This is a genomic window from Balneolaceae bacterium, assembly GCA_034521495.1.
Taxonomy (GTDB): domain Bacteria; phylum Bacteroidota; class Rhodothermia; order Balneolales; family Balneolaceae; genus Rhodohalobacter.
In genome coordinates, this window is record JAXHMK010000010.1 from 461,370 (window position 1) to 576,712 (window position 115,343).

At 40.6% G+C, this 115,343-nt stretch carries 98 protein-coding genes, 1 tRNA gene and 1 pseudogene (2 of these 100 cut by a window edge); 40 read left to right on the forward strand and 60 right to left on the reverse strand.

What is annotated here, in order from left to right:
- From U5K72_10890 to U5K72_10900, 3 genes are all read left to right on the forward strand, one after another.
- Nucleotides 1–184, forward strand: partial view of an aldehyde dehydrogenase family protein gene (locus U5K72_10890; GenBank protein ID MDZ7719311.1) — the 3' portion only. Its footprint begins 158 nt before the window's first position; only the last 184 of its 342 coding nucleotides appear in the window; the start codon falls outside the window, past its left edge; it ends in the stop codon at nucleotides 182–184.
- Nucleotides 185–303: 119 nt separating this feature from the next.
- A complete protein-coding gene (locus U5K72_10895) occupies nucleotides 304–1,167 on the forward strand; it encodes an aldehyde dehydrogenase family protein (protein ID MDZ7719312.1) in 864 nt (287 codons plus the stop codon).
- Between the two features lie 17 nt (nucleotides 1,168–1,184).
- Entirely contained in the window at nucleotides 1,185–1,778 is a 594-nt protein-coding gene (locus U5K72_10900) for an SPOR domain-containing protein (protein MDZ7719313.1), read from the forward strand.
- Nucleotides 1,779–1,926: 148 nt separating this feature from the next.
- Here the strand turns inward: U5K72_10900 and ychF are convergent, their stop codons facing one another.
- The 3 genes from ychF to nusB all read right to left on the reverse strand — a co-directional run bounded on the left by ychF (nucleotide 1,927) and on the right by nusB (nucleotide 4,308).
- The gene (gene ychF / locus U5K72_10905) at nucleotides 1,927–3,021 is read right to left on the reverse strand and encodes a redox-regulated ATPase YchF (protein ID MDZ7719314.1); all 1,095 of its coding nucleotides are present in this window, start codon (nucleotides 3,019–3,021) and stop codon (nucleotides 1,927–1,929) included.
- Between the two features lie 163 nt (nucleotides 3,022–3,184).
- Nucleotides 3,185–3,847, reverse strand: coding sequence for a metallophosphoesterase family protein (locus U5K72_10910; GenBank protein ID MDZ7719315.1), 663 nt, complete (start codon nucleotides 3,845–3,847; stop codon nucleotides 3,185–3,187).
- Nucleotides 3,847–4,308, reverse strand: coding sequence for a transcription antitermination factor NusB (gene nusB / locus U5K72_10915; GenBank protein ID MDZ7719316.1), 462 nt, complete (start codon nucleotides 4,306–4,308; stop codon nucleotides 3,847–3,849). Before nusB ends, U5K72_10910 begins: the two co-directional genes overlap by 1 nt.
- Nucleotides 4,309–4,502: 194 nt before the next feature.
- On the opposite strand from nusB, the gene U5K72_10920 reads away from it, so the two are divergent.
- Together U5K72_10920 and U5K72_10925 are read left to right on the forward strand one after the other, a co-directional pair.
- Nucleotides 4,503–4,576 (forward strand) — tRNA-Val (locus tag U5K72_10920).
- A gap of 101 nt (nucleotides 4,577–4,677) precedes the next feature.
- Nucleotides 4,678–5,769, forward strand: coding sequence for a sugar-transfer associated ATP-grasp domain-containing protein (locus tag U5K72_10925; protein ID MDZ7719317.1), 1,092 nt, complete (start codon nucleotides 4,678–4,680; stop codon nucleotides 5,767–5,769).
- Between the two features lie 487 nt (nucleotides 5,770–6,256).
- Here U5K72_10925 and tnpA read toward each other — a convergent pair.
- From tnpA to U5K72_10970, 9 genes and pseudogenes are all read right to left on the reverse strand, one after another.
- Nucleotides 6,257–6,636: pseudogene (gene tnpA, locus U5K72_10930) on the reverse strand (IS200/IS605 family transposase).
- 524 nt (nucleotides 6,637–7,160) lie between these two features.
- Nucleotides 7,161–7,886 carry a methyltransferase domain-containing protein gene (locus tag U5K72_10935; protein ID MDZ7719318.1) on the reverse strand — a complete coding sequence of 242 codons (726 nt, stop codon included), beginning with the start codon at nucleotides 7,884–7,886 and terminating at the stop codon, nucleotides 7,161–7,163.
- Nucleotides 7,887–8,023: 137 nt separating this feature from the next.
- Entirely contained in the window at nucleotides 8,024–9,631 is a 1,608-nt protein-coding gene (locus U5K72_10940; GenBank protein MDZ7719319.1) for a transposase, read from the reverse strand.
- A 394-nt stretch (nucleotides 9,632–10,025) separates the two neighbouring features.
- Complete coding sequence (locus tag U5K72_10945) at nucleotides 10,026–10,826, reverse strand: class I SAM-dependent methyltransferase (GenBank protein ID MDZ7719320.1); 801 nt, start codon at nucleotides 10,824–10,826, stop codon at nucleotides 10,026–10,028.
- A 300-nt stretch (nucleotides 10,827–11,126) separates the two neighbouring features.
- Complete coding sequence (locus tag U5K72_10950) at nucleotides 11,127–15,143, reverse strand: amino acid adenylation domain-containing protein (protein ID MDZ7719321.1); 4,017 nt, start codon at nucleotides 15,141–15,143, stop codon at nucleotides 11,127–11,129.
- A 3-nt stretch (nucleotides 15,144–15,146) separates the two neighbouring features.
- Complete coding sequence (locus U5K72_10955; GenBank protein MDZ7719322.1) at nucleotides 15,147–15,383, reverse strand: acyl carrier protein; 237 nt, start codon at nucleotides 15,381–15,383, stop codon at nucleotides 15,147–15,149.
- Nucleotides 15,367–16,938, reverse strand: coding sequence for an amino acid adenylation domain-containing protein (locus tag U5K72_10960; GenBank protein MDZ7719323.1), 1,572 nt, complete (start codon nucleotides 16,936–16,938; stop codon nucleotides 15,367–15,369). Before U5K72_10960 ends, U5K72_10955 begins: the two co-directional genes overlap by 17 nt.
- Entirely contained in the window at nucleotides 16,939–18,090 is a 1,152-nt protein-coding gene (locus U5K72_10965) for an acyl-CoA dehydrogenase family protein (GenBank protein ID MDZ7719324.1), read from the reverse strand.
- Nucleotides 18,087–19,145, reverse strand: coding sequence for a hypothetical protein (locus tag U5K72_10970; protein MDZ7719325.1), 1,059 nt, complete (start codon nucleotides 19,143–19,145; stop codon nucleotides 18,087–18,089). Before U5K72_10970 ends, U5K72_10965 begins: the two co-directional genes overlap by 4 nt.
- Before the next feature lie 586 nt (nucleotides 19,146–19,731).
- On the opposite strand from U5K72_10970, the gene U5K72_10975 reads away from it, so the two are divergent.
- The 5 genes from U5K72_10975 (at nucleotide 19,732) to U5K72_10995 (ending at nucleotide 31,255) form a co-directional block, all read left to right on the forward strand.
- A complete protein-coding gene (locus U5K72_10975; GenBank protein ID MDZ7719326.1) occupies nucleotides 19,732–22,068 on the forward strand; it encodes a TonB-dependent receptor in 2,337 nt (778 codons plus the stop codon).
- Between the two features lie 367 nt (nucleotides 22,069–22,435).
- Nucleotides 22,436–23,626: a HupE/UreJ family protein gene (locus U5K72_10980; GenBank protein ID MDZ7719327.1), complete on the forward strand. Its 1,191-nt coding sequence runs from the start codon at nucleotides 22,436–22,438 to the stop codon at nucleotides 23,624–23,626.
- Between the two features lie 15 nt (nucleotides 23,627–23,641).
- Nucleotides 23,642–28,159 (forward strand): amino acid adenylation domain-containing protein, encoded by a 4,518-nt coding sequence (locus U5K72_10985; GenBank protein MDZ7719328.1) that lies wholly within the window; start codon nucleotides 23,642–23,644, stop codon nucleotides 28,157–28,159.
- Nucleotides 28,160–28,167: 8 nt separating this feature from the next.
- Nucleotides 28,168–30,576 carry a condensation domain-containing protein gene (locus tag U5K72_10990; protein MDZ7719329.1) on the forward strand — a complete coding sequence of 803 codons (2,409 nt, stop codon included), beginning with the start codon at nucleotides 28,168–28,170 and terminating at the stop codon, nucleotides 30,574–30,576.
- A complete protein-coding gene (locus tag U5K72_10995; protein MDZ7719330.1) occupies nucleotides 30,563–31,255 on the forward strand; it encodes a 4'-phosphopantetheinyl transferase superfamily protein in 693 nt (230 codons plus the stop codon). Before U5K72_10990 ends, U5K72_10995 begins: the two co-directional genes overlap by 14 nt.
- Nucleotides 31,256–31,565: 310 nt before the next feature.
- On the opposite strand, the gene U5K72_11000 is transcribed toward U5K72_10995, so the two are convergent.
- The 8 genes from U5K72_11000 to U5K72_11035 all read right to left on the reverse strand — a co-directional run bounded on the left by U5K72_11000 (nucleotide 31,566) and on the right by U5K72_11035 (nucleotide 39,008).
- Nucleotides 31,566–32,693, reverse strand: coding sequence for an ABC transporter permease (locus tag U5K72_11000; GenBank protein ID MDZ7719331.1), 1,128 nt, complete (start codon nucleotides 32,691–32,693; stop codon nucleotides 31,566–31,568).
- Nucleotides 32,690–33,799: an ABC transporter permease gene (locus tag U5K72_11005; GenBank protein ID MDZ7719332.1), complete on the reverse strand. Its 1,110-nt coding sequence runs from the start codon at nucleotides 33,797–33,799 to the stop codon at nucleotides 32,690–32,692. The genes U5K72_11000 and U5K72_11005 overlap by 4 nt, the downstream gene beginning before the upstream one ends.
- 12 nt (nucleotides 33,800–33,811) lie before the next feature.
- Nucleotides 33,812–34,234, reverse strand: coding sequence for an endonuclease domain-containing protein (locus U5K72_11010; protein ID MDZ7719333.1), 423 nt, complete (start codon nucleotides 34,232–34,234; stop codon nucleotides 33,812–33,814).
- Between the two features lie 89 nt (nucleotides 34,235–34,323).
- Nucleotides 34,324–35,067, reverse strand: coding sequence for an ABC transporter ATP-binding protein (locus U5K72_11015; protein ID MDZ7719334.1), 744 nt, complete (start codon nucleotides 35,065–35,067; stop codon nucleotides 34,324–34,326).
- Complete coding sequence (locus U5K72_11020; protein ID MDZ7719335.1) at nucleotides 35,060–35,986, reverse strand: ABC transporter ATP-binding protein; 927 nt, start codon at nucleotides 35,984–35,986, stop codon at nucleotides 35,060–35,062. The genes U5K72_11015 and U5K72_11020 overlap by 8 nt, the downstream gene beginning before the upstream one ends.
- 237 nt (nucleotides 35,987–36,223) lie before the next feature.
- Nucleotides 36,224–37,132, reverse strand: coding sequence for an HlyD family efflux transporter periplasmic adaptor subunit (locus tag U5K72_11025; GenBank protein ID MDZ7719336.1), 909 nt, complete (start codon nucleotides 37,130–37,132; stop codon nucleotides 36,224–36,226).
- The gene (locus tag U5K72_11030; GenBank protein ID MDZ7719337.1) at nucleotides 37,123–38,406 is read right to left on the reverse strand and encodes a TolC family protein; all 1,284 of its coding nucleotides are present in this window, start codon (nucleotides 38,404–38,406) and stop codon (nucleotides 37,123–37,125) included. Before U5K72_11030 ends, U5K72_11025 begins: the two co-directional genes overlap by 10 nt.
- Nucleotides 38,403–39,008, reverse strand: a complete 606-nt coding sequence (locus U5K72_11035; protein MDZ7719338.1) for a TetR/AcrR family transcriptional regulator — start codon at nucleotides 39,006–39,008, stop codon at nucleotides 38,403–38,405. Before U5K72_11035 ends, U5K72_11030 begins: the two co-directional genes overlap by 4 nt.
- Before the next feature lie 285 nt (nucleotides 39,009–39,293).
- Between U5K72_11035 and U5K72_11040 the strand changes: the two genes are divergently transcribed.
- The 3 genes from U5K72_11040 (at nucleotide 39,294) to U5K72_11050 (ending at nucleotide 42,296) form a co-directional block, all read left to right on the forward strand.
- Nucleotides 39,294–40,901, forward strand: a complete 1,608-nt coding sequence (locus U5K72_11040; GenBank protein MDZ7719339.1) for a transposase — start codon at nucleotides 39,294–39,296, stop codon at nucleotides 40,899–40,901.
- A 135-nt stretch (nucleotides 40,902–41,036) separates the two neighbouring features.
- Complete coding sequence (locus U5K72_11045; GenBank protein MDZ7719340.1) at nucleotides 41,037–41,291, forward strand: hypothetical protein; 255 nt, start codon at nucleotides 41,037–41,039, stop codon at nucleotides 41,289–41,291.
- 222 nt (nucleotides 41,292–41,513) lie between these two features.
- Complete coding sequence (locus U5K72_11050) at nucleotides 41,514–42,296, forward strand: hypothetical protein (protein MDZ7719341.1); 783 nt, start codon at nucleotides 41,514–41,516, stop codon at nucleotides 42,294–42,296.
- 79 nt (nucleotides 42,297–42,375) lie between these two features.
- Here U5K72_11050 and U5K72_11055 read toward each other — a convergent pair whose 3' ends face one another.
- On the reverse strand, nucleotides 42,376–43,119 hold the full coding sequence (locus tag U5K72_11055; GenBank protein ID MDZ7719342.1) for an ROK family protein: 744 nt from the start codon (nucleotides 43,117–43,119) through the stop codon (nucleotides 42,376–42,378).
- A 180-nt stretch (nucleotides 43,120–43,299) separates the two neighbouring features.
- Here U5K72_11055 and U5K72_11060 point away from each other — a divergent pair, with 180 nt between their 5' ends.
- Together U5K72_11060 and U5K72_11065 are read left to right on the forward strand one after the other, a co-directional pair.
- On the forward strand, nucleotides 43,300–43,998 hold the full coding sequence (locus U5K72_11060; protein ID MDZ7719343.1) for a hypothetical protein: 699 nt from the start codon (nucleotides 43,300–43,302) through the stop codon (nucleotides 43,996–43,998).
- Between the two features lie 80 nt (nucleotides 43,999–44,078).
- The gene (locus U5K72_11065) at nucleotides 44,079–44,381 is read left to right on the forward strand and encodes a TIGR03643 family protein (protein ID MDZ7719344.1); all 303 of its coding nucleotides are present in this window, start codon (nucleotides 44,079–44,081) and stop codon (nucleotides 44,379–44,381) included.
- A gap of 52 nt (nucleotides 44,382–44,433) precedes the next feature.
- Here the strand turns inward: U5K72_11065 and U5K72_11070 are convergent, their stop codons facing one another.
- Nucleotides 44,434–45,570: a hypothetical protein gene (locus U5K72_11070; protein MDZ7719345.1), complete on the reverse strand. Its 1,137-nt coding sequence runs from the start codon at nucleotides 45,568–45,570 to the stop codon at nucleotides 44,434–44,436.
- A gap of 452 nt (nucleotides 45,571–46,022) precedes the next feature.
- On the opposite strand from U5K72_11070, the gene U5K72_11075 reads away from it, so the two are divergent.
- The 3 genes from U5K72_11075 to U5K72_11085 all read left to right on the forward strand — a co-directional run bounded on the left by U5K72_11075 (nucleotide 46,023) and on the right by U5K72_11085 (nucleotide 48,265).
- Entirely contained in the window at nucleotides 46,023–46,385 is a 363-nt protein-coding gene (locus U5K72_11075; protein ID MDZ7719346.1) for a hypothetical protein, read from the forward strand.
- A gap of 139 nt (nucleotides 46,386–46,524) precedes the next feature.
- Nucleotides 46,525–47,343 carry a helix-turn-helix domain-containing protein gene (locus U5K72_11080; protein MDZ7719347.1) on the forward strand — a complete coding sequence of 273 codons (819 nt, stop codon included), beginning with the start codon at nucleotides 46,525–46,527 and terminating at the stop codon, nucleotides 47,341–47,343.
- A gap of 127 nt (nucleotides 47,344–47,470) precedes the next feature.
- Nucleotides 47,471–48,265 carry a hypothetical protein gene (locus U5K72_11085; GenBank protein ID MDZ7719348.1) on the forward strand — a complete coding sequence of 265 codons (795 nt, stop codon included), beginning with the start codon at nucleotides 47,471–47,473 and terminating at the stop codon, nucleotides 48,263–48,265.
- A gap of 58 nt (nucleotides 48,266–48,323) precedes the next feature.
- Here the strand turns inward: U5K72_11085 and U5K72_11090 are convergent, their stop codons facing one another.
- Both U5K72_11090 and U5K72_11095 read right to left on the reverse strand, forming a co-directional pair.
- Entirely contained in the window at nucleotides 48,324–49,550 is a 1,227-nt protein-coding gene (locus tag U5K72_11090) for a T9SS type A sorting domain-containing protein (GenBank protein MDZ7719349.1), read from the reverse strand.
- A gap of 94 nt (nucleotides 49,551–49,644) precedes the next feature.
- Nucleotides 49,645–49,824, reverse strand: a complete 180-nt coding sequence (locus tag U5K72_11095) for a hypothetical protein (GenBank protein MDZ7719350.1) — start codon at nucleotides 49,822–49,824, stop codon at nucleotides 49,645–49,647.
- Nucleotides 49,825–49,864: 40 nt separating this feature from the next.
- Between U5K72_11095 and U5K72_11100 the strand changes: the two genes are divergently transcribed.
- The 7 genes from U5K72_11100 (at nucleotide 49,865) to U5K72_11130 (ending at nucleotide 59,323) form a co-directional block, all read left to right on the forward strand.
- Entirely contained in the window at nucleotides 49,865–50,506 is a 642-nt protein-coding gene (locus U5K72_11100) for a thymidine kinase (protein MDZ7719351.1), read from the forward strand.
- A complete protein-coding gene (locus tag U5K72_11105; GenBank protein ID MDZ7719352.1) occupies nucleotides 50,506–51,834 on the forward strand; it encodes a nucleoside transporter C-terminal domain-containing protein in 1,329 nt (442 codons plus the stop codon). Before U5K72_11100 ends, U5K72_11105 begins: the two co-directional genes overlap by 1 nt.
- A 133-nt stretch (nucleotides 51,835–51,967) precedes the next feature.
- A complete protein-coding gene (locus U5K72_11110; GenBank protein ID MDZ7719353.1) occupies nucleotides 51,968–53,866 on the forward strand; it encodes a peptidylprolyl isomerase in 1,899 nt (632 codons plus the stop codon).
- 57 nt (nucleotides 53,867–53,923) lie between these two features.
- The gene (locus U5K72_11115; protein MDZ7719354.1) at nucleotides 53,924–54,769 is read left to right on the forward strand and encodes a peptidyl-prolyl cis-trans isomerase; all 846 of its coding nucleotides are present in this window, start codon (nucleotides 53,924–53,926) and stop codon (nucleotides 54,767–54,769) included.
- 12 nt (nucleotides 54,770–54,781) lie between these two features.
- Entirely contained in the window at nucleotides 54,782–56,185 is a 1,404-nt protein-coding gene (locus tag U5K72_11120) for a peptidylprolyl isomerase (GenBank protein ID MDZ7719355.1), read from the forward strand.
- Between the two features lie 9 nt (nucleotides 56,186–56,194).
- Nucleotides 56,195–57,190 (forward strand): MoxR family ATPase, encoded by a 996-nt coding sequence (locus U5K72_11125; protein MDZ7719356.1) that lies wholly within the window; start codon nucleotides 56,195–56,197, stop codon nucleotides 57,188–57,190.
- A 12-nt stretch (nucleotides 57,191–57,202) separates the two neighbouring features.
- Nucleotides 57,203–59,323, forward strand: coding sequence for a hypothetical protein (locus U5K72_11130; GenBank protein ID MDZ7719357.1), 2,121 nt, complete (start codon nucleotides 57,203–57,205; stop codon nucleotides 59,321–59,323).
- A 424-nt stretch (nucleotides 59,324–59,747) separates the two neighbouring features.
- Here the strand turns inward: U5K72_11130 and U5K72_11135 are convergent, their stop codons facing one another.
- Genes U5K72_11135 through U5K72_11145 form a run of 3 tightly spaced genes read right to left on the reverse strand, consistent with a single transcriptional unit; the run spans nucleotide 59,748 to nucleotide 62,051 of the window.
- Entirely contained in the window at nucleotides 59,748–60,983 is a 1,236-nt protein-coding gene (locus tag U5K72_11135) for a hypothetical protein (protein MDZ7719358.1), read from the reverse strand.
- Nucleotides 60,980–61,441, reverse strand: a complete 462-nt coding sequence (locus U5K72_11140; GenBank protein MDZ7719359.1) for a hypothetical protein — start codon at nucleotides 61,439–61,441, stop codon at nucleotides 60,980–60,982. Before U5K72_11140 ends, U5K72_11135 begins: the two co-directional genes overlap by 4 nt.
- Nucleotides 61,442–61,499: 58 nt before the next feature.
- Nucleotides 61,500–62,051 (reverse strand): adenine phosphoribosyltransferase, encoded by a 552-nt coding sequence (locus U5K72_11145; GenBank protein ID MDZ7719360.1) that lies wholly within the window; start codon nucleotides 62,049–62,051, stop codon nucleotides 61,500–61,502.
- 57 nt (nucleotides 62,052–62,108) lie between these two features.
- On the opposite strand from U5K72_11145, the gene tadA reads away from it, so the two are divergent.
- Nucleotides 62,109–62,570: a tRNA adenosine(34) deaminase TadA gene (gene tadA / locus U5K72_11150; protein ID MDZ7719361.1), complete on the forward strand. Its 462-nt coding sequence runs from the start codon at nucleotides 62,109–62,111 to the stop codon at nucleotides 62,568–62,570.
- A gap of 156 nt (nucleotides 62,571–62,726) precedes the next feature.
- Here tadA and U5K72_11155 read toward each other — a convergent pair whose 3' ends face one another.
- Nucleotides 62,727–64,313 carry an alpha/beta fold hydrolase gene (locus tag U5K72_11155; protein MDZ7719362.1) on the reverse strand — a complete coding sequence of 529 codons (1,587 nt, stop codon included), beginning with the start codon at nucleotides 64,311–64,313 and terminating at the stop codon, nucleotides 62,727–62,729.
- Between the two features lie 25 nt (nucleotides 64,314–64,338).
- Complete coding sequence (locus tag U5K72_11160) at nucleotides 64,339–65,112, reverse strand: lysophospholipid acyltransferase family protein (protein ID MDZ7719363.1); 774 nt, start codon at nucleotides 65,110–65,112, stop codon at nucleotides 64,339–64,341.
- Between the two features lie 187 nt (nucleotides 65,113–65,299).
- Here U5K72_11160 and U5K72_11165 point away from each other — a divergent pair, with 187 nt between their 5' ends.
- From U5K72_11165 to U5K72_11185, 5 genes are all read left to right on the forward strand, one after another.
- Nucleotides 65,300–66,109 carry an alpha/beta hydrolase gene (locus tag U5K72_11165; GenBank protein ID MDZ7719364.1) on the forward strand — a complete coding sequence of 270 codons (810 nt, stop codon included), beginning with the start codon at nucleotides 65,300–65,302 and terminating at the stop codon, nucleotides 66,107–66,109.
- A 276-nt stretch (nucleotides 66,110–66,385) separates the two neighbouring features.
- Nucleotides 66,386–66,826 (forward strand): ribose 5-phosphate isomerase B, encoded by a 441-nt coding sequence (gene rpiB, locus U5K72_11170; protein ID MDZ7719365.1) that lies wholly within the window; start codon nucleotides 66,386–66,388, stop codon nucleotides 66,824–66,826.
- Nucleotides 66,827–66,833: 7 nt separating this feature from the next.
- The gene (gene glyA / locus U5K72_11175; GenBank protein MDZ7719366.1) at nucleotides 66,834–68,132 is read left to right on the forward strand and encodes a serine hydroxymethyltransferase; all 1,299 of its coding nucleotides are present in this window, start codon (nucleotides 66,834–66,836) and stop codon (nucleotides 68,130–68,132) included.
- A gap of 134 nt (nucleotides 68,133–68,266) precedes the next feature.
- Complete coding sequence (tatC, locus tag U5K72_11180; protein MDZ7719367.1) at nucleotides 68,267–69,127, forward strand: twin-arginine translocase subunit TatC; 861 nt, start codon at nucleotides 68,267–68,269, stop codon at nucleotides 69,125–69,127.
- A 119-nt stretch (nucleotides 69,128–69,246) separates the two neighbouring features.
- On the forward strand, nucleotides 69,247–69,795 hold the full coding sequence (locus U5K72_11185) for an FKBP-type peptidyl-prolyl cis-trans isomerase (GenBank protein MDZ7719368.1): 549 nt from the start codon (nucleotides 69,247–69,249) through the stop codon (nucleotides 69,793–69,795).
- Here U5K72_11185 and alr read toward each other — a convergent pair.
- Both alr and U5K72_11195 read right to left on the reverse strand, forming a co-directional pair.
- Complete coding sequence (gene alr, locus U5K72_11190; GenBank protein MDZ7719369.1) at nucleotides 69,785–70,858, reverse strand: alanine racemase; 1,074 nt, start codon at nucleotides 70,856–70,858, stop codon at nucleotides 69,785–69,787. The genes U5K72_11185 and alr overlap by 11 nt on opposite strands.
- Nucleotides 70,855–72,462, reverse strand: coding sequence for an NAD(P)/FAD-dependent oxidoreductase (locus U5K72_11195; GenBank protein MDZ7719370.1), 1,608 nt, complete (start codon nucleotides 72,460–72,462; stop codon nucleotides 70,855–70,857). Before U5K72_11195 ends, alr begins: the two co-directional genes overlap by 4 nt.
- Nucleotides 72,463–72,575: 113 nt before the next feature.
- Between U5K72_11195 and sppA the strand changes: the two genes are divergently transcribed.
- From sppA to U5K72_11210, 3 genes are read left to right on the forward strand one after another with little or no spacing between them, the layout of a single operon-like run.
- A complete protein-coding gene (gene sppA, locus U5K72_11200) occupies nucleotides 72,576–74,360 on the forward strand; it encodes a signal peptide peptidase SppA (GenBank protein MDZ7719371.1) in 1,785 nt (594 codons plus the stop codon).
- Nucleotides 74,361–74,365: 5 nt separating this feature from the next.
- Entirely contained in the window at nucleotides 74,366–75,211 is an 846-nt protein-coding gene (locus U5K72_11205) for an MBL fold metallo-hydrolase (GenBank protein MDZ7719372.1), read from the forward strand.
- 55 nt (nucleotides 75,212–75,266) lie between these two features.
- Nucleotides 75,267–75,524 (forward strand): hypothetical protein, encoded by a 258-nt coding sequence (locus tag U5K72_11210; protein MDZ7719373.1) that lies wholly within the window; start codon nucleotides 75,267–75,269, stop codon nucleotides 75,522–75,524.
- On the opposite strand, the gene rho is transcribed toward U5K72_11210, so the two are convergent.
- The 7 genes from rho to U5K72_11245 form a co-directional block, all read right to left on the reverse strand.
- Nucleotides 75,507–77,036, reverse strand: a complete 1,530-nt coding sequence (gene rho / locus U5K72_11215; GenBank protein MDZ7719374.1) for a transcription termination factor Rho — start codon at nucleotides 77,034–77,036, stop codon at nucleotides 75,507–75,509. The genes U5K72_11210 and rho overlap by 18 nt on opposite strands.
- A 96-nt stretch (nucleotides 77,037–77,132) precedes the next feature.
- Nucleotides 77,133–78,422: a folylpolyglutamate synthase/dihydrofolate synthase family protein gene (locus tag U5K72_11220; GenBank protein ID MDZ7719375.1), complete on the reverse strand. Its 1,290-nt coding sequence runs from the start codon at nucleotides 78,420–78,422 to the stop codon at nucleotides 77,133–77,135.
- Nucleotides 78,415–79,287: an aminotransferase class IV gene (locus tag U5K72_11225; GenBank protein ID MDZ7719376.1), complete on the reverse strand. Its 873-nt coding sequence runs from the start codon at nucleotides 79,285–79,287 to the stop codon at nucleotides 78,415–78,417. Before U5K72_11225 ends, U5K72_11220 begins: the two co-directional genes overlap by 8 nt.
- Nucleotides 79,280–79,810 (reverse strand): hypothetical protein, encoded by a 531-nt coding sequence (locus U5K72_11230; protein MDZ7719377.1) that lies wholly within the window; start codon nucleotides 79,808–79,810, stop codon nucleotides 79,280–79,282. The genes U5K72_11225 and U5K72_11230 overlap by 8 nt, the downstream gene beginning before the upstream one ends.
- 231 nt (nucleotides 79,811–80,041) lie before the next feature.
- The gene (locus U5K72_11235) at nucleotides 80,042–80,626 is read right to left on the reverse strand and encodes a gluconate 2-dehydrogenase subunit 3 family protein (GenBank protein ID MDZ7719378.1); all 585 of its coding nucleotides are present in this window, start codon (nucleotides 80,624–80,626) and stop codon (nucleotides 80,042–80,044) included.
- A 4-nt stretch (nucleotides 80,627–80,630) separates the two neighbouring features.
- Nucleotides 80,631–82,328: a GMC family oxidoreductase gene (locus U5K72_11240; protein ID MDZ7719379.1), complete on the reverse strand. Its 1,698-nt coding sequence runs from the start codon at nucleotides 82,326–82,328 to the stop codon at nucleotides 80,631–80,633.
- Between the two features lie 115 nt (nucleotides 82,329–82,443).
- Entirely contained in the window at nucleotides 82,444–83,391 is a 948-nt protein-coding gene (locus tag U5K72_11245) for a sugar phosphate isomerase/epimerase family protein (GenBank protein MDZ7719380.1), read from the reverse strand.
- Between the two features lie 146 nt (nucleotides 83,392–83,537).
- On the opposite strand from U5K72_11245, the gene U5K72_11250 reads away from it, so the two are divergent.
- Nucleotides 83,538–84,407: a PfkB family carbohydrate kinase gene (locus tag U5K72_11250; GenBank protein ID MDZ7719381.1), complete on the forward strand. Its 870-nt coding sequence runs from the start codon at nucleotides 83,538–83,540 to the stop codon at nucleotides 84,405–84,407.
- A 5-nt stretch (nucleotides 84,408–84,412) separates the two neighbouring features.
- Nucleotides 84,413–86,179, forward strand: a complete 1,767-nt coding sequence (locus U5K72_11255) for a DUF2207 domain-containing protein (GenBank protein ID MDZ7719382.1) — start codon at nucleotides 84,413–84,415, stop codon at nucleotides 86,177–86,179.
- A gap of 135 nt (nucleotides 86,180–86,314) precedes the next feature.
- On the opposite strand, the gene U5K72_11260 is transcribed toward U5K72_11255, so the two are convergent.
- The 4 genes from U5K72_11260 to U5K72_11275 all read right to left on the reverse strand — a co-directional run bounded on the left by U5K72_11260 (nucleotide 86,315) and on the right by U5K72_11275 (nucleotide 90,679).
- Nucleotides 86,315–87,004 (reverse strand): hypothetical protein, encoded by a 690-nt coding sequence (locus tag U5K72_11260; GenBank protein MDZ7719383.1) that lies wholly within the window; start codon nucleotides 87,002–87,004, stop codon nucleotides 86,315–86,317.
- A 98-nt stretch (nucleotides 87,005–87,102) separates the two neighbouring features.
- Nucleotides 87,103–88,026 carry an N-acetylmuramic acid 6-phosphate etherase gene (gene murQ / locus U5K72_11265; GenBank protein MDZ7719384.1) on the reverse strand — a complete coding sequence of 308 codons (924 nt, stop codon included), beginning with the start codon at nucleotides 88,024–88,026 and terminating at the stop codon, nucleotides 87,103–87,105.
- Complete coding sequence (gene accC, locus U5K72_11270) at nucleotides 88,023–89,522, reverse strand: acetyl-CoA carboxylase biotin carboxylase subunit (protein MDZ7719385.1); 1,500 nt, start codon at nucleotides 89,520–89,522, stop codon at nucleotides 88,023–88,025. The genes murQ and accC overlap by 4 nt, the downstream gene beginning before the upstream one ends.
- A 182-nt stretch (nucleotides 89,523–89,704) precedes the next feature.
- A complete protein-coding gene (locus tag U5K72_11275; protein MDZ7719386.1) occupies nucleotides 89,705–90,679 on the reverse strand; it encodes a phytoene/squalene synthase family protein in 975 nt (324 codons plus the stop codon).
- A 174-nt stretch (nucleotides 90,680–90,853) separates the two neighbouring features.
- Between U5K72_11275 and U5K72_11280 the strand changes: the two genes are divergently transcribed.
- Both U5K72_11280 and U5K72_11285 read left to right on the forward strand, forming a co-directional pair.
- On the forward strand, nucleotides 90,854–91,879 hold the full coding sequence (locus U5K72_11280) for a LacI family DNA-binding transcriptional regulator (protein MDZ7719387.1): 1,026 nt from the start codon (nucleotides 90,854–90,856) through the stop codon (nucleotides 91,877–91,879).
- Between the two features lie 6 nt (nucleotides 91,880–91,885).
- Nucleotides 91,886–92,839 (forward strand): phosphoribosylaminoimidazolesuccinocarboxamide synthase, encoded by a 954-nt coding sequence (locus U5K72_11285; protein MDZ7719388.1) that lies wholly within the window; start codon nucleotides 91,886–91,888, stop codon nucleotides 92,837–92,839.
- Between the two features lie 118 nt (nucleotides 92,840–92,957).
- Here U5K72_11285 and U5K72_11290 read toward each other — a convergent pair whose 3' ends face one another.
- The 18 genes from U5K72_11290 to U5K72_11375 all read right to left on the reverse strand — a co-directional run bounded on the left by U5K72_11290 (nucleotide 92,958) and on the right by U5K72_11375 (nucleotide 112,810).
- Nucleotides 92,958–93,827 (reverse strand): DUF1080 domain-containing protein, encoded by an 870-nt coding sequence (locus U5K72_11290; GenBank protein MDZ7719389.1) that lies wholly within the window; start codon nucleotides 93,825–93,827, stop codon nucleotides 92,958–92,960.
- Nucleotides 93,828–94,420: 593 nt separating this feature from the next.
- Nucleotides 94,421–95,701, reverse strand: a complete 1,281-nt coding sequence (gene bioA / locus U5K72_11295; GenBank protein ID MDZ7719390.1) for an adenosylmethionine--8-amino-7-oxononanoate transaminase — start codon at nucleotides 95,699–95,701, stop codon at nucleotides 94,421–94,423.
- Nucleotides 95,702–95,707: 6 nt separating this feature from the next.
- Nucleotides 95,708–96,349 carry a dethiobiotin synthase gene (bioD, locus tag U5K72_11300; GenBank protein MDZ7719391.1) on the reverse strand — a complete coding sequence of 214 codons (642 nt, stop codon included), beginning with the start codon at nucleotides 96,347–96,349 and terminating at the stop codon, nucleotides 95,708–95,710.
- Nucleotides 96,346–97,134, reverse strand: a complete 789-nt coding sequence (locus tag U5K72_11305) for a methyltransferase domain-containing protein (protein MDZ7719392.1) — start codon at nucleotides 97,132–97,134, stop codon at nucleotides 96,346–96,348. The genes bioD and U5K72_11305 overlap by 4 nt, the downstream gene beginning before the upstream one ends.
- A 28-nt stretch (nucleotides 97,135–97,162) precedes the next feature.
- Entirely contained in the window at nucleotides 97,163–97,846 is a 684-nt protein-coding gene (locus U5K72_11310) for an alpha/beta hydrolase (GenBank protein ID MDZ7719393.1), read from the reverse strand.
- Nucleotides 97,843–99,009, reverse strand: coding sequence for an 8-amino-7-oxononanoate synthase (locus U5K72_11315; protein MDZ7719394.1), 1,167 nt, complete (start codon nucleotides 99,007–99,009; stop codon nucleotides 97,843–97,845). The genes U5K72_11310 and U5K72_11315 overlap by 4 nt, the downstream gene beginning before the upstream one ends.
- Entirely contained in the window at nucleotides 98,999–100,108 is a 1,110-nt protein-coding gene (locus U5K72_11320; protein ID MDZ7719395.1) for a DUF4837 family protein, read from the reverse strand. Before U5K72_11320 ends, U5K72_11315 begins: the two co-directional genes overlap by 11 nt.
- Nucleotides 100,105–100,941 (reverse strand): tryptophan synthase subunit alpha, encoded by an 837-nt coding sequence (gene trpA, locus U5K72_11325; GenBank protein ID MDZ7719396.1) that lies wholly within the window; start codon nucleotides 100,939–100,941, stop codon nucleotides 100,105–100,107. The genes U5K72_11320 and trpA overlap by 4 nt, the downstream gene beginning before the upstream one ends.
- 22 nt (nucleotides 100,942–100,963) lie before the next feature.
- Nucleotides 100,964–102,154 (reverse strand): tryptophan synthase subunit beta, encoded by a 1,191-nt coding sequence (gene trpB, locus U5K72_11330; protein MDZ7719397.1) that lies wholly within the window; start codon nucleotides 102,152–102,154, stop codon nucleotides 100,964–100,966.
- 21 nt (nucleotides 102,155–102,175) lie between these two features.
- Nucleotides 102,176–102,622 (reverse strand): four helix bundle protein, encoded by a 447-nt coding sequence (locus U5K72_11335; GenBank protein ID MDZ7719398.1) that lies wholly within the window; start codon nucleotides 102,620–102,622, stop codon nucleotides 102,176–102,178.
- 100 nt (nucleotides 102,623–102,722) lie between these two features.
- Nucleotides 102,723–103,373 carry a phosphoribosylanthranilate isomerase gene (locus U5K72_11340; protein ID MDZ7719399.1) on the reverse strand — a complete coding sequence of 217 codons (651 nt, stop codon included), beginning with the start codon at nucleotides 103,371–103,373 and terminating at the stop codon, nucleotides 102,723–102,725.
- Nucleotides 103,374–103,448: 75 nt separating this feature from the next.
- Nucleotides 103,449–104,288, reverse strand: a complete 840-nt coding sequence (gene trpC / locus U5K72_11345) for an indole-3-glycerol phosphate synthase TrpC (GenBank protein MDZ7719400.1) — start codon at nucleotides 104,286–104,288, stop codon at nucleotides 103,449–103,451.
- A gap of 149 nt (nucleotides 104,289–104,437) precedes the next feature.
- Nucleotides 104,438–105,475 (reverse strand): anthranilate phosphoribosyltransferase, encoded by a 1,038-nt coding sequence (gene trpD / locus U5K72_11350; protein MDZ7719401.1) that lies wholly within the window; start codon nucleotides 105,473–105,475, stop codon nucleotides 104,438–104,440.
- A gap of 15 nt (nucleotides 105,476–105,490) precedes the next feature.
- Nucleotides 105,491–106,075, reverse strand: a complete 585-nt coding sequence (locus U5K72_11355; protein MDZ7719402.1) for an aminodeoxychorismate/anthranilate synthase component II — start codon at nucleotides 106,073–106,075, stop codon at nucleotides 105,491–105,493.
- A 111-nt stretch (nucleotides 106,076–106,186) separates the two neighbouring features.
- The gene (trpS, locus tag U5K72_11360) at nucleotides 106,187–107,173 is read right to left on the reverse strand and encodes a tryptophan--tRNA ligase (GenBank protein ID MDZ7719403.1); all 987 of its coding nucleotides are present in this window, start codon (nucleotides 107,171–107,173) and stop codon (nucleotides 106,187–106,189) included.
- Between the two features lie 236 nt (nucleotides 107,174–107,409).
- Nucleotides 107,410–108,876 carry an anthranilate synthase component I gene (gene trpE, locus U5K72_11365; GenBank protein MDZ7719404.1) on the reverse strand — a complete coding sequence of 489 codons (1,467 nt, stop codon included), beginning with the start codon at nucleotides 108,874–108,876 and terminating at the stop codon, nucleotides 107,410–107,412.
- 205 nt (nucleotides 108,877–109,081) lie between these two features.
- On the reverse strand, nucleotides 109,082–109,789 hold the full coding sequence (locus U5K72_11370) for a hypothetical protein (protein ID MDZ7719405.1): 708 nt from the start codon (nucleotides 109,787–109,789) through the stop codon (nucleotides 109,082–109,084).
- Nucleotides 109,790–110,482: 693 nt separating this feature from the next.
- Nucleotides 110,483–112,810 (reverse strand): PKD domain-containing protein, encoded by a 2,328-nt coding sequence (locus U5K72_11375; GenBank protein MDZ7719406.1) that lies wholly within the window; start codon nucleotides 112,808–112,810, stop codon nucleotides 110,483–110,485.
- Between the two features lie 204 nt (nucleotides 112,811–113,014).
- Between U5K72_11375 and U5K72_11380 the strand changes: the two genes are divergently transcribed.
- Together U5K72_11380 and U5K72_11385 are read left to right on the forward strand one after the other, a co-directional pair.
- The gene (locus U5K72_11380) at nucleotides 113,015–114,475 is read left to right on the forward strand and encodes an NAD(P)/FAD-dependent oxidoreductase (protein ID MDZ7719407.1); all 1,461 of its coding nucleotides are present in this window, start codon (nucleotides 113,015–113,017) and stop codon (nucleotides 114,473–114,475) included.
- A gap of 11 nt (nucleotides 114,476–114,486) precedes the next feature.
- Nucleotides 114,487–115,343, forward strand: the 5' portion of a protein-coding gene (locus U5K72_11385; protein MDZ7719408.1) for an iron ABC transporter permease. The gene runs 850 nt beyond the window's last position; the window shows 857 of its 1,707 coding nt (coding positions 1–857); its start codon is at nucleotides 114,487–114,489; the stop codon falls past the right edge of the window.

A 115,343-nucleotide genomic window follows, 5' to 3' on the forward strand; every position in this document is an offset into this window, starting at 1 on the left:
CGGAATCTGGACGGATAAAGGCTCAAAAATCTTTCAAGTTGGCCAGAAAGTTCGCTCCGGTGTGATGTGGTCCAACACCTACAACAAGTTTGATCCAACATCACCATTCGGCGGCTACAAAGAAAGCGGAATCGGACGAGAAGGCGGTCTGCATGGATTGTATCCATACGTAAAATTGAATTGAATGAGGAAAAAGTCATTCTGAACTTGATTCAGAATCACCGAACGATATTTAAGTTTGGAGATTTTGGCTCAAGTCCGAAATGACCAAAGAATTAATAACTGTTAACTGATCACTGAAAAATGTCTGACAGACTCGAAGTTTTAAAAACATATAAAACATACATCGGCGGGAAATTTCCGCGAAGTGAATCCGACCGAACCTATCGTGTTGAGAATTCAAAAGGAAAACAGATCGCAAATGCTTGTCGGTGTACTCGCAAAGATGTGCGGGATGCCGTTGTTGCAGCTCGATCAGCTTTTGGCGGCTGGAGTGGACGATCTGCCTACAACCGCGGACAGATTCTCTACCGGATTGCCGAAATGCTGGAAGGAAGAAAAGATCAGTTTGTGAAGGAGCTTGAACTTCTCGGAACAAAGAGAAAAAATGCACAGAAACAGGTTGAACAATCTATCGACCGGCTAATCTACTACGCCGGGTGGACGGATAAAATCAGCCAGGTTTTCGGAACGGTAAATCCTGTTGCCAGCTCTCATTTCAATTTCAGCATGCCGGAGCCAACGGGCGTGGTCGGTATTATCGGGCCGGATGAAGCTCCCCTCCTGTCTATCGTTTCCCTGATTGCTCCGGTCGTTGCAGGAGGAAATACATGTATCATTTTAGCATCCACTGAGAATCCGCTATCTGCCGTAAGTTTTGGCGAAGTACTGCATGCTTCTGATGTACCCGGAGGAGTTGTAAATATTCTCACCGGCTTTCGGGATGAGATGGTTGAGCATCTTACCACTCATATGGATGTGAATGCTGTATTCAATGCAATTGACAATCCCGAAACAAAGAAACAATTTGATGAAAATGCTTCTATCAGTGTTAAACGGGTAAAACATTATGCCCAACAAGACTGGAGTGAAGAGACCCACGAAAATCCATACCTGATTCTTGATTTTATGGAGACCAAAACCACCTGGCATCCCGTTGGAGCTTAAAAGTTAGAACTGTTTTAATGAATCGACTCCTTACTATATTCATAACTCTTTTTATAATTACCGGTTGCAGCACAACCGAGAAAACCACTACTGACTCAACAGAGCCGTCATCCGAAGAATCTCCAAGCGAACCAATTTTTAACGTCGATCCCGAAGTTGTTGAAGCATACCTTGTCGAAGAGATGGATGAATTTGATCGGTTACTATTTGAAAACCGAAGTCAGCTGTCAGATCAATTTGCTTCCGTTGATCAGGAGATACCAGATGTTTTTATGAAAGATATAGTACAGGAAGAGCGAGTTGTGGATCAATATGCCGGATTTCGTGTTCAGTTACTTTCTACAAGAAGCGTTGCAGAAGCAGATTCAACAAAAGACAATTTTCGTGCCTGGGCTGATGAACATATCAAAGGATACTCGCCCGAAGCATATGTTACTTTTCGTCAGCCGTACTATAAAGTAAGGGTTGGGGATTTCCGGGATCAGCAAAAAGCCAATAATTTTTCAAGACAGGTAAAGGATAAATACCCGAGTGCATGGGTCGTTCACGATCGTATTGAACCGGATTTAATTCCCGCTGATACGACGAATATTCAAAGAGTAGATTTATAAAATCTATAGACTGGCGGTCTTCATAGGCAGACATTGTATTTTTCTTACCAATTCAAAACGTTTTATCTAATACAACATAATTCGACAACATCTAATGTTGCATCAGCAATTAAAAATACAATGTCTCTGTGTTTAAACGTGGCTCTTTCTAAACATTAAATCGAAATAGCATCACATCGCCATCTTTCACAACATAATCTTTTCCTTCCTGGCGCATTTTTCCGGCTTCCCTGGCTGCTTTTTCTGAACCCAGTGATACATAGTCTTCATAGGCAATTGTTTCTGCACGAATAAATCCTTTTTCAAAATCTGTGTGAATCACTCCTGCAGCCTGGGGTGCTTTTGTTCCTTTTTTGATAGTCCAGGCACGTGCTTCTTTAGGACCGGCAGTGAAATAGGTAATCAAACCAAGATTTTCATACGCGGAACGGATCAGCCTGTCTAAACCGGAACGCTCAACTCCCAATTCTTCCAGGAACATCTCTTTTTCTTCAGGCTCCAGTTCAGCGATTTCTGCTTCAATTTTCGCACAGAACATTACAACGGTATCATCAAACTCACTGGCAATCTCTTTTACTGTTTCCACCCATTCATTGCCATCATTCACATCTTCTTCTGAAACATTGCACGCATACAAAATGGGTTTTTCTGTCAGTAAATGAAGATCTTTGTAAGTTTCTCTCTCATCCTGATCGGCATCAAACGTCCTGGCCATATTTCCATCACTTAAATGGTCGGCAAGATTTTTCACTGTATCATATTGAGCAATGATCTTCTTATCCCCACTTTTAGATTCTTTTTCAAGCTTCTCAACTCGCTTTTCAACAGATTCAAGATCCTTCAGTATCAGCTCATCCTCAATGATTCTGATATCTCGTTCAGGGTCTACAGATCCTTCTACGTGGATAATATCGTCATCATCAAAACACCGAACAACGTGGACAATCAGATCAACTTCACGAATATGTGAAAGAAAAGCGTTCCCTTTCCCCTTTCCTTCTGATGCACCTTTCACCAATCCGGCAATATCAACAAATTCAATGGTTGCCGGTATTGTTTGTTTCGGTTCAACAATTTCGGAAAGCTTATCTAACCGTTCATCCGGCACCGGAACAATTCCAATGTTTGGATCGATGGTACAAAAAGGGAAATTTGCAGATTCTGCTCCTGCATTACTTAACGCATTAAAAAGTGTTGACTTCCCGACATTTGGAAGGCCAACAATGCCACACTTTAAACTCATATTTTTTTCTAAAACTTAATCATTTCTTATTGAAGGCATTCTGAGCCCCGATGTTTCGGGACAGGCTTGACTCAGAATCTCCATATTATATTTATGTTTGGGTATTCTGAATTCCCCGTTGGGATACCCAGGACAAAATTCAGAATGGCTTTATTAATTTTCTTTAATCCAACGACTTCTGTTGAATAAACTCCTTCTCCGGCAGTACAACAGCGGTCAATTTACCATATCCTAATTCACTGTACACGCAGCCGGTATCAATCCCAATCATACCTTTTTTTTGGATTGGATAGGGACGCGGCGTATGCCCAAAAATCACGGTTTTTTCCCATGGAACTTCAAAAACATTCAGGTGATCTCGTCCCCATAAAAAGTATTGATTAGACTTCGGATCATTCTTGCTTTCCTCCAAATTTTGATGAGGCGGTGCACCGGCGTGGACGAAGAAGAAATCATCCGATTCGAAGTATTGACGTGTATTCTCATAGAATTCCAGATGCTTATCCGAAATATCTGAGATTCTTTTGGGATTTTTATATGATTTTAGTGTCGTCTCTCCCCCGTTATACATCCACAGTTCAGAATCTCCCGAATGTAGTGCATCCAGGAGCATCTGTTCATGGTTACCCCTTAAAAAAATACACTCACGATCGAACTGTACATCAAGCAGAAAGTCGATCACCCCTTTTGAATCAGGCCCCCTGTCAATATAATCACCAACAAAAACATGTAAGGCGTCTTTATGGGGTTTTAAATTATTCCATAAGGTTTTTAGTGATCGAACACAGCCGTGAATATCTCCAATAGCTACAATTTTTTCACTCATTAATGATTCGATTCTTCGATTAGACCTCTGCCTTCCTTATTAATTTTATTCTCTTCCTTTAAATGCGTAAGTGCAGCATCTAATATGCCATTTACAAAGTTACCGCTGTTGCGAGTAGAGAATTTCTTAGCAAGCTCAATAGCCTCGTTTATAGATACTTTTGTAGGGATCTCTTTAAACCGTAACAGTTCTGAGAGTGCCATTCTTAAAATTAGTTTGTCAATAACTGCCAACCGATCAACCTCCCAGTTTTTTATGTGGTTATCAATGATTAAATCGTATTCTGAGGCATAATCAACGGTTACCATCATTAACTTCTCAGCGAATCTAATTGAATCGTGGTCGTCCCTGAGTGACCTTTTTATAATTTGTTTGACGGCATCCTGCGGAGTGTTTTTTCCCACTTCCACTGCGTATAACGACTTTAGTGCTGCTTCTCTGGCTGCTCTTCTGTTTTGCATATATTTTCAAATCTTTCAAAGAATAGCTAAGATACAAAGCTTACTCATTAGCTGAAAGAAACATCCGGTATTTCTATTGCATTTCAGTCGTAGTGATTGGTATATTCGTTTACTCGTTTATGGAGTAATTGTATAATCGTTGAATAGTAATTTGTTGATTCATATTTTTTATCCAATTAACGAAGAACAAATAAGGGTTCATAGCTCAGTTGGTTAGAGCGCATCGTTGACATCGATGAGGTCGGCAGTTCGAATCTGCCTGAACCCACAAATATCTGACCCACATCATTCATATAATTTCGGGGAGTAGGAGCATTGTATTGGCTAAAGAAGAAAATCGAGTTAGCTTTGTTTACTATATGCAAGTACATGCTAAACAATCCATCAAACATTACTGTAAAGATTTTTGAACCTTTACAGTCTTATATTTTAAAAAATAAACTTCATCGAAGTTACAAATCGCTTCCTTTAAAATCTGATATAAATCAAGCCTATTCTAAAGAGGTTAAGTTATACTGGAGAAATAAACTGGATATTTATATAAATCCTGTTTGGCATCATATCTTTTCTACTCTCAGTCAAAATTTTGACCCCAGATATATTACTCACGGTATCTGGTGGAAATATTTTCAAAAATCATTAAATCCATCTGTTTATCAGGAACCACTCATTAGCGATAAAAATTTCCTCGATTCTTATATTGGTAAGCAGTATCTGCCACAAACAGTTTTTAAAGTTGTGAACGGAAGGTTTTTTAATAAAAAAAATCAATTGATTGATAAAAATACTGCCAAGGCAATGTTATTTGATGATCAAACCAAAAAATTTGCAAAGCCGAGTACATTATTTCAAGGTAAGGGGGCGTGTAAACTAACTCTTAGAGATGATAACGTAATCATTCAGGATAAGCCGTACTCATTCGATGAGTTTATCTCAAGAATGGGAATTAATTTCATTGTCCAGTACACAATAGAACAGCATCCAAAAATTGCAGAGGTACATCCGAACTCAGTAAATACATTGAGAATATTTACAGTTAGACTTTATGATGAAGTGCATTTTATAAACGGTGCTATCAAATTCGGAGCTGATAATAATGATGCCGACAATACTGGAAATGGTGTGCTTTGTAGTATTGATCGACATAGTTTTGAGCTATGTGATATTGCTTTTAACAGAAGACTTGAAACATTCACCAGGCATATGAATACAGGCATTGAATTCAAAAATTTCGGAAAAGTACCTCATTACCAGGAAGCGATTGCTCTCTGCAAGGAAGCCCATAAAAACCTGTTTTATCATGATTTTGCCGCCTGGGATATAGCTATTACTAAAAACGGAACTCCGCTGATTGTTGAGCTAAATACCAAACCAAGTGTTTTTATGTGGCAGATTCAATTTAGAGAACCGTTTTTTAATGATCTTACTGATGAAGTAATTGCCTATATTTCAAGGAAGTAGATAAGACTTGCTTGTGAAATATCTTCAACCCGACATATATATTGCTATTTTACTATCAGTTAAACTTATTCTATTGGAATATTTAAAATCAGCAAAATTTCATAGCGTAGTTTCTTAGAACACATCGATGAGGTCGGCAGTTCGAATCTTCCTGAACCCACCTTCCTTCTGTTAATCCGTTGCACCGCAATGACTTATTTTTTTTGTACAAACAAATCTTCGTTTAACGCTAACACAAATCAAAAACGGAGACACAATGTATACTTACACTCAAACATTATCACATTATGATAATTAAGACTTATTGAATGTTATTCGTTCAAATTAAGAGAAAATAAAGGAAAGCGATACTGACCGATATTATGAAAATTGAATTGACTAAACCATCCTGCACTAAAAGTACAGAGGTTTGGGATGAGGACTAAAAGTCCTACTCCAATATAAAATCTGAGTCATCATTGCCGTCTTTCCTTCTATGATGCTCCAGTTACTCCTGTAACATCTCATCAGTTATGTTTCCTGTACTCCAGCTCCATAGCCAGTTGCCCAAAAATGCTTTCCTCAATATCGATGCTTTAAGTCAGGAAATTCTTTCTGAAGCAAACGAGATGCCCGACCCTTCATGCGCTTGATCAACTCGGCAATCGATGTCCTCGGTGGATATTCAATATGAATGTGTACATGATCTTTACTCCCTACTCCTTTCAATATCTGAATCTCTTCCACATTACATACCTATATGATTAACTCACGACACCAATGTTGAATGTCTCCTTTCAGTACATGGTATCGATATTTGGTTACCCAAACGATGTGACACGTCAAACGACTTACCGTATGGCTGCCTTTGCGCAATGGTTTCTCCATAACACAAAATACCATTCTTTACATTTTTCGAAACACTAAAGTTCTGCACTGAAAGTGCAGGGTTTTAAACCCTGGATTGGGACCAATAAAATAGATCGATTATCAATAGTTAATAAAAACCGACAGCCTGAAAAAGCGTTTGGTAATTTTATTGAGTCGTCAAATATTGCTATTTCTCATGTAGGAAAATTGGCTGAAAATGATAAATATGAGGCCTTCAAATGTTAGCCAGTTCGTTTGCATGGTATACTATTTGCAACTCAACACCATCTAAACACATTTGTGGGAGTAAAAAAATGATTCCCATTGGTCAGTTCATTCAATAGTCACTCCTGATTAATATTCTCTTTATAGTATTAATCAGAATCGCTATCTATCTGACTTGAGTCTTGTAGCATTCATAAACGCATGGAAGAAACAAAAACAAATTACTTTTTTTAAAATACCCGGTTGAATTGAATCAGACTTTGGAATAGGGATAGTTTCACGTTATTTTTCTATTATTCCATACAGTTTCGAGGGGTTTAACAATCCTGTTTTGATTTCTTTGGATGAAGGAAGTTGCTCCTGGAGGAAAACAGGCCAATTTTCTGGACTCCAGAAAATAATATGTCCCAATAAGCGGTGCCGTCAGCCCTGATTTTTATGGCTGGCAAAGTATCTTTTCTGCCATCCGGTATGGTGTTAATCAGTGTACCTCCTGGATTAAGCATGCCAAATAGCTTTTTTACAGCTCTACAGGGATGAACCAGGTGTTCGATTACCTCGGTACAAAATATAATATCATAGGTTGCTTCCATTTCGAAAAGACCGGTGGGCTGAAAGGTTGCTTCCTTACAGAATTTTCGGGAAAGTGGAAGCATTTGCTCGAAGGTATCATAACCCGTTAGAGATTCTGGGGTGTATTCATTTTTTATACATCTCAATATATAACCCATACCCGAGCCTATGTCAGCCACCGATTGGTCATCCATTTCAATTTCGTACTCCCTGCATAATGCCATTAGTTCAAAAAAAAAGTAAACTCTGTCATCTGAAAGATAATTTTTTAAGGCTTTAAATCGGAAAGTAGGGTCACGAGCCATTTCTTCACTGAATTCCAGCAATATTTTGCCTATCTGTTTTGACTCCACCGCGGGAATATTGATCAGGCTATACCTTGGTCGATATCGGGAAGGATCGACACTTATTATTTCATATTCGAAATGATAAAAAAGCCTGGATAATTGTTTTTTTATGTAAATATTCAAATACGACATAACGTTTTTACCGGTTAGATTTTAATTAAAAAAGTGTGGATTTAGCATTAATTAGTTTACGGCTTTGGTTTAAGAAATATTTTTGAAAAGCTAAATTTTTGATCATTACATAGTTTAGCCTACTTCGATCAGGCTATTTGAACAGTTTTCGGGGTATTGTACCCAGTTTGTTCGTCTGATTCATCCAATTGGCTTATGTATCGCTGAATACGCCTCATATTCACCCATATGGCCCGACACCATGCCCATAATTTATGTTTGATTAATCCCCGATAGCACGTTTTATCGGAACGCAAAGTGTGGGTCAGGTGCCAGATACTCGCCTCCACATTATTACGTTTGTTGCGTTCGCTCGCCGGGCGCTCGGCTATTGCCTGCCGCCGGGCTGAGGCCCGAATGGCCGACGACCCGAAATACCGGTACTGTTGCCCCTCGTCCAGCCGGATTCTCCATCGCTGTTCGGCGGTGTTTTTCTGCCGGCGAGCCGGCTCCGCCTGATAAGTTGCTCCGGTTTTCGTGTCATACACGGTTACCCCCTGCTCGGTTTCGGTAAGTTCAAAGCGGGAGGGGGCGCCCTGAATTCCACTCAATACCATCTCCACATGCTGCTGGCCGGCCTGCTGGTCTTTGTCCAGGCTTCGGTTGTAGGCCCCATCGGCATAGCAGGTGTCCACGTGGCGGCCGGTACGCTGCTCGGTGGCCTCAATGGCCGGGCCCAGCAGGTCCGCATCGCTGCAATCGGCCGGGGCAAGGTGCACATCGGTAATCAACTGTAACTCCTGTTCCTCGTCAATTGTCTCGGTCAGGTTCACGGTGTAGCCTTTGACCGCCTGGCCGCCTTTACGCCGGTAGCTACACTCCGGATCATCAGGCGACTGGATGCTGTCGGCGGTGATCTGCTGGGTATCCCGTGCGCTCACCTGCCCTGAATCATCATCATCCTCATCGACCGTATATTGTTCGGTAAAAACCTGCTTCAAAAGATCGTATTTAGAACTGTCCTCGCAGCTGTACGTATCCAGAAGACTGACCACCAGGCCTCCAAGGTCTTCCAGCCGTTGTTGAATCTCCTGGTGGGTGGAGCGGTAAACGGTGCTCTGAGCGTCCTCGGCGGCCAGCTCTTGCATCGCCTGGTACACTGATTGGGAGGCAATTTCCTGAGCCTGTTCGGAAAGACTTCGCCAAAACACCTTCAGCGTCCGGAAGACCAGCTCAAAGCGGGAAAAACTGGCGATATTGCTGCCGATCAGTTTGCTGTCCATACGAATCTGCTGCCCGCCAACATCAAACTCAAGAATCTGATCACTGGTCATGGCCCCAAACACCCGGCCAAGCAGGTCCGTGCCGTACTCGCGGTCATACTCATAGATACGCTTTCGAAACAGATAATAGGTAGATTCGGTGGGAGATGGGTCATTGAGATTGACAAGTCCCAGGGCTTGGCGGAACAGCAGGTGGAACCGGCAGGCTTCAAAGAGCTGCTCGTCGCTGAATCCAAATCCGTCTTTAAGGATCATCATCCCCACCAGCTGCCGGGCCGGGGCGTTGGGTGCGCCCATCTGCTGGTCAAACAGAACATGGAAGATCGATTCATCGATTTGACTGAATACGTGTTCGTAAAAGGAGTTATGCCATCGATGGGGATCGCGAAGCTGACGCTGGCGGCGCTCATCGAGATGCTGGCCAGCCGAGGATAACAGGTCAATCTGGGGGTGTTTTGGAGACTTTTTAAACATATTATCTAACTGTTATTTATGAAGTTAGAATATACAAAATAGGGCTTGGAATATCTAAAAATACACCGCTTTAATTCTTGAATACTCACCTAATTTAAACGACTTTTCGGACAATAATTTTATAAATATGATTCAAGATTGCTTGTATTGGCTTTCATCGTATTCCTTGAAACAACAGCTGGCCGCGCAGCGAATTTGATCATGTTGTTTAACAGGGATAATGATCATGGGCACTTTAAAATGAGTATTTCGGAGATTATAGTGCTACTTGGACTAATATAGAATCACTTAATCATCGTGATATAAAAAGATTTTATGTTAAGTTATAGAAGAAAGAAGCATATAAGGCATTCGCTGCAAGCGAACACCGTCGAGGGTTTTAGATTTCCTGACATCATTTTATTGCTTTAATTACCACAATTGAATCTGCCCACCAAGTATCTTTAACATTTTCCGGCAAATTTAAAGGCAATACGCTCACATTAAATGAAGAAAAATGCTTCAATAATAAATGTTGATGCTCTCTGCCTACTGACTGTATTTCGTTTGAAAAATATGTAAATGCCCCACCAGGTTTTAAATGTTCTGATGCATAACTAAAAAAATGTTCAGCAAATGTTATACTGGCATGAACGTATTCCATGTACTCATCTTCATTTAATGGATAGGTATGGAAAAAAATGCCGTCAAAACTTCCCAAATCGTCAATGGTATTTTGCCATAACCCTTCAACTAATCGTATGTCTTTATCCGGATACGTAGCTTTCCACGGGTTAAAATATTCTTCAATAACATTAGCGTTACATTCAATGATAGTGTGTGACTCAATGGGATATTTTTGAATGATTTCAGCTGAAACCCCGCGACCAAACCCGATTTCAAGAATGTCACCTCCCCGATTTGTTATGGCTTTTGCCATAGCCTCCATCAAGGGGATTTGCCAATCTTCCATAATCTCTTGATCAGATAGCTGAGCTTGTTCACGTTCTGCAAAACCAACAAAGTCATTAGCAGATGTTTCGCCGGGAACAAAATTTTTAGTTTGCTCATTAAGCGCATTGAGATCTGCACAAAATTCCTTAAGAGCTCTGTTAATCACAGCATTACGTTGCGCAAGTTTTGGTGGGTTAATAAACTGATCATCCTTAATGACTAATGAAATTTCATAAGCTTCTGTTCTTTTTATTCTTTTCATGGTTTTTTTACTTAGTCAATTTAGCTCATCAATCTTCTTTTTCTTTTGAACTTAATGATTCTACAGATACGAGAAGAGAAATAACGGACAATTAATTCCTGTGTACTATTTAATTGAATGTTACCTGTAAAAAGTTTGGGAGTTGAATAAATGGAATGTCATTAACCTCAGTCTGATCTTACACATTTATAGGTGAAACAAATAGAATTTGGTCTCCGTCATCTTCTAATCATCACAAGACTTAAAAACCGGTAAAGAGCATACCTTTTAAAAACATAACCACTACGAATACTCTTGTCTTTAATTGAGCTTGGATTGTATGATATTGGCTATGGAGTCGCTGTAACCGGCTATGGTTGGATGCTCAAAAAGCTCCCGAAGCGGAATTTCCAAACCTAGCTTTTCCTCCATTCGCGATGTGATACGAATAGCGGCCAGAGAATTGCCGCCGAGCGCCAGGAAACTATCAAATACGCCAATTTCATTCACTTGAAGGACTTCTTGCCAAGTAAGGGAAATCATTGCTTCTAAATCATTCCTGGGAGCCTGGTAAGTGCTTGTATTGGTAAATTGCGAGTTAGGGTCGGGAAATTTTGCTTTATCTACTTTTCCATTAGCTGTTACGGGAATCTCTTCAACATGAATAAACCGGTTTGGAATCATATATCCTGGCAAAAAATTGGAGAGTTCATTTTGCAGTTTCTCGTCATCAAAACGTTTTCCTGTATAGTAAACAACGATCCCCTTCGTCAAATGAGACGGGTCAAAATCATAGCCAATTTCGTCCATCATTTTAAAAACTTCTGCCTCGTCAATCTCTTCATTAATTTCATCGATCGATTCCTTCCTTGTTTTATGACCAATTCTAACATCCCAGCTGTATGGGAATGCATAGTTGCTGTATCCTTCCTTCTTCTTATGGACATAAATTCCCAATTGATTGATTAGACAATTTGTGCTCCTGCCGGTATCGGTGGGTCGCTTCCAGCCCAATGTTTCATCCAAATACTTATACATTTCAGCCAAACTGCTGTCGCAAAAACGATAAAAGTCTACAAATTCAACCTTCTCAAACACTTCATCATTCTCAAAAATAGAGACATCCAGGTGCTCTGATACAGCATCGTCGATGCGATGATACTCTTTGCGAGCTTCTAAAATAATTTCATCAATATTTTTTATACTCGTATTACTTTTAAAGAGTTCTTCACTGAGCCTGGTTTCAAAAAACTGTCCCCTGGATAAACCCGTTACAATGATGGGGATATTTTTTTCCAAAGCTACATGCGTGCTCAATGTATAAATGGCCTTGAAGCATCCGTTGCAAACATTGCTGTGTCGCTGTAAACTATCCACAAAAATCTCGTTCATAGCATCTGTGGAATCGATCAGCAGATCCACGCCAAGATCATTGCAAATTTTACGAGCGTTATCGAGAGCTTCTTCAGAGATAAAACCATTATCGAAATTGTAGGCTAATACACGAAAACCAAGTTCTTTCAGCTTCGCGAGTGCATACGTACTGTCCTTTCCTCCGCTCAGAAGCATGATGCAATCATACTCGCTGTAACTTCTTTTTCGTCTGTTGATCAACTCTCTCAGATCATCCATGGTTCGAAAGTAATGGGATACCTGAGACTGGTAATTATCAAAATTTTGGCACAGGGAACAGACACCTTCCGAATTGTAACTTATCGAGGGATAATTGGAGGGCAGGCCACATGAGGTACAATAAAACAGGTTTTCAGCTTTGTTTCGAATATCGTTATCCCAAACCATAGCTACTGTTTGAGTCGATTCTGTGACCTTAGCAACTGCAGTTTCTATCTCCCCGAGTTCTATTCTATACCCATTGAGTTTAACCTGGTCATCTTTTCTGCCCAAAAACTCAAAATAACCCTCTTCACTGATGCGTGCGTAATCACCGGTTTTATATAATCGTTGGTTTGGAAACAGTTCATGTTCAATGAATTTTTCTTCTGTAAGGGAGTCATTTCCCAAATATCCTTTTGCGACGCCATGGCCCATCAGGTAGATTTCGCCGGTGGTATTTGGCAATACAGGTTTCAATTCTTCATTAAATAAAACTGCGTGCATATTCCTGATCGGTTTACCGATAGGCACTTCAGAACTGGTATCTGTTTCCGGATCAAATTTGTGAAATATGCATCCCACGGTAGCTTCTGTAGGCCCATATTCGTTATAAATGCTGAGTTGATTGCCATATGATTCTTGAAAGCGACCGGCCAGGGCTGTGGAGAACGATTCTCCGCCAACGATAAGAGCTTGTAGGTTGGAATGGTAGGGAAGATTATTTTTCACTAACTCCAGGTGAGTTGGAGTAGCTTTAATAAGGTTAAAATTTTGATGATTAAAAACCGATTTTAGATCAACGATCTCTTCTTTTTCATTTTCAGGATAAACGGTACTAACTCCACCTGAGATCAGGGGCAAAAACAATGAAGTGAGTGTTAAATCAAAACCGATAGAGGTAAACAATGGTGAGTGAACAGGCGCTTTGTTCAAATAGAAATCGTTAGCCCAAAATATATAATTTGCAAACGAATGATGACGAACCTCCACGCCTTTAGGATTGCCTGTACTGCCTGATGTATAGATCACATACATGGGATCGCTTGGATCTATTTTTTGAATCGTGCATTCTGATAATTCCTGTTCTTCGATCTCCTGTATTATGGCTAAATCTATTGTCAGTGCTGCATTTGTATCCTCTTTGATATACTCAGCTCTTGATACAGGGGTCGAAATTGGGATCGGAACCGCACAGTTATTATTGAACAATACACCAAACAGGGCTTCAACATACTCTATACTTCTGGGAAGATGGAGGTTAACTTTTTCCTGTGTTTGAACTCCTTTGGACTGTAAATATGCCGCGATACTCGATGCTTTTTGAAACAAGTCCTGATAGGAAAGTTCTGTTTCGCTCTGCACAAGTGCAATCCCATTTGGGTTGGTATCCACGTGGTGAAGAAAATGCTCCAACACATTTCCTTCAGTTTCTGTGAAGGAGTAGGAAAGTAGTTTTTCGATCTCAGGAGTTAACCGGATTTCATTCAGAACTTGTTCAGGATTTAACGAGAGCTTATCTAAAGTAGCCTTTAGGTAAGTAATGAAATCCTTTCGGTTTTTAGGAGTGAAGTACTGATCATTAAAATCGATACAGAGATGAAAATTTCCCGTTCCGTCAAAATCATGAACCTGTACACGCAGTTGATCGGTTTGATCAATAAATCCATTACTCAACCATTTTGATTGAAATTCTATGCCGTTAAAAGAGCCGAAAGACTGATTGGCATAGTTGAGGACTATATTGAAACCACTCCGTATTTTTGCATTGGTTGCACCTGGTTTTGCAAATTTCAGCAGTTCAAAGACCTGATTTTGTACTTTTTTATAGAGAGTTTGAAAACTCTCATTTTCTTCGATCTTGATGTTTACCGGAAAGAAATCCAGAAATAAACCTGTTGTGTTCTTGTACTCCGGCTTAACTCTGCTGTGCAAAGGTGTACCGATTCTTAGATCCCGTGTGGAAGAAATTTTATAAACCACGGAAAAAATTGCGGTCATAAAAAGCTGATACAGTGATAGCTCTTTCGTTAAGCTTTTGAAGTCTTGATGATCTGCCAGTGCAGAGAGTTTTTTTGTCAGGTTTTCACCTAAATCGATATGTTCGCGGGTGCTGGTGCTTTCTTTGCCAGCTTGTAAGGGAAATAACTCAATTCGTTTGGACGGTTCTGATTTTTCCTCCCAGTATGATATGGATGTTTTATTATCTGCATGTTGCTCAAATGAGATATAGTCTTCGTATTGATGAGAGCTTACTTCTGACTTTTCATGAAAGTAAAAAGACTTTAAGTCCTTAAAGTAAAGCGTAAAGGACCAGGCATCGGTGATGATATGATGCAAGTTAAAAAACCAAAAACTTTTATTTTTCCCCTGCAATAAAACTGAATCAAAACATTTTTTTTCCAGGTTAAATTTATTCTGGACACGATTATCCAGCCAGGTTTTAATTTCAGTGTCAGAAAAATCCTCGATATCAATCACTTCCAGTTTTTCAGGCTGGTAATCATTTACATATTGAACAGGCTTATCCCGTTGCTCAATAAATACAGTTCGCAGGGATTGATGCGTTTGCAAAAGTTTATTGAATGCGTCATTGAATCGATCGGCATCGAGTCTCTGATGGAATGTAAACGTAAAAGCTACATTATAGATTGGAAGATCAGGCTGTAATTTTTGTCCTAGCCAGATCAATAGCTGCTGAGAAGTGAGTGTATATCTTCTGTCCATCAATTAATCTTGTTTTTTCTCTAAATATTGTTCAATTGCGTTTAAGTTCATAAAATTTTCAATGACAATTTCGCCAGGAGGGATCTTCACACCTGCCTCATTTTCAATGAAAGCTACCAACTTCATAATTCCCATAGAATCGATAATGCCTGAACCAAGCAGATCATCATCATCCGAAATGGAGAGATTTGGATCATTTGCAATATCAGTTAGGATGAATGCTTTAATTTTTTGAATCATAAATGGTTTCAATGTTATGTATAAGAGCCTTGTAGTTTACTTTTCCTGCCGACGTCCTGGGAATCTCATCAGTTTCCAAAATTAACTTTGGTATCGAATATTTCGGTAATGATTTATGAATATTTTGTTGTAATTCATCTAATGATGCATCCTTCTCTAAGACAACAGTAGCAAATATTTCATTAATTTCATCGAGTTTACAACTATAACATGCTACATGTTTTATCTCAGCATACCTGGCGATGGTTTCCTCAACCTCATTTAATTCTACCCGGTGACCTCTTGTTTTAATTTGCCTGTCTTTTCGCCCGATAAAATGCAACAGACCATCTTGATCCTCCTTAACAAGGTCTCCGGTTTTATAGAACTTTTTTTTCAAACCTGAGGCGCTTTCAAGTTCAAGAATTGACTTTTGGGTACGTTCCTGGTTATTCCAGTATCCACGCATCATGGTTGATGAATGGATGAGCAATTCACCGATCTCTCCCTGTTTTACGGCTGCATTATTTTTATCCAGTATTAGATGTTCAGTGTCGTCCCATACCTTACCCAGTGGTACAGAATCGTAGTTTTCAACTTTTTGGTTTTGATTATAGAAGGTGCATTGATTGACTTCTGCAGGCCCATACACGTTTGAAAAAAAAGCATTCGGACAGTGATCCAGGAATTGATTGAGTTGATAAACCGAAAAGGGTTCACCCCCAAATAAAATCCAGCGCAAAGATGACAGGTCTCGGCTTTGCAGATCTCCCCGTTCCAACAGCTGTTGCAGGACCAATGGAACAGAATACCAAACCGTGACTTTCTCTTGCTCTATCAACTGGCTCAAACTAGCGGGAAATATAGAATACTGTTTTCCCAGAATGATACACGTTGCACCTGCCAGAGGGGCTGTGAAATAACCAAGCGTACTCATGTCAAAATGGAGCGGAGAATGGTTGGCTACAGTATCACTGTCTGAAATATCATACAATGCCTTACTTAGCTTTGCATAACTCAGGCCGCTATAATGAGTATGCATAATTCCTTTTGGAAATCCGGTCGTACCGGAGGTATACATGATATAAGCCAGGTCACTACTGAGGATTTTTAAATCAGGGAGTTGCGACGGATAGGTGTTCAAGATGTCCCAGGAAAAAGAAGAATGAGTTGGGTGAGTTGTATCTAAACCAAGGAGAGTAAGTTTTTCGGAAATGGATTGTATGGCAGATGTACAAATCTCTGCAAATGTCTGTTCGCTGATGATAATTTTAATGTTGCAGTCGTCCAGGATGTATTGAATTCGTTTAACGGGTGCGTCTGTATCAATAGGTACAAATACACCACCAGCCTTTAAGATCCCATGAACAGCAAGTGCACTTTTCACATTTCGGTTCAGCAAAACACCCACACGGTCTCCCTTTTTTAAACCTTTGTCTATTAAGAAATTTGCTATCTGATTTGTCTTTTGATCGACCTCGGAATACCTAACCGACTCATTTCCAGATTTGAAAGCCGTTTTGCCAGGGACTTTGCGGGCCGATTGCGGGAATATTTGACTAATCGTATAAATCACTTAAAACATTAACATTTTTGCAATAATGTTTTTTTGAATATCAGAAGTACCTGCTAAAATTAAAGATCCGACGACATCTCTGAGGTTTCTTTCAATACCAAACTCGCTTACATAGCCTTTGGCTCCAAAAATACGGATAAAATCCAGGCTATTGGACACAGCAGATTCACTCAACTGTAGTTTTAAAAGTGCAGAATCCATGGGGACACTTTCTCCATTATCCTTAAGCCAGGCTAGTTTAAAGAGTAATAATTTTGATGTTTCAAGGCGCAGCTTCATATCTGCAATTCGATGACTCACTGCTTGAAACTCACCAATGGGTTTACCAAATTGTTTACGTTTTTTAGCATAGTCAACAGCCTCTTCAATTTGTCGCTCCATCGCTCCAATGACAGAAGCCAAGATAAAACATCGGTCGTATTCGAGAGAGTAATTGGAAATGCTCATACCTGCGCCTTCTTCTCCAATTCTATTTTCCACAGGTACTTTACAATCATTGAAAGTGATAGACCCGAAGGGAGCAGTGCGCATTCCCATTTTTCCCTGGTTTGATGTGGGATTATATCCTTCCGTGTCACTCTCGATAATGAAGGCCGAAACACCCCATTTCCCAACCTTTGGATTGGTAAGGGCAAATACAATGGCGATATCAGCATTTGGGGATAGGGTGACCCAAACTTTCTTGCCATTTAACACATAATAATCTCCCTCACGAATGGCAGTGGTTTGCATGTTAAACACATCAGAACCGGAGTCTTCTTCGGACAAAGCGTGACACCCAATCCAGGTACCATCGCTCATTTTTGGTAAATATTTTTCTTTTTGTGTTTCGGTTCCAAATTCTGTGATTGTCATCATCACAGACCACATATGAGCATTCAGGGTTAAACCCAGGCCATTGTCTTTACAACCATAGCCAATACCGCTCATGGCTAACGTTGCTCTTTGAAGGTTAACGTCTTCAAAGCTACCTCCATATTTAGCAGGTGCAGCTAAACCTTGAATCCCAAAATCAGCACATTTCTGCCATAAATCTTCAGCAAAAATACTTTGTCGATCACGTTGTTGCACATTGTCATTCAGATGATTTTGTGCAAATTCCTTTACTTTTTTTTGATATTCTAAATAGTCTGAGGGGAAATCAAAATTCATCCCTGTACCTCAACTTTTAGAAATTCATAGGGATTTTTGGCATCATCGGGTACATACTCAATCTGCATAAACTCTCCGACGTTGTGTTTCTTTGCTAAATCCATAAACAGGTTAAAGACCACCATATCTTCCAATGCCCAACCTGTGGAGTCAAAAACTGATACCTGGTTTCTGTAAGTTTCGTGTTGTAGTGGATATTGTACTACCTGGTATAACTCGGGTCCAATGTAGCCTTTAAGGAGTTGTTGACATTCTCCTTCTTGTAGTGCCTGTTCTAAAAAGTCGGGACAAACAAACGCATCTTTTAGGAGTTCTACAGGCAACTCCACTTTGCCTGGAAAATCGGAACCTACAGCGTTGATATGTACATGGCGTTTTGTTGAAATATCCTGGAATAAGGGACCCTCCCCAATTCCAATAGAGGTTTGACTGCAAATCACGTCACTTTCTTGAACAACCTCTTGAACCGATGAATCGATGATTGGACACTTTATATCCAAAAAATCGACCCGAGTTTTAAAACTCTGTTGGGAATTCGGATCGACATCATAAATCAAGACCTTTTCAATTTGCATGATTCTGGAAATCGCGTGCAATTGTGTAACAGATTGTGCTCCGCAACCAATAAGGCCTAAAACACCACTCGAAGAATGGGCTAAATACTTCGTAGCTACTGCAGATGCGGCCCCCGTCCGTAGAGCGGTCGGTAAAACTCCATCCATTAAACCTTGCAGATGACCTTTGGACGTGTTGTAGGAGGAGATGGTAGAAGCAATGGTTGGGATTTGATATTTCCTTGGATTGTTTGGATGGTATCCTACCAGTTTAATAACAATGTCGGAACCCGATTGATAGATTGGCATCCACTCAACCAAACCCGGCTCTGGTAGTTTATAGTTAAAGCCTGATCGAACCGGAATTTTTAACTGTACGTGATCATAATTTCGTACTTCTTCTTCCAACCTGGAAATGAGCAGGTCCATAATTGTATTAATTCCTACAGTATATATCAGCTCCTGAAGATCTTTTTCCTTCAGTAATAAAGTTCGATGCATCGTAAATAGTGTCTAAAAATTAAAAACAAAAAATTAGTCCATACACGTAAAGGCTTTGATATTATACTCAAATAATATCAAAAATCCGCGGAATTAGATCGCTCTGGGTTTTAATATCAGAATCACAAAAAAACAAAATTAATAATTTTTTAATAAAAAGAGCATTCATCTGATTGATACTATGAATGTAAAGCTGTTATTTAATCCGAGAATAAAATAATCTGTAAACACTAATTATTTTAAACAGTAAAATCTTTCTGAAAAGAAGCAAATGAATAACCTATGAAGAGAAGAGTTCCGCGTAAGAATGACAAATCCAGATTATTACGCTATATTTTTTGCGGTAAACCAACATCATATATTCATTCATTAAGGTTTTTTCAGAATTATGACCTAATTTAGGAACTGTATTCCTGCAATTTAACGTTCCATTATTTTTATAGGAAAAAATAAAGACTCATTACATCCTTACTTATGCAGTTGTTAAGAATAGAGTAAATGAGTTAATTTCTTGACCTCAAAAACCACAGATAACATAACCCTGAATAAGCTGTAGTTTGGCTTCAAAGCAAAACTTCTCACACCTATGAATAGGCTTAAATTGACATTTGGGAACATCAAAATATTAAAGAATATTAAAACTCTGATATTCACAGGAGTTTTTCTATTGGGCATATCTGAACTGGTTCGCAGTCAAAATTCGGGTACCATTACGGGAACGGTTTTATCAGATTTAAATGATTCACCATTGATAGGCGTCAATATTTTACTTGATAGAACTCGATTTGGTACGACAACCCTCGGTGACGGTGCCTTTACAATAGCAAATGTTCCTGCCGGGAGTTACCAGATACAATTTAGCATCATAGGATACCGGGAAGAGATACGAACGGTGGATGTGAGTGCAGGTGAGGTGACGAGGGTAGAGATTGCTCTTACGGGTCAATCCACTGAATTGCAGGAGATCATCGTTGATGGGCGTGCTGTAAATCTGGTGGGTGTTTCGGAATCGGCTTCTCAGGGAAAAGTTGGCATGGCTGAATTAGCCTCTCGCCCTCTGTTGAGGACAGGCGAAGTGATGGAAACAGTTCCTGGTTTAATTGCCACACAACACAGTGGGTCAGGGAAAGCAAACCAGTTTTTTCTGAGGGGTTTCAACCTGGATCATGGTACCGATTTTGCTGCGTCTCTAGAGGGTGTGCCTTTGAATCTGCGAACCCATGGCCATGGCCAGGGGTACTTGGATCTTAACCTGCTCATTCCAGAATTAATCAATACTGTAGAATTCAGAAAAGGCCCCTATTACTCAGAAGTTGGCGATTTTGCTACATCCGGTAGTGCCGACATCGATTTAGTTAGTTCCCTGAATGGTCCCATGCTGAAAACAGAAGCAGGTGTGGATGAGTTTTATCGCGGACTCTATGCCAACTCTTCAAGCATTGGAAATTCTGAAATCTTATATGCGTTAAATACACAATATTTTAATGGACCATTTGACGTTCCCGAGAATGCCATTCAATACAGCGGTGTCGTTAAACTCTCCGGGGGAACTTCCTCGAATGGATATGCTGTGACAGCGCTTGGGTACAAAAGTGACTGGAAAGCGAGTGATCAGATCCCATTTGAAGCGGTTGATACCGGGTATATTTCAAGATTTGGAGTGATAGATTCTACCGATGGAGGCGAGACAGATCGGTATACACTGATTGGTAATTGGTGGAATTCATCTGAATCTTATGCGAACACAGAAGCAACGGTTTATGCCAGCTATTATCGCCTTAATCTATTTTCAAACTTTACCTATTTCTTAGAGAATCCAGAACGAGGAGATCAGTTTGAGCAGGCCGATCGCAGGTTTTACAGTGGAGCTCGTATTTCACACGAGTGGTTTACAAACTGGTTTGGAAGACGCACAATTAATACTGTGGGAGCAGATTTTCGCCACGATCAAATTTTTGAAATCGGTCTGTATAACACGGTAGGTCGAGATCGATGGAATACTGTACGCGATGACATTATTGGAGAGAGTAGTCTTGGCGTACATTTTAAAAACGAGACGCAATGGACGGACAAATTTCAAACGAACCTAGGGTTGAGAGCCGATCTTTTTTACTTCAATGTGAATAGCAATATAAATGTGAACTCTGGGAATGAATTTGATACAATATTTAGTCCCAAATTCAACATAATATTGGGCCCCTGGAACGATACAGAATTCTATATCAATACCGGTATGGGATATCATAGCAATGATGCACGCGGGACCACAATACAGGTTGATCCTGTTACGAGAGAGCCTGTTGATACAGTAGATCCCCTGGTACGGACACATGGTGCTGAAGTGGGTGTCCGGACGGCAGCGATTAGCGGGCTTCAAACCAGTCTTACTTTCTTCTATCTTGGTTTAGATTCTGAACTCGTATTTGTGGGGGATGCCGGTGGAACGGAAGCCAGTGATGCAAGTGAACATATTGGATTTGAATGGGCCAACTATTATCGACCTGCAGAATGGCTCAAATTCAACCTTGATATTGCATTAACAGAGTCTCGATACCGGGAACTGGACTCCGATAGCAACCAAATTCCGAACTCTATCGGGCGAATTATAACAGGGGGATTAACTGTAAATCCTGTAGGCGGATGGTTGAATACATTTCGTTTGCGACATTTTGGCCCGAGGCCGTTGGTTGAAACGGGAGATATCAAATCGGATGCAACAACACTGCTGAATATTAAGACCGGTTATGATTTTGGAAGTGTACAAGTAGATCTGAATCTGCTGAATGTATTTGATACGACAAATACGGATATCAGTTACTACTATACATCTCGCTTTCGAAGCGGGGGGCCAGAAGTAGGCGACATACATTTTCATCCGGTGATTCCAAGATCTGTGCGACTCTCACTTACCTGGAGGATTTAATCTAAAGAATCCATGGAAAAGTGCATAAAGTGAAAGTGATGAAATTAATTAGATGAGATAACAATGGGCTCTGTAAATATGGAAATAACAATTCATATTCGCATGAGCCCTTTTTCTATAGGATATGCTGTTTGCATGGTATCGTCGATGACTTGATGCACGATGATGAGAATAAGAAAAAAATAAGCTGTGACGACTTTATTAAATCAATTGAAAGTATTGATGATATCACATACTATGAAGGCTGCAAAAATATTCACAGATCATTGTATACCTGAAGGGTATTGCAATGTCAATTGAATGGATGATTGTTTAACATCATCATTAAAATAATTAATCGGTACACAAACGATCACAACATCGAAATATGAAAAAGATATTACTCACCCTAAGTCTGTTTTTAATAGTTAATCTGGCAGAGGCGCATAACCCGGATCAAAGTTATCTGTACCTTTCAACATACCAGGACGGTATTGAAGGTGATGTGCAAGCCAAAGCCCAGGAGTGGAATGCAGCATTGGGGACAAACCTTCCTAAAAACTTTACAAAAGAGGACCTCGCAGCTATACTTCCTCAAATCCATGAGTATATCCTTGAAAATATTTCTATCCGTTCTGAACTGGGTGATCACTCCATCACGTTCGTGGATTATGATGTATTGAACGAAGGCGGATCACTGGGAACTTTTTCCCGAATCCTCTTCAGATTAAATAATGTGACAACAACTCCAGAAAATTTAGAGATCACTTACGATCTCTTTTTCGAGATCGACGATGAACATCGCGCACTCCTTTTACAAGCGTACAACTGGAAAGCAGGGATTATAGACAATGAGAGTATTCATTCAGCGATCTTTACTCCCCAAAATACAACTGTAAATTTAGATGTATCTGAAGGGAATACCTGGAACGGCTTTATAGCCATGATTCAGTTAGGCATTTGGCACATCTGGATCGGTATCGATCATATCTTTTTCATAATGGCCCTGGCATTGCCGGCTGTGGTTTATCGATTGCCAAATCGTACCTCGATCACAGAATTATTCTCTCAGTGGGAAGGTGTGGATAAATTTAAACCTGCTTTTTGGTACATCGTAAAGGTGATCACATTTTTTACGATTGCGCATTCTATTACACTGAGCCTCGCAGCACTTGGGGTTTTTGACCTGAATGCACGAATTGTAGAGTCCATTATTGCACTCTCCATTGCCTTGGCAGCACTTCATAATATCCTACCGGTCTTTAATCATAAAGAGTGGTTAATTGCACTTGGATTTGGGCTTTTTCATGGTTTTGGTTTTGCCGGAGTTTTAGCTGAAAAAGGGTTAAGTGGTGAGTATATGGCTCTGTCTCTATTTGGCTTTAATTTGGGTGTCGAAATTGGCCAATTACTGATCATACTCGTTATATTTCCAGTATTATTCTTTATGAGAAAAACAAACTTCTACTCCTATTTTGTGATTCTATCATCATCAGCGTTGATCATATTGTCACTGATTTGGACTTATGAAAGATTTTTTGATGTGAATATTCCCGTACGGGCGATTGTCGGTTTATAATAAGACCTTGATTTTATGGATAAGTCGAAACTCTTAGCAGAATGGCTGGAACAAAAAGCGTCCGACTCTGATGAGCTGCAAAAAAAACCGGCTAGTCGTCCTAACCGATTATCAAATGGACAAAAGAGGTTATTTTTTTTACAACAATTAAATCCATCAAGTCCATTTTACAATTATTCAGAATTGTACACACTTCGTGGGAATTGGGATATTGAAAAATTTAAAAATTGTATTTATGAGGTCTGTCAAAACCATGAAATTTTTTCTTTTAACTTTAAACTGAACAGTGAACATGAACCTGAAGTAGTCATTAATAAGGATGGAGATCAGGTTCAAATCGAGCATGTTGATCTATCAGAAATATCAAATCAAAAGAGCTTAAATGAGTATTTCCTCGCAAAAGGGAGATACTCTTTCGATCTTGCCCAGGATAGTTTATTTCGAGTAACCATTGTTTCAATATCTGAAACTGAACATAAGATATTGCTGACCTTACATCACATCATCACTGATGAGTGGTCAATGAGAATTTTTAGAAAGCAATTGTTAGAGAAATATAAAAACCAGAATGGTTCAGAAGGTGGGAAAGATACTTTGGGAGATGAGTATAATTATTTAGACTATAGTTATCACCAGAGTAAGATAGACATTCCTGAACAGGAAATTAATTATTGGAAAGAAAAGCTTTCTAATGCATCTGATGAAACGGTACTGCCTGTGGATAAAAAACCTGCAGAGATTACTCATAATGGGCAGATAAACACTATTGTTCTTCCTCTTGAACTCACAAAAAAAATTAAAGAATCATCGAGAGAGCAAGAAACTACGTTATTCACCTTTTTCTTAGCAGTCTATAATATTCTATTACATCGATATAGTGGAGCAGATACAATAAATATTGGCACACCTATCAGCAATCGCAACCGAAAAGAATGGGAATCGCTGTTTGGTTTTTTTATTGAGACTGTACTATTGCAGACTCATATTCAATCAGATGCAACCTTTAAAGAATATCTACAAGAAGTTAAACGTGATGTTTTAGAGGCTTTTGATTACAAGAAGGTCCCTTACGAAACGATCGTCAGTCAGTTATCCACACAGAGGAAGGTGCACAAAAATCCTCTGTTTCGCACCATGTTTCTCTTCCATCACAAAGAAGAAGAAAAGCAACCTTTGCCTGGTTTACAATTTGATTATGAGACATTTGATATTGGTGTGGCAAAGTTTGATTTGACAATGTTTGTAGAAGATGACAATAAGAATTTGAGTATAACTTTTGAATATGCAACCGATTATTTTGAAGAGGAGACGATTGAACGAATGCAAGGTCATTTTCAAACATTATTGGAAGATGTTGTCAAAGATTTAGATCAAGAGATCGATGAGCTGGATATACTGACGGAGGAGGAACAATCTCAATTTGAAAACTGGAATGAAACTGACGTTGAGATCGATCCCATTCCTATCGATCGTGCGTTCGAAAATATTGCAATTGAACATTCAAACGCAGTGGCAGTGACCGACTCGAACGGCAAAATGAGTTATCAAGAGCTGAATGATCGATCTACTGCACTAGCCAATAAAATAAACGAGTATTCGCAAAACGGAGGAAGGGTAGGGCTTTTCCTTGGCAGAAATGCTGATATGATAATCGCCATGCTGGGTTCACTGAAAAGCGGCTGCAGCTATGTACCGCTCGATCCATCTTATCCCGGAGATCGTATTCAATACATTATAAAGGATGCAAATATTGAACTCGTCATCACATCATCTGATTTGATTGAAGATCTAGATTCAGATATAGACATTAAAAAAATTGAGATTGACATAATAGAGAGGGTGTACACTTCTGAATCCGGTTTTATTAAATCCCATACCATAGACGATGAAGCTTACGTAATTTATACTTCCGGAAGCACAGGGAAGCCAAAAGGAGTGAGCATCTCGCACAAAAATTTATTCTATTCCACATTTTCACGCCCCATTTTTTATGAGAATGTAAATCCATCCTGTTTTCTGCTGTTCTCTTCCTTCTCCTTTGACAGTTCCGTTGCAGGAATCTACTGGACACTGTTAACAGGAGGTAATTTACTGATTTCCCGGGAAAGAGCAGAGCAGGATATCAAGCAGGTTGCCAAAGTGATTCACAATGAAAAAGTAAGTCACACGTTGCTTTTGCCAAGCTTGTATGAAGTGCTGCTTCTCGAAACGGAAGTAAATCTTTTGAAGAGCCTGGAGGTTGTAATGGTTGCCGGGGAGGCATGTTCAACCCGTACGGTTGAACAGCATTTTAGCAGCCTGCCAACGACGAATCTCTATAATGAATATGGCCCTACCGAAGCAACGGTTTGGTGCATTGCCCATAAATTATCCTTGGATGACTCGGTCACTCGAGTACCCATTGGTCATCCCATCCCCGGATCTACGGCGTATATTTTAGACAAAAACAACCGCCGGCTACCCGTTGGGGTGACCGGAAATCTGTACATTGGCGGAGAAGGAGTGTCTAGTGGATACATTGGGAATGCAGCTGAAGATAATGATCAGTGGGTCAATAACCCGTTTGGGAATGGAAAACTCTATAAAACCGGTGATCAGGCTTCCTTCAGAAAAGATGGAAATATTGACTTTTGGGGGAGAGCCGACAACCAGGTTAAAATCAGGGGGCACCGGGTAGAGTTAAAAGAGATAGAAGAGGCCCTATCCTCAATCGATGAGATCACGAGGGCAATTGTAATTTTTGACGATAGCCGACAAAAATTAGTCGCATTTGTCACGCAACATCAAACACCCGGCATTTCAGAAAAAGAGTTACAACAAAGGCTGAAACAGTTACTGCCGGTTTACATGATTCCTTCTGCCATACGGTTGATTGAAGAATTTCCCCGACTGCCCAATGGAAAAATTGATCAGAAGAAACTGATGGAAACAGCTTCTCAAACAGATCGGGAGGAAGATAAATTGCAAAACGAAGAACTATCGACGATAGAAAAGGACCTGATCGAGATTTGGGAAGAGGTATTAGGCCAATCAAATATAGGAGTAAACGACAATTACTTTGCCCTGGGCGGAGATTCAATTAGCAGCATTCGAGTCGTTTCAAAGGCAAAGGCAAAAGGGATCAACCTTTCTCCAACTCAAATTTTTGAGACTCAAACTATAAAAGAGATCTCTACTTATTTAAAGAATAAAAGGAATACGAAAGACCTTCCAGAAGCTACATCAACTTCATCAAAAAGTCCGATTCAGCATTGGTTTTTTGATTTTATGACGACTCATCCCAATCATTGGCATCAAATTTTAGAGTTTGAAACAAATATAAACAAAACAGAAGATGAGTGGAAGCAACTGTTTCATTCAATAATGCAGCGACATCAGGCTTTACGATCCTATTTCAATGATGATGAACAAATATTTACTGAAAAGAGATCTGTGAATAGTTCCCATCAATTTTTACACTTTTTTCAACAGGGGGACAAACATGAACTCACCCAAAACTTGATCCGGCAAACAGATATAACAGCAGATAATCTTTTTCAAGTGCTTGTACTATCTGGAAAGCAGACTACTACTGTTCGCTTGATTGCCCATCACCTTATAATGGATCTTTTTTCTTTCAATCAAATATTACAAGAAATCAGTGCGGAACTTTCTAATAAAGCGGTTCTGCAACCAACGTATCAGTATAGCCAGTTCGCCAACTATCTTGAACAATTGAATGAAGATGGATTTTTTGATGATGAATTGTCTTTTTGGGAAGATCAATATTGTCAACTGGAATTTTGGGAATCATTTTATGAATCGGATATCAGAGAGCATAAATTAGAACAAGAAACCATTGAGCTAACCGAAGAGAATACCAAAGAATTAATCCGGTTTAGTCAAGATTCATCTTATAAAATGGAAGAGATTGTTTTGGCTTCTCTTTTATTGGCAATAAATAAAAAATTAGAGATCTCAGAGATCATGATGGGTTTGGAACACAACGGTCGGGAACTGCCCAATCAAATATCATTATCAGATTCTGTGGGTTGGTTCACCTCTTCCTATCCCAGAAAGTTCACAATTCAAAAAGGAGATAAGAATGCCTCTCAATTGATCGAAACTCTAAGAGAAACACCAAACTTTGGAATTGGGTTTGGTGTACTGAAGTACCTGAAACAAGTGGAAAGCCTGAAAATGTTCAGTCAATTTCCGATTAGTTACAATTACATTGGCAAATTAGTAACGCAAAATTTTAACCACATCGATTCCTACCGATACATTGCTGAAGAAGCGAGAAATGTAAAGTGCAAAGTGTTTAGTCCGTTTGATTTTTCAGCAGGTATCGCAGAAGGTCAATTACAGATTAAGTTTCTGCACCCTCAAGAACTCTATTCTTCAAAAAATGCAAAAGATCTATTGAATGATGTAAAACAACAACTGTTTGCTGTTACAGAGCAATTAAAAGAGCGCAATAACGTGTCTAATGACAATGTTGATGATTTAAGTGATACCGACCTCAACGAATTATCAAAACTGTTTGATTTGTAATTCACATTATGACTAAAGCCAAAGTACAGAACGTATTTCCATTAACTTACAATCAAAAAATTCTACTTTTTCATCACTTATCAGCGACTGATGACAGTGGAATTATTCAAGTAAGATGTACAATTGAAGGAAAGATCAACCAATCGGTATTTGGAAAGGCTTGGGATGCAGTCGTCAAACAACATGATGTATTGCGCACCTCCATTCAATGGAGAAACCTAAGCAAGGAGTTACAGGTTGTACAACAAGATGCAAACCTGGAAGTTAATTGGATAGAATTAGAGGGCGATCATCATCCAGATGAATCCGCAAAGAATTATAGGTTAAACGATTTAAGAAAACCATTACCTCTCCATGAAGCCCCAGTCTCGCAAGTTACTGTTCTGAAGCAGAATGACCATCATTATCAGCTCTTGTGGACTTGTCACCACATTTTATTAGATGGCTGGTCAAGCAGACTGATCTTAGAAGATGTTTTTCGATACTATGATCAATTGATGGACGGGGACGAACTGGACTTTGCTCCATCGAATCCCACAATAATAGATTATTATAAAGCAGTTGAGAAAAATTCAAAGCATAATGAAGCCAAACAGTTTTGGAAAGATCTGATTGATGGTCAACTATTTCCAAACAGGATTTCTAGTTTTAACATAGATCATCCATCAGAACAGAATTTTAAATCTCATGAGGTGTTTATACCTGGCAATGAACTTCAGGACATTGCAAGAAAAAACCACTTAACGCTCACTTCACTTTTGCAAACCGCTTGGTTGCTCACTCTTCTATGGTTTCATCAGAAAAACCGGGTTGCCACTGGCACTGTGGTTTCAGGCAGAGCATATGATTTTCCGGGCATCGAAAATATCGCTGGGCTATTGTCTAATGTATTGCCCGTTATACATCATTTTCAACCGGATCAAAGCTTTGTAGAAGCAGCAAAGCAGGTTCAAAAACATCATGCAAAGGCAAGAAATTTTGAGAGCACCAATATTGACCAAATCAAAGAGTGGTATAACTGGGAGGGCAATCCAAATCTTTTTGATACACTCTTAGTTGTTGAAAATTTTGTTCAGGATGATATTGAAAGTCAGCATTTAGATGTTAAGAATTATGAAAGTGGTTTAACGACAACCTATCCAATTACAATTGCAGTAGTTCCGGGAGAAACGATCAAACTGTATTGCGTTTGGAATGAAAATAAAGTAGATGGTGATTTAGCCAAACAGTTGCTCTTCACCTTTCATAAACTTTTAAGAGATAATAATGAACAAAGTATCGATCAAATATCGACTACATTAGGTAAACCGCCAACTGTAAATATTAAAGAGGATACTCAGCAAGAAACAACCCGTAATTTTGAAAGCGCAACGACAACTACTGAACTAGAACTTACGAAAATATGGGAAAGAGTATTGGGCATCCATCCAATTGGAATAAAGGACAATTTTTTTGCACTCGGGGGTAATTCAATACAAGCTTTACAATTATTTCGTGAAATTGAACAAAATATTCATAAAACGTTATTGCCGTCTGTTCTCATTAATCATCCAACGATTCATCAATTAAGTAAATTAGTGAGTGATGATGCAGAAGAGGAGTTTAGCAGTATCGTTCCTTTAAAAGTAAGTGGTGAAAAACCTCCTTTATTCTGTATTCATGCAGGGGGAGCACATGTTTTTTTGTATAAAAAATTAGCGGAATCATTTGGTAAAGATTATCCAGTTTACGGTATTCAGCCCAAAGGACTTGATGGTGGTGAAATGCACCAAAGCATAGAAGAAATGGCACACGACTATTTTAAAGAAATACTGAACATTACCAAGAAACAAAAATTTTATGTACTAGGATATTGCTTTAGTAATGTTGTTTGTCTAGAAATTGCAAGAATAGCGAAAGAACAAAACTTAGATGTTGAAATAGTCATCGTTGACTCAGCTGCTTTGCCTTGGTTTCAAAGGCAAAAGCTTATTAACGAAAATAAAAGAGATCTAATATTAAGATTTGGGAAAAAAATATTAAAGAACGATTGGCAAGCAATTACAAAAACTTTTCAAAGAAATTTAGAGCGAATAAGTGTAAAATTTGGTGGCAGCACAAACAACCATTCAGAGGAAGTCATTATGGAATCTGAAAGTGACACAGAAAATCACTTAGAAAGAATTAGTTTGAATCTGGGCAGAATCAAGTATAAATACCATTGGAATCCTCTTCAAACAAATATTCATTTGATTCGTTCAAGTGAATTTACAAATCGTCAAGATAAAAATTATCATATTGATGTTTGGGAAACTTTAAGTAAACATGAATTAAAAACCTATCAAGTTAGTAGTGACCACAAAAACATTTTTGAGGGTAATTCTGTTACAGAAATGGCTCAAATCATCGAAAAAATTATTGGTGATGAAATTAAATAGAAACACTGTTCATATTTGGGTAGTGGAAACAAACTACAATTCATTACCGAATTTTCTTTCTGCTGCAGAGAGAAAGAGATGGAATGGTTTCTACTTTTCACAAGACAAGCAAACATTTTACCAGTCGCATAATGCTTTAAGACTCATTTTATCCCGCTACCTTTCTGAAAAACCAAGTGAGATAGAGTATGAATTAACTTCATTTGGCAAACCCTTTTTAAAAAACAAGAAGTTACAATTTAATCTAAGTCATACGAATACAATGGCTGTTATTGCTGTAACTGAAGACTCGGAAATTGGTGTAGATATTGAAAACTTAAATCGAAAAGTGGAGTATGATGATCTAGCAAAACGATTTTTTTGTGAGACAGAATATCAGAAATTAGTACAAGTCTACCCTGAAAAAAAAAGAAATGTCTTCTTCAATTGCTGGACACGCAAAGAAGCGTTTATCAAAGCCGTTGGCGAAGGTTTGAGTTATCCACTGAACGATTTTGAAGTGACCTTACTATCCAATGAGCCTGTTCAAATTAATCATATTCAACAAAATTTTGAAACTCCAAAACAATGGACACTTGATAGTAAAAACTTAGATGAATACACCATTGCAACTGCTGTAAAACGTGAAAATTCTAATTTTGAATCTCGAGAGTTCAACCAGCTAATTCAATCATTATGAATTGGTTTAACATAAAAAAAATGAGCAACATGTGGATAATTCGGTTATTTCGGTAAAACCAGCTTTTTAATTGTTGGTGTTCAAAAAGCTTGTACAACAGCACTATTCGCTATGCTGAAAGACTTGAATATGTTCTTCCAGCATTTCGAAAAGAACTGCATTTTTTTGATTGATGATGAAGAATAGGCAGATTTACATGATCTTCCCGGTTTTTTACAGTTTCATGAAATGAATAAGCAGTATAACTCGTGCCAAAATGTCGTTCTGAAATTAAGCTCACCGAAGTTTTTTTAAAGATCAAATTGAGAAATCAACCAGCCGTCTTCTTATACCGGTTAATCGCCACTCCATAAAACAGTACGCCCATTCCAATCAGCAGGAACACCATATGCTGGATCTCCTGCCAGCCGGATCCCTTCAGCAGAACCATTCTCATCATTTTTATAAACCAGGCTACGGGATTTGCAAGCGTTAAGTTCTGTGCCCATATTGGCATACTTTCAATTGGAGTGAAGAGTCCGCCCATCAGGATGAACACAACCATGATGAACCAGGCAATGAACATTGCTTGTTGTTGAGTGCTCGTTACAGTTGAGATGAATAGCCCAAGTGCCTGTATAACAATCAGATAAATACCTGATACAATCAGAATAAGAACCAGGCTTCCAAGAAATGGAATCTGGAAACCATATCTTGCAAGGGCAAGGCCAATGATTAAATCAAACATTCCGATAATCCAGAATGGTATAATTTTGCCGGTTATAAAGTGACTTTTCTTAATGGGTGTAACATTCAGCTGCTCAATAGTTCCGATCTCCTTCTCACGGACAATGTTCATTCCCGATAAAAACAGGCCAATCATTGATACCAACACAACCAAAATTCCAGGTACCATGAAGGTGATGTAATCAAGATCGGGATTATACCAGTTGATTGGAATCAGTCCGATCTGCATGGGTTGAGGCCCCGTTCGTGATGAAATGAGTTGCACCTCCCGGGCATGATTTTGGTTAAAGTCACGAATTATAGACGACCCGTACGACTGTATCATGCCGGCTTTCGATCCATCTACCGCATCAATTAGCATTTGAATAGACACAGACTCTCCCTGCAGGTATTTTCGGCTGAAATCTTCCGGAATAGTCAAGATCATATTGACGTTTCCGGCTTTCAGTTTTTCTAAAGCTGCATCAGTATTAAAACTTTTGTTTTCCAGACTGAAATATCCTGTTGCCTGGAATTGGGAACTTAGTTCGCGTGAGAGAGATGATTGGTCAAAATCCACAAGAGCAAAAGTGGCTTCCTTCAGTTCGTATGTAGCTGCAAATGATAGAATTAAAAGCTGAACAATTGGCATAACAAACAGAATAGGAAGCATCGCCTTGTTACGGAAAATCTGAAGAAACTCCTTCTGAAGTATAAATTGAATAGTTTTCATTGCAGTCTCACGTTAAATCGCTTCATGCTGAGTCCCATAAACAACAGAGTAATGGCCATCAATATCACTGTTTGGAACCAAAGGATTGAGATGCCCCCTCCTTTCAGCATGATGCTTCTGACGATAATTAAAAACCATTTTGCTGGAATAATGTGACTAATCAATTGCAGCGGATAGGGCATACTTGAGATCGGGAAAATGAATCCTGACAGAAGAACCGTTGGCAGCAGCAGGCCAGCCAGGGAAACCATCATTGCCGTTTGTTGATTATTGGCAACGGCGGAGATAAAAACACCCAGCGAAAGTGCTGTAAGAATAAAGAGCAGAGATTCCGCAAAAAACAGGATATATGATCCCTCAAACGGGACACCGAATACAAAGATCGCAAGCAAAAGGATTGTAATTACGTTGACAAGTGATAAAACCAGGTATGGCAATACTTTACCGATGATGATATGATGAGTTTTTAACGGCGATACCAGCAGAATCTCCATATTTCCCATCTCTTTTTCTCTGGTGATAGAGATGGACGTCATAAGAGCAGAAATAAGCATGAGAATCACCGCAATTAAACCCGGTACAAAAAGATTTACACTTTTCAGTTCGGGGTTGTACATCATTCTGATTTCAGGGGTAAGCCCGGCTTGTTTTATTGACCTGTCACGATTCAGTTCGCTGTTAAAATCCTGAACAATTCTCGATGTATATGCCTGCAAAAGTCCCGCAAGGTTTGGGTCGGTGGCATCTGTGATCATCTGAATTTGTGCATTCAATGTTCGTACTATTTTCTGCTCAAAATCCTTCTCAAGAATAAGTACGGCTTTTACATTTCCCTCCTGGAAGAGCGGTTCAACTTCACTGTAGGTTTGTAAATAGTTTGTAATCTCGAAAGATGGATTCGATTCAATTTTTTGGATCAACTCTCTCGTCATAGTGTCTTTCGACAGATCCAGAACAGCAACTTTTGCACTTTGAATCTCATTGCGAATCGCATAGCCAAAAAGGATCATCATGATCACAGGCATCCCAAAAAGTACCAATATCGTACGCTTATCGCGATAGATCTGCTTGAATTCTTTGGTAACAAATCCTTTAAATGCTTCCATTGTTTACTTGATTTAATTTCTTTGATTGGGAAAATCCCCCTTTGAAGGGGGCGCAGGGGGATGGCTCTCTATCCACTGTTCAATCACTCTGCTCACATTCTTCAAGTCTTTAAAAACTTCTTCATCTAAAAATCTTAATATGGTAAATCCATAATCTTCCAATTCTTTTTGCCTTGACTTATCCTTATACCATTGATTCTCAGACTCATGGCTCTCCCCATCTACTTCTATAATTAGCTTCAACTCTTTGCACATAAAATCTGCAATATAATTCAATACAGGCCTTTGTCTTAAGAATTGATAGCCCTTCATTTTCTTAGCACGCAATAGCTTTGTCCAAAGTCGTATTTCAGCTGGTGTAGAATTCTTTCTAAGCTTTCGAGCAATTTCTTTTAGCTCTTTATTGTATCCCAAATGTTTGAATTTTTTAGTCATAAATTCTTTGGTTGCTTTCGGCCATCCCCCTGAATCAACTTTGTTGATTCTCTCCCCCTTCAAAGGGGGAATTCATTGTTGCCATCATTTTATTTATCACTATTTTCGGCACCTCTTGCCAGTTCAATAAAAACCTCCTCTATAGAATCAGCAGAAAATGATCTCTTCAACTCAGCGGGAGAATCCAGCGCTTCTATATTTCCATCTACCATGATCGATACACGATCACAATATTCAGCTTCATCCATGTAGTGAGTTGTTATAAATACGGTTACACCCTCCCCGGAGGCTTTATAGATCATCTCCCAAAATTGTCGGCGGGTGATGGGATCGACTCCACTTGTCGGTTCATCCAGGAACACAATTTCCGGTTCATGCAATAGCGCAATCGAAAACGCCAGTTTCTGTTTCCAGCCCAATGGAAGTGAACCAACCCGGCTATTCATGGATCCCTCAAGACCCACTTTTTCCAGGATTTCGACATACTTATCGCGAAGTGTTTCGCGATTTAAACCATAGACTCCGCCGTAAAACCGGATATTCTCTTTTACAGTCAAATCGTCGTACAGGGAAAAACGCTGACTCATATACCCGATCTTTTTTTTAATCGCTTCGGATTCAGTATAAATATCTAACCCGGCAACATCTCCTTCTCCGGATGTGGGAGAAAGTATCCCTGTCAGCATTTTAATGGCTGTGGTTTTTCCAGCTCCGTTAGCTCCCAGAAAACCAAATATCTCCCCTTGTTTTACCTCAAATGAAACCTGATTAACCGCTGTAAAATCACCAAATTTTTTGGTCAGATTTCGGGTTTGAATGGCAGCTTCATACATGGCTCTGCTCCTTTTCCATCAATTCCATGAATGTATCTTCAATGTCTGATTCTATTTTCCGAATCTCTGCATCTTCAATACCACGGCTATTCAGGTGGTTCAAAATTTCGCTTGTATCTGGATCTTCTCGTTGATCAGAATAATGAACAGAATCACCGAACGGATGAACTGATTTTACAAACTCGTAATCGCGTAGTGCCTGGATCAATCGGAACCTCTGTTTTGATTTGATGCCATAAAGATCTGACGAAAATGATTTTGCTACATCACCTGGTGTGTTAATTTTCAAAATCTTTCCATTTTGAATAAGGGCTACCCGGTCGCACTGATCAGCTTCATCCATATAGGGAGTAGACGCCATAATGGTAATACCCTGCTGTTTTAGGAGGTGAAGCATCTCCCAAAACTCTTTTCGTGAGACCGCATCAACACCGGTTGTAGGTTCATCCAGAATCAGCAGTTCCGGTTTGTGTATAAGTGCACAACTCAATGCCAGTTTCTGTTTCATTCCACCGGAAAGTGCACCGGCCAATCGGTTTTTAAAGGGCTGCAGTTGTTTGTAGATCGGTTTGACAAGATCGTAATTTTGTTCAAGTGTAGTTCCAAATACTGATGCAAAAAATCGAATGTTCTCTTCAACGCTTAAATCCTGGTAGAGTGAGAACTTCCCGGGCATATAACCAAGAATCGGCCTGATTTTCCTGTAATCATCAACTACATTCATTCCCAGTACATGAGCTTCTCCGGCGTCCGGCACAAGTAAAGTAGTAAGAATTCGGAAGAGAGATGTTTTTCCGGCTCCATCCGGTCCTATCAAACCAAACAATTCTCCCCTTTCTACCTCAAAAGAGATCTCCCGCAGGGCTTGAACATCCTCATAAGATTTACAGATATTTGATATTTCTACTGCGTTCTTCATGAATCTCTAATTTGAAGCCATGTAGTGTCAGTATTTTGTTTTTGGCCCTGCAATCACGTTTTGAGGAGTTCCCCCTTCGAAGGGGGGAAGCCTTGTTTCAACTTTTCACTCACTTTGGTAAGTCTTTTCCAGTTCATCAACTGTTTTACTGACAAATTCTTCAATTGCCTGATCGACTTCTTGAATGATCCTTTTGAAAGTATTCCAATTCATTATTGTCTCCTAAGTGTTTAATTTCTATTCATTTTCAATTTTATCTGATGCAAATCTGACCTCACCGGGCATGCCTATCTTCAATTTTCCGTCCGGATTATCCACCCGGACTTTTACGGCATACACCTGTGTAACTCTCTCCTCTTTGGTCTGAATCATTCGGGGAGTAAATTCTGCTTCAGATGCAATCCAGCTTACACGTCCCTCTCTTCGTTGATTCTCTGTTACATTCTTATCAAACAACACTTCTGCTCTCTCCCCAAGTTGAATCTGCGGCAGCTGTGCCCCAGAGATGTATACACGCAGAATCATCTCATCCAGGTTGGCAATTCTGTACAAAGGTTTACCTTGCCCAATCAATTCATGCTCCTCTGCAAACTTGTTCAACACCGTTCCGTTCACTGGGTTTGTTATCATAGCCCGATTGATCTGATCGTCGATCTGTGCAATCTTCTTTTCAATCCGGTTGACCTCCGCCGCGACTGAACTCTTCTCCACATCAATGGATTCAATCTGTTTTTGGAGGGTATTCACTTTACCTTCGGCCGAATCGATCTGTTGTTGAGTTGCCGCATTCTCTTTTTGGAGAGATCGAAAGCGGTTCAGCTCTTTCTGAGCCGTTTGAAGCTGGGTTTGCAGCACTGCTTTTTGTGCGTCCAGTTTGTTCAGATTCGTTTGTATTGAGAAGATGGAAGCTAACAGTTCTTCTTTCTGCAGATGAAGCTGAGTCGTATCAATACGTCCAACTTGTGCTCCTTCTTCTAATCGCTGGCCTTCTTCAATATCGAAATTAAGCAGACGTCCGTTTACCTCTGCCGAGATGATGACATCATCTGCTTCAAACTGTCCAAATGCATCTGAGCCGTTCTCTTCCGAACAGGAAATTAAAACCATCAAACCTAAAAGTGTGAGTGACCATTTTTTCAGTTCCATCTCCATCCCTGTTCTGTTTCGTAATTAATAATTGCTTGTATTTTCTGAATTTTTCGCAGCTCAAGCTGCAACTGAGCCCGGATATATTCATTCAATTCCGTGATATATTCTGTAACGGTTGCGCTCCCCTCTTCAACCAGGTATTTCTTCTCTTCAGCTACCTGATTTCGCAGTTCCACGATCTCTTTATCCCTTTCAATCTGCTCCTCAAATCCATTAATATCCTGCTTAAGACGGCTTAGTGCAGTATTCTGTTGTCGTTTAAAGAGCGTTCGATCCTCTTCAAGATTCTTTCTTTGGAGTTGAAGCAGATCCGTTTTTACAGAGGCATTTTGAGCCGTTTTCAAACTCCATCGGGCCTGTACTCCTACAATCCAGTTGAATTGAAGATTATCCTCAAACAGGTTGAATCCCGGACGCCCATAAAATGGCCGGGCAAACAGTGACACTTGTGGGAGTTTACTTGCATTCGTGAGTTGCTCCTGAGTCTCAAACAGATCTTTTCTGGCATCAAGAATTTCCAGTTCCGGACGTGTTGATATTAAATCCTGCTCCCGCCAATTTTTCTTTTCAGGCAAAATCAATGTGGGAATAAGTGGTGTTTCACCTCCTAAAATTTCATTGAGTGCTTCATATCCCGCGACTATGTCGCGCCCAATTTTTGTGAGTTGTTGTTCTCTATTTAGAATCTCGGCCCTGAGCGTAGCTTCATTTCCCGGAAGCAGTACACCATTTTCAACTTGGCTTTGAACTATTTCAAGCTGTTCTTTCATATCTGAAACAGCTAATCCTACAATTTCCCTCTGCTTTTCGAGAATTAAGATTCCAAAATAGATCTGATCTACTTGTTCCTTTAGTCTCAACAAGTCCGACTCAAGCGAGGCTTCTGTAATTTCCCCGTTATCATCCTCAAGCTGTTTGGAAGCCCGGGTTCGCCCACCATCAAAAATGGGTTGGGTTATATTCAGTGAAATGTTGTAATGATCTTTACTGAAAGTGGGTATATCAAAACCGGGAGACTCAAATGGAAATTCTACGACCTCTGATTGATAGCTTGCACTGGCGTTTAGTTCTACATCCGGATACCAGCCAGTTTTTGCAATTTGTTTATTCAGATCTGCAATCTGTCGGCTCGTCCTTATTTTATTCACTACAGGATTCTCCCTGTATAAGATTTTGTAGCAATCCTCCAGGGTCAGTGTATCACGTGGTGATTGGGCATTCAAGTGTGAGCCGAACAACAGCGGCAGGATTAAAATTAATGACCATTTCATGGCTGCACCCCGCTAAATATAATTTTTGGAACAAGTTCCTTTCTCTCCTCCAGAAAGTTATCAAATTCATCATCATCAAGCGAGAAGAGAGTTTGTACCATCGTGCGGGCGATGACCGGCATCAAACAGAGTGATACAATATTGATCAAAAAATGGATCGGCTTCATGGGCAACACTCTTCCCTTCTCAATCTCTTGATTTAACTGTTCAGCAAACTGATGTGGTATTTCAATGTCCAGCGAAGAGATAAACTCTTTAAAACGTTTTGGATGCTGATTCATCTCGTGAATAACAAATGACGGCAAGTAGGGATTTTTTCTGAAGGTGTTGTAATAGAACTCTACCACTCTTTTCACTTTAACGTCCAATTCATCATCCGAAGAAAGGATGGCAATGAGTTGAGGAAAGATCTTCTTTACGCTTGACCGGAATACCTCTAAAAACAACTTCTCTTTACTTCGATAATAGTAATGAAGCATCGACTTGTTAATCTCCGCTTCATCGGCAATCTCCTGCATCCGGGCTCCAGCAAATCCTTTCTGCTGGAAGACTCTTTGCGCAGCTAAAAAGATCTGTTCCTCTGTCTGTTTTTCTATTGGCATAACACTTTTTTGTGATTACTACAGAAGTAATGTAGAACGTCTATCTATATATTTCAACCATTTGGTTTAACTTTATAGTTATAACATATTTTATATATCTTATTATATTGGTTTATATCTATTTACGGATTAGTTGAAATGTTTTATTTAAAATACCGAAGGGCCATAATATTGGCCAATTTGTCGTTTAATTTTGGTGAGTATTCAAGAATTAAAGCGGTGTATTTTTAGATATTTCGAGGTCTATTTTGTATATTCTAACTTCATAAATAACAGTTAGATACTATGTTTAGAAAATCTCCAAAACACCCTCAGATTGACCTGTTATCCTCGGCTGGCCAGCATCTCGATGAGCGCCGCCAGCGTCAGCTTCGCGATCCCCATCGATGGCATAACTCCTTTTACGAACACGTATTCAGCCAAATCGATGAATCGATCTTCCATGTTTTGTTTGACGATCAGATGGGCGCACCCAACGCCCCGGTCCGGCAGCTGGTGGGGATGATGATCCTTAAAGACGGATTTGGATTCAGCGATGAGCAGCTCTTTGAAGCCTGCCGGTTCCACCTGCTGTTCCGCCAGGCCCTGGGACTTGTCAATCTCAACGACCCACCTCCCACCGAATCTACCTATTACCTGTTTCGAAAGCGTATCTATGAGTATGATCGCGAGCACGGCACGGACCTGCTTGGCCGGGTGTTTGGGGCCATGACCAGTGATCAGCTGCTTGAGTTTGATGTTGGCGGGCAGAAAATCCGTATGGACAGCAAACTGATCGGCAGCAACATCGCCAGTTTTTCCCGCTTTGAGCTGGTCTGCCGGACGCTGAAGGTGTTTTGGCGAAGTCTTTCCGAACAGGCTCAGGAAATTGCCCCCCAATCGGCCTACCAGGCGATGCAGGAGCTGGCCGCCGAGGACGCTCAGAGCACCGTTTACCGCTCCACCCACCAGGAGATTCAACAGCGGCTGGAAGACCTTGGAGGCCTGGTGGCCAGTCTTCTGGATACGTACAGCTGCGAGGACAGTTCTACATACGATCTTTTGAAGCAGGTTTTTACCGAACAATATACGATCGATGAGGATGATGATGATTCAGGGCAGGTGAGCGCACGGGATACCCAGCAGATCACCGCCGACAGCATCCAGTCGCCTGATGATCCGGAGTGCAGCTACCGGCGTAAAGGCGGCCAGGCGGTCAAAGGCTACACCGTGAACCTGACCGAGACGATTGACGAGGAACAGGAGTTACAGTTGATTACCGATGTGCACCTTGCCCCGGCCGATTGCAGCGATACAGACATGTTGGCCCCGGCCATTGAGGCCACCGAACAGCGTACCGGCCGCCAGGTGGACACCTGCTACGCCGATGGAGCCTATAATCGAAGCATAGACAAAGACCAGGAGGCTGACCAGCAGCACGTTGAGATGGTATTGAGTGGTATTCAGGGCGCCCCCTCCCGCTTTGAGCTTACCGAAACCGAGCAGGGAGTAACCGTGTATGATACGAAAACCGGTAACACCCATCCCGCCGAGCCGGCTCGCCGCCAGAAAAACTCCACCGAACAGCGATGGAGGATTCGGCTGGACGAGAGCCAGCCCTGCAGGTATTTCGGACAATCGGCCATTCGGGCCTCGGCCCGACGGCAGGCAATAGCCGAGCGCCCGGCGAGCGAACGCAACAAACGTAATAATGTGGAGGCGAGTATCTGGCACCTGACCCACACCTTGCGTTCCGATAAAACGTGCTATCGGGGATTAATCAAACATAAATTATGGGCATGGTGTCGGGCCATATGGGTGAATATGAGGCGTATTCAGCGATACATAAGCCAATTGGATGAATCAGGCGAACAAACCCAGCACTATACCCCGAAAACTGCTCAAATAGCCTGATCGAAGCAGGCTCAACAAAATGACAAATTCGATTTTACAGGAGAGTAGACCATCGAATCGTACAGGATAATCACTGAAATTGATAATGAAGTTATCAATGATCAAACCGCTGAGGACGCCGGGTTCTTTCGATTTATGAATGAAGGATCTGGTTTAGTTACAATTCTTGTACCGGGAGTTTCACTGGTAGACAATCCAATCACCTGGAATTATAAACAAAAAAATGAGGAGTTGATTATTGACTATCAAACCGGACAGGATCTGTTTAATTACCAGGTTTCCTTTCATGAGGGGGATCATGTAACCCTTCGATATGAAAAAATTACACAATCCAAAGAATCTTCTTCCCTGTTCAGAAATACAATTGAGCTAACAAAGACAAAGAGTTAATTCATTTAGAAATTGGTTTCATCATTTTAAACACCGTTTAAAAAATGATCTCACTCATATACAACTGAGAGACACCTAAAACCTTTCTCTTAAAAAAGTCCAAACATTTCTGCTAAAAGTACAAGACTTTTCCCTGTCCCAATCCCATCTTCACTTAAGTAAAATTGGACGAAGCCGAAAATCCATCTCTAAAGAGTAGGCTAATAAAAAACTATAGATATTATGATCAGACTAAAGATTGGTAAATGGGCAATTCAATTTGTGATGTGTGCATTTCTGTTTGTGGGAATGGGTACAAATTTACAGGCACAGGACGATTCTGAAAATAAACCGATGCTGTTGAGCATAACTGAATTCCATGTGAAATTAGGTGAAAATTTAGCCTTCCAGGAAGGAGTAAAAGCATGGAAATCTTGCTACCTGGAAAATGATGGGGAATGGACCTGGAATATGTGGAATCGAATGAACGGGGAGGGTACGGTTTACTACCTGACATCATACTCTGCAAGTTGGGCTGAATTCACCGCTGAAGATCCGGCAGGCCAAGCATGTTACCGGCAAGCGGCAGAACTGATCTACCCGGCAGTTGAAAGCTATGAAGATCACTTCTCCTGGACCAAACCGGAATGGAGCATGACTCCCGGTGAATCACAAAATACGGTTGTGGAAGTTGCCTTCTTTCGGGTAAACAACTGGGGATTATTCAATTCACTGGCCTCCGAAGTGATGGAAATTATTGAAGAAGCAGAAGGCAGCAAACGGTCTTTATGGTATGAATCACACGGCGGTGGGCCGGATGGTTTTCACTATATGAATGTGTTTCCATATGAAAACATGGAAGCATTGGATGATCCTTATGAAAGTGCGTGGTCTATTGTTGCCGAAACAGAAGGCGAAGATAAACGTGGCGAACTCCTGGAAGATTACAGAAACTCTGTAGAAAATTCCTGGATGTATATTATGAGACTCAATGAAGAGATGAGCCATTCTGGCGGGGACGAATAATTAATAGCAGAAAACAAATCAAGAGATATCACAGCCCCGCTTTGTTTTGGTTAGCGGGGCTTTTTTATTAAAAATATACCTATATCTCCTGTTTTACCGAGGCAGCAAGTGCAGCACCAATAATACCCGCATGATTACGACTTTGGGCCGGGACAACTTCGGTATCCAAATCAAGATAATTTTTATAATTCTTAAATTTTTTACTGACACCGCCACCGATAATGATCAAATCCGGCCAAAACAGGAATTCAATTAACTGCAAGTATTCATTGACTCTTCCACCCCACTCCTTCCAACTTAAATCTTCTTTTTTCCTGACTGAATTTGCTGCATACTCTTCTGCCGCCATACCATGCATCGGTATATGCCCTAATTCCGTATTTGGTACCAACTGTTGATTGTGATAAACAGCTGTGCCAATACCGGTCCCAAAAGCAGCTAAAAATATAGTCCCGTAACGATTCTCCCCCGCTCCAAACCCCACCTCTGCATACCCGGCAGCATCTACATCATTCACAAGGTGGGTGGGGCAGCCTGTACCCTTCTCAATTTTTTCGGAGGCGTTTACACCAATCCACGAATCATCGATATTTGAAGCTGTTTTAACAATTTCATGTTTCACAGCAGCTGGAAATCCACAACCTACCGCTCCCTGCCATTTAAAGTGATTAATTATCGCTTCAATAGTTTCAAGTACAGCTGAAGGTGTTGCCGGCTTTGGAGTTGGAATTCGATAGCGTTCGGTAATCATTTCACCTCGTTTTATATCTACAATTCCTCCTTTAATTCCTGATCCACCGACATCTATTCCTAAAATTTCCATATCTGAATAATTAATAATTGATACATGTTTTTTTTATGTGTTATTCAACAGATGCCAATTTAATAAACTAAAACAGTTCATCAAGCAAATAAACACGAATTAAATGCTCAGCCTTCACCAACTTTTGCTTTTCTCCAGCTAATCACTGATAATATTAAAACTAAAAAGAATGAGGGATTTATGAACAGGGTAAGGCTGGATTACACAAATTCAAGCATTGTGTTTGTTGGCTTATTGCTCATCTCTATTGTGGCATTCTGGCCAACCTATTTTGCTGTTTTCTTTGATAGTGAATTCTACATCCATCTTCATGTATTCTTTGCGGTTCTTTGGTTTGGCATGTTGATTGTTCAACCCTATCTCATTAAATCCCGGCGGCTTGATTTGCATCGGTTTGCAGGTAAGATCTCATACCTGATAGCACCCTTTGTAGTAATTAGTATAGGCCTGCTCGCTCATAACAATCTTATTCATGCTTCTGAATCTTTCTATCCTATTCAAACATACATCCTCTATTTACAGCTCTCATTGGCATTTTTGTTTGCTATCACCTATGGATGTGCAGTCTATTATCGAAAAACAAAAGCAATCCATTCGAGATGTATGATTGCAACATCCTTTACATTTATTGACCCAATATTTGCTCGGCTTTTCAATATAGCAGATCTAAATACTCCTTTTAGCAATCAGGTGATTACATTTATGCTTGTCAACCTCATCCTGGTTGTTCTTTCCATCCTGGATCGCAATAATAGAAAAGCAAAATGGGTGTATCCGAGTCTCTTGATTCTTTACCTGATTATAGAAATACCCATCTTCTTTAACCTGACCGGAATGAATTGGTGGCAATCGTTTGCTGAATGGTTTGGTTCATTGTGAAATTATCTCAAAAAAGAGGTAACCTACCGAACGGTTTGATCATAAATAGTGCTTATTCGGATGAACAAAAATGAATTCTTATGAGCACGGATTACAAAGAAAAGTACAGCATCGAGCCTCACGAAGCTGATCGAATCATAGGCATGGCATGGGAAGATCGAACTCCCTTTGAAGCGATTGAAGTCCAGTTTGGCTTAAGCGAAGATGAGGTAATCGATTTTATGCGTCGTAATCTCAAAGAGAATAGTTTCAGGCGATGGAGACGCAGAGTTTCAGGACGAGAGACCAAACACAGAAAGCTTCGAAAAAATGAGGTTAACCGCTTTGTCTCCCCGGCTCAAAACCCGATTACGAATAACCGAATTTCCAAGAAGAGGTATTAGACACAAAAAAAGCGCTGCTATAAGACAGCGCTCGTAGAGTAACTCGGTATTTTTACATTTTCGGTAATCCATCCCCATCCGGCATGGGGGCAAAATTGGAGTGAACCAGCTTCCAACCGCCATCTTCCAACAGCCAAACCTCAGATGCCCGGGTGTGATAATCCACATCATCTCCTGAATCATTCATTGTATAATTTCCGGTGCTTGTGTAGGTGGTAATAGCCATATCCATGGCTTGATTAAAGTAAACGTTGATTCCATCCACTTCCCATTCATTCCACGTAAAACTTGTGTTATCCATAGGTTCATTAATAGCCATACATGGATTCATATTAGAATTACATCCAATCATGGTCATTCCCTCGGGCTGGAATTTTTTCGCACCCTCGGTATCATTCATCATTGTGTAATGAATGCGTTCTTTTGTATAAGTTTTGATTGAATCTGTCAAAGCTTCTTGATTGGACGTCCGCCAGTAAATTCCCGCATTTCTTTGATACGCAGAGGGACCGGCCGCATAATTCATTGCTTGTAATTGACTGTCGAGAGCTTTTTCAAAATCACCGGCTTCTGCATAATGTTCAGCCCTGGAATCGTATGCGTTAGGTCCGTCATGCATGGCAATTGCTTTTTCGATGGTTTCAATTGCCATATCCAAATCTCTTTCCACTTCATCATCCCATGTATATGCATACGAAATCATGTTGTACGCAGGAGATGCATAATTAGGAAATGATTCTGCAAACTCCTCAAAAGCTGGTAACTGTTCATCACTGGCCATTGCTCCCCATAATTGAAATAACGGAACATCCGGATGGTCATTTGCTGCGCTCATTCTAACTTCCTGCCAATCATCTTGCTCATTGACCATAATTGTGTACCACGCCATTTCACTTTCTGAAAGGTTTGATGTATCTAAATTTTCAAGCTGCTCGGCCCGATTTCCAAAGTTACCACCCATGGCTGCATTAATTTTTAATAGTTTGGCTGCACCACAATTTGGATCAACCATAAGAGCGGCATTCGCCATGCCCACTGCAAATGGTGTTTCAAGATTTACCATGTGTGCAATGGCCTGGTCGGTGATATTGGATGCTGTTGAATTACACGATTTACCCGGTAACCATTGTGCATAAACCGTGCTTGAACATAGAAAGCATATAGCAATGGTTGTCATCAATTTATTCATAACTTGTTCCCCTTTTTATGCCGTAAGAAATGCAAGGCATAGTTTATATTTGCAGAAATCAAGGTTTGATACCACAAAAACTTGATCTCTCTGTTATCATAAACATCAATTAACGCTAAATCTGTATAATATCCTAATCCACTGTATTTATTAAGGTTATTCTAATCTATAATTTTTAAAAACTACATTTACTCTTAATTCCTCTGTTTAATTCAGAATCGCTTCTCTCTATCAATTGCTGGTACCACAAATACTGATAAAGTAGATATCAGGATATATGTCGATTTTTTACAATCATTCTGCCCTGTCAGCTCATAGCTTCTCTATAAACAAACACAAATAGAAATTAGAACTAAACAATAAAGATTGTGGACAACCATCAAACTTCAAGAAAATTAAAATTTTGGGGGATGGTGCTATTCCTCTTCGGGTTAATAACCGGCTTTGCTATCATGGCTTTTACAAACCCGAGACAAGGGTTAGCCGCTCATCTGGAAGGAGTAATGAATGGGATGTTTTTAGTAATTGCAGGTTTTGTATGGTCTGAATTAATGCTTTCACAGCGATTCAGGAACGTTTTGTACTGGACACTCCTTTATGGAACGTTTGCAAACTGGGGTTTCACTATTGTAGGAGCTATCTTCGGTACCTCAGAAACCACTCCAATAGCGGGTGCAGGATACTCCGGAACAGAACTGCAAGAAACTATTGTGTCTGCAGGTTTACTAACTGTGGGCCTGACTATGGTTTTCTCGTTGATTGTTATTGTCTATGGACTTCGGGGTAAAATGAAAGTAAAGAATGAGAGCAATTAACGAGAATATTATTGCAGTATCTTGAACCGAAATCCCGTCTTAAAGAAATCTCGCTTTTTAGATTCGATTTTATTTGCTTGTAGTAAGCTTATTATCAGCTTCAGCTGATCTCTATGCTTTAAAACAAACTACAATCAACATGTCTATATCAATTCTTGAGTACCATCCGGGTGAACCGCTTCAGCCATTTGTAGAACTATTTTGGGAAGGCCGATTTAATATCAGTCAACATGGTATTTTGAAACAGAGAGTGGTGCCAAATGGGTTTGTTGAATTAATTATTCACTTCTCAGATCTTCACTGCGATCTTAAACGAAAAAGAGCCTGGTCTCAATCACCCGATTATACAATTATTGGCTTGCATTCCAAGCCGTATGAAGTACAATTCAGTGATCTGGTACATGCGTTTGGCATCCGGTTCAAACCGGAGGGAATCTACAACCTCTTTGGCATCCCGGCATCTTTGTTTCGGGAGGGATATGATGATATGAAACTTATCCTGGGGCCAACATTTCATTACTTTTGTGAAGAGTTAAGGGATGCTTGTAACGGCAGGAAACGTTTAGATTTAGCCAAGCAATATCTGATCACACAGCTTCAAAAGAATAACCCAGAACTGACCTATGTGAATCGGGCGGCAGAGTTGATTCGAAACACCAATGAGTTTGATAAAATTGAAGAATTACCCAATATAGTTTATGTCAGCTTACGTCAATTAGAGCGGGAGTTCAAAGAAAAAATTGGAACAACTCCCAAAAGATATATGCGGATTAACCGGCTCAACGAAGTCTATAAAATGCTGGAGAATCAAAAAAAGCTGAATTATTCAAAAGTGGCCTATGAATGCGGATATTCTGATCAATCTCATTTTATCCGGGACTTTAAAAGTATCATGGGAGTTAAGCCTACAATTTTTGTTAAAAACAGGCACCAATTTCTCGTTTCTGGCACAACGTAAATAATAAAATATCATTCAAATTTATTCTAAAAAAAGCGCTTTTTTATAATTCTGAGTAAGATATTTTACAATTTGTTTGAATAATTTTGTTAATTAAGGTAAACCCAAATAAAAAGGGAATACTGGTATGAAAAAGATAACTCTCTTCTCAATTCAACTGTTTCTGCTCGTAATTATATCGCAACCCGGAATCGCTCAATCAACTGAGGGATATTACATGCATATTGATTATGTAAATATTGACAAGAATGAAATCCCAACGTTCGAAAACCATATTTCTAATTTTCTCAAACCTGTACAAGAGTCACGTATAAATGAGGATATTATAGACGAATGGTATTTCTATAAAGTAGCCTATCCCGGTACTCAAGAACCAAAATATAATTACGTGGTTGTATCTATCAGTGAGGAACTGACAGATTTTGATGATTCAAATGAAAGGATATTTGATCGGATATCTGAGATGTCTGATGCTCAAATGACCGAGAATTTCAAAAAAATGTTAATCCCTTATCGCTCGGAATTATGGCGGGTTAATAACAGTGTATTAACGGATGAATCCGCGAAGATGAGCAAATACTTTATAATGGACTATATGGATGTCCACCTTGGAATGGAATATGCTTATCAAATGATGGAAGACGAGGTTGCCCTGCCTATTCACGAATACCGAATGGAAATTGATCAGATGAACGGTTGGGAACTTTTCAGCCTCATTGTTCCGGGGGGTACTGAATATGGATACAATTTTGCAACCGGAAACTATTACTCAAATCTCAGGCATTTTGAATTTGGCTTCACGGAAGAGATCATTCGCCAAAGCCACGCCGATACTGACGTTAACGAGATAAATGAAACCTTTTCTGAAACAAGGGATTTGGTACGCTCGGAAGTTTGGGAGCTCATTGAATATGTAAATTAAACGAACGTCTCTCATAGAGAACACAATTTCCCTCCTCATCTTTAATCCGTGAGGAGGGTTATTTAATATAACTCATCTTTTGTGTACGGCTCTCACCTGTTCCCAATTCCAATCTGTAGATATAAATTCCGCTGCTTAACCCGGATGCGTCAAATGTAAGTGTATGTTCTCCGGCGTTATATGGCTCTTGATCGGTTACAACAGAAATGGTACGCCCCATCATATCATATACACTCAGGCTTACAGTAGTTGGGGAATTTAGTTCAAAAGGAATGGTAGTTGCGGGATTAAACGGATTGGGATAGTTGGGGCCAACCGCAAATTCATCCGGAAGTTCAACAAATGTATCTTCGAAATTTTCTGTAAAATCAAAGCGTGTCCACACCGGGGCATGATCGGACGTTGTTGATTCAAAATTTTGGATATAACTGATATCTGCAACCTGTTGAGCTCCCTGAATATGGATCTTTTTTAATGTGTTCGTTGCAATAATATGATCGATAAAACTTCGGAACTGTTCTGACAGATAGGAGGCTTGGCCATCTTCTTCGAGCGGTAAGGTAATTGGCAGATAGAAATCATCCTCTACAAAAGGAGAATAGGGTGATGGTTCATTTTGATATGTGGATTCGGTTAAACCATCATTAAAATCACCCAAAACCAGTACACTTGCATTACTTCGGGATCGATCAAGATAGTTTTTTAATGATGCGGCAGAATTACTGCGCTGATTGTATGCATTTTGATCAGCGAAGGCTTTCGAGTGAAGATTGTAGGTGAACGTACGCAAAGTTTTTTCACCAATACTCAAATCGAATTCAAAGAATAAAGGAAAACGTCCACCTGCCCAATCATCTTCATCTTGTTGGGCCTCAAGCAAACCGGAGTCCAACGAATCTATAACTGATGTTCTAAACAGATAGGCTGTTTTCTGTTGTTGAACATAACTTGCGAAGAAACCGCTAAACCCTTCAAGGCTGTCTCTCAGAGCAAAGAAAAGCGGCTTATTTACAATCTCCTGGAAAGCATAGAGATCTGCATCGATTGTCCGTATGACCTCAATCACATTTTGCAGTTGAAGTTGATCATTATCAGGCCCTCTTTCAGAATCTCCAAACCACTCAATATTCCATGTCACAACATCAAACGTGCTGTCTTTAGAGATCTCCTGGAATGAAAATTCGGGTCTATCCTGGGCATGGATGGAATACACTGTAGAGAAAATCAACAGAATCAGAAGGGCTGCTTTCGGAATCTGTTGCCTGCAAAAAAGTCGTTGAATCATAGTCTTTAAATTGTGCATAATTTTTAAATAACCGGCTGTCGATTTCAACTCGACTGCCGAATTTGGGGCAATGATGCGGTATTTGACAGACACTTTAAAAGAGCTTTCCAGAAAACCAAACCGCCGATGCCTTGTCTGCAAGAAGGAATCGCCAGCCCAAAAATTCAATGGGCAGGGTACTCCCGGTAAAGTATAAAACAAGCTGAATATAAAGCGCAAAAACAGTTTGTAAATTCTCTTCTTTCTGTTTTGATTCGAGCAGGATATATTCCACCTGTTCAACCAATCCCGAAATTTGTAGGCTAAAAAATTATATGATTAATGAACCGTCTTTTCTGCCCAACCACGCGGGGTGGATAGAAGTTGTTTGCGGCGGGATGTTTAGCGGAAAAACTGAAGAACTTATTCGCAGGGCGAGGCGTGCTCATATTGCAGGGCAAAAAGTAGTAATTGTAAAACCTGCGCTTGATAACAGATACAGTGATTCTGAGGTTGTATCTCACAATGAGAACACTCTGCCGGGATTAACAGTAGATACCGCCGATCAAATTATCTTGTTAACATCATCCGCAAAAGTAGTGTGTATTGACGAAGCACAGTTTTTTGATGATCGCTTAATTGAGGTGGTAAATACGTTAGCAGACGACGGCAAGCGGGTCATCATCGCCGGGTTAGATATGGATTTTGAAGGCCGCCCTTTTAAACCGATGCCTCAATTACTGGCCATTGCGGAGTATGTTACAAAATTACATGCCATCTGTGCAGAAAGCGGAATGATGGCAAATTTCTCTCAGCGTGTTGTTGAGAACGAAGACCGGCTTCTCGTCGGCGAAAAAGATTCCTACGAACCTCGTGCCAGGCACTGCTTCCGCCCTCCTGTTGACAAAAAGCGTGGTAAAGCACTCCCGCCTTTAAATCAAACTTCACCTGATACAACAAAAGAAGAAAAATCTTAATGGATATACTCAGAGGCGTTATTGGGATGGTTGCGATTATTGGTATCGCAGTAGCTTTCAGCAATAATCGAAAAGCGATCAACTGGAAACTTGTTGGAACGGGACTTGGTATTCAATTTGTATTGGCTGTCTTTATTTTGAAAGGCTCAAATATGGCTGAATACTGGGCTCCCCTTGGTTGGCCAAAAGCCTTTTTCAGCTGGGTATCAAGCTTTTTTGTGATTGTTCTGGATTTTACAACTGAAGGCGCTGAATTTATTTTTGGTGATCTGGCTAAAAGTCCCGGTATGGAAGGCAGCCTTGGAAATTTCTTTGCCTTCCAGGTTCTCCCCACTATTGTCTTCTTTGCATCGCTGACCGCCATTCTATATCACTATGGAATTCTGCAAAAAGTTGTGAGCTGGATGTCATCCGGAATGCAGAAACTGATGGGAACATCCGGGGCTGAATCACTTTCGGTAGTAGCCAATATTTTTGTTGGTCAGACAGAATCTCCCCTTGTAATTGAGCCTTACATCAAAAAAATGACAAAATCTGAACTACTGACTGTTATGACAGGCGGAATGGCAACCATTGCCGGCGGTGTAATGGCTGCTTACGTACAGATGCTTGGCAATTCATATAGTACAGCTCAGGGAGTCCCATTGGATGTGGGACGGCTGATGTTTGCCGAGCAGCTCTTGGGAGCCAGTTTAATGGCCGCTCCGGCTGCCCTCGTTATTGCGAAAGTAATTTTCCCCGAAACATCAGAACCGGCTACCAAAGGTGATGTAAAAATGAGTGTAGAAAAAACCGATGCAAACGGAATTGATGCTGCGGCAACCGGTGCCGGTACCGGTCTGAAATTAGCTGCAAATGTTGGTGCTATGTTACTGGCATTCATTGCATTACTTGCAATGGGAAACTATTTTTTGGCTGAGATTGGAAATCTTGTGGGGTTGAATCAAGCACTGGGTTTTGAATTGACGATCGAAACAATACTGGGCTGGGCAATTGCACCGATTGCTTTTATTGTTGGTGTACCCTGGGCTGATGCGATCAACATGGGCTCACTTATTGGCACAAAAGTTGTCTTGAATGAATTTGTTGCCTATTTACAGCTTGCCGATATGGTTGAGCAAAATGTGCTGTCTCCTAAAACCATTACCATGGCCACATTTGCTCTTTGTGGATTTGCTAATTTTTCATCTATCGCCATTCAGATTGGAGGCATTGGCGGCCTGGCTCCTACCCGAAAGTCTGAGCTGGCAAGCTTTGGTCTTCTCGCTGTATTGGCTGGTACACTTGCCAATCTTATGACGGCCACAATTGCCGGCATGCTCTACTAATCAACTCCTAAATATTCATTTTGAAGACGTACAATAAGGAATCATGAGAACTAAGACTCACAATTCACGCAAATTAGGAACTTGTGCGATCCAACGTTCAATTTACAAACTTAAACCCGTTAGAAAATTTATAATGAGAACAAGGGCTTTTTTGATATGTGGGTTTGTATTGATTTTGAATCTGTCTTGCCAAACCACTCAAGAGATCACAAATAAGGAAGTTTCTGATGATGTAATTGCAACGATTGGAGATGAACAAGTAACAATCGATGAATTGCTAACTAACTTTAATCGAAACCGCAATGCAGAAGAGATTGATTCTACTGATATTCAGGAGTTCTATCCCTCCTACATTAATTACCGTTTAAAACTATATGAAGGGTACCAGCAAGGGTATCATAAAGATTCTACTATTCTTGCTGAGTTCAATGAATACGCCACAGATATAGCCAACCGGTATTGGATTGAAAATAAAATTAAAAATGATAGGATTGATACGTTTAAAAACCGGTTTCAGTATGAATTGAAAGCTTTTCATATCCTAAAGGAACTTCCCGAAAATGCCCTGCCCAAAGACACTGCCGAGGTATACAACACACTGATTTCTGTTCGGGATTCCTTGCTGAATGGAGCAAGTTTTGAGGAAATGAACGAGCGGCACTCCTCAAAACGAGAAGGGCGATCAATCGGTGGCCAGCTTTCCTGGATTACAGCCGGAAGTACAATTGAGCCGTTTGAGAATGCAGTGTACAGTCTTGAACCGGGTGAAATCTCCCCTCCCATACGTTCCCAATTTGGGTATCACCTGATTTTATTACAGGAAATACGCCCAAGAACTCCTCACAGATTGGTAAAACACATTTTTGTTCGCAAGAAAGATGATGGCTCCGGTCAGTCAAAAATTGATGAAGCATTCCAGGCATTAGAAGCAGATAGCTCCTGGAGCGATGTTTTACAGAATTACACGGAAGACCCTTCCACCAAAAACAGAGATGGTTCGCTGGGCTGGGTTGGATATGGTGCAAGATTTCCCCAGGAGTTGATTGAATTTGCCATTAAAACTCACCCGGATAGTTCTTATTCTATTCCCTATGAAGCGGGTTACGGCTATCACATTATGAAAGTGGACTCGGTTCGAACCTTTAAAAATGAAGCCCAAGAGGAAGAGTTCATTACAAATCGACTGGAAGAATTGGGACGGCTCAACCCGGATCAAAAAGATCTCTATAATCGCATCGCTGCAGAAAGTGACATTAGTATCTACCGGGAGAACTTTTCGAAACTACTTCTTGGCGAAATTGAAGAATCAGACAGCACTGAGGTCCAGCCTGGATTGAACCTGATTCAATTCAACAATGAAATGTATCGTTCATCTGATTTTCAGTATTGGCTGAACAATATTTCGTCGGCTGATGATGTGATGCAATCGGGCAATATTATTGAATCGTACCGCGATTATATCATCCAACAGAATCTTGTTGATTTTACCCGAAACCAATTCCCGGAATTTGCAACCCAGGTTGATCACTTTCTTGAAGGCCTGATTGTGTTTAAAGTAAATGAAGAAAATATCTGGAACCCGGATAGGGTTGATCGCTCTACATTGAAGGCTTTTTACGAGTCAAACCAAAATGATTACAGAAAAGGGATAACCTATCACTACACCGAAATTTCAGCACCATCGGATAGTATTATGCAAATGGTTCAGAAGGAATTCACTGACGGTTCAACCAAGAATGAAATTTCTAAGCAATTTGAAGAAGTAGTGATGGACGAAGATTCAACCAGTTACCCGCAAGATCCCGCATATTCCGTTGTTGAAAAACTTGAATTGGGAGAATTTTCCAAGCCTGATTCCGTTAATGAAAAAGTATCTATTTATCGTTTGGATGATGTTAAGGATGAGCGGATTCTTTCTTTTGAAGAGGCGTATAATCAGGTATTTACAGATTATCAGCCCATTCGTGAAGAAAACTATATCAATCAATTAAAAAGTAAGTATAACCTGCAATTGTATCCCGAAAATCTATAATAACTGATGAAAATCAACTTTGTTTTTTGTATTTCATTGTGCCTGATATGGAGCACAGTGAGTTGTACAAGCCAGCAGCAGTCGTCTGGCAGTGTAACTATTGCATCAGTTGACGGAGCGGAACTTTCGCTTGAAGATGCACTGAGTGAAATACCATCATTTGTTTTCGAAGAAGATTCTACCCGGGCCATACAACGTTATGCAGAACAATGGGTAAGAAAACAGATTACTCTGCAGCATGCTGAACGCGAGGGTGTTCATAAAACAGAACAGTTCAGGCAAAAAATGGACAGATATTATAACCAGGCACTCGATGCTCATCTGAAGGAATTAATTCTTGAAGAAAATAGCGAAGAGCTTGAAGTATCACGTGAGGAAGCACAAAATTACTACCAGGCGAACAAAGATCGCTTCGTGCTGGATGAATCGTATTTGCAATTTCGCCATCTTACAACTGCTACACGAACAGAAGCAGATAACGCAAACCGTGAATTAGCAAATGGAGTACCCTGGGAAGAAATTGTTCAGAAGTACAGCGTTCAGCCCGGTCAGCAACTAAGAGAATCGAACATGTACTGGCCTATTTCGATGGCAGCAGCCGATATACCTGCATTAAATGAGTATCTGAGCGTAATGGGAATCACCGAGCGGTCTCCTATTCACTTTTATGAAGGGCAATATCATTTTGTACAGTTGGTGGATATTAAATCTGCCGGAGAGTACCCGGAACTGGATTGGCTCATCCCACAAATACAAGAATGGCTGAAGCTTGAAAAATCCAGAAGAATAACAAATGCTTACATTCGAAATCTTTATCTTCAGGCAGAAGCGAATAATGAAATTGATTTGGCTAACGTTAGTGAAATCAAAACCATTCTATCTGAAAAATTTAGAAATCAATAATAACTGATTTTAATGAACACGTTTTTGAAAGGACTCACAACATTTCTTTTACTACTCATCTTCTCAACGCCGGCACTCTCGCAAAATGCTCAAGTGTCTGACAAAATCGTTGCAATTGTTAACGATCGGATTATCCTGAAATCGGATGTGGACAGTGAAGTACAAAATTACCTTCGGCAGGCAGGAGTTGAAAACCAGGAAGTAAATTTTTCCAAAGGCCTTTGGTACAGTGCCTTGCAAAGCATGGTTGATAATTATGTGCTGCTTCAAAAAGCTCAGATCGACTCGATTGTTGTGAGTGATGAACAGGTGAACCGAATGATGGATCAGCGGATTCAGCAACTTACACGACAAGCCGGAAGCGAAGAAGCTCTTGAAAATGCTTTTGGACAAAGCCTTGTTGAAATTCGGGCAGAATTCAGAGAACAATTTCGGGATCAACTGACTGCACAACGTGTTCAGCAAACAAAAATTCAGGATATTAATATTACACGACCTGAAGTTCAGGAGTTTTTTAACCAGATACCTCAAAACCAGGTTCCCATGATTCCGGAACAAGTGGCTATTTCCCAAATTGTAGCTATTCCTCCCCCGCTTGACGATGCCCGTGAAGCAGCTTTACAAGAAGCATTAGCACTGCGGGATTCCGTTACAACCGGCGGAAAGAATTTTGAAGAGATGGCCCGGAAATACAGCGATGGACCAACCGGTGCAAGAGGTGGACTTTTACCACTAATGCCGCTCGACGACCTTGTAGCAAATTACTCAGCAGCTGCATCAGCGCTCCAACCCGGAGAGATATCAGAAGTTGTTGAAACGCAATTCGGTTTCCATGTTATTCGACTAAACCGCCGTGTTGGAGATGAAATTGAGACCAATCATATTTTGATAGAAATTGGTGATGAAAGTGTGGATGAAGAGGCTGCTATTAACAAACTTGAAGCATTACGTGATAGTGTTTTAAATCATGATGAATCATTTGCAGATCTTGCCCGAAGGCATTCAGAAGATGAACAGACAGCTCCGCTTGGAGGAAAAATTTACAATCAACAAAATGGAGCCCGGCTTATTCCGCTCGATCAATTAGATCCGGCATTATACAGAATTGTATTACTTCTGGATGAAGAAGGTGAGATCTCAGAACCAAAAACATACAATCCAAACAATCCGAATGTGAGCCGGGCATTTCGAATTGTACGGCTCGACCAACATGTACCGGAACACAGAGCTAACCTGGATGATGATTATGACAGGATCAGGCAGATTGCTTTGCAACAGAAACAAGCACGCATCATGCGTCAGTGGATCGATGAATTAAGGGAAGAGGTTTATGTTGAATTCAAAATCCCAATTCCAGACGACCTGAATACACCACAGATGGCTCCGGGAGACGTCACTCCAGAAGCAGAAATTTAGAGTTTATATATGCAGCATTCAATTCCAGAAGCACCAGAAGAAGCCGCTCAATTTTTCAGTGATTCATTTTCAAACATCAAAAAAGAGATTGCCAAAACCGTAGTTGGACAGAAAGATGTGGTCGACCAACTTCTTATTTCTCTTTTCTCCCGCGGACACTGTGTACTGATAGGTGTACCCGGATTGGCGAAGACACTTCTGATCCAAACTCTTGCTGAAACATTAAACCTCTCTTTTAACCGAATTCAATTTACCCCCGATTTGATGCCCGGTGATATTACCGGAACGGAAGTCATTGAGGATGATAAAGAAACCGGCCGAAAAGCATTTAAATTTATAAAAGGCCCTATTTTTGCAAACATTGTTCTGGCTGATGAGATCAACCGGACTCCCCCAAAAACACAAGCCGCATTACTTGAGGGCATGCAGGAATATAATGTTACCGCCTCAGGCCAAACCTTTAATCTCGACCGGCCATTTTTTGTATTAGCTACTCAGAACCCGATTGAGCAGGAAGGAACCTACCCCCTGCCCGAAGCCCAGCTCGACCGGTTTATGTTCAACATCTGGCTGGATTATCCATTGTTTGATGAAGAGAAACAGATTGTTAATCAAACCACTGCTCCGAGAGATGTGAATATTGAATCCGTTCTCGAAAAAGACCAGATTATTGATATTCAGAATCTTGTTCGGGAAGTACCTCTCCCCGATCATGTTCTGGATAAAACTGTAAAGCTGGTTACGCAATCTCGCCCTAATACGGAGCACAGTCCCGAATTTGTAAATAAATATCTGAGCTGGGGTGCCGGACCGAGAGCGTCTCAATATCTTGCTTTAGGAGCAAAAACAAGAGCGCTGTCTAAAGGGCGATACAACGTGGAGATGGAAGATATCGAAGCTCTCGCCGTTCCCGTTTTGCGCCACAGAATTGTTACCAATTACGCCGCCGAAGCAGAAGGATTATCAACGGTTGACATTATACATAAACTGTTGAAAAACATTTAAAATCGGAACTCTATGAACGTTGCGTTTATCCAGGGTTTTAGTCCGGTTCTGCCGATTTTTCTTATCATACTCCTCGCAATTACCTCCCTTTTCTTCTCGTGGTGGAGTTATAAGCATATTCAAACAATCGCAGATTTCAAGAAGTATTCACTTATTTCTCTTCGTGCCTCTTCACTTTTTATTCTGCTTTTTCTTTTGCTGAATCCATTTTTTGTCAGAGAGAATACGGATTCCGAACAACCCACAATTGCTGTTTTCCTCGATGACACCCAAAGTATGACAGTTGAACGGGGCGATTATTCCGGGTTAGCCTCGTATAATGAAATTCTTACTCAATTTCGCAGTGCTGAATCTGACAATTTTGACTACGAATATTTCTTGTTTGATGATGAGGTTACCACCGGGGAAGATCTGAACGGAAATGGATTTCGAACAAACCTTAACTCCCTGGTTGATTACATCCGGGAGCGTGAAACCGATTATCGCGCATCCATTATTTTTTCTGATGGCATCATCACTAACGGACGGAATCCGGTTTTTGCTGCACAAAATTTATCGATTCCTCTTATAACCATTCCCATCGGTGACACTACAGATGTACAGGATATTGCCATTACAAATGTGGATTATATTCAAACCGTCTATACTCAAACCAGGCAAACTTTCACTGCCGAAATACAACAAGAAGGGTTTGAAGGGGACGAAACAACCATTCAACTATTTAGAGATGGCGAATTGGTTGAAACCCGGAATCTCACATTCACCGCTCAAACAAGCAGCCAAACGGTAGAATTTGAACAGGAATTTACAGAAACCGGTTTCTTCGACTTTGAAATCCGGGTCCCCGTTAAAGATGAAGAGTTTACAGACCAGAACAACAACTACCCGTTTACAGTCGAAGTACTGGAAGACAAAACAAATATTCTCTCACTTGCTTTTGATGTACATCCTGATGTCGGTTCAATACGGCGGATAATCGGCACAGATCAACAAAATGAGCTATTCAGTTCAACCTATTTGGGAAATAATCGTTTTGTGGGACAAAATCCCCAAGAGATAGATGAACAGATGGACCTGATTGTGCTGCATGGACTTCCCTCGATAGGATCTCCTCTTTTTGAATGGATACAGAATCAACAAACACCCCTGCTGTATATCGCTACTCCAAATACTTTCCAGATTCTTCGAAGCTCTGATATTACAGAATTGACCGCTTTTTATATGACAAATATTGGCTTTCAGAAGATTGATATTCAGCTTGAGCCGTTTCAAACATCCGTTTCCCATCCAATCCTGGAGATACCACAGACTGGCCTTCAAAGATTTCCAACGCTGAGTACGTATCGTGGCAGCTATCAAACCTCTTCTCTTTCTCAAACTCTTTTGACTGGTACATTCAGAGGAATGGAGACTGAAATTCCAATTTTAATTTCAGAGGATGCAGCCACTCACAGAAGAGCATCTCTTTCGGCTTTTGGATGGTACAGGTTTGAGCAGAGTCTGAACCCGGATACCCGTCAGTTTTTTGAACTACTGATAACAAATCTCGTTTCCTGGACATCTACTTCTCCTGACCGGGAAAATTTAACTATTCAGCCTGCCAAGACTGTTTTTTCTGAAAATGAATCTATTGAACTCCAGGCAACTCTGTTTAATGAACGCGGCGAACCAGAACCAGATGCAGTGATTGAAGTGGAAGTTATTTTTGGGCAGGCTCAGGAAGAAAGAACTGTTTTTAGAATGACCCATCGCCAAAACGAATCCTACTATGCTGATATTGGTAACTACCCGCAGGGAATTTACCGTGTAGAAGCAACAGCTACAAAAAACAACAGAACTATTGGAACGGCTGAAACAAGAGTTCGCGTCAGTCAATCATCTGCTGAATTTTTGAACACAAAACGAAATGATGCTCTGTTGAACCGTCTCGCTGAATTTACCCAGGGTTTATTCCTGGCTGATTACGACATGAATCGTTTGAATGATTTTTTACAGGAAAGCGGCAGTATTCAATCCCGGGAAAATGTTACCGAAGAGATTGAATACCTGTATCATTCATCGTTATGGTTCTTTATAGTATTGCTTCTTCTCTCAGCTGAGTGGTTGTTGCGCAGATCGGTATCTCTCCCATAAAAAAAGCCATCCCGTAAAACCGGGACGGCTTGAATAGAACTAAAGTAACGTCAGTTCGACATAAGAAGTTGGCAAAAGAGTTTCCCCTCCTTCGGTACATGTTTAGCGGTTTGAGTCAAACAACCTGACAGAGCACCGTGCTTTTCGGTTCCTGTCAGAGTTGTGGGATAAGGCATTCCCCTCGAAAACCGACCCACGCGACTCTGGCAGGAGCTATCGCACTCTGCCAGGGCGCTAAACAGATACCTCCTTCGTAAGGACGGGCTGGAGGTGGTTCTCGTTCATTACAAATGATTTTAAGTTACAAAAATGGAACCTGATTTCGTTTAAACCTCCCCTAAATCCCCTCCTTAGAAAAAGAGGAGACATCTTCGTGGCTATTTTGAATGCCTTATCTCGAACTCACGATAAAGTTTATGTTTTATCAGGCTTTTGACCCTGAGCCAGATTTTCTTGTCAGCAGCAGTACAACCAACCCGATAATGACGGCAACACTCACAATTAACAGAATGAATGTGAGGTTTGAAGTGGGGGTAGCCTCATCCCGCCAGTTATCCAGTTTTATATCAATAGCGGTAATTTGAGCCTGGCTCAGAATATCGCCTTCAATAAACATTTCACCCCATTCGGCTTTAACAGTATCATTCCAAAATGAGTTGAAATTGCGATAGATCTGGTAATCTTCCTCACTATTTGCTCCTACACTTGTTTCAAATGCACTGTCCAGATAGCTGTGGATTGCTTCATTAAACTCATCAGAGGAACTGAATTCCGTAAGCTGTATTCCATTTTCTCTGAATGCATTTTGAAGCGAAGCCCAAAGATTTGTATTGATTGAATTTTGCCAGTTAGATAACAGTTGTTCAATATTTTCTCGCGCCTGGTCAGAATTTTCAGGAGAAAAAATAGATGTAAGGCGCTCTCCTATTTCGTTCCATACTTCAACAAAGTAACCGTGTTGCGCTCTCATTGAAACAAAATCCGGGGTTTGTAAGCCCTCTGCTTCTTCCATCATTGTGATGTACTCATTAATCACATTCTGGATTACATCAACAGGATTTTCTTCCAGTCTGCCGGCAGCTTCCGAAATTTCCTGTCTCTGAGCCCGGTCCATCGACTGATACTTCGACAGCAAATCACCCAAAAAGTTAGATACAAAAAGATTTCTCTCCTCGATATTTTCCCTGTATTGCCGAATTAATGCAGCTTGTCTCGCTTCATTCTGGGTTGATTCCTCAATCTTCTGTTGCAGATCTGCTGTTTCCTGGTTCATCGCCTCGAGGCGGGATCTGAAATTGTCAATCTCATTCTCAAGATTTGAGATCTGTTCATTCAATTCTTCAATAGTTGAAACTTTTTCTACTGCTTCAGCATGATTATTTCGAAGTGTTGAAATGGCATCTTGAAAAGTCTGGGGATAGAGAGAAGCATTTATAATATCAGAATATTCCTGATAATCAGATTCCAGGTTATTGATCGCCTCCTCAATCTCAGAGAGTGCCTCCGTTGTTCCGGCCTGATCAATTCTCTGAAGCAATTCGCTGTACTCAGTTTCAAAATCCTGCTGAATTTGGTAATCAGACTGTTGTGCAATGGCTGAAATTCCCGTGAATAGGGTCAGTAATACAAATAGAGATACCTGTTTTATTAATGTATTCATTCTGTTTCCTCCTCTAAAATTCCTTCTTCATTTAACCTGTAGCTTTCTCCGTCCGACAGATCAATCAGTTCTATGTAGTCGGTACGTTGATTAAAGGCGGGTTCTTGTAAGGGATTCTCTGTAAACTCAATTGTATGTTCAAGTTCCAATACACCCTGGCCCGGAGCAAATACGTAGACATTTTGAAAGTCATTTGCTGTCACAAAATAGTAACCGGCGGTATTTCGGATTAAACGGATCTCGTTTACAGATTCCCTCCCTTCAGTCTCAAGAATAGGGGAAACTGAAAACTTAATGGCATAGCGCTGATCATGTACAACATTCTCGCCGTTAGGTGTAAGAACGCTCTCCAGCGGCTGTGAATAATCAACGTTTTGAATGACCAACGAAGAACCGCAAGAAACTGTGCCGATCATAAGTGTACACAGTAAAATTGCATGTAGTGTTGATTTAATCATGGTATTTGTTGGATTAAGGTTTCAAATGCTTAGATGTTTAAAATATATTTTTGTTCCATCATACAGATAGGAGTGAAAAACAGGGTGCGTCATTCTCAAGTTTTGTATGTCCTTCAAGTGCGTCAATTTCCATAACGAACGAGTATCCTATAATCTCTCCACCCAATTTTTTTATCAAATCAGTAGCGGCTTTAGCACTTCCGCCGGTGGCTATTAAATCATCGTGAATTAATACTTTAGCACCGGGTTTAATGGCATCACTGTGAATCTCCAGGGAATCGGTGCCGTACTCCAATTCATAATTAATCTCTTCTGTATCTGCGGGAAGTTTCCCCGGTTTCCTGATGGGAATAAAACCGGCATGCAGATCTTGTGCTAAATTCGTACCAAACAAAAAACCGCGGGATTCAAGTCCGGCTACATGATCAATTTTTAGCCCCCTAAATGGCTTAGCAAGAAGCATTGATGTAAGTTCAAGAAGATAGGTATCATTCAGAAGTGGCGTAATATCTTTAAAGATGATTCCCGGTTTTGGAAAATCCTTAACTGAGCGAATATTATCCAACAATAATGATTTTATAGACTGTTCAACATCCGTAAATTCTGCCATCGAATATATTTGGTTATCAAGCTTGATTAATAATTAACTTAACACTTTTCTGGTCGAATGTTTAACGGAAAAAATATCCATCAAAATTATATGATGCAGGCTTTTAAACAAGCCGAAATTGCATTTGAGAAAAAAGAAGTACCCGTTGGAGCCGTTGTGGTACATGAAAACAGGATTATTGGGAGAGGTTATAACCAGGTAGAAATGCTGCAAGATTCGTCAGCCCATGCAGAAATGATTGCGGTATCGGCTGCCTGTTCCACTCTTCAAAACAAGTATCTTGAAGATTGCACATTGTATGTAACCCTTGAACCCTGCCCGATGTGTGCGGGTGCACTCGTGTGGAGTAAAATAAAACGGATTGTTTTTGGTACTATTGATGAAACTGCCGGCTCTTGTGGTTCTGTGTTTAACATCTCATCAAATAAAAAACTAAACCACAGCATTGAGGTGATCCAGGGAGTCATGGAAGCTGATTGTAAATATCTGTTGCAAGAGTTTTTTAAGTCAAAGAGATAGACCGTGTTTCTATTTTGACATGATGTCACTGAAATAACCAATACTCACAGACTTCCGAAGTCTTTCGGAAGAATTTGAAAGCTCCGGCTATTGAATCGAATGGTTAACTTTAGCAAAGATTACAAGAGATTTCGGAAGTCTCTTGTCAATTCAAAATCACTTCTCCCCAAAATACCTCTCTCTAAACCGGCTAAACTTAACCATTACTTTCCGCCTTCCTGTTGGGGTTGATACAAGTGTAACTCCTTTCACAACGATGTAAACCATTCCTAAAATTATTGGTATAAGCCAAAGAGCGTAATCCTGATAAGATGTGAGGTAGGAGATCATCGGCTGGCCAACAAGGGCTGATACCCACACCAGTAACGGTGCCCAAATAATCATCGCCAGGATAAAATAGAAGAGAAAAAAACTGAATTTAACGCTTATCATCCCTGAAACCAGGTAAACCGGCAATCGAGTACCGGGCAGGAAACGAGTAGCAAAAATAATCTCAACACCTCTCATACGATACATCTGTTCGGCTTTTACAATATCCTCTTGTTTGATGAACCATCGGAATGGAATCCATTTTAAAATAGGATTGCCAATATATCTTCCAAGAGCGTAGAGTATTACATCAGGAATCAAAACGCCAAGACATGCTGCCAGAACAGCGAACCAAAAATCTATAATACCACTGGCTACCAGTAGTCCCCCGGCAATGCATGCCAGATCTTCGCTGAAAATGGCAATCATAATAATCAAAAACATAATAATGACCAGCGTCCATCCCCCGATCGTTTCAAAGTTTTCAGTATCAAATGGGGCCCTGGAATCCTCTACCCTGCTTTTTTCAGCATTCTGACGGGTTTTTGCAAAATTTTGATCGACTCTTGAAATAAATTCTGTAATACTCGAATCCAGTAACGACGGATTTTCCTTTGTTGTGAGGTGATCTCCATCAATTACAAACAGTGAGCTATGCGGCACCAGCCTGTAGATCTCCTCCGCAATGGCCAATGAGACATACCGATCATCTACGGGCTGAATGATATGGACAGGCATTTCAATATTACTCAGCTGTTCACGAACGGGTCGCTGATCAAGAGCTGTAAGGGTTTTTGCAAAATCAAAATTAACAGGTTGCTCATAATACCAGCCCATATGCGGAATCAAATATTTGAAGACCGTAACTGCCGGGTAAAGCATGGAATAAAGAGAACGGTTTGTCAGATGGTTTCCAAGAAATTGCAGCTCCTGCGGTCCATAAGAAGAGATCAATGTCAAGCTTTGGAATCGATTAGTTGTTTCTTCAGATGCAAGATTGATCCCAATCAGACCTCCATAACCATGCCCAACCAAGTGGACATTTTGTACATTCAGGGAATCTAATAAAACATTAACGTAATCTGAGCGGCTTTCAACTGAATAGGGAATAGATCGATCAGAAGTTGTTGATGTAGGAAACTCAGGAATAATCACATTGACTGAATCCTGTAGCTCCCGGGCCAGTGGTATGAGGAATTCCGCCCCCCCAAACAGATCCGGAAGAAGTACCAATGTCTGCTCCTTACTCTTTCTGTCCAGTGAATAATATGAATGACTAATCTGCTTACCTGATACTTCTATATTCTTCTCTTTCTGGTACAGGTTGGGTTTATCTGACGTGGGAAAGAAATATTGTACACACCATGAGAGAAGCAGCGCCCCCACATAAAGAATTGCAATAATTTTCAGTGACTTGGTAAGATTGTGCGCCAATGGATGATAATATTATTTTAGATAATTAATCTAACATATTGATGTTCATCGGAATAAACATTTTTTCAGCTTCTTTTTGAAGATCTCCTGCCAATTCTTTTCTGTCGTCATTTTTTAGACTTTTCCTTCCAAAAGTTACGGTAGCCGTAATGGATCTGTTAGAAGCCAACCCGATGAAGTGTTTCATCAAACTCACATCCTGCCACCATGAAACCGTATCGCGTGCAGGTGGATCATTTTTACCTGTTTCATAGCGGATAACAGCATAATGAACATCAAAAGCTGCTTCCACAGGATGCTGAAGCAGAGAAGGCCTGAATGGCTTAATCTCATCACCGGGTGACGTTCGGCCCTCCGGAAAAAGAACTACTCCCTGATGTTCATTAATTTTATCTGCTATCATCGAATTCACTCTGTGAACATCTCTTTTCCGTGATCTGTCAATAAAGATAATTCCGAGTGTTCTGGCCATAAATCCTAAAACCGGCCAATATTTAATTTCTGATTTGGCCACAAACGTTGTTTTCAATGCATAGTAGTATACAGGAATATCAATATAACTTAAATGGTTGCTCACCAGGAAAAAAGGTGGTTCGGGCGGAGTTCCTTCAATTTCTATCTTCGCACCAAGACATTTCATTGAGTGTAATCCCCAAAATTTTAAACACCGATTTCGCCATGGCTCATATTTTTTACCGAATAGCTTGGCAACAATCAAACCAACTGCAAAAAAGATGTAGTTTCCAACAGTGAATACGATGAATATGAAAATCTTAATAACTGCTATACTTTTCCTCATGGCACATTTTTTTTAGTCCAATTGTCAAGATATAAAAGAAATTGAATTACTTCTTTACCATTTGATTTCGTGTTGTGTGGAGGTTGATCAGTGCTTTTTGTACATATTCAATCTCTCCGAATCATTTTCGTATATTTTTTCGTTATCAATTATGATATAGTCAATCTTGAGGCAATTCTTAAACCGAATGCTTTACACAAAAACATATTTAAACTCTCCCGATAAAGATTGGGTAGTATTTATTCATGGAGCCGGTGGTTCATCTGCCATCTGGTTCCGACAGGTAAAAGCCTATCGTGAGGAGTTTAATGTTCTCCTGGTAGATCTTCGCGGCCATGGAAAATCTAAAGAGATGAGCTCAATACAGGCTCACTATAAAGAGAAGTACACCTTCAAAACAGTCAGTAAGGATGTTATTAAAACCCTGAACACCAATAATATTGAAAAAGCCCATTTTGTAGGTGTTTCTCTCGGAACCATTATTATTCGAACCATTGCAGAAATGGAACCCGACCGGGTGATATCATCCGTAATGTGCGGAGCCATAACGCGGCTGAATATCCGCTCCAGGATCCTTGTCTGGCTGGGACACACGTTTAAAAAAATTGTGCCATTTATGTGGTTATACCAGCTATTTGCGTGGATTATTATGCCCAAAAAGAACCACGAAGAGTCCAGGAGTCTATTTGTACAGGAAGCAAAAAACCTGGCAAGAAAAGAGTTTCTCAAGTGGTTTCGGCTTACCTATGATATAAATCCACTACTGCGATATTTTAAGGAGCGAGAGATGGACACTCCGACTTTGTATGTGATGGGCGAAGAAGATCATATGTTTTTGCCCCCTGTTAAAAAGATGATTCAAGATTTTGACCACTCCTACCTTGTGGTTGTGAAGGGAAGCGGCCATGTTGTGAATGTTGAACGCCCGGAAGAGTTTAATGAAGTCTCTATGGAGTTCCTGATGAACCACAAAAGATATCTTCAGCAAACGGCTTGATAATCCTATCACAAAAATTTTGATGTCTACCAATAAGGTTTTATTACTATCGAATACCCGTCTTCGATTTTACAAATTCGGCAGATGAACTGGATTCAGCAGCCGATGCACTCTTCGCCTGCCGATTGGGTTTTTCGGCTGGTGAATATTTTGACTGCCTTAAACAAATTCCAATTATACAATCCTGAATTTTGTTCTAAATAAAGCATAAAGTGGCTTTCCCGTCACTGTTTTTTTCAGGATATTTAATGACTCCTTAAATAAAACCAAAGTATTATGATTGTGCCGATTGCCAGTGATCATGCCGGGTTTAAAGCCAAAGAGATCACAAAGAAACTGCTCAAAGAGATGGGACATATGCCTGTCGATTTTGGAACACATTCTGAGGATTCTGTGGATTATCCTGATTTTGCCATCCAGGTGGCGGAAAAAATTAACTCCGGCGAACACGAAATCGGTATTCTAATCTGCGGCAGCGGACAGGGAATGTGCATGACAGCTAACAAATACCCAAAAGTTCGGGGAGCTTTGGTTTATTCCCCCGAAGTTGCTAAAATCACGCGGACTCATAATGATGCCAATATCCTCTGCTTACCGGGCAGGCAATTAAACGCCGATCAGATTAAAGAAATTCTTGAAAGCTGGTTTTCTTCTGATTTTGACGGCGGCCGACATGAACGCAGGATTAATAAAATTCAATCACTAACCGATCAATAATTATTATATGAGCGTATTGAAAAGTCAGGACCCTGAACTGTACAAATACATAGAACAGGAAACAGAAAGAGAGAACAATAATTTTGAGCTGATCGCCTCAGAAAATTTTGTATCCAGGGCAACTATTGCTGCAATGGGAACCGTTCTGACGAACAAGTATGCAGAGGGATATCCGGGCAAAAGATATTATGGCGGTTGCGAACATGTTGATAAAATTGAAGACCTTGCCCGGGACAGAGCTAAAAAACTATTTGATGCCGATTGGGTAAATGTTCAACCCCATTCGGGTGCATCAGCCAATGCCGCAGTCTATTTAGCATTTATGAACCCCGGAGACACCTTGCTCGGACTGGATCTATCACACGGCGGACACCTGACTCACGGATCTCCCGTAAATTTTTCGGGGATCACGTATCACCCCGAATTTTATGGAGTTGAGGAAGACACCGGTCGTATTGATCTCGATAAAGTCCGCGACAAAGCCAAAAAAGTTCAGCCAAAAATGATCTCCATCGGTGCCAGTGCCTACCCCCGGGACTTTGATTACCAGGCATTTCGTGACATTGCCGATGAAGTAGGCGCTTTCTTATGGATGGATATGGCACACACTGCGGGACTGATTGCTACAGGACTTCTGAACGATCCTCTCCCCCACACCGATGTCATTACCACAACAACGCATAAAACTTTGCGTGGTCCGCGTGGCGGAATGATTCTTCTCGGGAACGACGGAGAAAACAAACTGGGCGTTAAAGCCAGAAAATCCGGTCGTGTAAAGAACACGAGTGAGGTATTAGACTCAGCAGTTTTCCCCGGTTCACAAGGCGGCCCTTTAATGCATGTGATTGCCGCGAAAGCTGTTGCCTTTGGAGAAGCGCTCAAGCCGGAGTTCTCAACCTATCAAAAACAGGTTCAAAAAAATGCCAAACATATGGCAGATGAGTTCAAAAATCGCGGGTACAATTTAGTAAGCGACGGAACAGATAATCACCTGATTTTGGTTGATTTGAGAAATAAAGATTTGACGGGTAAAATTGCTGAAGAATCGTTAGACCAAGCCGGAATTACCGTAAATAAAAATATGGTTCCTTTTGATACAGAAAGCCCCTTCGTTACATCCGGAATTCGTTTGGGAACCCCCGCACTCACAACAAGAGGTTTCAAAGAAGATCAATTTACAGAAGTGGTTCGTTTGATTGATACTGTACTTCAAAATCCAAATGATGAATCGACGTTAAACTCGGTTAAAGGTCAAGTACAGGAAATCTGTGCAGAATTTCCACTTTATGATTTCGTTGAGGCCTAAGTTACATTTCAGAAAATTTGTTAGCGGTTTATTGCTACTTATTTGATAACTTTCAACGCTTAAAGACACTCTTTTAAGTCTACGATGATAAAAGTAATATGTCAGTTTATTGGTTTAGAGCAGGGTTAGGATAAATGAGCGATTCTACAGATAGTTCCAAAAGAAGTATAATGGGTTCCATCCTTCCAAAAGCCAAACCCCCACAAAAAGATCCGACAGCAGCTATGTCTTTTTTAGACCACCTTGAAGAGTTACGTTGGAGAATTCTAAAGGGTTTAGCCGGGGTATTTGGCGGCGTTATTATAGCTTTCATTTTTTCGGATTTCTTTATCAACGAATTTATTCTTGGGCCGGCTAAAGAAACCTTCTTCATGTACCAAATAATGCCGATTGATGCGGTTCCCCTTGAATTGATTTCAAGACGGCTGCCCGGCCAGTTTTTTACATATTGGGGTACGTTAATCATTATAGGTGGTATTATTGGTGCGCCCTTTTTTATCTATCAAATGTGGGCGTTTATTGAGCCTGCACTTGAATCCGGTGAAAAAATTAAAACCTTCCTGAATTCATTATTCATCACATTCTTTTTCTTTCTTGGCGTATCATTTGGATACCTGATATTGGTTCCCTTTGCCGTTCAGTTTTTTACACAATTTGTGATTGCAGATTTTATTAACAACGAATTTGATATTAATGAATACTTTACATCCGTAGCAGTTTGGACTCTGGCCTGTGGTGTTATTTTCCAGGTTCCGGTTATTAGTTGGTTCCTCTCAAAAATTGGACTTGTTACACCTGAAGGGATGAAAAAATTCCGCCGTCATGCTATTGTTGGTGCCCTGGCTCTTTCTGCTTTTTTAACACCACCAGACCCGGTATCCCAGGTAATGATTGCAATCCCTCTTATTTTATTATACCAACTTTCTATACTGCTTAGCAGAATTGCTACCAAAAAACGCAAGAAAGAGATGGAAGCTGCGTTTTCTAATCAGTAAATAAAAGTTTATACCATTTTAAAACACAATATTTCTGTTTAAACAGTCGTCAAATACCGCTATTTTATTGGCTTAATCAGGAATTGAATTCAAATGCTAACAAGTTTCTCATTTTTTTAATGATACAATCCAGACTATCAATTTTAGCACTCTTATCACTTCTGTTTGCACTGTTTATTTCCTGCGATACAGAAGATCCATTTTCAATTCCCCCGCCGGATTTTTCAACAGTACCTGAACCCTATGATACTGCAAACGTTGAATCCGTTGAACTGCGGGAAGGAGTAAAAGTCTATATCCTTGACGAAGGATATGGTGAGTTCAGTGTATCACCAAGAGATCAGGTGTCCGTTTTTATCAGTTTACGTACCGATGAGGGCAAGGTAATTTACAGTTCATTTTCAAGTGATCGAACGAACCCTGTTACGGTTACGATGAGCGTTGCCGGAGAAACCCAGCTGATTCAAAATTATAGACTTGAAATGGCCTATACACCTGGATTTAAAATAGGACTGCTTGGAATGAAAGAGGGAGAACGTCGAACAATTGTGGTGCCTCCGGAACAAGGATATCAAGGTCTTCGGGAAGGCCATCCTAATTATCAGTACAGGAATAATACTCTTATTTATGATGTAAGAGTTTCCGCTATCGGTCCGACTAAACGTTAATAAATTCTCTTTGTACTCTTTCCTGAATATTGGTCATAATTTCATGGACATTCGTATTTCCTTTATCAGCCCAGTCATGAGCTGTCCATGAATTTTTTCCCATCAGAATAGCTTCCTGGTCTGTTGTAATCTGATCCTGGCCCAAATAAACCATAATATAATCCATCGTTACGTTTCCTACTTGTGGGTACATATTATCGCCTATTCGTACCCGTAGTTTATTGCTGAGAGAACGAGGTACTCCGTCCCCATAACCAACAGGCAGTGTAGCAAGAAACCCATCTTCAGGGCATCTCCATGTCGAGGAGTAACTGACCACCTCTCCTTTTTTTATGGAACGAACCTGTGCGATAGTTGATCGCCATGTCAGCGCAGGAATCAACCAGTCGTGACGCGTAACCCCTGGATTATAGCCAAGCATCCCAAGCCCGGTTCGAATCATATCAAAGTGATCGAGTTCCCGGTAATTTGCAACAGCACCGGTATTACTCATATGTACCAACGGAACCTCTTTGAAATGCTCTAATATTTTTTTGAACCGATCATGTTGAGTTTTTACAAATTCAGAGCCGGGGTCATCGGATGTAGCATAGTGAGAATAAATCCCTGTACAAGTTAACCGCTGATTTGCCACGGCTAACTGTCGTACTTCTTCGGCTTGATTGGGTTTAAAGCCAAGGCGCCCCATTCCTGTATCAAAATTAATGTGATAGAAAGTTCCATCCATCAAAATGGAAAAGTGAGTTTGATGACTGATGGTTGCCGTTAAGTTATGTGTCTGATAAGCCGCCGCATTATTATAGGTAGGAACCCCAAGAATTAGAATCGGTTTTTTGATTCCTCCCATTCGAAGTTCAATTCCCTCATCAACATTAGCAACTGCCAGGTAATCCACCCTATTCTCGATATATGATGAAACCTTCACTGCATTATGACTGTAGGCATCACACTTTACAACTGCCAGTATTTTTTTGCCACCGGATCGTTCTTTAATAGATGATAGATTTTTTGTGATGGTTGAGAGGTCAATCTCAGCGGTAGAATTGGGAAAGTGAATTTTCAAAATGATACTCCAAAAAATTTCTTATTACGTTTATTCAAAATAACTTGAGCGGCGTTATATCCGGCTGCACCAAAAACTCCTCCTCCCGGATGGCAAGATGCACTCGATAAGAACAGATTTTCAATCGGAGTTTCGTATCGGCTCAGTTCAGGTGTAGGCCTGAACATAAACATTTGATCAAAATTCATCTCAACGTGCATCACATTTCCCCGAAGCAGTCCGTGTTTTCGCTCAATATCCAAAGGGCTTTGAATATACCAATCAATCAGCTTTCCTTTCATATTTGGGGCATATTTTTCTACCACCGAATAAATTTTTTCCGCTTCTCTTTCTCTGATCTCATCCCACTGCAGTCCATCAGCCAGTTCATACGGGTGCCACTGCGCCCAGGCAAACAGGGTATGATTTCCATCTTTGGCTACTTCAGGATCAATTTTGGAAAATGTCATTGCCAACACAGCGGGATCTTCAGGTGGTAACTTTTTCATATAGTCGCCAATTGCCCGGTTCATATACTCGGTGGATGGAGCCAAAAGCTGCATACCATTGTGAATGAGCGGATCATCAGGAGCGGCAGTATAATTTGGTAATTCTTCAACTGCACATCGAATTACCATGCCAAATCCATTGCCTACTTGTATATTTTCCACTTTTTTGAAGAGGGATGAATCCAGGTTTTCACGCCCAACCATTTTCAACATGGTAGTTTGTACGTGCGCGTTCGAGACAATCAGATCCGATTTAAAGTAGGTATCATCTTCTGTAATCACCCCGACTGCTTCTCCATCTTTGACATCTATCTTTTTTACAGGTTGATCCGTAAACACTTCACCTCCATGATCTTCAATCAGTTTTTTCATGGCCTGCGTTAACATTCCGCTTCCCCCCTTTGGGTGCTTAGCTCCGCTCTCGTGCAACATCGCCTGCCAGCCGGCAAAATCACCTGTAGCTGACTGATCCGGCAGCGGACCCGACTGAGCGGCAAACCAGGTTAATGCCGCTTTCATGTGCGGGCTTTCAAATGAGTCTTCAACCACTTTCCCATAACTTCCGAGGATTTTTTGGAGACCATCCATCTGCTCTCCCTTTTTGAACATGGAGCCATCTTTTAGCTGTCCTTTCAACATTTCGGTAACAATTTTTTTACCGGTTGGCGGATTCATAAAAGCCTTCAACACATGCCGGTTGATGCGCCCCCAAAAATCAACAAACTCTTTATAGTTCTTAACATCTTGGGGGGCTACTTTAGAAATTGAATCCAGGGTTTTGTCCAGATCTTTAAAAAAATGGATTACTCCCTTTCCATCCGGTACAGGGTAACTCATAAAGGGATCCAACTCGATATATTCCAATCCATATTTTGTTAATCCCAGCTCCTCTATAATTCCAGTCTGATGGATCATGATATGAACCGATGAACCGACATCCATTCGAAACCCATGAGGGTTTTCAGGTGATTTGAACATTGTTTCCGTGCAAACAGCACCTCCTATTGTATCCCGCCTCTCTAAAACTCCCACCTTGTAACCGTTTTTTGCCAAATAACAACCCGTGATAAGACCATTGTGTCCGGAGCCAATAATAATTGCATCAAATGATTTCATGGTGCGTATGGTTTAAAAGTTCGTGGAATGAATCTTACTTTTTAGTAAGTTCAGCAAACAAATCTAAACGGCTGGTCATTCGGTCACAAAATAACACTATTTAAGAATTAGCTATGCAATTTTTTAAAACTTTCCTGGCATCTGTACTGGGAACCCTCATTGCTTTACTGGTCATTTTTTTGATATTTCTTGCCATTTTGGCCAGCAGTTCATCCCAACCTGAACCTTATATCAGAACTAATACTGTTCTGAAAGTCGATCTCTCCGGCAGTATTCCCATGCAGATTCCATATGATCCTTTCCAGGAGTTATTGAATCCACAGATGATTAATATGGTATCTGTTACGGGATTAAAAGAAAACCTGAAAAAAGCCTCAGCCGATGATAACATTTCAGGTGTCTGGATTGAAACCAATAATGTAACTGCATCATGGGCAAATCTGGAAACCGTGTACCAAGACCTGCAGGAGTTTAAAGAGAGTGGAAAGTTCATCTATTTTAGTACGGATGATATCGGCATGAATGAAAAAGCCTATTTTCTGGCAACAGCAGCAGACAGCATATTCTCACCACCCGAAACACTTTTTCAATTCGGTGGGTTTACGGCACAACTTACATTTTACAGAGAACTACTTGATAAAATTGGCATTGAACCTGAGATGCTGCGTGCCGGCCGATATAAATCAGCGGTTGAACCCTATCTGAACAGATCAAGTTCACCGGAATATCGAGAACAGATCAATGATATTCTTGAATCCTATTCGGGTACATTTGTTGATGCTGTCAGTAATAGAATTGGAAAAACGCCCGCCGAAATTAACGCCATGTTAAATACACCGCCAATCAACCGGTTACAATTTGCGGTGGAAAATGGTTTGATAGATTCCCTGGCATATAGCGATCAGGTAGTAAATATTATCAAACAGCGGATTGGTATTGAATCCGAAGAAGATCTTAAAACTGTAGATTATGGCAGGTATAGCAGGGTTTCAAAAAGCAGTGCAGGTGTCGAAACTACAGAAACATCAAATAAGATAGCTGTTATCTATACTTCTGGAATGATACTTCCTGAGATTGCAGAATCACCTTTTAATACAAATTCAGGAATCACTGCAGGCAAGTTTAAAGAACAGTTGGACGACGCTATCGAGGATGATGATATCAAATCTATTGTTCTTCATATCAATAGTCCGGGAGGAGCTGCCACTACTTCGGATATTTTGTGGCATTATGTGAAACAGGCTTCCGGGAAAAAGCCGGTCATTGCTTCCATGGGCTCGGTTGCAGCTTCAGGTGGATATTATATGGCAATGGGTGCTGACACTGTACTTGCGAATCCAAATACCATTACAGGTTCTATTGGAGTAGCAAATATGCTCTTTAATTACCAGGAGTTAATGGAAGAGAATATTGGTATCAACTATGAGACTTTAAAAACTCACGAATATGCCGATCTTTTTGATCTCACTTCTCCGCTTTCAGATGACGAACAGGCCATATTTGAAGCAAATATTGAAAGCAGTTATAACACATTTTTAAGAGTAGTTGCAGAAAACCGGGGCATGTCGATTGAGCAAGTTGATTCAATAGCACAGGGTCGTGTATATTCTGGTGATGCAGCACTTGAAGTTGGATTGGTTGATGCAATTGGCGACATTGACGACGCTTTGAGAATTGCTGCTGAAATGGCGGAAATTGATGATTATAAGATCGAAACATATCCTAAGAAGAAGGATATTTTTGAAGCCTTTTTTGGGGGAGCTAATACCCAGTTGAAAAACTGGATGTTTGGATGGATACCACGTGAGACGCAATCAAATATGAATGATATAAACAATCTTCTCAATCAAAAAGGAATTCAACACTGGACGATACTGCCCTATAAAATTGACTCCTGAGGAATATGAATATCGGAGATTTTACGATTGAACAGCTTAGCGAAGGTTTCTTTGAACTGTTCGAAGACGGATCATTCCAAAAAATGAAATCCTCTCGGCTGGACAATTTGAAAGACGATCCAAACATCGGAAAGTTTACATCCGCTATTGGTATTGATCCCCTTCTGATTCAAAAGAATGGAGTAAATATTTTGGTTGATCCCGGATTGGGATGGGGATTGGATTCCGGCAGTAAGTATAAGGACGCTTCGAACGTCGTAACTAATCTGGATATTTTTGAACTGACTCCGCAGGATATCGATATAGTAATCCTCACCCATCTGCATTTCGATCACGCTGCCGGAATCTCCTTTGTGTCAGAGGAATTAAAAACAGAGCCAACTTTTCCAAACGCAGAATATTTTGTTCATCAGGATGAATGGGACTATGCTCTAACACAGGTAAATAGTGATAATAAATTACCCGGAGCCGGTTATAAGTTAGATGAAATTTACAGGCTGGTAGCCCGGAAACAATGTACCTTTTTAAAAGAGGAAATTTATGAACCGGTTGAGGGAGTCTTTGCCATAAAAACAGGCGGCCACACCCCGGGACATATGATTGTTAAGCTAAAGAGTGAAAAGGAGACGGCTTATTTTATGGGCGATCTGATACCGACTGAGTATCATCTCAATCACTATTCTATGAGAGATATTGATGTAGATCCGCTTCAATCAAAGAAAGCAAAAACGCTACTCTTAAAACAGGCACTGAAGGAAAAGGCTCTCATGTTCTTTTATCATTCCCTTTTCAAAAAGTCAGGTCAGCTGTCAAGAGATCCTCAGAAGAAATATATTTTGGTCAATCCTTAGTACGCCGGACAGCTTGTCCGGCTCTTCGAATTGTAATTTTGATGAAAACAGGAATTTGGGATACCGTAATGTATTCAGGCAGCCTGTTCCACATACTTCAACAGAACTGAGTGCAACAGTATCGGGCAAGCTGCCCGATGTACATGGTACGCCGGACAGCTTGTCCGGCTCTTCAAACTGTAATTTTGATGAAAACAGGAGTTTGGGATACCGAATTGTATTCAGGCAACCTGTTCCACATACTTCAACAGAACTAAATGCAACAGTATCGGGCAAGCTGCCCGATGTACATCTTCTATTGCTTATTCATTGAGATAAGAAACTCTTCGTTTGACTTAGTGCCTTTCATCTTGTCGAGCAGAAACTCCATCGCCTCAAATGCATTGTGATTGTTGAGGTAACGACGAAGCAGAATTACTTTCTCATGCTCTTCCTCGGCAACAATAAGCTCTTCGCGGCGGGTTCCACTCTTGAAAACATCAATAGCAGGAAAAATTCGCCGCTCAGCAAGACGCCTGTCGAGTACAAGTTCCATGTTACCGGTTCCTTTAAACTCTTCGAATATCACATCATCCATTCGGGAGCCGGTTTCTACCAGCGCTGTGGCGATAATCGTCAGACTTCCGCCTCCCTCAATATTTCGTGCCGAACTGAAGAGCTGACGCGGTGCTTTCAACGCCTCAGAATCTACACCACCGGTCATTGTTCTGCCCGAGCTACCCGTAGCAACGTTGTAAGCGCGTGCAAGACGAGTAATGGAGTCCATGAGCAGCAATACATCATGACCGCTCTCTACAAGCCTCTTGGCTTTTTCAAAAACTATTTCAGAGAGTCCAACATGGTTTTCAGGCTTCTCATCAAATGTAGATGCAACTACTTCGGCATCTTTCACTGTTCGCTGCATCTCAGTTACCTCTTCCGGGCGTTCATCAACCAGAAGAATGATAATCTTTGTATCGGGGTGATTCTTGTTAACAGCATTAGCCACATTTCTTAGAATAGTAGTTTTACCCGTTTTAGGCTGAGCTACTATTAATCCCCTCTGCCCCTTTCCAATTGGAGTAAACATATCCATAATTCGGGTTGTGTACCCTGCAAAATGGTTTTCCAGTTTGAACCTGGCATCGGGATAGATTGGCAGAAGGTCTTCAAAATCCTCTCGGTTATCCATGTCACGAGGAATTTTTCCATTCACTCCTTCAACCCGGAGCAATGCGAAATATCGCTCGCCTACTTTTGGAGGACGAATAATTCCAATCACACAATCCCCTTGTTTTAAACGAAATCGTTTAATTTGAGATGGTGAGACATAGATATCATCCGGACTGGCTTTGTAGTTGTAATTTACAGATCGTAGAAATCCATAACCATCCGGGAGAATTTCAAGTGTTCCTTCATTCAAAAGAAATTTACCCAGTTTCGGACGAATCTCTTTTAGTTTCTCTTCCAGTGAATCTGCATCCGATTCTGGCAGCACATTACTCACATGCTTCTTGTTCTTTTTATGGTTATTCCGGTGCTGGCGCCTTCCGGAACCAGACGATGAAGATTTTCCCCGTTTAGGCTTCTCATCGTACGTTTGTATATGAGATTGTTGACCGTAATTCGAACTCTGAACCTCTTTAGGTTTTGCAGAGTCTTTATGATTTTTTGAGCTTTTTTGATCAACACTATCTTTAATACGGTCGATAATGCCTTGTTTCTTTAGAGTGGAAACTCCTTTTAGACCCATTGCTTTTGCAATAGCTTTCAGATCTTTAACGTTTTTTTGATGTAAAGTTTCCAGGTCGATTTTAAAATCGTTATCGGTTTGATTCTCCGACATAATGAAAGTTTAGTTCTAATATTTAATTCATGTAGAAAAGCGAACAACTTAGTCTTAGTAGCACGCCGAGGGTAAAAACTTATAGTGCGGAAGGATTTAATTGATTTGATCAGCAGAAGCTATGGAACCCATCCAATTGCTGACAACACTGTAAAAGTAAAAACTTCCGCTAAAAATTACTAATTCTGATTGAAATTGATTGGACTGTAATTTATCGGGGGAATCTAACACATTTGCTGATGGAAAATAAGATTTCATCTCATCTAATGCAGCCGCCCTCTCTCCTTCCATTGCATAAAGATAGATGTTTCCAAATTTATTCCAAAGCTCTGCAACTTCAGTACTCAATTTATCATTCATAAAACTTAAAATAACAATCCAATTTTCGGGCGGAGCAATCTCTGCGAGATGCATGGTTAACTCTTGAATGGATTGAGTGTTATGAGCTCCATCAAAATACCAGTCATAATCTGGCGATAATTTTTCAAATACCGCTCGTCTTTGAAATCTCTTTTGAACGTTCTCAATACCTTGTTCAAATTGTTCCTTGCTAACAGAATACTCATCATTTAGAAGATCCGTCACCCTGTGCACAACTGCAATATTCTTTGCATCAACTTTTTTCCAGTTCTTGCCATCAATCACAATTTGGGAGCAATTCTTCTTTATTATGATGCTATCATCCTGATACACAGTGTCCATTAAATTTATTGTAAGTAGTTCTCCAGATTTTTCTTTCGCAATATTTTCAATAACTGTTTGAGCTTCAGGCTCTAAATCCCCAATTACTACCGGCTTATTTGGTTTGATGATACCGCCTTTTTCCTTTGCAATTTCTGAAATGGTATTACCCAAAATATTAGTATGATCGAGACCGATGGAGGTTATAACACTAACCAATGGATCCACTACATTTGTAGCGTCCAATCGTCCGCCTAAACCGACTTCGAGCACGGCAAGATCTACTTCTTTTTTGGAGAAATACCAAAACGCTATAGCAGTTGTAATTTCAAAATAGGTGAAATTTGACTGACGAATATATTCACCATAGGAATTAAAAAATTTCAGAAGTTCATCACTCTCAATGAATGCTGCGTTAATCTGAAATCGCTCTCTGATATCAATCAAATGAGGTGATGTATATAACCCAACTCGATATCCACTTTCTTGGTAAACGGATGCCAGCATCCTGCATACGGTACCCTTTCCGTTCGTGCCTGCCACATGGATGGATTTAAAATTGTTTTGCGGATTTCCCATTTGATTGCAAAACCTGACCATACGGCTCAGGTCGAAATTAGCAGCAGCTTTACCTTTTGAACTAAATTTTGGAATTGAATTCAGATACTCCTCTACCTGTTGCAAATTCGTAATCACTTCAGACATAAGTGGTATTCTCCTTTTTATATCTCTCTAACTCTTTTTCTAACAGAGTAAAGAAATCAGCCTCAACCCGAAAAGAAATATTTTCTATATCTGAAACCGGTATCACTTCAAGCACACTGTTTGTGAGCCATACAAAATCGGCATTCAGCAGATCATCCATATTGAATTGCCCCTCTTCTGCATCAATTTGTAGTTGATCATTAAGGATTTCAATAATCGAATTTCGCATGATTCCCGGCAGAATATCACAATGAACTGAAGGAGTAAATACTTTTCCATCCTTCATCCAAAAAATATTGGCTATGGAAGTTTCCGCTACAGATCCCTTCACAGTCAACATAACCGCATCATCCGCTCCTTTCTTGTTGGCTTCGCGAAAAGCCTGGCGGTAGTGTAATGTGTTACTCAGTTTCAATTCACTTGGACGGGCTTGTGACGGCACAACAATGGTTTCTGAAAGAATAAGTTTTTTTGGGTCAGATTTTTTTTCGGCTATTTGCGATGAAATAACAGTAATCAATGATGATTCATCTCTCTTTAAATAGCCGCCTTTTTCATTTAATGAAACCTGCACCCGAATTCGGCTTCTATTATTAGATAAACCATTCTTTTCTAATAGTTCCTTTACTTGTTTAAGAATCAAATCTTCATCTACCCAATCTTTGCCCGAAACGCCAAGATATTTTAAACCGCGATTTAACCTCTCAATATGCGCTTTAAACTTAAAAATTCCACCATTTTCAGCAATAAACGTCTCAAAACAACCAGCACCATAGTAGAGTCCCGAGGAAACTGCCGGAATTTTAGCTTCATCTTCCGCAATAATGGAACCGTTCAATATGATATATTTATCAGGCTTACTCACTGTCTAAAAGGCGAACTAACTTTGTTTTGATTTCAGTTGTATCGTTGCCAACATGAGTATCAAAAATCTGTTTCCTGCGATCGATGAAAATCTGTGTTGGAAGTCCGGGAGCCATCAATGATTGGAACAGATCAGTCCCTTCAACAAAATGAAACGCGAGAGCCTGATTACGGATATAGTTCTGAACTTGTTCATCCCCATCCCGAACGGCAGCCGCAATTACAATCAAAGCGTTCTCCTCCCTGTATCTCTGCAAATATTCTCCCACTTCTTTCGACTTATCGGACCAGGTGGACCAAAAGTGAATGATTGTCGGTTCTGCAGGCAAATCAGCCACGAACAAAGAGTCCTGTTCCGAAAATGAGCGAAATGAGAGTGTATCCGCTTGCACATTCGATACATTATTCTGGAATTCAGTGACTTGATTATGAAAATAACGAATGGTGCTGTATATGATTACCACCACAGTTATCGCCGCACAGATCCCTATAAAACGATTAAAATATTTTGGGTCGATTCTCATCTAAAGAAATTATAATTCAACAACAAGCAGAGCGAATAAGAAAGAATGGCATTGATGGAAAATAATGGCTTTATGATTGGAATTCACTCCTCCTGCAAGAAATTAGATCCCTTCGACAGAAGAGTTTTATTTAAAGAGAAAGAAGATGATAAAATCTTCGGATAAACATTGAAAATATCAGAGGATAAGTCTATCAATTTTTAAAAACCGGGGAATCATTAAATTCTCAAATCAAGTGGCCCAGGCTCTTCCAACCTCTTCAAACGGCATGCAGCCATTATACATTCCGGGAACAGGCTCATATCGAAGTACTTCAGTAGCACCCACTTCGGATGTAAAATATCCAAGAATGGTTAGCTCTTTGAATCGAAGGAAAAACGGTACATCCTGGTCTCGTTGAATTTCTAATGAGTTCTGATTTTCGCTGTAGGTGAACTTATAGCGATCCTCCTGAGTACTATCATAGAAATCACCATCAAGTTCAAGTCTCGATTTTTCAGCAAAGGCGTCCAATCCCTCAAGGAATTCTGCCTGCTGTTCATCTGTATAAACATCATTAATCATTGACTCGATAAATGCAGGGACACCGGCTTCGCTTGCTGAGGGATACTCATCCGCAGGAATGATCACATCTGCCAATGCCGTAGTCATTTTGGCTTGCTCATTTGTAAACAGCACAGGGTTCCAATCCACGCCCGGTTGAGCTGTACAGCCCTGTAAAACTCCTAAAGCATTTGGAGCAAATACTGCGCCGCCAATCAGAAGTGCCGTTCGTTTTATTGCTTCTTTTCTGTCAATTTTGTTTGATTCGTCCATAGTATTACAAGTTACCTTTTTTTAGTTGATCGGCAGCGAAGTTGGCTGCCCGTGCTGTTAATGCCATATATGTGAGCGAAGGATTTTGGCATGCGGCCGAGGTCATGCAAGATCCATCCGTTACGAATACATTTTTTACGGCGTGAACCTGGTTCCACTTGTTCAGAACAGATGTTTGTGGATCACGTCCCATCCGCGCAGTTCCCATCTCATGGATACCTAAACCGGGACCGCCCGGGTCGTCGAATGTTTGGATATTTTTTGCACCCGCTGCTTCCAGCATTTCGGCTGCATCATTCATCATGTCTTCACGCATTCTGTACGTATTCTCACTAAATTCAACATCAAAAACAAGAATAGGTTGACCCCATTTATCTGTTTCTGTATCACTGAGATACACTTTATTGTTGTGATCTGGCAGCATCTCACCAAAACCACCCATTCCGAGAGTCCAGGATCCAGGCTCCCGGAGTAAATCTTTCAGATCTAAACCAATGGCCAGTTCCCGTACACCACGCTGCCAGGCTTCCCGGCTTGCACCACCTTGGTAACCAAAACCGCGAATGTAACCCCGGTCATTTTTATTAAGATTTCTGTAACGTGGAATATAGAACCCATTTGGACGGCGGCCCCAGTAATATCTGTCCTCAAATCCCTCAATATCACCGCTGGCACCAACTCCCAAATGGTGATCCATAATGTTACACCCTAATTCGCCGGAATCATTTCCAAGTCCGTTTGGAAAACGGTTGGATATAGAGTTCAACATAATCAGGGTGGAATTCATAGTCGATGCATTCAGGAATACCAGATCAGCGTAAAATTCTTCTGTCTCAAGAGTCTCAGCATCAATAATTCTCACACCTGTAGCTTTCCCCTGCTCCTCATCATAAATTATTGAATTTACGATGGAATGAGGGCGTAGTGTCATATTCCCGGTTGCTGATGCTGCAGGAAGGGTGGCAGAATTACTGCTGAAATATCCTCCGTAAGGACATCCACGAATACAAAGATCGCGAAACATACATGGTCCCCTGCCCTCATGTTGCTGGGTTAAGTTGGCAACACGGCCAATTGTAAGCACCCGTCCAAAATTTTCAGCCAGGGATTTTTTAAACTCTTTTTCAACACAGTTCAGCTCCATTGGAGGAAGAAATTTTCCGTCTGGTAACTGCGGAAGTCCTTCTGCCTGACCGCTGATTCCGGCGAACTCCTCTACATAATCATACCACTCAGCCACATCTTTGTAGCGGATGGGCCAATCTACAGCAATACCATCCCTGAGATTTGCCTCAAAATCCATTGGAGACCAACGGTAACTTTGGCGTCCCCACGTTATGGAACGTCCGCCAACGTGATATCCGCGCATCCAATCGAAGCGATTTACTTCTTTGTAGGGTTGATCTGTGTCTTTTACCCACCAATGCTTGGTAGACTGTCGGACCGTATAGCCGGTACGCATCTGTTTTTGATAATGCTTCGCTTCCTCTTCCGTAAGTTTATCGGCATAAGGAAGTTCCCATGGGTCCTTTAGAGCAGTTGGATAATCTTCTATGTGTTTAACATCACGCCCCCGCTCCAGGACAAGAGTTTTTAGGCCATTTTCGGTGAGTTCTTTTGCTGCCCAACCACCGCTAATACCTGTACCAACTACAATGGCATCAAAAGTATTTTTCTTTTTAGCCTTAATGTTGAGATTCATACGTAATACTTCCGGGGTTTATGAGTAAGTCTGTAAATTACTTTCGGTAAGTGCCATTAAAAAGATTTAAAACTCTTTTTATTGTGTAATTATTATGATTTACTCATTTCCAGACTTATTCGGTAAGCTCAGTTCCTACTCTTTCGAGAAGTGCTTTTGTAGCTTTAATACCTTCATCCTCGGATAACCTGTTCCCTTCATATTCAATACCTACATAACCGGTGTATCCAGCATCTCTGACAATTCTCATAAGACGTTTCACATCGAGAGTTGTCTCATTACCATTCTCGTCAAAATCATACGTTTTGGCACTAACACCTTTCGCATGTTCCATCAGCATTTCAGTACCCTTATATTTATTGAATGATTCGTCTTCAGAGATATCAAAATTTCCAAAATCTGGTAAGGTACCGCAGTTGGGGTGATCAACCATCTCAATCGTACCTACCAACCAATCGGCATTACTCGATAGTCCTCCATGATTTTCAACAACAACACTGATTCCCTCATCATCGGCATATTCAGTTAAACTCCTGAGACCGTCTGCTGCGCGTTGCATCTGTTCTTCGTACGTACCCTGGCTCGCTGCGTTTACTCGAATTGCATGGCATCCCAGGAAACTGGCCATGTTCACCCATTTGTAGTGGTTTTCAACGGCTTGTTGTCGGGCGGATGAATCGGGATCTCCGAGATTCCCTTCCCTATCACACATAATCAATACACTCTCAACACCTTCGTTATCAGCAATATTCTTTAGTTCATTCAGATAGCTTTGGTCCTCAGCTTTCCCAAAATAGAACTGGTTAACATACTCAATTGCGCCGATATCATATCGCTGCCGAGCATGTCTGGCAAAATAGAGTGGATCGATCTCTCCCTGACCAACTTCGCGAGAAGGTCCAAAATAGCTTCTGTTGAGAGACCACTGAGCTAATGAGATATCAAAAAACATGTGGTCAGATCTGTTTTTTTCTTGAGCAATTGATGAAATGGGCAATCCTGCTGCTGTAACTCCGCCGATTGTGACGGCACCTAAACTTTTAAGAAATTTTTTTCTATCCATGATACTTTACTTTTTATTTAATAATCATTCAAAAATACAAGAAACAGAGAACTCTCAAAGCAGATTTAATTTTTTTTGCAAAAACAAGCATATTAGCTGAGAGTTTCTTCATTTAGTATAACTAATATAACATCTAAAGAAGTTTTATGTATAAAACATTAAGTGTGGGAGAAGTCCTCTGGGATATTTTTCCCGATTATAAAAAGCCCGGTGGATCACCGGCAAATGTTGCCTATCATTTGCATTGCCTGGGCACTGAATCTCTCTTGTTGAGCCGCATAGGTGATGACAAAAATGGAAAAGAGTTGCTGGACTTTTTAAACAAAAAGGGAATTGACTGTAAACTGGTACAAAAAGATACAGGTCACCCTACCGGAATTGTGAACGTTGAATTTGATGAAGATGAACCCTCCTATTCTATTGACATGCCCTCTGCCTGGGATTTTATAGAATTGACAGATGAACTGAAGAAAAAAACTAACGTATTGGATGCCATATGTTTTGCGTCTTTATCTCAACGAAATGACAAGACCAAACAAACCATTCAGCACCTGATTTCTGCAGTTCCGGAACAATGTCTTAAAGTGTTTGACTTAAATCTCCGTCCTCCATATGTAGACAGAGAACTGATTCTGTCGTCCATTAACAAATCAGATATTATTAAGATTAATGAACACGAACATAAAATATTAACTGAATGGTATGGAAACCCTCACTTTGCAGATGAAATTTTGAAGAATGATCCTTCAAAAATCATTCTATTAACGGAGGGAGAAAGGGGAAGTACAATGCTTACTTCTGAACAGTCAATTCAGGAAGATGCACACCCTATTTCCGGAGAGGGGGACTTTGTTGGTGTTGGAGATGCATTCCTGGCCTGTTTCACTTATCTGAGATTAAATAATACGGCAGATGACAAAATTCTTTCCCTATCCAATCAATATGCCGCATTTGTTGCTTCAAACAGAGGTGGTATGCCGGATATTCCAAAATCAATACTTGAACAAATTCAGTGAAAATCATGAAGAGACTGTTTTTTACAATTCTGCTTACTGTACTCATTTTATTTCAAGGCTTTGCGCAGGATAGAGAGTATCAGATTCCCGATATCGAGGTAGATGTTGAAATTCTTGAGGATGGAATCGTTCAAATCAGTGAGCATCGGACATATCAATTTCAGGGTTCTTATAGCTGGGCAGATTATCGCCTTCCAAAAAATGGATTTGCAGAGATCAGGAATATTCAAGTGCTTGAACAAGATCGCTATTTTGTTAATGAGAATAGCGAGGAGGCTGGTACGTTTAGCGTATCCGATGATGACGATTCGATTGTAATTAGATGGAATTACAATGCTGTTGATACAACCCGAACATTCTCAATTATATATGAGTTGACGGATGCCTTATCCATTGGGCCTGAATGGACTGAATTCTTTTGGAATTACATCGCCTCCGGACGCGAAAAACCGACAGAGAACCTGAACATACAAATTAGCCTGCCTCAACAGATCTCAACGGATTCCCTCCATACATGGATTCGTTCAGAATCAACCCAAATCGAGAGCACTCAACAGCCAGGGCACTTTTCAATTTCGGCTGATGAAATCACGACAGATCAATCGTTACAAGTTCGGTCTGTATTTCCAACTCAAATTTTCGATGAAAGTGCTGTTTCAATAACCAACCCTGACCTATCTCTCGAATGGATCCAAAACGATGAGAAAGCCTACATTGCTGAGCAGCAGCGCATTGAGGAAAGAAACGCATACTATGAGTCCATCACTCCGGAAATTATAATATTGATCTGTGTAGTGAGTATAGCTGTTTTCTTGCTGTTCTACCGAAAATATGGAACCCGGTTTTCAACAAGCACAATTTCTGATCGGGAAACTGTCCTGATTCCCGACTCTACCCCGCCCGCAATAATCGGTCAACTATTTGGAATGGGTACAGCCACGGGAAATCACCTGTCGGCAACAATTTTTGATTTAGCAAGGCGGGGTTGGTTCAAAATCCAGGAAGAGAAGAAAGAGAAAGAAGGCTTTTTCTCATCAGAGGAGGTTTATTTCAAAATCAAAAAATCTGAACCGCAACCGGATAATACCCTTCCAAAATGGGAACAGATGATTGTTGATCACCTGAATCAGCAGATCAGTCGCGGAATAGATCGTTTTAACAAACTCTTCGAGAATAGCGATGATTTCGATATGTCAAAATGGTTTTCGGAATGGAAAAAAGAGGTGAAAAAAGTTTATGATGAAAAAAATTGGATTGACCAAAAGAGCACAAAAGGGGTTATTTATAATTTCATAGCTCAATTTATACTCACGGCAATATCGTTTGTCTTTATGATTTATGGAGCGACAGGAATAGCCATCATAGGTTTGATATTTACAAGTTTGATGTCTTTCGCGTCTTTCTTTATAAAAAGAAGAACCCGTGAAGGTGAACAGACTTATAAACGATGGAAAGCATATAGAGATGGCTTGAAAAATGCAGATAAACGCACCATTCAAATGGAGATGATGGATAGACATTTTGTATATGCTATGGCGCTATCATTGTCAGGAAATCAAATTGAGAGTTTGGTAAAACAGGTAGATGGCCGTAGTGAGACAATCTTTCCATGGATTGTCTTGATGCCCGGTTCAAATCATACACCTGCATCTGTTGCGTCCACTGTTTCTGCATTGGCCGCATCCAGTAGTTCTACATTTTCCGGAACTGCAGGAGGAGCCGGAGCAACTGCGGGCAGTGCCGGTGGTGGAGCATCTGGCGGGGCTGGTTAGCATTATCATAACTCAACCGCTGTATGCCTATACATATTATTGGCTTCGGAATTCATCAAGCTAATGGTGTACTAAAGAGATGTTAAATTTATACATAACCAAATGACCGGACTTCAAAATTTTTAAGCCAAAAATCTAATAGTTAAACCGCTGCCGCGTAAAAGCTTTTACTGGTTCCCCGTTTTGTTTGGCAGGGCGGAATTTCCACTGCATGGCAGCTTTTATTACAGCATCCATCAACCCGTATTGAACGAATTCCAGTTGTTCGTAATCACTCCCTCCTCTTTCGTAAAGGCGAATTTCCATGATGCTTACCTCTTCTACCTCTCCCTCTTCATCTACTAAAAAATTTACAATCATCTCCAACCGGCCTTCGTACTCATCGGGTACTTGTTTTGGTGCAGTTGCCTCTACAATACGAACGACAGATGGCGGAATTTGAGGATTCCCTACAATTCGAGCCTCATCACCGGTTAAGCCGGTGCCAACCCCCTCTTCAGGTAGTGGTAGTGTTTCCAGATCCAGCTCTGTTTCAAAATCAATCTCTTCCTCAATTATCTCTTCATTGGGAACGGGAACCGGAGCCTGAGGCTTGGGTGGCGGCGGCGGAGATGACTGCTGCCGGGTCACCTGAATATCTTCCAAAGCTACAACTTCCTCCTGCTGAACCTGCACATCTATTTCAGGCTCATAAACAGATTCCGGCCAGAGGCGTATCAACAAAATGAACCCGAGCTCTACAAGAATGATGGACGTTAGGACCAAATTGCGATAGTTCCAGTCTGAGAGCCGCCTGTTTTTTTTCTGATGATTGTTCTTAGCCACCGCTTATGCCTGCTTGGTTCTGATAATCGTTCTAATATACATTTTATTTACGCATAGAACGGATAAGGAACCGAATCCTGATAATGATTTGATTAATTTTATTGGTGTTGCTGCAGTGCCCGTCTGATAAATCCGTCATGCTCGTATAGCTTTTTTCGGGCAGTATCTTTATCGACATCGGTCAGTGCCATTAATAAAGCCGTTTTTACATGATTATCTGCTTTATCTAAAAGATTCGATGCATCATCATATGTAACATCAGAAAGGCTCATTACAATCCTTTTGGCACGCTCTTCGAGTTTTTTATTGGTGAGCTGGAGATCAACCATTACATTTTCATACACTTTACCGAGCCGAATCATCGCCCCGGTAGTAAACATATTGAGAATCATTTTTTGAGCAGTGGCACTTTTCATTCGGGTGCTTCCCATCAAAACTTCGGGGCCCACAGGAACAGCTACCATGTAATCTACATCAACTTCTACCTGGTCCTCAGAAACAGTGGTAACCATAATTGTAACACAACCGATGGAATTAGCCTGCTTGAGTGCTCCGTGAACGTAAGGTGTTCGGCCGCTTGCAGCTAATCCAATCACCACATCCTTGTCGGTAATGTTCAATCGTTTTACCTCATTCATCCCGATCTGTTCGCTGTCTTCAGCCCCCTCCTGCGCGACAAACATTGCTTTTTCGCCTCCTGCAATAAATCCCTGAACAGTCTCGGGATCGGTTCCGAACGTTGGTGGGCATTCGGCAGCATCCAGTACCCCAAGCCGCCCGCTTGTTCCGGCACCGAAATAGAGAATTCGTCCCCCGATTTTTAATTTTTCAACGATGGAGTCGATCGCATCTGCAATCACATCCAGTTTTTCTTCAACAGCGTATGCTACTTTTTTATCTTCATCGTTGATGATTTTTACGATGGTACGTGAATCAGCAAGGTCAATCTCACTGCTGTTTGGATTACGCTGTTCTGTAAGTAATTTTTCGAGTTGATTAAATAATTTTTGGTTTGATTTCAATGAACTGCTTTTCTGTTTTTCCACCAGACACTTTCTTCAATAACCGAACCTGATGGCTTTGATTTTGTTGCTGTTTGTTGATCTTTTAATCTAAGTACGGAAGATACAATGGCAGCCAGTTTATTGTCAGTGAAATCTGAAATTTTCTCAGGTGTAAAATGATCGGGCACAAAATGGGTATCGTATTGACCTTCTCTGAACTGTTTGTGCTTTAACGTGAATTGACAAAATGGGATAGTTGTACGAACCCCTGAAATTTCATACTCATCCAGTGCCCGAAGCATTCGTTCTATCGCTTTTTCGCGATCTTTAGCAAACGCACAGAGTTTGGAAATCATCGGATCATAATGGATAGATACTTCCTGCCCCTCCTCAATTCCCGCATCCACGCGAATACCAGGACCCGCTGGAATTCTGTGCCGCTGAAGTGTACCGGTACTTGGCAGAAACTTATTGGCGGGATCTTCTGCATAAATACGGCACTCAATGGCATGTCCCCTCTTCTTAATATCTTCCTGTTTGAAGGGCAGCTTTTTACCTTCGGCAATATCAATCTGTAAGGAAACAAGATCCAGGCTCGTAATTAATTCAGTAACGGGATGTTCTACCTGCAACCGGGTATTCATCTCAAGAAAGTAGTAGTTCATGTGCTTGTCTACAAGAAATTCAACAGTTCCGGCTCCAACGTAATTACAGCTTTTGGCAACTGTACATGCGGCGTCTCCCATACGCTTACGGAGGTCATCCGTCATAACAGCAGAGGGTGCCTCCTCAATTACTTTTTGATGGCGTCTCTGCACCGAACACTCCCGCTCAAACATGTGAACTACATTACCGTGTTCATCGGCAAATACCTGGAACTCAATGTGTCGGGGTTCTTCAAGATATTTCTCAACAAATACACGATCATCTCCAAAGGCACTTCTCGCCTCAGATTTTGCAGCTTTTACGCTGTTTTCAAATAGATCTTCATCGTGTACAATTCGCATTCCCTTTCCGCCACCACCTGCCGCTGCTTTAATTAACACGGGATAGCCAATCTCTTTTGCAACTTTCTTTGCCTGCTGGATATCATCCATCGCTGATTCCGTTCCCGGTGGAAATGGAACATCAGATTTTGCCATTAACTCACGAGCTTTTGTCTTATCGCCCATTGTTTCAATGGCGTAAGCTGTCGGGCCAATAAAATTAATTCCATTTTCTTCACAAAGATTGGCAAAAGTGGAGTTCTCACTCAGGAAACCGTAACCCGGATGTATAGCATCTGCACCGGCCTCTTTGGCTACCTCAATCAGTTTATCCATCCTCAGGTAACTTTCAGAGGATGCTGCCTCGCCAATATGGTACGATTCATCTGCTGCAAGTACATGGGGAGCTGTTTTATCGGGAGTAGAGTACACACTGACTGTTTCAATTCCTCTTTCTCTGCAAGATCGTATAATTCGAACTGCAATTTCTCCCCGGTTTGCGATCAATACTTTTTTTATAGAAGCCATAATTTTTAGAACAGGTTATTTTAATTCTTCAGAGCTTATTTAATGGAGTCATCGTGATTTGTTTGATCTTCTTCGAAGTCAACATAATGTAGTCCATTACAATTCTCACTCTCTTTATTGAAAAATAGTAAAAAAAAGCTGAACTGTTAGGATTTCTGTAAAAAAAGATGAGTTCTGCTAAATCAGGAGTTTGTATTTAGCTGAAATAGAATTTTAGGTAAAATCGAAAATTTTTCAGTTGCATTCAGATAGGCACGTTGATTGAATACCTGGTATCCGTTTTCCTCAATTTTATTCAGAATTCGACTGTAATTTTCCCTTGCCAGAAGAACGGGTAGCCGGCTATCACGATTTAACATCGATATTCCCTTATCCGCCTCTTTGTAGTAATAGCGGGCTCGTTGTATCTGGAATTTCATCAAATCAATAAATCTGTCTGAGATTTCATTCTTGAACATCTCTTCCTCGGTCACCTGAAATTTTTCTAAGTCTTCTGCGGGAATATAAACTCGATCTCTTTCGAGGTCTTCTCCAATATCTCTCAAAATATTTGTTAGCTGCATAGCAATCCCCAGTTCAACAGCATGGTTAATAGCCTGCGGATTACTATACTCAAATATTTCAGCGGTCATTAATCCAACAACTGATGCAACCTTATAACTATATTCATAAAGTTCATCAAACGTTTCATAACGGTTTTTAACAAGATCCATCTTCACACCGTCAAGTAGCGTCAAAGGGTATTCAAGCGAGATGTTATAGCGATTTAATACATCCGCAAATGCAATAAGAACACTGTTGGTTTGTTCAGCACCGCGATAGGCACTAACCAACTGGACTCTGAATTTTTCAAGTTTACCTATAATTTCATCACGGCTTCTTCTTACTTGATATGGGTTATCCTGGTTCTCATCAACAATATCATCAAGAGTTCTGCAGAGTCCATAAATAGCAAATATTCCTCTCTGTTTATGATATGGAAGGAAACGCGTGGCCATATAAAAAGTTTTCGCATGCTTACGCGTAATATTTCTGCAATGAGAGTAGGCAAATCTCAGCCTGGTATCATCTATTTCGGAGATAACCGCCTTATGAAAGCTGGTTTTCTCGTAAATAGGCCGAATAAATGAGTATGGAATTTTTATTAGGTCTGTCATAGCTATTGACATATGTTCACAACGATAATGCCAAAACACTCATAAAAAGTTCCTCAAAATTAATAATTACGTTAAATATCTTTTTTTCCTTTATTTTAAGCCTACATGAAATGCACCTCAACTTTTACAGTAATGTGCAGTTTTTACCATTTTTATTAATTGAATTGGGGAATAATGAAATCAAAAAATAAAAAGATAACTATATACCAGGTTGCACAGCGGGCAGGAGTTGCAATCTCTACGGTATCAAGAGTTTTAAATAATTCTCCGAATGTTTCCGAAAAAACAAAAGAAAAAGTTAACGAAGCGATCCGGGAGTTGAATTTTCGGCCTCAAGTAAGTGCCCGTAAACTTGCCAGCCGGGAACCCCAAATGCTGGCTATCGCTGTCCCCTCGTTTACCACTCCCTATTACAACGAAGTTTTAAAAGGCGTGAAGGATGAGATCGGGGATATGGATCTTGATATAGTGATTTATAACACGGGTTCAAAAAATCCTAAAGAAGGGATTGAAAACTTCTTTGATCGTGGTACCGCCGATGCAGTAATTACCATCAGTATTGATATTACGGAGACCGTTCATCGTCAACTGCAATCGTCCGAGATACCCGTTGTGTTGATTGGAAGCTCCCACTCATCCTACAATTATTACGAACTAAATAACCGAAAAGGCGGGTTTTTAGCCGGAGAACACCTAATAAAACATGGCTTTTCAAAGTTAGGAATGATCAAACCCGTATTTAATAATAAATCTTCCCAGGAACGGGAAGCCGGATTCCTGGAAGCATTGAGAGAATTTAAAATGCCCATCGAGAAAAAATTCTTTATTTCTGGCGAAAGTACAAAGCATGCCGGTTATACAGAGGAGGCCGGTTTTGAGGCCATATACAAATATGAAAAGATGGGAGAGTTTCCAGATGCTATTTTTTGTGCAAACGACACCCAGGCGATAGGCGCCTATCATGCTTTAACAAAAATTGGAATGAGAATTCCTGAAGATATCGCCATTATGGGATATGATAACATCAAGTTCACAAAATACCTGGATCTTACTACAATCGATCAAAAAATGTATTCAGTGGGTGTATCTGCAACAAAACGCCTGGCTGAAATTATTCGACATAATCCTGACGAAAAAATTCAAAAAGTGATCGATCCAATCCTCGTTCCAAGAAACTCCACTAAAAATCCGAATGCTTGATTCAAGATGAACCAGCAGCAAGCACTTCAGCATTGTATTGTATCTACGAACGCAAAAAACGCCGGAAAGCCTTACAGGGGAAAAGTACGGGATGTGTACTCTCTTGGCGGTGATGTTCTCGGAATTGTAGTCTCTGATCGAATCTCTGCATTTGACCATATCATGAAACAGGCGATTCCGTTTAAGGGACAAATTCTCAATCGATTGTCTGCGTTTGGATTCGCAAAAGTGGAAGATATTATTCCAACTCACGTGATAGACGTTCCCCATCCAAATGTGATGATCTCTAAAAAGTGTGAACCGATTCCGGTTGAAATTGTGGTAAGGGGATATCTGACTGGTCACGCCTGGCGTGTGTACAAATCAGGAAAACGAGAACTTTGCGGGGTCACTTTACCGGCAGGAATGAAAGAACACGATCAATTTCCCGAGCCAATCCTGACCCCAGCTACAAAAGCGAAAGAAGGGCATGATGAAGATATCTCAGAAAATGAGATCCTGGAACGCGGAATTGTTGATGAAACCCGTTGGAATGAGATTAAAGATAAAGCCTTTAAACTTTTTAGAAGAGGAACTGAAATAGCTGCAAAGCAGGGGCTTATACTTGTTGATACTAAATATGAAATGGGTTTGAATAACGGAACACTGACGCTGATTGATGAGGTTCACACCTCGGATTCCTCCCGCTATTTTTACCTTGAGGGTTACGAAAAAAGACAGAAACGAGGTGAGCCACAAAAACAGCTATCCAAAGAGTTTTTACGAGAATGGCTGATGGAAAAAGGGTTCCAGGGAAAAGAAGGACAAACGCTCCCCGACCTTCCCGATTCATTCAGATGGAGTATCTACCAGCGATATGCTGAACTATTTGAGACTCTTACCGGACAAAATTTTGAACCTGTGATTATTGAGAATATTGATGAGGATTTGGAGGAGATTTTCGAAGATTACTTGAAATAATCCCACTTGATGATAAGTGTCGGGTGATGATTGTACTCTTTTTACCTCCAATCATTCAAATAATATAACCAGTCAGGTTTACACCCATCGGAAGGCTTAAACTCTTACAACCTGAGTTTTACATTATTTCATCCGGAATTCCATCAATAGATTTTATCTCAATATTTCGATAAAAGATTTCGGCACCTTCCGATTGAAGTTGAATTTTTCCTTTTTTTAAAGGATAATTTTTGCCGTTTTTAAGGTATTGCGAATTATAGGTGCGCATGTTCACTTTCCCGTTAACAACATGAACACTATTGCCATCAAACGTATATATTTCCATTGTATTCCATTCCCCAACAGGTTTCTCAAAATCTTCACTGTGATTACAAACGGCATTTTCAACATCAAATAACTGGCGGCTGGAATTATCATTATAGATAAACTCATCGCCACTCTTTTGAGCTGGAATTCTTACACTTGTCGTATCTACCGCAATAAAATCACCACTGTTTCCAACCATTACCTGGCATTCAAGTGACTGCATCCAAACACCACCCCAGGAACCTTCTTCTCCAATTGAATGGTACAATATTCCGCTGTCCATTGGCAGATTCTCTCTCGGAGGATATTTCTTATTCCCCCACTTAAACTGTAATCTTAAATGATAGTTTTCATATTCTTGATCGGTAACTAAAATCCCAAAAGTTTCACCGGAAATTCTTATTGCAGGCTGACCATCCTCTTGGGTTACAGTAAAAACATTAAGCGGATCATTATTCAAGCCAATCGGTTCCAGGTAGTTCCCCTCTTCATCTTTTGGAATTCCTTCAACTTCTGAGGTAGGTTCGGGTTCTCTTTGATAAGTGTACCAACCGGAGAGATCTTCACCGTTGAATAGTTGAACCCAACCGGACTGAGTACGTTGGTATTGATCTGTTGAAATGATACCGGCTGATACCGGTACAACCATAGCAATGACAGTTAAAATTATAATATTTTTCATATCTCAATATGTATTGAATGAAGATTCTTCCAAGTAATTTAACCAAAAAATGGTACGAAAGAACTATTCTTAGACTTAACCCGGATTATGCACCAAGAAATTTGGTTGTGCACAAGGCGAAGAGGAAATGGTGACGGAAGGGTACCTGAGTACCCTGAGTAAAGCTTTTCAACTTCAACGCAGTGCACGGGCAAATTTCGTAGCCATTTGCCACAACACTCAAAATTGAGCTACCATCATTTTCCGATACATCTAATAATATCTGTAACTTAACTTCTATTTTATACTTTTTCGTGAATAATTCGGGTTAAATAACTATCAAGATTTAGTTTTGATAAATACAGTACTTGTAAAAAAGGCTCTTTCCAAATGATGAGATAATGGTAAAACCAACGATTTGACGGGTTCTGCAAAACACCGATATCAAGCTTGTTTATTTGAAATAAATAACTCTTTATCCACGCATTCGACAGCTGAAGGAATTTCAGCTGCTTATTCTTACCCATCGCCAGATGATATCATTTTTCGTCTATCCAATCGCTCAATCATCTTTTACAGTTTTAGCTGAAGTCGGCTCAACATAGAATGAATGCTCAATAAACATCCTCAATCAATGATTTAAGCTGCCGGTATACCCAGCCAAGTTCCTCCTCAGTAATACAGTAGGGCGGCATCAAATAAACCGTATTTCCGAGCGGACGAATTAACAGGCCATAGTCATGACTCTTTGTTTTAATCTCCTGTGCAATTGAATTCAGGTATCCACCCTCCTCTTTAGTAGTAAGATCAAATGCAGAAATTGTACCTTTAACCCGAACATTTTCAATGATCGGCAGTTCTCTTAGGTCAGCCAGGTGAGTGTGATGTTCTGACTCCATTTTGTGAATTCGTTCCTGCGATTCAGCCAGGATCTCCATTGAAGCTATAGCTGCCGCACAACCAAGTGGATTTGCCGTATAACTGTGTCCGTGCCAGAATGTTTTGTGAGGATCCTCTGAATAAAACGTTTCATACACGGCATCACTACTCACGGTAATTGAAAGAGGGAGGAAACCGCCTGTTAATCCCTTGGCAAGGCATATAATATCTGGCTCAACCTGCGATCGTATAGAAGCAAAATTTTTCCCGGTTCGCCCAAATCCGGTCATCACCTCATCAAAAATCAAAAGTGTTTCAAACTGGCGGTTCACCCAGTGGAGCCGCTGTAAAAACTCTTCACGGCAGATGCGCATCCCTCCCGCTCCCTGGATAAGTGGCTCGATGATAATAGCGGCATATTCATCGGGGTTTTCAACAAGTAGTTTTTCAATCTCCTCAATAACCCGGTCCTCTTTTTCAGCAATATTTTCATCGCCTTCCCATGTATGCGGGTAATCCACGAAGTCCACTTCAAACAACATATTTTCAAAAACTTCACTGAAGATTGTGCGGGCTCCGGCAGACATCGCTCCAAACGTATCTCCGTGGTATGCTCCTTCAAAAGCAATTATTTTGTTTCGCGTTTTTCCAAGATTCTGCCAGTACTGAACGGCCGTTTTTATGGCAACCTCAACTGCAGTCGAACCGTTGTCTGAAAAGAATACCTTGTTGAGTTTACCCGGCAACATATTTGTAACCACATCAGCAATCTTTTCGGCCGGATCGTGAGTGAAATTGGCAAAGATGACATGCTCTAATTTTTTTGCCTGTTCATGTATTGCCTCTGTTATAACCGGATTGGTGTGACCGTGAATATTTACCCACCAACTTGAGATACAATCAACAATTCTCGTTCCATCGTCAAGCTCCAGCCAAATACCCTCGCCTGAAACAACTTTTTTAGGCTCCGGACTATTTTTCTGAATGGTAAAGGGGTGCCAAATGTGTGGATTCATAAACGCTTAACTTTCTGTATAGATCGGTTTTTTTAAAGAAGAGTGGAAGGCTTCATGTATGGTTGTTGGAGTCAGATCTGGTAAAAGAGGGAGTCTGAAAAGGCGCTCAACTTTTCCATATGTAATAATCGCCTCTTCGTTTGAATTGTGCCTCTCGCCCACTAAGACCACACCAAATACCGGGATATTCCTGTTCCGCATCGCTTCGAGACTGAGCAGGGTGTGATTGAGCGTTCCCAAACCCGACTTAGCCACCAGTAATGCCGGATATCCAAAATGGGCAATCAGGTCAATCACGTATTGATGATCGTTAATCGGTACAATCAGTCCACCGGCTCCTTCAATAATTAGATGTTCCTGATGAGTTTTTGGTTCCGGAATCTCATCAAACCGAATGGTAACACCATCGATCTCAGCTGCAGCATGAGGGCTCATCGGTTCCGTCAAATTAAAACTCTCTTCGTAAAAATGATCATCAGGAAGACCGGTACTTTTCTTTAGAAACTCTGTATCTGTTATGGGATCGCGACCCGCCTGGATCGGTTTCCAGTACCCCGCTTTTAATCCGGAGACAAGTATAGAACTTACCACAGTTTTCCCGATGTCTGTGTCGGTGCCGGTAACAAATAGTTTTTTGGGATAGGTCATGATTCTAAATCTCGTTTTGCCGCAATAAAAGCCGTGTGATACTGGACCTTAATTCCTCCTTTTTCCTGCTCCAGCCAGTAATCATTCAACAGTTTTAATTGTTTCAGTGAAAGTGTTTTATGATTCATGTTTGTTGATGTACCCAGTTGTTTTAAATGTCGAAAAAAATCATAAACATTGTCGAATCTTTCAACCATATCATCTTCGTAATAATCTACCTGGAAAGGCCCCATTGAGAGATCTATTACCACTTTTTCAAGATCCGGAAGTGTATTCCCCGTGTATGGAATTCCAAGATCAAGACAATATTGTCGCCAGTTTGAAAATGATTCACTTGCCGGAAAGGAGATCAGAATTATTCCACCCGGTTTCAACGAAGAGGCAATATTTGATAAAGTTTGTGCAGGATGTTTAAACCATTGTGAAACATAATTTCCAGCTATCAGAGCATATATTGACTCCTCAAATTCTGCCTGTTCGGCATCCAATGTTTGAAATGATATAGAACCTGTCTCTGAAAATTGTTCTTTGCAATATTCAATCATTTCTTTCGACAGATCCGTAATCATTAACTCTCTATCACTAAACATTTCATAAAGATATTTCGTGAAATAGCCGGTTCCCGCACCAATTTCCAGAATGGGTCCCTCGGGAACAGAATACTGCCACGGTTCCAGTGCCTTTGCAAGCCGATCCGCAATATTTTTTTGGAGATCTGCATGCTCATGGTAATAGTGAACTGCACTGGAAAAATTATTTCTGATATTCTTTTTCAAATCAGCCAAAATGTAGCCTGTAGTAATAAAATAGTTCTTAATTAAATTTTAGCAGAGAGTTTAATATCTCAAATATTTTTGAACTGTGAGTATATGGAACACCGTGCCCCGCTTTTTTTATCTCAAAATATTGACTCCTCAAACGGAGCTTTGAAAACATATACCGGGCCAATTCATTATTAACAATTTTATCCTCACTCCCATGGATAATTGTAATGGAATTTGTATCAAAGATATCTGCATTCTGTCGATTATCATGATCCAGGTCACCAAGATCGGAAAGTAAGAGGTCGTGTTGTAAATTCTTGGGCAGATCAAGTTCGGGTTCCTGAGGATAAAAGACGCGCTCATAAAACTTCTGAAGTACTTTTCTTGGTGAGTCTACAAATTGCGATTGCATCTTCCTGAGTGCAAATTTGGATCTCTTGTACTCTTTTCCTGATTCAGGATGAAATTTTAGAAATCCACTGATAATTACAAGATGATCAGCTTTTTGAAGTACTTCGGAATCACACCAGTGGAGTCCGTATGAATGGACCAACAACAGTTTTTCTGAGTTCAAAGATTCATCCCAGGAAGGTAACATTGAACCGGAGAAGTAGCCTCTGTCAGCTGCCTGGAAATGAGCCGATGGAGTCATTTTTTCTTGCAGTGGCTGCCAAATAGATGGGTCAAATCCCCAGCCATGATATGCGATTACCTGGTACTTCTTATCACTCATGAGTTTGATAACAGCTCCAATAATTTGTTGCAATCTTCTTTGCGATGTGCAGTTGTTAGTGAGATTCTAAATCTGGACCTGTTTTCCGGTACTGTTGGAGGGCGAATGGCCGTAACAATCATGCCTGCTGCCTTTAATTCGTCGCTTTTTTTGAGAACTGCTTTATCCTCCCCTTCGATAATTGGAAGAATATGAGAGGGATTTTCACTTGTCTCAAAACTATTCTCTTTTAGTTTTTGATGAAAAAATTTCGACAATTCGTGTAAATACCTTCGTTCTTTCTCCATATCCGGAATCAAATCGAGGGCAGCTTCAATCGAGCCGACTATTGAGGGCGGCGGAGCCGTTGAGTAAATAAAACCACTGCAATAATTGATCAAAGCTTCAGTAATTATTTTGGATGAAGCTACAAAAGCTCCAAACGATCCTGCAGCTTTACCAAACGTTCCGATTAGCAGATCGATCTCCTTATAGTCTTCACCAAAACCCAATCCATTTTCTCCATAAACTCCAAACGCATGTGCATCATCTACATAGAGTTTCGCTCCATACTTCCTGGATAATTGAATAATTTTATCCAATGGCGCCCGATCTCCATCCATACTAAAAAGTGACTCGGTTACAATCCAAACTTCTGAAGATTTACCATTGGATTTTCGTTTTAAAAAAGTTTCAAGATGATCCATGTCATTATGCCTGAACCGATAAAAATCGGCTTTTGATGCCAGGCAACCAGTTAAAATACTGTTGTGGCATAGCTGATCCGTTATGATCACATCATTTTTATCCGTTATTGCAGGAAGAATTGTGCTGTTTGCCTGGAACCCGGTACTAAACAAAAGCGCATCATCTTTTTGATAAAGTGAAGCCAGTCTCTCTTCTAAATTTCTGTGGATAGCAAGCGTACCTGTTATCAGCCTTGAAGAAGATGAGCCCACACCAAACCGCTCTGCATATTCAATGCTTTTATTCTTCAGGGCGGGATGATTAGAGAGATTCAGATAATCATTACTGCAGAAGTTCAGGTACTCTTCTCCATCCATCTTGAGTAAACGGGATGTATAAACCGAATCGATTTTGTTTAGAGACCTGTAGCGATGCTCTGATTGCCTCTTCTCAAGTTTTTTTTGCAGCTTTTCGTGAGTAGATCCGCTATTCTTCACGCATCAGGTTTGTTATGGATTCTGAATCGCTATTCCAGGTTGAATCGGATTCAAACGTACGGCCCATTGTCCGAAATTGCCGAACGAATCTGCGCTTACGTACACTTGGGGCAAATTGTCCATACTCGATCATAAAGAGGCGTTCCGTTTTCGGATCATAGTAAGTAAAATTCACAAACGGCCCACCCATAAAATCGTTGGTCATTCTCCAGGTACCAAGTGTTTCATACCCGATGATACGATCCTCCCGGTTCATTTGATTGGTAATAACCTTTCTTGGACTTCTGTACTCAGTTGTTACGTACGATCCCTCCCTGCTTCCCTGGATATATTTTTGAAGCAGTGAATCGCGCGTGGCATTTATCCATTCTCTATCAATAAAGCCGATTCCTTCTACATCGTTTTGCCACCACGCCATCATCCAGCGGTCATTTTCGGGAAGAGACCGTCTAAACACAACTACATTTGAGGTATCTACTGTCTGAATATAATCATGCTGCATTCTCACTTTCCAACCGTGCTCATTCCAAAGCGAATCAGATATCGCGGTCTGTTCGCCCCGTCTGTAAATTTCATATTCACGGCGCTCAAATTCTCTTTCCATCAAATGACTTACGAGAGAATTCTCGGAGTTTCGAATTTTTTGCGATAAGGTAGAATCTGTAGTAGAGGTTAAGATTAACACCCATTGGTCTCGCACCCACTGATCTTTAAGTGGAAAAGCAAAACTCTCGCCCTCTCGTACCCGTTCTTCAACTTCGTCGCTCAATAGAGCCCGGATCAATCTGCCAACATTATTTTCGGCATCAATGGGAGCAGCAAGTATAATATTTTTTAAGTTTTGGATATTGTCTAACTCATCATTTGTATTAAATTCACGAAAAGTCAGATCATAGGTAGCTTCAAAGCTTGGAAGTGTTTCAATGCCCTTACCAAACGTTTCCTCAATAGCCAGTGCCGATTCACTATTCCAATCCGTTGAATCCATTACAACATACACTTCGTCAACTGCGCCAACTGATCGTGACCTGTAATCTCCTTCGCAGGCTGAAATGAAAGCAATTCCAATTATCGTTAAAATCAATAAAAACCTATTCATAGTGATCTTTCTTTTTGGGATTCTGTTTTCCCGTATTTCAATCTTCTAACAAAACTAAAAACGTTATCCTTCCAACCCTCTTCCGGGTATACTTTTTTAATTGTATCAATGAGAGCACTTCCTACAATGAAACCATCTACCTCTTTCGATATTATCTGAGCATCCTCATAACTTTTAATTCCAAACCCAACAAGTTTAGGATTCTTTGTGACATTAGTTTTTACACGATGGATAAATTTTTCCACCGATTTTGCCACTTCATCACCTTGCCGGGCTCCGGTTACACCGGTAACTGATACACAATAGACAAATCCATTACTGTGTTGATCTACAACTTGCATTCTTTCATTCGAAGAGTTTGGAGCGACAAGAAATATCAGATTCAAATTGTGTTGTTCGGCCTTTTTGGAAATAATGGATGATTCTTCAACCGGAGCATCCGGAATGATCAGCCCGTCCACACCATTTTTCTCAGCCTGTTCACAAAACCGATCCACCCCATATTTTAGAATAGGGTTGATATAACCCATCAGAATTAATGGAATTTCGGATGATTTTCGGATTTCACGAACCATCCCAAAAATCTTGTCCATAGTAATACCATTTTTGATGGCGGTGTTGCTTGCGTATTGAATGGTGGGCCCATCAGCCAGCGGATCACTAAAAGGCATACCCAATTCAATGAGATCGGCGCCATTCTTTTCAAATCCAAGGATTAAATCAACTGTTGAATCGAGGTCAGGATACCCGGCCGAGATAAAAAGCGACATTACTTTTTCCGAGTCACCTTTATTTTCAAATAGCGTCTGAATTCGTGTTTTTTCTTTAATCATAAAGTTCTAAAATGATAAATATTTAATCCGAAAACCACTCAGAAATTGTTCCCATATCTTTGTCACCACGGCCTGAACAGTTAACAACTACAATATCATCTTCCTGGGTTACCGGCATTAATGTATCCAGATATGCCAGGGCGTGTGCAGTTTCAATCGCTGGTATAATCCCCTCTTTCTCCGACAAAAGCTTTACAGCTTCCATTGCATCATTATCGGTCACACCATAGTAATGAACTCGTTTAGTGTCGTGAAGATAGGAATGTTCGGGACCAATTCCGGGATAATCCAGGCCAGCACTTATGGAATGAGCCAGTTGAATTTGTCCCTCATCACTTTGCAGAAGATAACTGAGTGAACCGTGCAAAACTCCCCGGGTGCCTTTCGTTAAAGTGGCTGCGGTTTGATCGGTATCTGCTCCAAGACCGGCAGCTTCAATACCTATCATTTTCACATCTTCATCCTCAATAAAGGGATAGAAGAATCCAATAGCATTGCTTCCGCCTCCAACACATGCCACGAGATAATTCGGCAATCGCCCTTCCGCTTTTTTAAGCTGATCTTTGGTCTCCTCTCCAATCACCCGATGAAAATTCCGTGTCATCATCGGGTAAGGATGCGGTCCCACTACCGAGCCGATGATATAAAATGTATCATCAACATTGGTTACCCAATCGCGAATAGCTTCGTTAGTGGCATCTTTCAACGTCTGAGAACCACTTGTTACTTCTCGAACTTCCGCACCCAAAAGCTCCATACGGTCTACATTCAATTTCTGTCGCTCCATATCTTCGGCGCCCATGTAGATCACACAATCGAATCCAAATTTGGCACAGGCAGTAGCAGTCGCCACGCCATGTTGACCCGCTCCGGTTTCGGCAATGATTCGGGTTTTTCCCATTTTCCGGGCAAGCAAGAGCTGTCCGATTGCATTATTTATTTTATGAGCACCGGTATGGCATAGATCCTCTCTTTTAAGATAGATTTTTGCCTTTCCATAATGTTCAGTCAAGCGGTTTGCGAAAGTTAGTTTAGTCGGCCGCCCAACATATTCTCGAAGAAGATCGTAATATTCCTTCTGGAAAAGCGGATCATTTAATGCTTCCTCGTAAGCAACCTCCAACTCCTCAAGTACGGGTATCAATATTTCAGGAACAAACTTCCCGCCGTATTCGCCAAAATATCCTGTTTTTGTTGGTGCTGTGTATTTCATTATCGTTAATAGTGTAATAGTTTATTCGTTATTCGGCTTTTTAAAAATATCAATGTGATAGGGGATTCCATCTTCTTTGACGGAATTTCCTAAATCTTTTTTAGCTCTCCTTAAATAGTTTATATAGCCATTTATCATTTTAATGCATCTTACAATGTTTTTATTATAAGCCTGAAATTCCTCCTTAGAAATATATTTACAATCAAGTGCGGTAATGAGTTGATTTTTTAATTCGTAGGCAGAACCTCTGGCCTGTCTGCAGTACTGAATATTTTCCTGATAGTGAAATCGACCATATCCTTCTGCAATTTGATCTGTAATTGATCGTGATGATCTAATCATTTGATCTGTAAGTCTGTATAACTCAACTTTTGGGAAGCTTTTAACTCGTTCAAAAATCTCGTTTCTAATCTCTCTACCGAGTTGCCATACCTTTAGGTCTTCAAATGATCGAATCTCTGATTTCATATTATAATCTTTTATTTAACATATTAAGACCAATAAATTTGAAAAGTAAAACCATTACACCAATAACCATTAGACAATTAACCCTCATCAACTCCCCAACTCACAAACTCCTCATCACATCAAAAAACTCTTCAATCTTATCAAAATCCTTCAATCCCGGGGACTCTTCCAATCCGCTGGACAGATCCACTACATCCGGGGATACTTTATCGATTGCTTCACTCACATTCTGAGCATTCAATCCGCCCGACAGAAAAAACGATTTTCCCATCGACAGATTTTCTAAAAGCTTCCAATCAAATGTTTTACCCGTTCCTCCGTAGAGTCCGTCAATTTTAGTATCAAAAAGAAAATAATCGGCTGAATTTTTATAGACTTCTATGTCTGAAGCGAGTTCATCCGCATTTGTTTCTGAGGTGATGTGAAACACTTTTATAACCGGAAAATTGATCATATCACAATATCCGGGCGATTCATCCCCATGAAGTTGAACCAGGTCAATTCCTGTTTGAGTGGCAATATCATTTACATCATCAAGAGCCTGATTCACAAAAACACCTACTTTCTCCGGGCCTTCAATCCAATTGATGATCGCTCCCGCTTTTGCCGGTTCAATGTATCGCGGACTTTTGTCGTAAAAAATAAATCCAAGGTAATCGGCCAGCGCACCAGCTGCAAAACGAGCATCCTCTAATGTGGTGATCCCACAAACTTTTACCTTTGTTCTTTTATTAATGCTTTCTGCTGTCATAAAATCTTAAACATAGCAACCTTGAAGCGTCCGAAGGTCCTTCAAGCGTTGCGGTTAAATCTTCAACTAAACGCTTCAAGGACTTTCACCCGATTGCTGTCGGGTTACAGACGCTTGAAGGTTTTTCAATTCTTCAAATTCCTCAATAAAACGTTTCAGACCATCTCCAATATCAGGCTGTCTCATAAAATGTTCACCCACAAGAGCAGAATGAATCTTATGCTCATACAGTTTCATCAAATCCTGTGGTTTGTGAATACCACTTTCCGAAACAGTGACTACATCATCACGCGCCATCTCCAACAGTTCTATTCCCCGATGAAGATCCACTTCAAACTTCTTCAAATCACGATTATTGACTCCCAATATTTGGATCTCATTCCAATCTAAACTTTCAACCTCTTCTTTCTCGTAACACTCAACTAACGCCTGAATTCCAAACTCATTTGCGGCGGCAAGAAGTTCCAACAACTGACTTCCTTCGTACATTGTTACGATCAAAAGTACTGCGTCAGCTCCATAAGCTTTTGCTTCTTTTACTTGATATGGTTCAATCACAAAATCTTTGCGCAACAATGGAATAGGAGAAATATCTGATATTTGTTCAAGATATTTGAGCGATCCCTGGAAAAACGGTTCATCGGTCAAAACAGATATTGCTGAAGCTCCATTTTCGATGTATGCATCGGCTATTTTCAACGGATCAAAATCATCCCGTATCACTCCTTTGGATGGTGATGCCTTCTTCACTTCTGCAATAATGGAGACAGAGTCCGATTTCAAAGCACCGGCAAAATCGAGTCTGTTTTTTTCATAACCTTTCAGAGATTCCAGATCCCGAAAGGAGATCTCCCGTTTTCTTTTTTTGATATCTTCCAGAGTTTGACGGGCTATTTTTTCAAGAATATCTGCCATACCTATTTAGTGTTTGTAAGAAAACTCATAGTGTCCTAAGAAAACGTCAAGATCAAGGCGCGCGCAGTCCCAAAAAGCGCAGTGTACTACGTGTACATGAGCAGTTTTGGGGCAAGCGGAACGCAGAGATTGACGTTTTCTTAGAGACATTATTTAGCTGAAATCGCTTGAGATTCTTTAATAAACTGGTCCAGTTTCTGCTTGGCTTTACCAGAATCGATACTTTCAACTGCCATCTCCTTCGCCTCTTCCAAATCATCTGTAATGTTTGAAGCACGGATTGCAAATGTGGCATTCAATTCGGCAATGTCTCGTTGGGCTTTCGTCGATTTTCCACCTAAAATATTCAACATAATCTCAGCATTTTTCTTTGCATCTCCGCCCAACAAGGATTCGTGATTGGTCTTTTCATATCCAAGCGATACAGGATCAAACGTTACCGAATCGCCGCTGAGATGTGTTTGGAGTTCAAAAATTTCACTTTGAGATGCGGTGCTTACTTCATCCAAACCATCGTGTGCATTTACTGTATAAGCATTTTCGGTTTTAAGATTGCCCAGAATCTGTATCATCTTTTGAGCTGTCTCTTTATTGAATGCCCCAATCACCTGGCACTTTACATTCGCAGGGTTAACGAGCGGTCCCAGAATATTGAAAAAGGTTCTCATTTTTAGCGATCGTCGAGCCGGCATCACATGCTTCATGGCCGGATGGAAATTTGGAGCAAACATAAACGCCATTCCGGTCTTTTCAAACAGTTCTTCTACCTGCTCTTTCTGAAGATTTGGAACCACTCCAAGCGACTCCAGAACATCGTAACTTCCGCTTTTACTCGAAACGCTTCGATTCCCATGCTTCAAAACAGGAACCCCCGCCCCGGCAACGATAAACATAGCCGTGGTGGAGATATTAAAAGTACCGGATTTATCACCACCGGTTCCGCAGAGGTCAACGGCATTTGTGGTATCAACTTCTACAGAGACCGCGGCATCACGCATCTCTTTCACAAAAGATGTCAACTCTGTTACCGTCTCCCCCTTCATCCTCATTCCCATCAAAAATGCGGCGATCTCCTCGTTGGAAATCTCTCCTTGTAAAATCCAGCGCATTGCGGATTCAGCTTCTTCATCTGAGAGATCTTCGTGATTAGAAACTTTTTCAAGTATTTCTGTAAATGTTTTACTCACAATATGTTAATTTATTTAAACATTGACTTTTTGATAGCTCATCTTCAGCCAGTTTTTAACAATCCTTGGACCTTCCGTCGTTAAAATACTTTCGGGATGAAACTGAATTCCCTCAACCGGATAGGATTTGTGACGAACTCCCATTATCACTCCGTCATCTGCTTTTGACGTTACATCCAGCTCTTTCGGAATTGTATCCGGATCTAACACCAAAGAGTGATAGCGTGTGGCTGTAAATCCATCTTCGATTCCTTTAAATACTGATTTTCCATCATGAAATATCTCGGAAGTTTTACCATGCATCAATATTGGAGCGTGAATCACTTTTGCACCAAAAACCTGGCCAATCGCCTGGTGGCCTAAACAAACTCCGAGAACAGGAATTTCAGCTCCCAATTCCTGAATCAACTCCTCAGTAATACCCGCATCTTCAGGACGCCCCGGTCCGGGTGAAATCAAAATCTTATCGGGGTTCAATTCCCTCACTTCTTCCACTGTCATCGCGTCATTGCGAATCACTTTGTAATCATCTGTTTCCGTTGCCACAATGTGAACAAGGTTGTAGGTAAAGGAGTCGTAATTGTCGATTATTAAGATCATTAGTATTGAGTTGTAAGGTTGTAAGCCGGACAGCTTGTCCGGCACCTCAAATCTTCATTTTATGCAATAATTTGGTTTATCGGTAACGGACAAGCTGTCCGTTGTACAATATTAAAAACTTCGATACAGCCCGGTAACAGAACGAATCGGCTCCATCACGCTTTCGGCTCGTTCGCGGGCTCTTTGGCCGCCTTCTTTCAGTACGTCGTGAACGTAATCCATATCCTTTTCTAACTCTTTTCGTTTTTCGCGAGCTTCAGCAAAGTAATCTGAGATCATGGCTAATAGTTCCTTTTTAGCGTGGCCATAACCATATCCACCCGCTCTATATTTCTCAGCAATCTCATTCTTTTGATCTTCATCAGCAAAGAGTTTGATTAATGCAAAAACGTTGCAAGTCTCTGGATCTTTTGGATCTTCGAGCGGTGTTGAATCGGTTTGAATGGACATCACTCTTTTTTTAAGTGATTTTCCTTCATCAAAAATCTGGATAGTATTATTATATGATTTACTCATTTTTTGTCCGTCGATACCGGGAACAACCGCAACACTTTTAACAATATACTCTTCTGGAATTTTTAGAAGTTCTTCATCATACGCCCGGTTTAGCTTCCCGGCAAGATCCCGACAGATTTCAATATTCTGCTTTTGATCTTCCCCAACCGGAACTACATCAGAGTGATATATCAAAATATCAGCAGCCTGTAAAATAGGATAACTGAACAATCCAATATTCGGATTGAGTCCCTGGGCAACTTTATCCTTGTATGAAACTCCCTTCTCCATGAGGGAAACCGGAGTTACCGTTCCTAAAATCCAGGCCAATTCTGTTGTTTGAGGCACATCCGACTGAGCAAAAAACGTACATTTATTTGGATCGAGCCCCAGTGCGAGGTAATCAAGAACAACATCCAGCGTATATTCTTTGAGCTTTTCACCGTTGTTGATGGATGTTAGTGTATGATAGTTTGCAAGAAAATAGAAGGCGTCTCCCTCCTCCTGCATTTGTATATGCTGACGCATTGCTCCAAAATAGTTGCCAATATGGAGTTTCCCGGAAGGTTGAATGCCTGATAAGATTGTTTTCTTTTCGCTCATTTTTTGATCGTGGTACTTCGTTTGTTTCTGAAATTTTAAGTCAAAATATCATTCTGAGGGTCATCCCCCTCGAATCAACGTCATGTTTAGATTTCTGATTCCTCCTTCAAAGGTGGGAAGTTCTGCATAAGCTTGTACCTCGAAAGAATCCGCTTACAGGTTGCAAACTTGCGCGAGTAATTATATTGTCATATAGACACAAGCGGGACGCTTGCGCCAGCCGTAAATTAAATTTTCTATGTTGTGATTTCGAGTGCTACGCTGAGTGCTTCAACCAACGCACCCGCTTTGTTTTTGGTTTCTTCGAACTCTTTTTGAGGATCGCTGTCAGCCACAATTCCTGCCCCGGCCTGGATGTACACGCGATCTCCGGTCACCAGCATGGTTCGGATTGCGATGCATGTGTCCATATTGCCTGAGAAATCGAAGTAACCAACCGCACCCGCGTATGGACCTCGTTTCGTCGGTTCAAGCTCGTCGATGATCTCCATGGCTCGAATTTTTGGTGCACCGCTGACTGTTCCGGCCGGGAAACACTGCATCAATGCATCAACTGAATTTTTGTCCTCAGCGATCTCCCCGACTACATCCGACACGATGTGCATCACATGAGAAAACCGCTCAATACTTTGATTTCTTTCCAGATGTACGGTACCGGATTTTGATACCCGTGACAGATCATTTCGTCCTAAATCAACAAGCATAATGTGCTCCGCGATCTCTTTGGGATCTTTTTTGAGATCTTCCTCGAGTGCCAAATCCTCTTCGTGGGTTTTCCCTCGCGGACGAGTTCCGGCAATAGGGAGTAATCTCACTTCAGTATCGGTCACCCGAACCAATACTTCCGGTGAAGAACCGACAAGTGAAAAGCCTTCAAAATCTAAATAGAACAAATATGGTGACGGATTCACCATCCGAAGCGCGCGGTAAAGCGTAAAACTGTCGCCCTCAAACGGAACCTCAAACCGCTGGGACAGAACCACCTGGAAAATATCTCCTTCGTAAATATAATCTTTGCCTTTCTCCACCATGGAGTGAAATTTATCCTGCTCCATATTACTTGAAAGATGTTCGGCATCCAGATGAAAAGATCCGCCCTGTTTAACCTGACGAACAGCTGTTTTTTCCATCCGATCGAGGGATTCGACTGCTGAATTATACGCTTGTCTCAAATCAGTTTCGTCATCAACAAAAACGGTTTTCATCAACACAATCTGCTGTTTGACGTGATCGAAAGCGTAGACCTCATCATAAAAAGACCAGATTGCCTCGGGTGTATGGAGGTCATCATCAGGAACATCCGGAAGATATTCTACATCCCGAACTGTATCGTACGAAGAAAAACCAACCGCACCCCCCGTCAACCGTGGAAGCTCAGGTAATTTTGGTTCTGAATGTTGATGAATAAGCCGGTCCAGAGCATCAAAGTAAGACTCATCGAGGAGAGTCGCTTCACCATTAGAACCGGTCAGATTTACGCCCTCCTGATCAACTTTTAAAACCTGATATGGATTGCAACCAATAAAAGAATAACGAGCAAGGTTTTCGCCACCCTCAACGGATTCTAACAAAAACGGATAGCTGGCTCCCTCACGGATAGAGAGAAAGAGCGAGACCGGAGTAAGAATATCGGCCAGCATCCTCCTGGAGACCGGAATTGCCGTATAATTTTTTGCAAGTTTTGAAAATGTTTCGAATGTCATAAATACCAAAAATAAAAAAACCCACTCCAGAAAACTGCAGTGGGTTTGAAAATCGTTTTAAAAATAGTTCAGATCATAGTGATTCCACTGCCAAATATGTTTGACCGTGCCACCACCAATTGTTATGTGTTAAACTATTTTTCATGATGAGGGAAACTATCAGATCGAAATTTTAAATGCAACTGTTGTGGCAAATTTTTAAAATTTATTTGCGGAACCAGGCCGGATTTCTTTCAATGAATTTTTGAATGAGTGACCTGACAAAAAAATCCTGCTTTTTCTTTAGGTACCACCATCCATTCAAACAAATTATTAGTGCTCCAGCTGCATTCACAATCATATCCCACATCGTATCGGTTAACCCGGATGCATCCCCGAACATCTCTTTCTGCATATTGAGTCCGAGAAACTGATCCATAGCAAATTCAAAGATTTCCCAGACTGTGCCGATTGATACAGCAAACATAAATGCAAAAAGAGCAATAAATGCCGAACTCATTTGCAGTTCAACTTTCTTGCTTTCATTCAATATATATACCAACAAAAATCCCACGATACCCATCATGAGGCCGGCAGTTGCATGGAGTGCCATATCCCACCACCAGATACGACGATAAAATTCCTGAATCTCACCAAGATAGAGTGCAGCAAACACAAAAAGTACTGCCATAAAATGGAATTCGGCCGGGAGTTCCAGATCCATTTTATTTTTAAATAGAAATGGAGCAAAAAGGCTAAACAGAATTAATGTTACCAGGAAAAGAGAAAGCCACTGTTGTTCATATAAAAGATAAGCCCATTCTACCGTTAAAATGACAAGTAATATCCGATTAAAGAAATTGTGAATTTGATGTTCGCTTCTAAAGGCTTTTTGTGATTTCGCGGTATTTTTTTCCTCAGGTTTTTGGCTCATTCTAACATTTAATTAAACAGCCTTTATCAGTGAATTTTTTGACGGTTCTGTTTTTAAAATTTCCTCAGTTTATGCAAAAGTCATCCATAACCCAAAACAGGCAACTTCTGATGATTCAAAATTTTACAGATTTTGGATTTCGCACGATTTTAAATCAATGATCTACTCTGAGATTTTTTTATGAAACTTGGAAATTTATCTTTCGAAAAGGCAACGCCCCTGCTTTCAGTTTTTTTCGACGAAAACAATTCCCGTTAATTTTTATATGTATTGATGCCTTTCAGATTAGATAAAATAACTCATCTCAAAGAAGAAGGTTGTATTATTTATCGTAAGGATCGCATTTAAAATATATGATATTCATCGAATTGGAATTTAAACAAGTCATAGTGATGTCATCTTCGATGCGGAATGCTTGTCAGATCTATAAATAACAACAACGACTTGTAATAGAGAGGAAGAATTAATTCCAGTATTTGATTAAATAACAGTTTAATGTGTTATTTATATTGAAATGTAAGAATGGCTTATTTTCGTGAGTTAGTAATTGAAGCTTTGTAAATGATCCCTAAACAGATAACGTTAGTCTACAAGACATTTTTGTTTGAGCAGTATTAAGCACTATTAAAAGAACCACCCCGAACTAATCAGAGTGGCTCATTTTAAAAAATTAGTGTAATATTAATCTTTAAGTTAAAAGCTAACCAATACTTCATTTGAGCAGGTAGTAGTACCCGATTCACATACTTGGTATGTAAGTGATCCCCCGCCTCTAAAGTTTGTATTATCCGTATATGATCCTGAATTGCTTGTAGTGGTTATCACCGAACCATCTCTGTAAATATCTACATTGGTTGATGTAGCTCCACTCCATGTCAAATCTGTTGTCCATCTGCCTTTCTCTTTGTATCCATTTGCATTCAGAGTTATTTCAGATGGATCTCCTGTGTCTTCCTCCTCAACAGTTACAGTTCTTGAAACTGAATCACTGTCTCCTGCATCATCCGTTACTGTTAATGTTACAGTATAGGTTCCTGCCTGACCGTATGTGTAGGATGGATTTTGAGTTGAGGAAGTTGACCCATCTCCGAATTCCCATGACCAACTGGAAATTGATCCATCTGAATCAGTGCTTTGATCTGAAAATTGTACATTCAGGAAATCTGAACTATATGTAAAGTCCGCTGTCGGTAAGGAATTTTCCCCATCTCCACCATCATCGCCTCCGTCTGAACCATCAAGATTCTTTGTTGATGAAACACTATTCCCATTGGAATCGGTAACAGTAAGACGAACAGCATCTGCACTATTTCTTGTCCTGTGTTCATGAAGTCCGGAAGCAGTCTCTCCACTTATGGAACTGGAGAGAGTCTCAACAACTGATGTACCGTTTAATAACTCGGTTTTAAGTGATGCAAGATTAGAATTAATATCAGAAACTGACCAGGAAACATCTGCCCGGTTCCAGGGGCCTGTGTTATAGGCATTTATACTAAATGAATCGATTACAGGCGCTGCTTCATCAACTTGTTCATTTACGGTTATATTTTTCGAAATCGAATCTGAATCTCCTGCGTCATCGGTTACCGTCAGAGAAACTGTGTAGCTTCCTTCCTGGCTGTATGTATGCGATGGATTTTGAGAAGATGATGTTGCTCCATCGCCAAAATCCCAGGACCAACTTGAAATTGATCCATCAGAATCAGTACTGGCATCAGTAAACTGTACAGCCAAATAATCAGCAGTATATGTAAAATCGGCCGTTGGTAATGAATTTTCACCGCTTCCATCATCCCCGGATCCATCAAAAATTGTATAAAGAAGGTGGTTATTTTCTGTATTGCTGTCTGTAATTATGTTCTGAGTAGCAAACGAAATCAATGAAGATTCAACTTCCGATGGTGTTGCACTTGAATTTGAAAACAGATAGAGAGCAGCCGCTCCGGCAACATGAGGAGAGGCCATTGAAGTACCACTTATTGTATTAGTTGCTGTTGTGCTGCCAATCCATGCTGAGGTAATACCACTGCCGGGCGCAAAAAGATCCACACAACTTCCATAATTTGAGAATGAAGACCGTGTATCCGAGCTTGTGGATGATCCCACAGTAATTGCCGATGGCACTCGTGCCGGACTGTAGTTGCAGGCATTATCTCCGCTATTCCCTGCTGCAACTACATATGTAATTCCGGCAGCAATTGAATTTTCAACGGCACTATCCAATGTGGAGGATGCTCCACCACCAAGGCTCATATTCACTACTGAAGGTCCATCTGCATTTGCTGTAATCCAGTCTATTCCGGCTATAACACCACTCAAACTACCACTCCCGCTGCAGTCAAGAACTCTTACTGAAACTAAATCAATATTTTTTGCTATTCCCCATTGGGAACCACCCACCGTACCTGAAACATGAGTACCGTGACCATCACAATCTTCACCATCTCCTCCAAAAGCATCGTAACCCAATGTAGCTCTACCCCCAAAATCTTCATGCGAATAGTTAATTCCGGTATCAGCTATATATACCGTTATATTTTCTCCGGTAGATGAGTAGTTATAAACATCATCGAGAGGTAAATTTCGCTGGTCAGAACGGTCTAAACCCCAGGTTGCATTTGTTTGACTTTCAAATGCCTGGACTTTCATATCCTTTTCGATATAATCAACATTTGGATTGTTTCGAATTGCATTTAAAACATTTGAAGAGGCTTGTTCTGGAAGCTCTAAAGCAAAACCCTTAATAACATTTTCATACAAGTACTTAATTTTTCCATTTGTAGAAGAAGCAATTTGACTTGCTGAATTTTTTACAGAACCCACATTCTCTTTAAATACAACAATGTAATTGTTTTTAATTTTTTCATTTTTTACTGCGCTATAAGCAGTTTCAGTTCCCTCTACTTTATCTTTTGAGTTATCAATATTATTTGAAGTCGGAGAATCACATGCCGACAGTCCAACAAGAACTGCAACACCGATAATCGCTACAATTTGACGAATACTACTTAGTTTCTTCATTTTTAAATTAATTAATTTGAGAAGGGATTTAATGTAGTTGATGATCCCTTAATTTTTGCCAACGCCATAATATTAGAAATTTCTAATATTAAAATAAAGTTATTTATTAAGATATTTTAATGTTCAGTTTAAATTAAACACACTTCAGCTTTGATGAATCATTTGTATCTTTTTCCCTGTTCTGATAAGAAATAAACAGCTCTCTTGGAAGCAAATAATTTATCTTATGACGCGATTATTGTAGGTTCAGGCCCGAACGGTCTTGCGGCCGGAATTCGGCTCGCCCTTGAAGGATATTCAGTAAAAATATTCGAGGCTGCCGGAACTATTGGGGGAGGAATGCGCACCAAAGAGCTAATCAGGCCAGGCTATTATCATGATGTCTGTTCTGCGATTCATCCCATGGCTGCCTCTGCCCCATTCCTGAAACAGTTACCGCTTGATGATTATGGACTGAAGTGGATTCATCCTAAAATTCCAGCCGCTCATCCCCTTGACAGTGAACCGGCTGTTACTTTGTACAACGATCTATATAAAACGGCGCTGCACCTGGAAGCTGATAATACTCTCTATCAAAAAATAGTTGAGCCAATTGAGCAAAACTGGGATAGTTTAAGCAGAGATTTCCTGGGACCCTTGAAGTTTCCAAACAATCCTCTCCAAATGGGACTCTTTGGACTGAAGGCATTACAGCCCGCCACTTTATTCCAAAAACGATTTCAAACGGAGCGAGCCAAAGCACTTTTCGCCGGAATGGCTGCTCACTCGATTCTTCCGCTGGATGCCATCGCCACAACCGCCATTGCTCTCGTATTTTTTGGAACAGCTCATACCGGAGGATGGCCGCTGCCCGAGGGAGGATCACAATCTATTGCAAATGCAATGGCCGGGTATTTTGAATCACTCGGAGGTGAAATTGAAACTGCATTTCCAGTGAAATCTCTGAACCAACTTCCATCATCCAAAGCAATATTATTTGATCTGTCTCCTCAGCAAGTTTCTGATATTGTTGGTGATAAATTTCCATCCTCCTACAAGCAAAAGCTTCGTAAATTTAAAAAAGGATCCGGGGTTTTTAAGATCGATTACATTCTGAACGAGCCTGTTCCGTGGAAAGATCCAGAATGCCGAAAAGCCGGAACTGTTCATCTTGGCGGTACTTTTGATGAAATTGCCGCATCAGAAAAAGAGATGGATGAAGGAGGGCACCCCGAAAACCCATACGTGCTTGTAACCCAACAGAGTTTGTTTGATAATACCCGAACCCCAAATGAAAAAGAAACGCTGTGGGCGTATTGCCATGTCCCAAATGGCTCAACGGTTGATATGACGAACGCAATCGAAAACCAGATTGAGCGCTTTGCTCCGGGTTTTAAAGATGTGATTGATGAAAAGGTGATGATGAACACTCAGGATTTTCAAAACTATAATGCCAACTATATTGGCGGAGATATTAATGGAGGAAGACAAGATATCACACAACTATTTACGCGACCGGTAAATCTCATACACCCTTATGCAACTCCCGCAAAAGGCATTTATATTTGCTCTGCCTCTACTCCACCCGGCGGCGGCGTTCACGGAATGTGTGGTTACCACGCTGCCAATCTCGTACTGAAAAAGGAGTTCGACCGACAACCTTCCGAATGGAAATTCAAGATTTAAGATTTTTTTAAATGATTCGAAATATTCTTGAGATGACCCGGAACAGTGAATTCTGGCCAACTCCGGGATCCATTAAATCGGAGTCGGGCTGGTGGAATGCTGCTACTATTTTTATTGCACTGCTGGTTGCAGTACCGGTTTTAACTGTTGCTGCAAATATCTTTGTTCCAAGCGGAGATGTCTGGCAGCATCTTGCCTCAACTGTTCTCCCCGACTACATAAAAAACTCCTTAATTTTGATGGTTGGTGTGGGGGCCGGCGTATTTATCCTGGGAGTTGGAAATGCCTGGCTGGTAACCATGTGCCGCTTTCCGGGCAGCAAACAGTTTAACTGGTTGTTGATTTTACCCATGGCCGTACCCGCCTACCTGATGGCATATACCTACACTGATTTTCTAACCTACACGGGACCGCTTCAAAACATGATCCGCGACCTGACCGGATGGGGCCTGGGTGATTATTATTTCCCGGATGTGCGATCCATCGGTGGTGCAATTATCATGATGTCATTCGTTTTCTTTCCCTATGTGTACCTGATTACAAGAGCCGCTTTCATGGAACAGTCCAACTCTTTACTGGAAGCCAGCCGAAGCCTCGGAGCATCTCCGTTTCAGAGTTTTTATAAGATTGCACTGCCCCTGGCACGTCCCTCTATTTCAGCGGGAATGGCCCTGGCATTGATGGAAACCCTGAATGATTTCGGAACGGTAGATTATTTCGGAGTGCAAACATTTACAACCGGAATCTACCGAACCTGGTTTGGTTTAGGTGAAAGGGCTGCCGCTGCACAACTTGCGGCTTTCCTGCTCATTTTTATCCTCTTTCTGATATTGCTGGAACGCACAAGCAGAAATAGTATGAGTTTAAA

Coding starts and splice junctions, on each gene's coding strand:
- U5K72_10895 (MDZ7719312.1), top strand. CDS start 304: ATGTCTGACAGACTCGAAGTTTTAAAAACATATAAAACATACATCGGC.
- U5K72_10900 (MDZ7719313.1), top strand. CDS start 1,185: ATGAATCGACTCCTTACTATATTCATAACTCTTTTTATAATTACCGGT.
- ychF (MDZ7719314.1), bottom strand. CDS start 3,021: ATGAGTTTAAAGTGTGGCATTGTTGGCCTTCCAAATGTCGGGAAGTCA.
- U5K72_10910 (MDZ7719315.1), bottom strand. CDS start 3,847: ATGAGTGAAAAAATTGTAGCTATTGGAGATATTCACGGCTGTGTTCGA.
- nusB (MDZ7719316.1), bottom strand. CDS start 4,308: ATGCAAAACAGAAGAGCAGCCAGAGAAGCAGCACTAAAGTCGTTATAC.
- U5K72_10925 (MDZ7719317.1), top strand. CDS start 4,678: ATGCTAAACAATCCATCAAACATTACTGTAAAGATTTTTGAACCTTTA.
- U5K72_10940 (MDZ7719319.1), bottom strand. CDS start 9,631: ATGTTTAAAAAGTCTCCAAAACACCCCCAGATTGACCTGTTATCCTCG.
- U5K72_10945 (MDZ7719320.1), bottom strand. CDS start 10,826: ATGAAAAGAATAAAAAGAACAGAAGCTTATGAAATTTCATTAGTCATT.
- U5K72_10950 (MDZ7719321.1), bottom strand. CDS start 15,143: ATGGACAGAAGATATACACTCACTTCTCAGCAGCTATTGATCTGGCTA.
- U5K72_10955 (MDZ7719322.1), bottom strand. CDS start 15,383: ATGATTCAAAAAATTAAAGCATTCATCCTAACTGATATTGCAAATGAT.
- U5K72_10965 (MDZ7719324.1), bottom strand. CDS start 18,090: ATGAATTTTGATTTCCCCTCAGACTATTTAGAATATCAAAAAAAAGTA.
- U5K72_10970 (MDZ7719325.1), bottom strand. CDS start 19,145: ATGCATCGAACTTTATTACTGAAGGAAAAAGATCTTCAGGAGCTGATA.
- U5K72_10975 (MDZ7719326.1), top strand. CDS start 19,732: ATGAATAGGCTTAAATTGACATTTGGGAACATCAAAATATTAAAGAAT.
- U5K72_10980 (MDZ7719327.1), top strand. CDS start 22,436: ATGAAAAAGATATTACTCACCCTAAGTCTGTTTTTAATAGTTAATCTG.
- U5K72_10985 (MDZ7719328.1), top strand. CDS start 23,642: ATGGATAAGTCGAAACTCTTAGCAGAATGGCTGGAACAAAAAGCGTCC.
- U5K72_10990 (MDZ7719329.1), top strand. CDS start 28,168: ATGACTAAAGCCAAAGTACAGAACGTATTTCCATTAACTTACAATCAA.
- U5K72_10995 (MDZ7719330.1), top strand. CDS start 30,563: ATGAAATTAAATAGAAACACTGTTCATATTTGGGTAGTGGAAACAAAC.
- U5K72_11000 (MDZ7719331.1), bottom strand. CDS start 32,693: ATGAAAACTATTCAATTTATACTTCAGAAGGAGTTTCTTCAGATTTTC.
- U5K72_11005 (MDZ7719332.1), bottom strand. CDS start 33,799: ATGGAAGCATTTAAAGGATTTGTTACCAAAGAATTCAAGCAGATCTAT.
- U5K72_11010 (MDZ7719333.1), bottom strand. CDS start 34,234: ATGACTAAAAAATTCAAACATTTGGGATACAATAAAGAGCTAAAAGAA.
- U5K72_11015 (MDZ7719334.1), bottom strand. CDS start 35,067: ATGTATGAAGCTGCCATTCAAACCCGAAATCTGACCAAAAAATTTGGT.
- U5K72_11020 (MDZ7719335.1), bottom strand. CDS start 35,986: ATGAAGAACGCAGTAGAAATATCAAATATCTGTAAATCTTATGAGGAT.
- U5K72_11025 (MDZ7719336.1), bottom strand. CDS start 37,132: ATGGAACTGAAAAAATGGTCACTCACACTTTTAGGTTTGATGGTTTTA.
- U5K72_11030 (MDZ7719337.1), bottom strand. CDS start 38,406: ATGAAATGGTCATTAATTTTAATCCTGCCGCTGTTGTTCGGCTCACAC.
- U5K72_11035 (MDZ7719338.1), bottom strand. CDS start 39,008: ATGCCAATAGAAAAACAGACAGAGGAACAGATCTTTTTAGCTGCGCAA.
- U5K72_11040 (MDZ7719339.1), top strand. CDS start 39,294: ATGTTTAGAAAATCTCCAAAACACCCTCAGATTGACCTGTTATCCTCG.
- U5K72_11045 (MDZ7719340.1), top strand. CDS start 41,037: ATGAATGAAGGATCTGGTTTAGTTACAATTCTTGTACCGGGAGTTTCA.
- U5K72_11050 (MDZ7719341.1), top strand. CDS start 41,514: ATGATCAGACTAAAGATTGGTAAATGGGCAATTCAATTTGTGATGTGT.
- U5K72_11055 (MDZ7719342.1), bottom strand. CDS start 43,119: ATGGAAATTTTAGGAATAGATGTCGGTGGATCAGGAATTAAAGGAGGA.
- U5K72_11060 (MDZ7719343.1), top strand. CDS start 43,300: ATGAACAGGGTAAGGCTGGATTACACAAATTCAAGCATTGTGTTTGTT.
- U5K72_11065 (MDZ7719344.1), top strand. CDS start 44,079: ATGAGCACGGATTACAAAGAAAAGTACAGCATCGAGCCTCACGAAGCT.
- U5K72_11070 (MDZ7719345.1), bottom strand. CDS start 45,570: ATGAATAAATTGATGACAACCATTGCTATATGCTTTCTATGTTCAAGC.
- U5K72_11075 (MDZ7719346.1), top strand. CDS start 46,023: ATGGCTTTTACAAACCCGAGACAAGGGTTAGCCGCTCATCTGGAAGGA.
- U5K72_11080 (MDZ7719347.1), top strand. CDS start 46,525: ATGTCTATATCAATTCTTGAGTACCATCCGGGTGAACCGCTTCAGCCA.
- U5K72_11085 (MDZ7719348.1), top strand. CDS start 47,471: ATGAAAAAGATAACTCTCTTCTCAATTCAACTGTTTCTGCTCGTAATT.
- U5K72_11090 (MDZ7719349.1), bottom strand. CDS start 49,550: ATGATTCAACGACTTTTTTGCAGGCAACAGATTCCGAAAGCAGCCCTT.
- U5K72_11100 (MDZ7719351.1), top strand. CDS start 49,865: ATGATTAATGAACCGTCTTTTCTGCCCAACCACGCGGGGTGGATAGAA.
- U5K72_11105 (MDZ7719352.1), top strand. CDS start 50,506: ATGGATATACTCAGAGGCGTTATTGGGATGGTTGCGATTATTGGTATC.
- U5K72_11110 (MDZ7719353.1), top strand. CDS start 51,968: ATGAGAACAAGGGCTTTTTTGATATGTGGGTTTGTATTGATTTTGAAT.
- U5K72_11120 (MDZ7719355.1), top strand. CDS start 54,782: ATGAACACGTTTTTGAAAGGACTCACAACATTTCTTTTACTACTCATC.
- U5K72_11125 (MDZ7719356.1), top strand. CDS start 56,195: ATGCAGCATTCAATTCCAGAAGCACCAGAAGAAGCCGCTCAATTTTTC.
- U5K72_11130 (MDZ7719357.1), top strand. CDS start 57,203: ATGAACGTTGCGTTTATCCAGGGTTTTAGTCCGGTTCTGCCGATTTTT.
- U5K72_11135 (MDZ7719358.1), bottom strand. CDS start 60,983: ATGAATACATTAATAAAACAGGTATCTCTATTTGTATTACTGACCCTA.
- U5K72_11140 (MDZ7719359.1), bottom strand. CDS start 61,441: ATGATTAAATCAACACTACATGCAATTTTACTGTGTACACTTATGATC.
- U5K72_11145 (MDZ7719360.1), bottom strand. CDS start 62,051: ATGGCAGAATTTACGGATGTTGAACAGTCTATAAAATCATTATTGTTG.
- tadA (MDZ7719361.1), top strand. CDS start 62,109: ATGTTTAACGGAAAAAATATCCATCAAAATTATATGATGCAGGCTTTT.
- U5K72_11160 (MDZ7719363.1), bottom strand. CDS start 65,112: ATGAGGAAAAGTATAGCAGTTATTAAGATTTTCATATTCATCGTATTC.
- U5K72_11165 (MDZ7719364.1), top strand. CDS start 65,300: ATGCTTTACACAAAAACATATTTAAACTCTCCCGATAAAGATTGGGTA.
- rpiB (MDZ7719365.1), top strand. CDS start 66,386: ATGATTGTGCCGATTGCCAGTGATCATGCCGGGTTTAAAGCCAAAGAG.
- glyA (MDZ7719366.1), top strand. CDS start 66,834: ATGAGCGTATTGAAAAGTCAGGACCCTGAACTGTACAAATACATAGAA.
- tatC (MDZ7719367.1), top strand. CDS start 68,267: ATGAGCGATTCTACAGATAGTTCCAAAAGAAGTATAATGGGTTCCATC.
- U5K72_11185 (MDZ7719368.1), top strand. CDS start 69,247: ATGATACAATCCAGACTATCAATTTTAGCACTCTTATCACTTCTGTTT.
- U5K72_11195 (MDZ7719370.1), bottom strand. CDS start 72,462: ATGAAATCATTTGATGCAATTATTATTGGCTCCGGACACAATGGTCTT.
- sppA (MDZ7719371.1), top strand. CDS start 72,576: ATGCAATTTTTTAAAACTTTCCTGGCATCTGTACTGGGAACCCTCATT.
- U5K72_11205 (MDZ7719372.1), top strand. CDS start 74,366: ATGAATATCGGAGATTTTACGATTGAACAGCTTAGCGAAGGTTTCTTT.
- rho (MDZ7719374.1), bottom strand. CDS start 77,036: ATGTCGGAGAATCAAACCGATAACGATTTTAAAATCGACCTGGAAACT.
- U5K72_11220 (MDZ7719375.1), bottom strand. CDS start 78,422: ATGTCTGAAGTGATTACGAATTTGCAACAGGTAGAGGAGTATCTGAAT.
- U5K72_11230 (MDZ7719377.1), bottom strand. CDS start 79,810: ATGAGAATCGACCCAAAATATTTTAATCGTTTTATAGGGATCTGTGCG.
- U5K72_11235 (MDZ7719378.1), bottom strand. CDS start 80,626: ATGGACGAATCAAACAAAATTGACAGAAAAGAAGCAATAAAACGAACG.
- U5K72_11240 (MDZ7719379.1), bottom strand. CDS start 82,328: ATGAATCTCAACATTAAGGCTAAAAAGAAAAATACTTTTGATGCCATT.
- U5K72_11245 (MDZ7719380.1), bottom strand. CDS start 83,391: ATGGATAGAAAAAAATTTCTTAAAAGTTTAGGTGCCGTCACAATCGGC.
- U5K72_11250 (MDZ7719381.1), top strand. CDS start 83,538: ATGTATAAAACATTAAGTGTGGGAGAAGTCCTCTGGGATATTTTTCCC.
- U5K72_11255 (MDZ7719382.1), top strand. CDS start 84,413: ATGAAGAGACTGTTTTTTACAATTCTGCTTACTGTACTCATTTTATTT.
- accC (MDZ7719385.1), bottom strand. CDS start 89,522: ATGGCTTCTATAAAAAAAGTATTGATCGCAAACCGGGGAGAAATTGCA.
- U5K72_11275 (MDZ7719386.1), bottom strand. CDS start 90,679: ATGACAGACCTAATAAAAATTCCATACTCATTTATTCGGCCTATTTAC.
- U5K72_11280 (MDZ7719387.1), top strand. CDS start 90,854: ATGAAATCAAAAAATAAAAAGATAACTATATACCAGGTTGCACAGCGG.
- U5K72_11285 (MDZ7719388.1), top strand. CDS start 91,886: ATGAACCAGCAGCAAGCACTTCAGCATTGTATTGTATCTACGAACGCA.
- U5K72_11290 (MDZ7719389.1), bottom strand. CDS start 93,827: ATGAAAAATATTATAATTTTAACTGTCATTGCTATGGTTGTACCGGTA.
- bioA (MDZ7719390.1), bottom strand. CDS start 95,701: ATGAATCCACACATTTGGCACCCCTTTACCATTCAGAAAAATAGTCCG.
- bioD (MDZ7719391.1), bottom strand. CDS start 96,349: ATGACCTATCCCAAAAAACTATTTGTTACCGGCACCGACACAGACATC.
- U5K72_11310 (MDZ7719393.1), bottom strand. CDS start 97,846: ATGAGTGATAAGAAGTACCAGGTAATCGCATATCATGGCTGGGGATTT.
- U5K72_11320 (MDZ7719395.1), bottom strand. CDS start 100,108: ATGAATAGGTTTTTATTGATTTTAACGATAATTGGAATTGCTTTCATT.
- trpA (MDZ7719396.1), bottom strand. CDS start 100,941: ATGATTAAAGAAAAAACACGAATTCAGACGCTATTTGAAAATAAAGGT.
- trpB (MDZ7719397.1), bottom strand. CDS start 102,154: ATGAAATACACAGCACCAACAAAAACAGGATATTTTGGCGAATACGGC.
- U5K72_11335 (MDZ7719398.1), bottom strand. CDS start 102,622: ATGAAATCAGAGATTCGATCATTTGAAGACCTAAAGGTATGGCAACTC.
- U5K72_11340 (MDZ7719399.1), bottom strand. CDS start 103,373: ATGACAGCAGAAAGCATTAATAAAAGAACAAAGGTAAAAGTTTGTGGG.
- trpC (MDZ7719400.1), bottom strand. CDS start 104,288: ATGGCAGATATTCTTGAAAAAATAGCCCGTCAAACTCTGGAAGATATC.
- U5K72_11355 (MDZ7719402.1), bottom strand. CDS start 106,075: ATGATCTTAATAATCGACAATTACGACTCCTTTACCTACAACCTTGTT.
- trpS (MDZ7719403.1), bottom strand. CDS start 107,173: ATGAGCGAAAAGAAAACAATCTTATCAGGCATTCAACCTTCCGGGAAA.
- trpE (MDZ7719404.1), bottom strand. CDS start 108,876: ATGACATTCGAAACATTTTCAAAACTTGCAAAAAATTATACGGCAATT.
- U5K72_11370 (MDZ7719405.1), bottom strand. CDS start 109,789: ATGAGCCAAAAACCTGAGGAAAAAAATACCGCGAAATCACAAAAAGCC.
- U5K72_11375 (MDZ7719406.1), bottom strand. CDS start 112,810: ATGAAGAAACTAAGTAGTATTCGTCAAATTGTAGCGATTATCGGTGTT.